Genomic DNA, 115,343 nt, shown 5'->3' with positions numbered 1-115,343 from the left:
CGTGACTCTCATCTACTACCATCAAGTAGTCATCTGGAAAGAAATCTAGTAGACAGAAAGGTCTTGTGCCTGGCTCGCGACCGTCTAGATATCTTGAGTAATTTTCAATACCAGAGCAATAGCCTAGCTCTCGTATCATTTCTAAGTCAAAATTTGTGCGTTCGTCTAGTCTTTTTGCTTCTAGGTGTTTACCTACTTCTTCAAAAAAGCTTACCTGTTTAGTAAGATCCTCACCTATTTGATTTATGGCTCCTTGTAGTACATCTTGAGAGGTTACAAACATATTTGCAGGATAGATGCGCAAGCGAGAATACTTCTCAATCACCTCTGCAGATGCTGGGTCAAAGGCTTCTATTTCTTCTATCTCATCACCAAAAAAGTGAACTCTAAAAGCCATATCTGCATATCCCGGGAACACCTCTACCGTGTCTCCCTTTATTCTAAAATTACCACGATTAAACTCTCCCTCTGTACGTGAGTAGAGTCCTTGCACGAGTTTTTTAAGAAACATCGTGCGTGCCATAACTTGGTCTTGCTTGATTTCTGTTATGTTTTTCTCAAACTCGGCTGGGTTACCTATACCATATAAGCACGATACAGATGCAACCACAATAACATCGCGACGCCCAGAGAGTAGGGAAGTGGTGGTGCTTAGTCGCATTTTTTCTATCTCTTCATTGATAGAAAGATCTTTCTCTATATACACTCCAGAAGAAGGAATAAAGGCTTCTGGCTGGTAATAGTCATAATACGATACAAAATACTCTACCGCATTATCTGGAAAAAATGCTTTAAACTCGCTGTATAATTGCGCTGCGAGTGTTTTATTATGAGCGAGTATGAGTGTGGGTTTTTCTGTCTCTTGTATCACATTTGCGACCGTAAATGTTTTACCACTTCCGGTAACACCTAGTAGTGTCTGGTAGGTTTCATTTTTATTGATACCGTCTACTAGTTGTTTGATTGCAGAGGGTTGATCACCAGTAGGTTTAAAGTCAGATTGTAGTTTAAATTTCAAGAGCAGCTTTTTTTATAAAATTACGAGTTTTTACGCTTTCGCGAAAGCGTAACTATCCCAATGAATTGTTATAAAGTATTTTAATTATGTTAAGCTACCGTGCTTCTTTAGTGCTTGGTCTAAGGCTGCTAGCAGAATAGCGCATCCTTCTATGATTTCTTCTGTTGTGATCGTAAGTGGCGGAGTGATGCGTATGGCGCGATCTTCAAAAAGTAGCCAAAACAAAATAAGACCCGCATCTTGACAAGCAAGTATCACCTCTGAAGTAATCGCTGCTGAAGGGGTAAGTGCCGCAAGCATAAGGCCGCACCCTCTTATTTCTGTAATATATGGATGTACGAGTTGCTCGCGTATGAGTTGTTCTTTTATTAAGGTGTCTGCTATAAGAGTGGTCTCTGTGATTTCTTGTAGTGTGGCTAGCGCTGCCGCCGCAATCACTGGATGCCCGCCAAAGGTGGTAATATGTCCCAGCTTAGGATTATCTGATAGTAACGCCATTGTGTCGCGAGATGCAGTAAATGCACCTATAGGCATACCGCCGCCTAGTCCTTTACCTGTCACAAGAATATCTGGAACTACATCGTAGTGCTCAAAACCAAAAAGTTTACCTGTGCGTCCCATACCTGGTTGTATCTCATCAAGTATGAGAAGAGCGCCTACGTTTTTACATCGTTGTTTTACCTTAGATAGAAAGTCATTAGTAGGCTCTATAAAACCTGCACCGCCTTGTATGGTTTCTAATACAACTCCGGCTGTATGTTCTGTGATGCGTTCAAGATAGCGGTCACAATTAAATTTTATAAAAGAGACATCACCTATCATAGGTTTAAAGGGCGCGGTGCGCTCCTCATTACTCATAAGGCTTAGTGCTCCATAGCTATTACCGTGATAGGCATCTACGGCTGCGATTATCTCTGTGCGACCCGTCGCTCTACGAGCGAGTTTTATAGCACCATCTATAGCTTCTGTACCACTGTTTACAAGGTATGTACTCTGTAAAGATGGAGGTAAGTGCGCTGCAAGGAGCTTTGTGAGCTGTACGGCTGGAGACTGTGCATATTCTCCATACACCATCACGTGAGCATACTTATCTAGCTGATTGATAATTGCAGCTTTCACTCTAGGATGTTGATGTCCTAAGCTACAGGCAGAGACGCCTGCTATAAAATCTAAAAACTTCTTGCCCTCTGTATTATATATGTAACTGCCTTCTGCCTTTGCTACCTCCATCGCTAGTGGGTGAGGGGTGGTTTGTGCTTGGTATGTTAGAAAGTCAGCTTTCATTGTGTAGTAAAAGGTAAACTATCGCTGTCTTCTACCAGCTCTGGCAGATGTAGGTCTACCGTACTGGTGTTTTGGTTGATTACCAGCGGCCTTGAAGTTTGCCTTCATAGTCTTGAGTTGCTCTCCTAGCATACCGTGCTTATCGTGAGCTTCTGCCTCTTTCATAAGGGTTTGTGCCTCACGTCTTCTATTTTTACTCATTGCAATACCTGCAAGACTTAATTTTGCCATAGCAAGATCTGCATCCATAGAGAGACCTAGGCTTATGGCTTTCTTAAAATATTTTTCGGCCTGAGTCATATTAGTTTGTGATACCATAAGTCCTTGTAGGTAATTATAGTATCCTTCTTGTTTTGTAACTAGAGCGCTGCTAGGGTTTTTAATTTTTGCAAGCCACTTTTGAGCTCCTGGGAAGTCTTGTTTACGTAAACGTAAAAAGGCAAGTAAGATAATTTCGTTTTTAAAATATAAGAATATAAAGATTCCCATAAGTAAGAGTAGCATTATACCATTACCTATTTCATTCTCTGTAAATTGCCATATTGCTGCTGCAAGAGTTGCTATAGCTAGAACGAGTTTGATGTTTTTATTAAACATAGATTATATTTAGACCGTTTGTTTTCTTATTTTTGCCCTATATACAGGCGGGAGCAAAGGTATATAAAAGGAGATAAAAAAAATTTATTTTTCCATTTGTAGAAGTAAAAACTTCTCGTATATTTGCGCCCAGCTTAGAAAGCTGTAAATAAAAGAAATTATAAGGCGGTCCTAACAAGACATTAAAGAAGATACAAAATGAGCAAGAGAACGTTTCAGCCATCAAAAAGAAAAAGAAGAAACAAACACGGTTTTAGAGAGCGTATGGCTTCTGTAAACGGTCGTAAAGTTTTAGCACGTCGTCGTGCTAAAGGAAGAAAGAAAATAAGCGTATCTTCTGAACTACGTCACAAAAAATAATGCATCTATTTGATGTAAATATATAGGTGTTACTTTTTTTAAGTAACACCTTTTTTTATACCCTTTCAGTTCATAATTTTAGATAATTCTAGAAAAACCACAGTAAATGCCTAAAAATAAAGACTTAAAATCGATTCTACTCATAGGTTCTGGACCCATAGTTATTGGTCAAGCGTGTGAATTTGATTATGCAGGATCACAATCACTAAGATCATTAAGAGAGGATGGAATTGAGACTATTCTAATCAACTCTAACCCGGCAACGATTATGACAGATCCCTCTATGGCAGATCACGTCTATTTATTGCCACTTACTACAAAGTCTATTGTAGAGATACTCAAAAAGCATCCTAATATAGACGCAGTACTTCCTACTATGGGAGGCCAGACTGCGCTTAACCTTTGTATTGAGGCAGATGAGAAGGGTATCTGGAAAGATTTTGATGTAGAGCTTATAGGTGTAGATATCGCGGCTATTAATATTACAGAAGATCGCGATCAGTTTAAAAACTTAATGCGTGACATAGGAATCCCTATGGCACCACAGGCAAGTGCAAACTCATTCTTAAAAGGAAAAGAGATTGCTCAAGAGTTTGGTTTTCCATTAGTAATACGTTCTTCTTTTACACTAGGAGGAGCGGGAGCATCTTTCGTTTTTGAAGAAGAGGATTTTGATAGACTCCTATCTCACGGTCTAGAAGTATCACCAGTACACGAGGTGATGATAGATAAAGCCTTACTAGGCTGGAAAGAATATGAGCTAGAGTTACTACGTGATGCAAATGATAATGTGGTTATTATCTGTGCTATCGAAAATATGGACCCTATGGGTATCCACACAGGAGACTCTATTACTGTGGCACCTGCAATGACATTATCTGATGTTACTTACCAAAAAATGCGTGATATGGCTATCCATATGATGCGCAGTATAGGTGACTTTGCTGGAGGGTGTAACGTACAGTTTGCGGTAAACCCAGATAATGAAGAAGAAATTATCGCTATTGAGATTAACCCACGTGTATCTAGATCATCTGCGCTGGCATCAAAAGCAACGGGATACCCTATTGCAAAAATCGCTACAAAACTAGCGATAGGATACAACCTTGATGAACTAGATAACCAGATTACAAAATCTACATCGGCGCTTTTTGAGCCTACATTAGATTATGTAATTGTAAAAATACCGCGTTGGAACTTTGATAAATTTGAAGGAAGTGACCGCACCCTAGGCTTACAGATGAAATCTGTAGGAGAAGTAATGGGTATAGGACGCTCTTTTCAAGAAGCCTTACACAAAGCAACACAGTCACTAGAGATTAAACGTAATGGTCTAGGAGCAGATGGTAAAGGGTATAAGAGTTACGACCAGATTATAGACAAGCTTACCCACGCAAGCTGGGACCGTGTATTTGTGATTTATGATGCGATCCAGATGGGTATCCCGCTTAAACGTATACACGAGATTACAAAAATAGATATGTGGTTCCTTAAACAATATGAGGAGCTATATGCAATGGAAAAAGAGATATCTACTTTTAAGGTAGATACGCTTCCGCGAAATTTATTACTCGAGGCAAAACAAAGAGGTTTTGCAGATAGACAAATAGCACATATGCTAGGATGTCTCGAAAGTGCAGTAACAAGCAAGCGAGATGAATTAAAAATAAACAGAGTTTATAAACTGGTAGATACGTGTGCGGCAGAGTTTGTAGCACAAACGCCATACTTTTACTCAACTTTTGAAAATGAAATGGAGCTTCCTGACGGAACTCGATTTGCTCAAAACGAAAGTGTAGTTTCAGACAAGAAAAAGATAGTAGTACTAGGTTCAGGACCTAACCGTATAGGGCAAGGTATCGAGTTTGATTACTGCTGTGTACACGGTGTACTTGCTGCGGCAGAGTGTGGTTATGAGACTATAATGATAAACTGTAACCCTGAGACTGTATCTACAGATTTTGACACGGCAGATAAGTTATACTTTGAGCCTGTATTCTGGGAGCATATTTATGACATCATACGCCACGAAAAGCCAGAAGGTGTAATTGTACAACTAGGAGGACAAACAGCACTTAAACTTGCCGAAAAGCTTGACCGTTACGGGATCAAAATTTTAGGTACAAGTTACCAAGCACTAGATCTTGCCGAAGACAGAGGAAGCTTCTCTACATTATTAAAAAATCTTGATATTCCTTATCCAGAATTTGATACAGCAGAGACGGCAGACGAGGCGCTTGCAGTAGCACAAAAACTAGATTACCCTATCCTTGTAAGACCATCTTATGTACTAGGAGGACAAGGAATGAAGATTGTAATAAACGACGACGAGCTAGAAGAGCACGTTGTAGACTTACTACGTAAGATACCTAATAACAAACTACTACTAGATCACTACCTAGACGGAGCGATAGAGGCAGAGGCAGATGCTATTTGTGATGGAGAAGATGTATACATCATAGGTATTATGGAGCACATTGAGCCTTGTGGTATACACTCTGGTGATAGTAATGCAACATTACCTCCATTTAACCTTGGAGACCTTATACTAGAGCAAATTAAAGATCACACTAGAAAAATTGCACTAGCACTTGATACGGTAGGTCTTATAAACATACAGTTTGCTGTAAAAGATGATAAAGTATACATCATAGAGGCAAACCCAAGAGCATCTCGTACGGTTCCATTTATAGCAAAAGCTTATAAAGAACCATATGTAAACTATGCAACTAAGGTGATGCTAGGTGAGAAGAAGGTAAAAGACTTTAACTTCAACCCACAGCTAGAAGGATATGCAATCAAGCAACCAGTATTCTCTTTTAATAAGTTTCCAAATGTAAATAAGAACTTAGGACCAGAGATGAAGAGTACAGGAGAGAGTATCTTATTTATAGATAACCTACGTGATGATGCTTTTTACGATTTATACGCAAGAAGAAAGATGTACTTGAGTAACTAATTTAACTACTCAAATTATAGTATTAAAAAAGGTCTACTCAACGAGTAGACCTTTTTAAGTTTATGGGGTTTTTATTACGCTTTCGCGAAAGCGTAATAAACACTCTTAATCTCCCTATTGTCTATTAAAGTGTGGTGATTGCTCTGGTACTACATTTGTAATAAAGTACTTAGTATCTCCCCAGAAAGAGAAGGTCCCAAAGCGCTCTATATACTCAACCTTTACATACTGACCTTGATATTTATTAAGCGCCTCAATAGCCTCTTCTTCTTGATCTAATACTGAAAAGCTAAAGATTTGTGCTCCACTTATACCCTGGCTTATCTCACCTTCCCAAGTTTTGAAAATTACTCCTTTGCTAGAGAATTTTATAAGTTCGCCGGCGCGTGTTCCTTTACTGTAAGGGACGTAGTAAATGAAGGCAAACCAAGCTGCTGCCAGTAAAAAGATGGTAGTAAGAACTACAAATAGTATTTTTTTCATAATTATTTAGTCTAGTAAAGTTAGGTCATCATCTGCATTTGCACGCTTAATGATAGCTTCTGGGAGTGCTTTTTTTGCTTTGGCACCCATTTTTTTAAGGCGTTCTACTCTTGTGATTAGGTTACCATTACCTTCTACAAGTTTATTCATAGCGGCAGAGTATCCACTTTTTGCATCATCCATCTTTTTACCTACGGCCGTAAGATCTGTTACTAGCCCGTGAAATTTATCATAAAGTCCTCCAGCTTGTTTTGCGATCTCTAGCGCATTTTGTTGTTGCTTCTCATTATTCCACATTGAGTCTATAGTGCGCAGTGTGGCAAGTAGGGTAGAAGGTGTAACGATAACAATATTTTGCTCAAAAGCTTTATTATAGAGTTCATTTTCGGCATTTATGGCAATGGCAAAAGCTGGCTCGATAGGTATAAATAGCAGTACAAAATCTGGGCTTTCTATCTGGTAGATATCTTGATAGTTTTTATCACTAAGCTGTTGTACGTGGCGCTTTAAATCATTTACGTGCTGCTTTAAGTGTGCATCTCTAAGATGTGGGTCTTCTTCATTTACAAAACGTTCATAGGCACGTAGGGATACTTTACTATCTACAATCATCTTCTTATTTGCCGGTAAGTGTATCACTACATCTGGAAGTACACGTTTACCCTCTTCTGTAGTAAAGCTTTGTTGTATAAAATACTCGCGGTCTTTTTCTAGCCCAGATTTTTCTAGCACACGCTCTAGTACAAGCTCGCCCCAGTTACCCTGCATCTTACTATCTCCTTTGAGCGCTTTGGTAAGGTTACTGGCTTCTTTTGTCATTTGCTCATTAAGAGCAGTAAGACCTTTTATTTGCTCTCTAAGGGCAGAGGTTCTATCTATTGCCTCTTTATTAGTTTCTTCTACGCGCTTCTCAAAGTTTTGAATTTTTTCTTGAAGCGGTTTTAAGATGATGTCAAGGTTTTGTTTGTTTTGTAAAGTGAACTTATTAGACTTTTCATCAAGAATTTTACTAGCGATGAGTTCAAAATCTTTGGTAAACTTTTCTTGCAGCTGTTCTAGCTCTGCCGTTTTTTCTTCCATACGTTTCTCTAAGCCTTCAAAGGCTACGTTGCGAGCGGTAAGTTCGTTTTGAAATTGATCTTTTTCTTCTCTAAGGTAGCTAAGTTGTTTCTCACTATCTGCGCGTAGCTGCTGGAGTTGCTCATTGTTTTCTGCGCGAAGTTGCTGCATTTGTGTCTCGACTTTAAGGCTTGTGTTTCTAGCCTCTTCTAGCTTAAGTTCTTCTTGACGCAAGCGCTCTTGTAAACCGCTAAGTTCTCCCTTCTTTTTTAGATTTGAGATAAATATACCTAAGAGCGTACCGCCCACTAAGCATATGAAAGCAATAAGAAAAAGTAATAAAGTATCATTCATATGGTAAAGATATAAAGAAGATCGTGCAATACGTATTTTAAAAGATGATGTTAAGGGGAAATTGTGAGTAGAGGGTATTCAAAATTGTACAAAGTTTTCAAAATTAATTACCACTCTGCTTCGGCAACAAATACGTTTGCTGGGATAGCTATGGCTACGTAATGACTTATACTTTTTGTGCTTTGAGAGTAGAGTGATAAGGTGTCACCATTCGGCTCGTGCACTTGTGGGTTGTAAAATTGTTTTCCACTCTTATTTGTGAGGTGATGCCTTGTATATAAGGTGTTGTATGTATAATCGTAATAACCGTGGTCGGTTACTTTCGCTTTAAGCGTATCAATGCTTGTGAGGTCAAAATCATCAAAAACCGCTAGCTTTCCATCTTTGTAAAATTTCAGATATTTCTTGTAATTATATTCGGCTACTACATTGGTTTGATTGCTATCATATTTATAATAACTCGCCACAAGCTTATAAATTTTTGATGTGTCTATAACCTTATAAACTGCCTCTGTAGTGGGAGGGACGAATGTTTTTACGCTTTCGCGAAAGCGTTCTTCTTCACCCTTAAAAGAGTGTGCAGAACAGCTAGCGAGCACCATAGCTACTAGAAATAATTGAAGAAAACGCATCGTCTTACTTTTTGAGAAAAAAGATACGGTTTTTACGGTCAAACCCCACATTATGAGAAGGAAAGAGTACATCAAAAACTCCCTGAGCAATAAGTGCTTCTGGAGTGTCGTATAAGGCTTGTCGCTTTTTCATCACAATCATTTTATCACAACGGGTAAGTGCATAATCTATCTCGTGTGTACTAAAAATGACGGTTTTACGCTCTTCTGTTGCGATTCTAGCTAGCAGGTTTAATATAGAGGCTTTGTGATGTAGGTCTAGATGTGTCATAGGTTCATCTAGCATAATTATAGGAGTGTCTTGAGCAAGTGCTCTTGCTATGAGGACACGCTGCAGTTGCCCGTCACTAAGCTCGTAACACTTCTTGTCTTTAAGTATGTAGGTTTCGGTACGTTTTAAAGCTGTTATTGTAATATCCTTATCTACCTCTGTGAGCGTGCCTAGCCAGTTTGTATAAGGCTGTCTGCCCAGTGCTACTAGCTCTGCTACCGTAAGATTTTTTGAAATGGCTTGATTAGTCAATACAACACTAAGTTGCTGTGCGAGTGATGCTGGAGTTACTTTGGTAATCTCTTTATCATTAATATAGACAGCACCAGCAAGCGGTTCCTGAAGTCCTGCGAGTGTTCTAAGCAATGTAGATTTACCAGACCCATTTATCCCTACTAGCGCTATGAGTTCTCCTTTTTTACAATCTATATTGAGATTTTTTGCAATAGGTGTTTCCTCACGATTATTGTTATAGCCTATAACAAGATCTTTTGTGCGGAGGGTGATATGATTGTTTATAGACTGCATTAAAAAAGAAGTTTCTTTTTACGAACTAATAACCATATCACGACAGGAGCACCCACCATTGCAGAGATAGCGTTTATAGGTAATGTATACTCACTATACGGTACCTGTGCTATTGTATCACAAACCAGCATAAGGATTGCCCCTCCTATAATAACGGCTGGTAATAGTATGCGATGATTTGCCGTAGGTATGAGCTGGCGTACTAAATGTGGTACGGCAAGGCCTATAAAGGCAATGGGACCTGCAAAAGCAGTGATACTGCCCGCTAGCAAGCTAGTTGCAATAATAATGAGTAGACGTGACTGACTAAATTTTGTACCTATCGTACGTGCATATGCATCTCCTAAAAGAAGGCTGTTAAGTGATTTGAGACAAAAAACAGCGCCCATAATCCCAATGAAAAAACAAATAGAAAGGATGCCCACGCCACGCCACGAGACGTCACCAAGACTACCAAAGGACCAAAAAACAAATCGTTGTAACTCTTCTGCTTTACTAAAATAGGCTAGTACACTTACTACGGCACTTGTAAGGCTTCCTACCATTAAACCTATGATAAGGAGCGCCATTGTATCTTTTATACGAGTAGCTACACCTAGTACCATAAGTAAAACTAGAAAACTCCCTACACTAGCCGATACGATGAGCCCCCATTTACCAGATAATAGAGTAGAGGATAGCCCCAGTGCCGTACCCCCTAAGATGTATAAAGCGACGCCTAGACTGGCACCACTACTTATACCTAATACAAATGGACCCGCCAGCGGATTGCGAAAAAGCGTTTGCATTAACAAGCCAGAAACCGCAAGACCTGCACCCGCAATAATTGCTGTAATAGCCTTAGGTAATCTATAATCTACGATAATATATAACCAAGATGTTTTTGACACATCACCACCCAGTAATCCAGAGATAACCTCTGTAAAAGGAATGTTTACGGAGCCTAAACTTATGTTTACAATAAAACACAACACTAGTACAAAAACTAATATGCAAAAGGGTATGATGTAACTTTTATTACTCATCTAGCGGTGCAAAAAATGTAAACTCTTCTGTAATAAGCGCTGGGTGTAAGATTTTGGTAAGATCTCTTAAGACAAGGTCTGGCCTGTTAGGGGCAAGTTCATAATATAATAAACCACCCGTTGCTCCCTTACTCTTTGCAAAGGTATAGACCTTCTTATTTTTAAATGCATCAAACTGTCCGTAGGCAGGGTTGTCACTTAGTAGTTTTGAATATGATGTATACTGTCCAGGTGCAATCCAGAAGTCTGCTTGCTGCCCTTTTTCCAGCACAGATTCTATACTCAGTGCGATACTTCCCACTCCTTCGGTATCTGCCCATAGGTATGAGCCTCCGGCATCTTCTAGAACTTTAGCCTGCCAGCTATCACCCTTAGGTAAATACCAAACGTCTTTATACATCGCACCACTTAAAATAGTAGGACTTGACGTTACAGATGCAAGTTGTTTCTTAGTGGCTAGATATTGATTTTTTATGGTTGTAAAAATGCTATCTGCTTCTTTTTCTTTACTGTACAGAGCGCCAAAGAATTTGATCCACTCTGCTTTGCCTAGCGGTTCTTTTTCTACCCAGTCGCCGTTGTATAGAACAGGGATTCCTGCACGTTGTAGCGTGTTTACAGATTTGTTTTCTCCTTCTACACCAAAGGTGATAACCGCATCTGGATTGAGATTTATTGCAAGTTCTGTGTTAAGCGATTCGTTTTGACCTAGCTCTGTAATGAGATCGTTTTCAATACGCTTTCGCGAAAGCGGACTGGACACATAATCAAGATTAGGAAAACCTTTTAGAGTTTCAATAACCCCAAGCATTTCTAACGAGGGGATGTGCGTAGTAGAGGTAACTACTACATTTTTTATAGGCGTTTTTATAATGGCATCTACACCTCGATTAGTAAGTAACTCGGTGAGGCTTTTACTGTTTTCTTCTTCTATAGAAGCTTGCAATCCTCCTTCTGGCACAAGGGCGTAGGTAAAGGTTTTATCTGCATTTGGGAATGCTTCTGTAACCGTTAGCAATGAGTAGTTTTCATACTTTGTAATGGTAAAACCATCTGCATAGGTTACTGCTTGTGATGCACTCATTGTGGGAGTAACAGTCGTGACTTCTGGTTCATTTTTACAAGCTGTTACTAGAAATATAAGGCAGACTAAAAGGTGTAAGTGCTTCATTTGCCAAAAGTAGTATTAAAATAGCCAATGCCGCAAGAGGGCTTTCTTCTTTTTGATTTACTGCTAGGTATGGTAGTAATGTTATGTATATTTGCGACGAATTTTGGTTTTGATGCATCACACGGGTGCAGAAAATTAAAAGGGAATTCCGTATAAATCGGAAGCTGTTCCCGCAACTGTAAGCTAAGCCCATAAAGGGTTTGTTACTACTACAAAGCCACTGTCATAAGGTGTTATGATGGGAAGGTGTAACAAAAGCAAGCCAGGAGACCTGCCACTATTCATAATTAAAATCAAGCAACTTTCGGGTAAAAAGTTGGTAGATAGATGAGACATAGATTCCTTTTTATTGTTGTCGTGCTATGCGCACTTACAACTGCCGCACAAATAGATACACTTCAAGTTTTACCTGAAGTGATACTTAGTGACTCAAAGTTAAAAAACCACAGTGTAGGTATAGCTCTTGAGAAGATAAGTGATAGCACCATACAGCGATCGCGCACGGCTCTTACCGAGGTGTTGCGAGCAAATAGCACCATATACTTTAGAGAAAATGGGCCAGGCGGCGTAGCCTCTGCCTCTTTTAGAGGGACTAACGCGGCACAGACAGCCGTCGTGTGGAACGGTATAAACATAAATAGCCAGCTCACTGGCCAGTCTGATTTTAATACTTTATCGTCAAAAAATTATGATCAGGTCGATGTGAGAGCAGGCGGTGGGAGCATTATATATGGATCTGGAGCAGTAGGTGGTAGTGTTCATCTAGGTAATGATATTAGATTTAATAAAGGACTGAGCACAACAGTAACCGCAGGTTACGGAAGTTTTGATACTCAAATCGCAACGGCCAAAACGCAATTTTCAAACACTAATTTTTACATAGATGCCGGCCTAGATTACCAACGTTCTGAAAATGATTTTGACTACCTCGATACAGATAATCAGTTTAATGAAAATGGTCAATATGATAATCTTAACGCCATTTTTAATATGGGTTACCTCCTTAAAAATAAGGGTGATCGTACACATTTATTAAAACTGCACCACAATACCTATGTAGGTAATCGTAACTTTTCTGGCACACTCACGGCACCGTCTAATGATGGGTATGAAGATAGAAATACAAGAACACTCGCCATATGGGAAAACCTGGGTACAAGATTTAATGGCAAGTTACGTGCGGCTCATATTTTTGAAGAGTTTCGATATTTTGCAAATAACCAAACTGACGATAATGATCTAGGTAAATCTATACGCTACTTGGCAAACTACGAGGCAACTTATAAGCTAGATCGTAAAAAGGAACTTACCGTAATAGGTGAGGTAAACCATATTTCGGCAGCTGGTTCGTCTATCGTTTCGACTACTAGAAATCAAGGATCTGTAGTTGCCTTGTGGAAACAGCAACTTACTAATCAATTCACCTATGAGATTCAGGCTAGACAAGAGCTGGTAGAAGGTTTTGATAGCCCATTTCTTTTGGGAGCTGGTTTTGATTACGCTTTCGCGAAAGCGTATACACTCACATTTAACGCGTCAAAAAATTATAGAATCCCCACATTTAACGATGCTTCCTGGTCTGGACCAGGTGCTGTAGGTAACCCAGATTTGAAACCTGAAACAAGCATACAAGCGGAGATAGGCTTAAAAAGAACACGTAAAAACCTCACGTTAGGACTGAGAGGGTTTTACATAAACACAGATGATTTGATACAATGGCAGCCTAATCTTAGCGGTATCTGGTCACCTATAAACATTGCAGATTCTGAGCATTATGGTATAGAGGGAGCACTTGATTATACGGCTATTATGGGTAGCCATAAAGTTACAACCACTGCGCAGTATGCCTATACACAGGCCGAAGATGTAGCCAGAGGCAAACAGCTTATCTATGTGCCAGCTCATAAAGCGATACTAGGTATCGCGCATAACTATGGCAGGCTGAGTAGTTATGTGCAAACTACCTTTGTAGATCGTGTTTTTACAACTACAGATAACACGGCGCAGGTAGACGGCTATGCGATTGCTCACATAGGGACAAGCTATGACATCTTACACAAGCAAGGTACTAAGCTCCAAGTAATGGCGAGAGTCAATAACTTATTTAATACGAACTACCAGACGGTTGCTTTTAGACCTAATCCTGGAAGAAACTTTTTATTACAAACAACAATTACTTTTTAAACACACTTATGAAACATTCTTTTTACACATTTTGTATTGCAACACTCTTATTATTTTCTTGTAACACAGATGATGATATTTTTATACCAGTTACCCCAGAGGTTGAAGGACCATATGCTACTGGATTTTTAGTAACAAATGAAGGACCTTTTTCAAATGGTTTTGGAACAGTAGATCATATAGATGAAAACCTTACTACGGTGTCACCATCTATCTATCAAGCTGTAAATGATGATAACCTGGGTAACATCGTGCAATCACTAACTATGACAGATGATACTGTTTATGTAATTACAAACGTAAGCTCACGTATCACGGTAGTAGAAAAAGATACCTTTGAAGAAATAATCCAGATTACAGAAGGACTTAATAACCCACGTAATATGGTAATAATAGGGGATAACGGTTATGTGACTAACTGGGGAGATCCAGCTGTAGCTACAGATGACTATGTGGCTGTTTTAGATTTAAATACAAATGAGATAGTAAGCACAATTGCTGTGGCAGAAGGGCCAGAGCAAATCGTAGCAAAAGGAGATGCTATTTATGTAGCACACAAAGGAGGTTTTGGAGTAAATAACATTGTATCTGTAATCTCAAGTGAGCAAGAAAATGTTGTTACTACAATAGAGGTTGGTGATGTACCTAACTCACTACAGTTTGACACAGCGGGACGTCTTGTAGTTCTAGCTAGCGGCGCTCCAGCATTTACAGGTAATGAGACAGGAGGACAATTTACTATTATAGATACAGATACAAACACTGCTGTAGAAACAGTTTTATTTACAGATACCGAACACCCTAACTTCTTAAATGTAGTAGGTGATGATGTGTTTTATTATCTAGGTGGAGCAGTTTATAAAACAACCATAGCAGATTTTACTACGACTAGTACTGCAATTATATCTGGATCATTTTTCTATAATATGACCATACTCAGCGACGGTACACTAGCTGGATGTAACGCTGCAGACTTTGCTAGTAATGGAACTGTAGAGCTTTATGATACTACTACGGGTACTTTATTAAATACGCTTAATGTAGGTATTGTACCAGGTAACGTTTACGAGATTAACTAGGTTATTCTCTAATAGTTAATTAAAAAGGGGTGACATAATCTGTCACCCCTTTTTTTTGTGCTAGTCTATATCAAGTTGATCAACTATCATACGCTGGTAGAGCGGGTCTTGTTGCTCTGTGTCATAATATGAGGGTTGTATCGTCGTGTTATATTGTGCGTTGCTTCTTCCGTTAAGAATAACATCTATGGCTGCGTCTAGAAGTGGCTCACCTTGCTGGCCTAGCTGGCCATAGTTTGTAAAATCTTCGGCTATTTCAATATCTGGTGTAAAACCGTCAAAATAGTCTGTAAGACCATTTGCATTTACAGACTTAAGTACTAGCGGTAGCATTACGTATCTGTGATTTGGGTTTGCCTCAGATCTTCTAAAACCTGGAGCTGGCGCATCATATAATAAGAAGGATCCTTCAAATTTTCCTACGGTGTTCGTACCTATCTGTATAATCTCAATATATGGATCTAGACCACTTAGTATAAGTTCGCTGGCACTTGCTGTTCTTCCTGTAGTGATTATGAATACTCTAGAAAGTCCTAAGCTGTTTATAGTTGCTCCATCATTGCCACTTCCTAGATTATTATTGAAAGTACGTGTAAATTGATTCTCTGGGTTGCGATCTGAGTTATACTCTTGAGTGATAAATGTTTGTCCCTCAAACTGACCAGTAATCATAGATGAGAGGTCGTTTGCCGTCTCTATAGAGCCACCACCATTATAGCGTAAATCAAGCACAAGATCTGTAATGCCAGCTGCCTGAAACTCTGCAAAAGCATTATTAAGATCACTATCAAACTCATTTGTAAAACCGGTATAATGTAAGTATCCTATCTCATTACCACCTACACTTAAAACATTTACGGTATGTAAAGGGTTTATAATGAGCTGTATTTTATTTATAACGATTTCTTCTCCCGTAAGGTCAAAGTCTGTACCATTAAAGGTTGCTGTACTTATGGTATAGCTTTCTGGACTAAAAAAGCTAGAAAAACTTGTGTTACCATCTATAGGTTGTCCAGTCGCATCTTGTAAGGGTTGCCCGTCTACAAGTGTAAAAATCATACCTCGCTGGACACCCGCAATAGCTGCTGGACTATCATTTACCACATATCTCACAATACCAAAGGCTCTAGTAGGATCATTAGGCATAATAAGCAGGGAGATATTCATACCAGAAGCGGTGCGAATTCCCGCTAGCGAGTTTTCTAATTCTGTATAATCATCTCGTAATATGCTAAAACGGTCTACAGGCGCCGTAAGAGCATCAAAAGCATCCTCTACAGAAGCAAACTGCGATAAGTAGTCAAATTTTTCTCCATCATTACTAAAAAAATCATTTGCTAGCTCTGGCACTTGGTCTTTATATAATGACCAGTAATTGAGACCTCTATAAACAAAGTCAGACAGCTCTACTGTAGTTGCTGGTCTTATAATATCATCAAGATCGTCATTACAAGAAAAAAAGAGCATTGTAAAGACGAGTAGGAGTAGGGTAATCTTTTTCATAGAATTATAATTAAGGCAGTATATCGTAATCTAGCATCAAATATAGTTAAACGTAAAAAAGTCACTACAATTACATTGTCTGCTTTAAAGTTTTGAGATTAATTAACAAGCTTTGCTAACAACAGTAAATCTTGATCTAATTGCTCAAACGCGGTTTTTAGTGTTCTATACCCTAAAAAAGGGGCAAAGTAAATGTAAGATTCAAGCTTATGGCTATAAGCAAGTTTGTTATGTAAAGACATTTTTTTATCAAAATCTAGGCTAATATCCATCCACTCAGAAGAAAAAAACTGAGCGCCTTGTCTATTAAAAAGTAAGATAAGCTTAGGAGCAACATAGGTAATGACCTCCTTAGTAATCTCAAGTTGATCTCTGAGAAACTGTTTACCTAGCTCATTGTTAAGAAAGTTTGCTATTTGTTTTTGCTCCGTATGTCGTTGATAGAATAAATCACAATAAGTAATTCCTTGAGATTCAAAAGCTGATAGTAAGTGGTGAAATTTTTTAAAGTACCTATCCTCGTGTAATTTACTATAATCATAGCTACACATATCGTCACTTATAAAATCTGTGCGTAACGATGGATTTATACCCATAACCAGTACGTTTGCCGTAGGATCTATCTTAGAGAATACAAAGCCATTACGTATGATGTCTTGCTGTTCTTGTGTATGAAGTAACTTTGTATAGGTGGTAAATAGGGTTTCAATTTTCGCTTTAAGCGAAAGCAAAAATGTATCCCTACTCATACATTAGATATTTTGAGCGTATCTTTTTGAATCGTTCTATACCTGGCAACCATTTTCTTTTAATCTCTTTAAAGGTGTAGCCCGCCTCAATGTCTTGCTGTAATTGTGTTGAACCTGCGTGTAGTGTAAAACTGGCTGTTTTAAAGAAAGCATCCTTCTTGGTACTAGCAGCATAGGCTTCTATGAGCCATTCAAGATTTACCGTGTTCATATAGGCCTCATCACGTAGGTCTTTACCGTTACAAGTAACTCCCTTATGTTTTGGTGATTTTGATCCAAAATTAGGTTGTGGCGTGTATAAGAAAGAAAAGTGCTCTTTAGGAAAATCTGGTGCGCCAAAGATTTGAAACTGCATCTCTGTCCCGCGACCAGCATTTACCGTAGTTCCTTCAAAAAAACCTAAGCTAGGATATAAATTGATACTCTTATCATTAGGCAAATTAGGCGATGGTCTTGTAGGGAGTGCATACTTTTTCTGGTATGACCAGTTTTTAAGCGGTATTACCGTAAGATCTACTGCGATCTTATCTTTTAGCCAGCCTTCTCCATTTACCATTTTTGCATATTCTCCTATCGTCATACCATACACAAGTGGTATCTCGTGCATACCTAAAAAGCTACTGTGTTCTTTTTCTAGTGTAGGACCGTCTATATAATGTGCATTAGGATTAGGTCTGTCTAGCACTATGACAGGAATTCCACTTTCGGCTGCGCCTTCCATAACATAGGTGAGGGTAGATATGTAGGTGTAAAAACGTACGCCCACATCTTGTATGTCAAAGAGTAAGACATCAACCCCTTCTAATTGTTGTGCTGTGGGTTTTTTATTCATTCCGTAAAGAGAAATGATGTTGAGACCCGTTTTTGGGTCTTTACCGTCCTTTACTTTTTCGCCAGCATCTATATTTCCTCTAAAGCCGTGCTCTGGTGAGAAGACCTTCTTTATCGTAACTCCCATACTGAGTAAGGAGTCTACTAGGTGAGTGCTTTGCGCTTCTGTATGCGACGTCTCGGTAAAGATGAGTCCGCTTTTGTTTGTAACTACTCCTACATTTTTATTTGCTAGTAATGGGAGGTACAACTCTGTTCTATTTGCCCCCACAGTAATGCTAGAATCTATGACTACTACGTTACTTGTCGTGGGTTGTTTGGATTCCGCTTTCGCGAAAGCGGTCTTATCTCCACCCGTATTTGCACAAGAAATTAAGAGTGTGAGCGTTAAAAAAAGGGTATTTTTGAATAAAATGAGACGCATTTGAATCTAGAGTATTTTATAGCCAAACGCCTAAATGGCGGGACATCGTATAAAAGTAGTGCTTCCAGTACGATAATTAAAATTGCCATTGCAGCAATCGCAATAGGTATGGTGATGATGCTTATATCTATCGCAACGGGTATAGGTTTAAAAAGAGAAATACGACAAAAGGTGTCTGCCTTTTCTGGTGATATACTCGTATCAAACTTTGATGGAAATAATAGCGAGGAGACCGTAAACCCAATTACTATTAATCAAGACTTTTACCCAAACTTTGATGCTGTACCAGAAGTAACACACGTGCAGGCAATCACAACTAAGGCAGGAATGATACGCACTGCAGAGACCTTTGAAGGTGTGGTTTACAAAGGTGTGGGTGATGATTATGACTGGTCTCGCATAGAAGATTATATCATAGAAGGCCGCAAGCCAGAGCTCACAGGTGACCTCAATAATGAAATTTTAATGAGTACCTATCTTGCAAAACGTTTGGGTTTTACGGTAGGAGATAAAGCGGTAATACACTTTGTAAATAAAGAAAACACACGATTTAGATCACGATCACTTGATATTGTAGGTCTTTATGAAAGCGCTTATCAAGAGTTTGATAAGATTTACATTATAGGAGACCGCCGCCATCTTACTTTTATAAATAAATGGGAAAAGGACGAGGTAGGAGCGTTTGAGGTTTTTGTAGATGATTTTGATAATATAGAGCGAGTTAATAACGAAGTGTATGAAAACTCTGGCTCTATGCTTAGATCCATATCTATCATACAGCGCAACTATAATATCTTTGAGTGGATCAAGTTATTTGATTTTAATATAATGCTCATTATTGTCGTGATGATCCTTATAGCAGGTATTAACATTGCGGTAGCACTGCTTGTACTTGTACTTGAGCGCACTCGTATGATAGGTATTCTCAAAGCTCTAGGTGGCTCAGATTGGAATGTACGTAAGATATTTATCTACAACGCGATGTATCTTATAGGTCTGGGACTCTTCTGGGGTAACCTTATAGGCCTAGGAATTTTATTTGCTCAGAAGTATTTTGGTTTTATAAAACTCGACCCATCTACGTATTATGTGAGTGAAGCACCAGTTCTCATAAATGGATGGCATATTTTATCTCTCAACTTGGGGGTTTTTACTATATGTGTACTTATTTTACTTATACCATCTTATATTATAACCAAAATTAGCCCTGTACGCGCAATACGATTTGAGTAAGTTGTACTTACATTTTTCTAATATCTACATACATATTGCGATCTATTTGCACGGTGCTAGTACCTTTTGGTACGTCTAGACATTGCCATATATCTGTAGGTTCAAGCCATATGTACTTCTCATTAATCTTAATACGTAAAGGCATTGTAAAACCTTGTATGGTATTATTAAATCGATAGTGCATTTCTTTTTTATCGATTTTGTACTCAAATGTTGGGATATCTTTTTCTCTTAGATATTGATTAAAGAAAGGCGTTAAGTCTAGATTTAGCGCATTTGCAATATAATTTTCTACAGCAGCTGTTGTTGTCGTTTGGTGATAAAATTCTTTACTTAAGCCTCGCAGTGTAGCGCGCCATAAATCATCATCTTGTGCTATGGTACGTAAGGTAAGTAGTATGTTTGCACCTTTGTAATACATATCACCACTTCCTTCCTTATCCACATTATAGGTGCCTATCATAGGTCTATCATTACGTATTTTATCACGAGTACCTATGGTATAAGTTGCAGCACTTTCTTTTCCAAAGTGATAATCGAGATATAGATTTTCAGAATATGAGGTAAAGCCTTCGTGTATCCACATATCTGCCACGTCTTTATTTGTAATGTTATTTGCAAACCACTCGTGACCAGCCTCGTGAATGATGATAAAATCAAATTTTAATCCCTCACCCGTACCAGAGAGGTCTCTACCTAGATACCCATTTTTAAATCTATTTCCATAGGTTACAGAGCTTTGATGTTCCATCCCAAGGTAAGGTGCCTGCACAAGTTTAAAACTATCCTCATAAAATGGGTAAGGACCAAACCAGTGCTCAAAAGCCTCCATCATCATAGGGGCTTGTTTAAACTGCTCTCGAGCCTTTTCCTCATCCTCCTTGAGAACCCAGTAGCTCATATCTAGAGGGCCTTTTTCTCCTTTATAAACCTCAGAGAAGTTTACATAATCACCTATATTTAAGTTTACACCGTAGTTATTTATAGGATTTTTAACCGTCCAGTGGTATGTTTTTGTAGTTGCGTCTGTATCGATGTGCACTAGTCTTCCGTTTGACACGTCTACGAGATCTTTAGGCACGGTAACGTGCATATCAAGACTGTCTACCTCGTCTGCCGGGTGATCTCTATTAGGCCACCACACACTAGCGCCTATGCCTTGATTTGAACTGGCAATAAAATGTTTTCCGTTGCTATCTTTTTTCCAGGTGATACCCCCATCCCACGGCGGGTTTTTTGCAATTCTAGGTTTACCTTCAAAACTTAGCGAGATCTTCTTTAGCTCCCCCTCACGCTGTGGATTTTCTAGTTGTATAAAATGCGCATTACCTTCTGACCGTACATCCAGCGAGTGACCATCTTGCATTACTGCGGTAAGCTTCATAGGTGCTTGTAGATCTATTTGTAACTCATTTGGACCTTCATTAAGCACTTTGTAGGTCATCACATTAGTCCCTATAATTGTCTTTGACTCTGGCATAACCTCTACAGAAAGGTCGTAATGTACAAGGTCCCACCACGCTCTTTGTGGTGTGATGCTACCACGTAAACTGTCTTGACGAGTTATTTTTTGAGAGTATGAAGATAGGCTCGTGAGTATAAAGCCCAGTAAAAATAGGTAACGCATTAATCTGGTTTAATTTATTGTGTAAGGTATGCTAGTAGCGGTTTTTTAAAATGCAATAAGCGAGTATCCACTCATTTGTGACTGGCTTAAAACGGTCATTGCAGAGAGGGCTACATCTATTATTTCCAATCTTCGTGCCGAAGTAATGTTGCGTGATCCCGCCGTTTGCCCACAGAGTATAAGTTCTACTCCTGCATCGCTTAGTGCTTCTAGAAGTGCAATATTGGGATTATCTACCCCATATTTTTCTTTATAAAGTTCATTTGTAAGTACGCCATATGCCGCCTTGCCGTGTATAGCTGCACGTAAGTGCATATTCTCCCTAGGCACACCTGCTTTATCGTGCATATTTAAAAAGCGAGCCATCGTCTCTATGTATGGATTTCTTATGCTAGGGTCTTCTGGGGCTTTTGCCACATCAAAAACAATATAAAATTGTGCTTCAGTATCGGTTTTGAAATCTGGTTCTGGTACGGCAAAGGTTTTTCCAAAATCTTTTATGAGGTTACCAGGTTGTGATGAGGGTTGTTGTGAGTACGCTTTCGCGAAAGCGAAACACAAAATAATAAGAAGAAAATTTTTCATAAAAGTAAAAGTAGTTTTTAGCAATGCTACAGACAGTATATAGCGCATAAAGAAAAAGAAAACTAGTCAAAAAACCTTATCTGGAGGTAATAATATCATCTAGCTTGCTTGCACTTCACTAGCCACCTTGTTTAAAATAGCAAGATCTGACTCATTTTTTATAAATTGGCTTGCATCATCTATGATGAGTTGTACTTGGTTGATAATAGCCTCTGTATACTCGTCCTTTAACGCATTAGATGTACTTAGGTATCTCAAGCTTTGTAACATTTTGTGTAGCATTATAAAGTCTGCTTTGCAATACTGCCTTAGGGATGCAAAAATGAAATAAAGAACTTCTTCAAAGTTTATAGTGCGTAGTGATACAAGGGCATTACCATCTTTATCTGTCACAAAGCTGTTATCTCTCTTTTGCATACGTAATACAAATAGCTCGGTAAGGTAGTCTAGACAAGTAATTGCCGTGCCGGGATCATTTATACCCGGGCTCATTGCTTTTACAGCAATCTCTGTAAGTTGTTTAAACCCTAGTATATAATTATTTTTCACAATCTCAGATCTAGAAAAGCCAAAGCAAGAGCGTAGCGCCTCAATAGCCTCCTCATCAAGATCCTTATTTACACTTACTATTTTTGTACTATCTAGTACAAATGATCCTTTAGGAACTAAAAGTGAAACTTTACAAGAGTGCTCATTACAAAAATCTACAAGGGAGTCTAGTGCTATATCATTAAGATGTCCAGAGAATTTTGTGGTATAGCTTTGCCAAGAATCATTGTCTTTAAAAACGTCTACTCCTTTTGGATCACTCTCTGTGTCTATAAGTTGCTGGATGCGATCCCGTGATACTTTGTAAATGCGATCTATAATATTATTAATCTGTATAGCTTGAGATATAGAGTGTATAAAGTATATAAAAGCTGCAAGCACGTGTATACTTAATACAATCCCTATAAGTACTGCAAAGCCTGGTAGTTGCGTTTTAGATTGTTCTGGCTCAATACTAAGTAAGATAATGATGCAGTAAATGATGACAGCAATATAAAAGCCTAGTACCACCTGGTGACGTTTATTTGCTATAAGTCCTGGTAGTATGCGTGGTGAATAATTACTAGATGCCTGGTTAAGTATGAGCATAACCATAGAAAAGCTAAAAACCATCAGGCTAAAAATACCTCCTATAAAGGTACTAAGAAGCGTACGAGCCGTATCTGCATCATTAATCACAAGAGCCGGTATAGTGTCTATGAGATACTTTGAGATGCCCTGTTGCTCTGCATAAGACATTAAGAATCCTAACGCTAGCCCCATAAAAGCAATAAGGCTAGGGTAAAAAGCTACATTACCCGTGATGCGGCTATATAAAAGCTCCAGTTTTGTGTACAGTTTATTCATAAACTACAATTTCCGTAAAAAACTTTGGGATAGCATTGCTTTTAGAATTACGTTAACAACGAGGAAGGATTGTTTTACGCTTTCGCGAAAGCGTACTCATAGCAATTACCCAATAACTTTATGAACTGATTTATAGAAGTATTTAAATCAAAACTACGTCAACCTCCTTACTGCAGTGCTTTATATATTTGTACATCAGGAAGTTTGCTACGAGATTAAGTCGCATATGGACTACGTTTATTTGTTATTTTAACAATTTTTAATATCGGGCGTTAATTGTATGGTAAAAAGAATATTTTAGCAGAAGCAATTAAAATAAAATCCAATTCTTTGCATTAGACGTATAACCAATAAAAATTAAACTAAATATTATGGACAACGAAAAAAGTGGAAACGGTATTAAGATTATTGCAGGGATTCTTGCAGTACTTTTAGTCGTTGCTGGGGCCTTTGCAGTAAAACTGTACAACCAAGAAAAAGATACCAAAAGCCAACTTACAAAAGAAAAAAACGTTGTGCTTGCAGATCTTAAGGAGATGGTAAGTAAGTATGATGTGGTTATAGAAGAAAATAATCTCAAGGACACAGAGCTTAACGATGCTCGTGACAGAATACAAGGACTCATTGCAGATATTAATGCAAAAGATGCTACCATTGCTAGCCTTGGTAAGTATAGAGCAGAGGTTTTTAAACTACGTAACGAGCGCGATTTCTTATTTGCTCAAAATGACTCACTACGCGGTAGTAACCAGATGCTTGCGATGCGCGTAGATAGTACAACGTATGAGCTAGAGGTACAAAGAGGTGTAGGAGATTCTCTGTCACTAGAAAATCAAGCACTAGCAGAGCGTGTAACTTTAGGATCTGCACTAGCGGCAAACAAGCTTAGTGCCACTGGAGTTATAGAACGCTCTTCTGGTAAGCTTATAGAGAACTCAAATAATAGACGTGTAGATAAGTTACGTGCGTGCTATACAGTACCACAAAATCGTCTTGCCGAAGCTGGTGACCGTATGCTTTATGTACAGGTTGTAGACCCAGAAGGAAACACGCTAGGTGATAACAAGCAAGTAGCCTTTGACGGGACAGTTGTAACTTATAGCACAATCTCTAAGTTCTATTATGAGAATACAGCGCTAGATATATGTGAAAATATAGGGAAGACCACAAAAGATTTTCCAGAAGGAACTTATAATGTCTATGTATATGATAAAGGATCACTTCTTGCACAGACGTCTTTTAGTCTAAAGTAGGAGTAAACATATTGTATATTAAAAACACCGCTCTAGGATGGATATCCTAGAGCGGTGATTTTTTATTCTGCTGTAGGGTACCAGTCTAGCTGTGTAACATTTATGCTACTATCACCATTATTAACTAGTTCTTTAAATTTTGAAACGTCGCTTAGACCTTCTGTCCCTCTGTAATGATATGGAAATACGGTCTCTGGCTTAAAGTCTAATACCGCACTCGCAGCGCTCTCTACCGTCATTGTGTATGGTAAGTTCATACATACAAAAGCTATATCTATATCTGCTAGATTGCGCATTTCTGGTATGTCTTCTGTATCTCCAGATATGTATACTCGTTTATCATCTTTTTCAATTACATAGCCATTTCCTCTGCCTTTTGAGTGAAATTTAAGTGCTTCCTCTCTAAGGTTGTACATAGGGATTGCAGTGATGTCAAAACCATTTTTCATTAATGAATTATCATTACTAAGTACGGTTGTGATTTTTTGTAAATCTTCTGGAAGTTTATCTACTACTGCTTGTGGTGCAATAATCTTTGTAGATTCTGTTAGAATATCTTGTACAGTGTTTACGTTTAAGTGATCACCGTGTATATCTGTAATCAAGATAAGATCTGGCGCGTCATAAAGGTCAAAATTTTCTGGACCTCCTACAGGGTCAATATAGATAGCATTATCATCCCATTTTAAAACCATAGTAGCGTGAGATACTGGGTAAATCTCAAAGTTACTTTTCTTTGCTTTTTCCTCTTTTACAACCTCTGTAGTTGTTTTGGTTTCGTTTGATGTGTTCTCTTTACAGCTTGTAATAACTATGGTAAGAGCCGCTAATAGTATGATGTTGCGTAATTTCATTTTCGGTTATTTATGATTAATTATTTTTTCCATTTTTATGTTTGCTCGCTCGTATGATGCATTTTCTTCTACGGGAATCTCAATAAAACCCCATTTTTTATAGATATGAATAGCATTTTCTAGAATGGTGTTTGAATAGAGTATGAGTTTTGAAAGGTTTTCCGCTTTCGCGAAAGCGATACAATGCTCCATTAATTTTTGACCTATGCCTAGACCTCTAGCCTGTGGAGATACTGCCATTTTTGTAAGTTCTAATACACCGTTTATTTGTGTGGGCATAAGCGCCACCGTGCCTACAATCTCATCATTGTGCTGGGCAAAAAATATGTATCCTCCTTTATTTATAATGTGAGTTTCTGGCTTACTTAATACTTCTAAGTCATAAGGTTCTACATAAAAGTAGGTCTCTAGCCATTCTATATTAAGATGCTTGAAGGCGTCTTTATTTTTTGTGTTATAGGGTATAATGTTCACGATGATTTCTTATAAAGTCTGTAACGAGGTAAGATAATGCTTTACCTACTTGTTGATAATTTTTCTTTGTTGGAGCGGCCTCACAAATATGTAAATAACCACATTTAGTATTTCTTGCAAGCTGGCCTAAAAAATAACGCATCACCTCTAAGTTAAATCCAGAGGGCGTTTGTGCGCTACTTGAGAAATTTGCAATACTATCTACATCTATCTCAATACCCAGTGTATTGTCACTTAACTGGGAGATAGCAGTTTCAAAATTTTCTACCTGTTTACTTTCTAACAGCATATCTTCCATATCAAAAACGGAGATATGATCGCTAGTAGCTATCATATTGTAAATATACTGTGGTGTGTAGTTTTTATGTAACCCGAAGATACAATAGGTCTTGAGGTATGGGTTCTCACTTTCTAGTGCATACGTAAAGCCATTACCGCTATGTCTATACTCTGTTTTTCTTAAATCTGTATGAGCATCAAAATTGATGACATTTATCGCTTTTTGCAAAGCCGTTGCAGTACCTTTTATATTTCCGTAGGCATTATTATGACCACCTCCTATCACTATAGGTATTTTCCGTGCACTTACTATGCGGTTTACCACGGTAGCTACTTTACTATCTACTCTTGCTACAATACTACCTAGTGTTTCTGGATGCTCCTTATCTATATCGTCTATATCTGGAGATACAGCGATATGACCTAATAGTAGAATATCGTTACCATTATTAAATTGATTGTCTTGAACGTTTACTAGAGCTTTTATAAAGCTTCCCCAAGCTTTTACTGCCCCGGGCTTACCGTAATTTGCACGAATACCTATATCCTCACAAATTCCAAAAAGAACATAGGTGCAATTATTATTTACAACGTCATCTAGGCTATCACATAGTTGCAAGGTTTCTCCTAGCTTGGTCTCACCAGCTCTAAGATGTGTGAATGGTTTAATATCACTTTCTGTTGCAATGTGTAGCTGTATCATATCAATGCGTTGTTGCGTTTGAGAGCGCTTCAATACACTCTTCTCTTATAGTATAGAGTTCGTCTAGTGTGTATGGTAGGTGATCTCTTTTAATCCAGTCTGCAAGTACAGATTTGTGATAGCTCTTTTTATACTCACCTATCTGATCTGTATCTATTGTGGTTTGCATAAGTATAGAATCTGTCCACGTAAGGTTTTTAGACTGTGCAAATGTGTAATCATATATTTCATCATCATAACATAAAAACGTGTGTGCTTCTAGCATATATGGCAGGTTGTATTTATCAAGAGTCGCTCCCACACCTGGGGTGTTCTCTTCATTCATAGCATAAATAGCAAGTTCTAACTGTAAACCATAAATTGCGTGCTCATCTGTAAGCATTTTAAGGGTCGCGTGCTTAGTACTACAGGTACCTCGACCATTTGTAATAATGCTTCCAAATTCCAAAGGGTTTTCTACTCTGCCGTACGGTAGATTTTGCACTTTGCGTATCGCCTCGTAGAAGGTTTTAACTTCGTGTTCAATAAAAATGTCACTTACCGGGCTTCCCGGTACGATAGAAAAATTAGGTATAATCATAAGACTTCTCCATTTACAATTACCTTATCAATCTGGTGTTGTCCAAAGTGATAGGGAATTGCATTGTAAGAGGGTAGGGGTTTAGTAATTATTAAATTTGCTTTTTTTCCTTTTGTAATACTTCCAGTTTCTTTTGCGACATCCATTGCAAATGCACCGTTTATAGTAGCTGCAACAATTGCCTCTGCAGGGGTCATTTTAAGGTTGATGCACGCCTGTGAGACTATAAAATTCATAGAGCTGCTAGGTGATGATCCTGGATTGTAGTCTGTTGCCACAGCAAGAGATAGGCCTGCGTCTATAATCTTGCGTGCGGGTGTATATGGTATATTTAAGAAGAAAGAACAGCCTGGTAAGGCTACCGGTATCGTATTTGATGTTTTTAATGCATCTATATCTTTTTCGGTAAGTTCTTCTAGATGATCTACAGTCAGTGCTTCAAGCTCTATAGCCTTCTGTATACCACCTATACTTGTAAACTGGTTTACGTGTACCTTAGGTTTTAAGCCGTGCGCCTTTCCGGCGTTTACTATGGTATCCATTTCTGCCACCGTAAAGTATCCTGTCTCACAAAATATGTCTATAAAATCTACTAATGACTCCTTTGTAAATGCTGGTATCATCTCATTTACAATCTCATCTATATAAGCTTCTCTATTTTGTTTGTGTCGTTCTGGTATAGCGTGAGCAGCTAGTAGCGTTGCTTTTACAGGGATATCTACGGCAGTACTGAGTCTTTTGATAACGCGCAGCATCTTAAGTTCTGACGCTACTGTAAGGCCATAACCTGTTTTAATCTCTATAGCCCCAGTACCCGTTTTAATACATTGTGATAAGCGCTCTAATGCATCTTCATAAAGTTCATCTTCGCTCATTGCCTGTAACTTGCGAGCGCTGTTCAAAATTCCACCACCTCTGGCAGCAATCTCTTGATAACTCAAGCCTTTTATGCGATCTACAAACTCATCTTCACGAGTTGTAGCAAATACTAGATGCGTGTGAGAGTCACACCACATAGGTAATACTATTTGACCTGTTGCGTCTATAACTTCATCTACAGCGATGGGATGTAAATCATCCATACTACCATACTCATAAATGCGATCTTCATCTATTACGAGATACGCATTCTCAATATACGGCATAGCGCCCATCTCCTTGCCACAAAGAGGCTTATCATATTCTCCAGTTACTAAAAGCTGATATATGTTAGTAATCAATTTCATCCTTTTAAAGGTAGCAACTTTATACGACTATTGCATTAACATTTTTAAGAGAATGTCTAAAACTGTGCTAAGCCATTGGCCCAGAGTGCACTATTTTATTCTTTAATAATGAGAGAGGTGCTCTAGGTGTTTTTTGTATTTTTAGAACATTAAAAAAAGTAAAGTTATGTCAAAGTCAAACCAGGGTCTCAATACCATTTGTACTCACACGGGAGAAGTAAAAGACGAGCAGTTTCAAGGAGCTGTTTCTCCTATATTTATGTCATCTTCATATGCCTTTATGGATGTAGATGTAAAGCGCTACCCACGTTATTTTAATACACCTAACCAAGAAGGTCTAAGCAAGAAAATTGCAGCTTTAGAAAAAACTGAGGCGGGAATGATTTTTGGCAGTGGTATGGCTGCAGTGAGCACAACGTTACTTGCGTTTTTAAGAAGTGGAGATCACATTGTATTACAAGAAACTTTATACGGAGGGACTTATAACCTTGTGGTAGAGGAGTTTGATAAATATGGTATCACCTATACGTTTACAGAAGATCTTAGTGAGGCCGCTTTCGCGAAAGCGATAACCCCACAAACCAAAGTTATCTATATAGAGACCCCGTCTAACCCGCTTATGAAAGTGACAGATATGGAAATGGTCTCTGCACTAGCCAAAAAGCACGGCATTGTAACGATGATAGATAACACCTTTGCATCACCTGTAAATCAAAATCCAAAAGATTTTGGGATAGATATAATGATACACTCGGCAACAAAATATATGGGTGGTCATAGTGATATCTGTGCAGGAGCCGTTGCAGCAAGTCAAGAGCATATAGACCGTATCTGGAACCTAGGTAAAAATCTAGGAGGAAGCTTAAGTGATCTTATGGTCTGGATGCTTGAGCGTAGTATCAAGACAATGGCGCTACGTGTTAAAGCTCAAAATAGAAATGCAAAGAAGCTTGCCAAATGGCTCGATAAAAAGGAGGAAATAGATAAGGTGTATTATCCAGGTCTCAAGTCGCATCCTGACTATGCTCTTGCAAAAAAGCAAATGAGCGGTTTTGGTGGTATGATGTCCTTCGAGTTAGCACCACACATTGATGCAGAGGAGTTTCAAAAAGCGCTTAAACTCATAAAACCTTCTATGAGTCTTGCAGGTGTAGAGAGTACAATGCTCTGCCCAGCGCAAACCTCTCACTTTCTACTAGGAGAAGAAGAGCGTGCAAAACAAGGCATTGCAGATGGCTTGATACGCTTTTCTGTAGGTATAGAAGAGAAAAAAGATCTTATGGCAGATATTGACCAAGCGCTTGAAGTTGTACTTAAAAAAGCAACAGTAGTAGCAGACTAGAATTGTACGACTTATAAAATGCCATTACAGGCGTTATAACAATATATTTTATGAAATTAGACATACTAGCTATAGGAGCACATCCAGACGACGTAGAGCTGGGCTGTGGAGCAACGATAGCAAAGGAAATAGCAAACGGAAAGAAAGTAGGTATTCTTGATCTTACAAGGGGGGAGTTAGGGACAAGAGGATCTGCAGAGATACGTGATGTAGAGGCAGCAAATGCAGCAAAGATATTAGGCGTGAGCGTACGAGAAAATATCGCACTTGCAGATGGATTCTTTGTAAATGATAGAGAGAGCCAGCTCAAGATTATAGAAATCATACGTAAATATCAACCAGAAATGGTACTCTGTAATGCTATTACAGATAGGCACATAGATCACGGTAAAGGGAGTAAACTGGCCAGTGATGCTTGCTTTTTAAGCGGTCTTAAAAAAATAGAAACTATAGTAGAAGGAAAGCCTCAAGAAAAATGGCGTCCCAAAACTGTGTATCACTATATACAGTGGCAAAATATAGAACCAGATGTGGTAGTTGATGTAAGTGGCTTTATAGATAAAAAATGTGAGGCTGTGTTTGCTTACACATCACAGTTTCACGATCCAAATAATAAGGAAGGAGATACGCCTATATCTAGTAAGACTTTTAAAGATAGTATAAACTATAGAGCAAGAGATCTAGGTAGACTTATAGGGACAGAGTATGGTGAAGGTTTTACTGTAGAGCGATATGCGGCTGTAGATAGCTTATTTGATTTGATATAAGGGCTCACAACACGCAAAAGCATATAAAAACAAAAAAGCTATCCAGAGGGATAGCTTTTTTTAAGGGTGGAAGACCGGTTTCGAACCGGCGACCTCTGGTACCACAAACCAGCGCTCTAACCAGCTGAGCTACAACCACCATTTTAATTGCGAGTGCAAAGATAATTAATATTAATAGATGTACAACCTTTTATCAAAAAAAAATGGAGCATTTTTTTTGCTCCATTTTTTATAATTCTGATAATGAGTTGTTTCTGTTTTACTCTTTTTCGGCTTTATCTACTACCGGTTTTTCCTTTCTGTTTGCAAGTTCCCAAGCTGTTGCAAAAACGAGCTTTGTGCGCTTCTCAAGTAAAGGATAGTTGATCTTATCTGGAGTATCACTTATTTTATGATAATCATCGTGCGTTCCATTAAAGTAGAAGATTACTGGCACATTGTGCTTTGCAAAGTTATAGTGGTCTGAGCGGTAGTAAAATCTGTTAGGCTCATTTTCTACATTATAACGGTAGTCTAGGTTGATGTCAAAGTACTTTGCATTTACTGCAGATGAGATATTGTGTAAATCTGTACTAAGCTTATCAGAACCTATGAGGTACACATAATTGTTATCTTCTTTGTGCGCGTCATCATTGCGACCTATCATATCAATGTTAAGATCTGCAATGGTATTTGCAAGAGAGTATACTGGATTTTCTGAATAATATCTTGATCCATAAAGACCTTTTTCTTCACCTGTAACGTGTAAAAATAAGATAGAGCGTTTAGGTCCCTTGCCATCTTTAACAGCTTGTTTAAAAGCCTCTGCAATCTCAAGTAAAGCTACTGTTCCAGAGCCATCATCGTCTGCACCGTTATATACATTTCCTTTTGCGTCCATACCTACGTGATCAAGGTGTGCAGAGAGCACAAGAACCTCTTCTGGCTTTTCTGATCCTTTTATAAAAGCTAGAACGTTTTCAGAATCATTAAGTCCGCTTCCTTTTCTAAAAAATGTATTTGGTACAATTTGATAGTAATCACCATTATTACCTGGTTGTACGTTTAGCTCTTTGTAATAGTTTACAAGGTATGCTGCTGCCTTTTTTTGACCTGGGTCTCCTGTGTTACGCCCTTCAAATTCATCACTGGCATACACATAGAGCATTTCTTTGAGTTCTCCTTCGGTGATTGTGTTTGTGTACTTACGCACGTCTGTCTCGTCACTTTCTAAAGCGGTAACATCTATAATAACAGGACCTTCTGGTTGTGCTGGAGTAACTACTTTTTTTGATTCATTACAAGATAGTGCAACAAGGCTTAGTCCTAAAAGCGCAAAATATTTTTTCATTCATTTTATTTTAAGATTGCTAAAAGTACAGAATTCAACCGAATAAAATAGGAGAGTGCTGTAAAGCCTGTTAGTACGCTTTCGCGAAAGCGTAAAGAAACTGCATAAAAAATGCCACTCTAGTTAAGAGTAGCATTATGGTATTACTTTATGAGATGTAAGTCTCTTAGTTGTTAAGCATTACTGGCATTACAAGCATTGTTACTTGCTCACCTTCATCAAGACCATCTACTGGAGTTAAGATACCTGCTCTATTAGGAAGTGACATCTCTAGAGAAACATCATTTGCATTCATATTATTAAGCATCTCTGTTAAGAATCTTGAGTTAAAACCTATTTGCATATCATCACCTTGGTAATCACAAGTAAGTCTCTCTTCTGCCTTGTTGCTGTAATCTATATCTTCGGCAGAGATGTTAAGTTCTGCTCCAGCAATTTTAAGACGTATCTGGTGTGTTGTTTTATTTGAGAAAATAGATACACGACGCACAGAGTTTAAAAACTGGTTGCGGTCTATCGTAAGTCTATTTGGGTTCTCCTTAGGTATTACGGCCTCATAGTTAGGGTATTTACCATCTATAAGTCTACATACAAGCTCTACGTTATCAAAAGTAAATTTTGCATTGCTCTCGTTGTACTCTACAGATATCTCATCGTCAGACGTAGAGAGGATTCCTTTAAGTAAATTAAGTGGCTTTTTAGGCATAATAAACTCTGCTGCCTGTGATGCTACAACATCTGTACGACCATACTTTACAAGCTTATGAGCATCTGTTGCTACAAAGGTTAAACCATCTGTTGCAAACTGAAAGAAAACGCCGCTCATCACTGGGCGTAAATCGTCATTACCTGTCGCAAATATGGTATTGCTTATAGCCGTAGCAAGCACGCTTCCAGGTATTTTTACCACACTAGGATCTTCTAGTGATACGGCATTAGGAAACTCTGCACCATCTGCATATGCTAGTGCATATTTACCGTGGTTAGAGCTTATCTCTATAGTGTTGTTTTCGTGCTGAGTAAAAGTTAGGGGTTGCTCAGGAAATGTTTTAAGCGTGTCTAGTAACAAACGCGCTGGTAATGCAATAGCTCCATTATCACTAGACTCTACATCAAGTTTTGAAGTCATTGTAGTTTCTAAATCTGATGCCGAAACCGTAAGGGCGTTACCATCAAGTTCAAAAAGAAAATTATCCAGTATAGGTAATGTGTTGCTATTATTAATCACCCCTCCCAACACTTGTAGTTGTTTGAGAAGGTAAGAGCTAGAGACTATAAATTTCATAGTATTATTAGGTTTTGCTATGCAAGAAAATTGAATATAAAGTGATGCAATAAATTACCTGCACACTACTTACAAATATATTTGAAATGCGACGGCTTTAGAAATTAACTTATCAACATCTAGCGGGCGTAACGGCGCTTTCTTATTGCGTTATATATGACGCCAAAAATAAGTAGTATAACAAGCGGAAGCCCAATGGTCAAGACTTGCCACGTGGTGATCTCTTTTGAAACCTTCTGGGTGTCTATAAATGGAAGGGCAATTTCTTTACTTCTTATGTTAATAAGACCATTATCATCGAGCAGGTAATTAACCGCATTAAGCAAAAACTCTTTGTTACCATAGCTGGTTCTTGTGTAGTAGTCAAAGCCTAATTCTAGTGGCTGCCCGCGGCTATCTAGTTCGTTCGCTATAATGTCACCATCAGATATGAGTATGAGTTTTGAGGCGTTTGTTGCGCTTTCGCGAAAGCGTTCTTTATCACTTCCATCTGGTAACACACGATTTGTAAATGCCGAAGAAAATGCACCTTCTACTAAAACAGCTAGTGGTTGTTGTCCTGCTTGAAAATCTGCCTCCTGAGGCTCTATATCTACTTGTGCAAGTGCAATTTCTCTAGGAGTTGCTTCTAGCTTTGTATAGATACTAGATTGTAATAACACTGTTTTTGAGAGTTCATTATTAGACTCAAGAAGTTCTATAGGGTTTGCGTAGTTAAAGCGTACCGGTTTTTCAATATTAGTATTTATAGGGTGGGTGTTAAGGCTAGGTACCTGTGGTCTGTATAACCACGGTAGTTGTATGTATTGTGACTCACTTCCTTCTCCAGATGCTACACTTAGCGGGGCAGAGTAGAGGTCTACCACTAGTGAGGGATTAATGCGTACACCATACTTAAAGAGTTGATCGTCTAGATTGAGATCTCTAGGAAATGCAACTGTTTTACCTGCATCATTACGCAGACTATCATCTTCTATTGCCACAGCATCGAGCATCCAGAGGCTGTTACCTCCGTTTATAATATATTGATCTATCACATATTTTTGTTGCTCTGTAAATGCCTTTGTAGGCTTTGCGATAACTACGAGGTCAAAGGTGTTTTGTAAGGCTTTTAGTGCTTTTTCTGGGTCTTGGTTTGCCACCTCCATTGGGAAGGGTGCAATATTATAAGTATCGCCCAGCTTACGGAACATATCTGCAATTTTTGCATCTGGTAACTCACCATTATCTCGTAGTACTGCTATGCGCTTAGTCTTTGCATTTAAAGAGATGTTAAGCCCCTCTGCAAAGGCATACTCAAGAGTTTGAATTGAGGCATAAACCAGCTGTTCTGGTGACGATCCTACCACATTTTTTACTAAAGAAACAGGAACGGCTTTACCATTAAAATTAATAGTAGCCCACGGGAAAATAGTTTGTGTAGTCTCCTTACCGTCTTGTTTTACTTTAAGCGGGATAGTGGTCATTCCAAACTCGTTAAACTGCCCTGCTACTTGAGTGGTCGTTTCGCCAGGCTCTACAGGGTTTGAAAACTCAAAGTAAATATTAGGATTGTGAGCCTGCATTTCTTCAAGAAGGTAGCGCGTCTCGTTCTGAAGCTTTTTAAATTCTGCAGGAAAGTCTCCTTCAAGAAAAACATCTATGATAAGCGGACTTTTAATTTGGTCTAATAATTCTTTTGTAGGCTTGCTTATGGTATACCTGCCATCTTGAGTTAGGTCATAACGTTTATGTGCAAATGAACCAGCATAATTTATAAGTAGTAACCCTACAAACAAGAGTAGCGGTTGCGCTATGTTAGAGATTTTTTTCACGTAAGTGTGTTGATTTTTTTGCAATCTCCATACCGTGAGTATGATAAAAAACGCAGTTACACTTACAAAGTATATAAGGTCTCTCGTGTCTATGACTCCTCTACTTATACTTTCATAATGTGATTTAATACTTAAGCTTGATAAGAAGGTTGTAGTACCCTCTAGGCTGCTGTAGGCTGCAATACCTTCAATTCCAAAATAGAGAAAAAAGCAAAGCCCTACTGATGCAATAAAGGCAACAATTTGATTACTAGTACAGGTAGATATAAATATTCCTAATGCCGTATAGATACTAGCAAGCAGTATAAGTCCAGCATATGACCCTATGGTTACACCAACGTCGAGATTACCTACGGGGTTACCTAGCATATATATAGCGAGCACATACATTAACGTAGGTATAATAGCAATAAGTATGAGGCTGTAAGCACCCAGATATTTACCTAGCGTAAGTTGTAATGTAGTAATGGGTTTTGTGAGTAATAGTTCTAAGGTTCCTGCTTTTTTTTCTTCACTAAAACTGCGCATAGTTACCGCAGGTATAAGGAAAGTAAACATCCACGGGGCGATAAGAAAAAATGGAGCAAGGTCTGCAAAGCCTGAGTTAGGAATATTAAATTCTCCTTCAAAAACCCATAAAAATAATCCTGTGACCACTAGAAATAACCCTACGACTAGGTAGCCTATAGGTGAGGAGAAAAATGTGGTGATTTCCTTTTTTAATATTGCGTACAATGGGTTACTTTTTTTGAGTAAAACTACAGTAGATTTTTTAATTTTTGAAATACATTTTAATCTGAGTATGTAGATTGAGGAGGTCCATCTATTGGGATTTTTGCCCCTAGATAGGTAGGCTCTTTACTTATGCCTAACTCTAAGTATGCTTTTACATTTGCTAGAAGTTCTCTGCGTTTATTAGCATTCTCACGCTGGTAGATATGTTTATCTCCTATAAAGCCGTAATAGTCAAGACCTAATCTATTTGCGATAAAAAGTGCTCGAGGTAGGTGAAATTTTTGAGTTACTACAATAGCTTCCTTTACATTAAAAACAGAGCTTGCTCGATACATACTATCATAGGTGTCAAAACCTGCATAATCTAAAAATATATCTTCTTCTGGCACACCTTGGTTAATAAGGTACTGTTGCATAGCCTTAGGCTCATTATAAGATTTTGTACCATTATCTCCAGAGAGTAAAAATCTTGATACTTTACCCGCGCGATAGAGCGAGAGCGCGCTCGACACTCTATCTTCTAGCATAGTAGATAGATCTCCGTTAGATCGCACACTAGCACCTAGAACAATAACTGTATAAGCTTGAGGCACCTCGGCAATGTTATTGTAAGTTTGATTTTTAGTACTGGATTTAACGTGGCCAGAGAGTATAAATATCCCACAAGCAAGCAGTGCCAAAAAAGCAAAGAGTAGAATGGTTATTTTCTTAATAATTTTTCTCACTAGGCCTTATCAATAATAGTAATAGGTTTCTTGTCATCATTTATAGCGACAAAGGTAAACTTACCTGCAACAGCTAGCTCGCGATCATAGCTATACATATCTTCCTTGTAAATCTCAACGCGTACTACACAGCTTGTATTGCCCACAGTTTCTACCTGAGCAATAAGTTCTACGATGGTGCCCTCTGGAATGGCCTTTGTAAAATCTATCTTATCTGTAGATATAGTAACAACCTTCTTACGGCTAAAACGTGTTGCACATATAAAAGCAGCCTCATCCATCATATGTAATGCGGTACCCCCAAAGAGGGTGTCATAATGATTAGTCGTATTAGGGAAAACCGCTTTAAAGATGCGTGTCTCACTTTCTTTAATACGTTGTTGTACTGTAAGCATAGGTAGATGTGACTAAGTAATTCTTACTGCATAACATACTAGATATGCAGCCTTGTGTCTGTATCTTTGCAAGGTCTAAAAACAGAACAAATGCTACAAGTAATAGAAGCTTTAAAATGGAGGTATGCGACTAAAAAGTTTGATAACAAGCGTATGCTCTCTACCGCTCAAATAGATATTTTAAAAAATGCCTTTAATCTTACGGCCACAAGTTTTGGCTTACAGCCCGTGCGACTTGTAATTATAAGTGATAAACAGCAGCAAGAGGCTTTAGTACCTGTAACAATGAACCAGCAACAGGTGGTAGATGCCTCTCACATACTTGTATTTTGTATAGAAAAAAACGTAGATGGCACCTATGTAGAAGATTACTTTAATAACGTCAAGGCCACACGCAACACACCAGACGAGGTTCTAAAACCTTTTAAAGATTATCTATTAGACCATTTTAAAAACGTAAGTGTTGCAGATAATCATCTCTGGGCGACAAAGCAAGCCTACCTCGCTATGGGTAATTTACTTACTGTTTGTGCGCTAGAAGAGATAGACGCCTGCCCTATGGAAGGCTTTTCTCCAGAAGGTTACAGCAAGGCGCTTGACCTAGATAAACACGGCATACAGCCAGTACTGGTTATGCCAGTAGGGTATAGAGCAGAAGATGATATGTTTTCTTCCTTAAAGAAGGTGAGAAAACCTATTGCAAATGCAGTTTTAGAATTATAGTATGTTTTGTAAATTGTAGGCGATTACAATATTGTGGCAAGATTGTTGTTTATTTCTAGAAGTTTTTAAATTTGCAACAGCCCTAAAACAACTATAATGAAAAAACTCATCGTCTTTTTACTACTCATTTCGGCAGCGACTATGCAAGCGCAGCAGGCAAAATGGTACACAGATTTTGATAAAGCAAAAAAAGTAGCACAGCGTCAAGGTAAGCCTATCTTAATGTATTTTACAGGTAGTGACTGGTGCGGCCCGTGCAAGATGCTTAAAAAAGATCTTTGGGAAACAGATAAATTTATCCAGCAGGCAGACGACTTTGTGCTACTAGAGATAGATATTCCTTTTAGAGAAGATATCATCACACCAGAGCAGAAAAAGAAAAATATGAAGCTGCAAGACAAGTATAATAGAGACAAATCTTTCCCTACCGTACTACTACTAGATGCAAACGGAAGAAGAAAAGACGAGGTGTCTGGATACAGTATGCTACGAGACACAGCACCGTACTACGCGTTTTTTGATAAAGCACGTCGCTTATAATAACGGTTCAAAAGAAATTATTTTAAAAGCGTTCAAGTAATTGGGCGCTTTTTTTTTACGCTTTCGCGAAAGCGTAATAACAACCCATCAACTCTTCCATAGTAATTTGAGACGAAGGTATCTGTAAAGGTGATATCTTCTTATCTTTGACCCACTCTAAAATAACATATGTCAAAAGTAGTTTTAATCACCGGTGCCTCTTCTGGTATAGGGCAAGCCATCGCACAGTTTTTAGTAAATCATTCATACACCGTCTATGGTACAAGCCGTAATCCTAAAAATAGCACTGAGCAAGGCGTGCATATGCTAGCCCTGGATGTAACAAAGCCAGAAACCATAACGGCAGCCGTAGCCACACTTCTCAAAGCCGAAGGTAAAATAGACTACCTTATAAATAATGCAGGTATGGGCATAACCGGACCTCTTGAAGAAACTCCAAATACTGAGACGAGACGTGTTTTTGAAACAAATTACTTTGGCGCACTTGAAGTTATTAAAGCAGTATTACCTACTATGCGAGCACAGCGCTCTGGTATGGTTATAAATATTACATCTATAGCTGGATATATGGGGTTACCGTATCGCGGTATTTACTCAGCGACAAAAGGTGCGCTAGGTATCACTACAGAGGCATACCGTATGGAACTTAAAGAGTTTAATGTGAAGATGACTACCGTAGCACCAGGAGATTTTGCAACCAATATTGCTGCGGGTAGATATCACGCTCCCGTACTAGATAACTCACCTTATAAAGATAATTATAAGAACACGCTAGCTCTTATGGATGAGCACGTAGATAAAGGAATGGACACCGCTATTATGGCAAAAGTCATAAAACGCGTTATGGAATCAAAAAATCCAAAAGTGCATTATCGAGTTGGGTTCTTTATGCAACGTTTTAGTATAGCACTTAAGCGTATGCTGCCAGATACTTGGTATGAAAAACTGTTGCTCAACCATTACGGCCTGTAGTTAACAAACAATTAATCCTTGTAAGGGAAACGACTTATCACTTTTAGCTACATTTGTGTATAATCAACAAAAGAAAAACCTATGAAATTTTTTATAGACACCGCAAACTTAGACCAGATTAGAGAAGCGCAAGACCTTGGTGTTCTTGACGGGGTAACTACAAACCCATCACTTATGGCAAAAGAAGGTATCACAGGCCGTGAGAATATCTTACAGCACTATAAGGATATATGTGCTATTGCTACAGGAGATGTGAGTGCAGAGGTAATCTCTACTACTTATGACGAGATGATTAAGGAAGGGGAGGAGCTCGCTGCATTACACGAGCAAATTGTCGTAAAGGTGCCTATGATCAAGGATGGTATTAAGGCTATAAAATATTTTTCTGATAAAGGTATACGTACTAACTGTACACTCGTATTTTCTTGCGGGCAAGCATTACTTGCTGCAAAGGCTGGTGCAACATATGTATCTCCATTTATAGGAAGACTAGATGATATCTCTACAGATGGACTTAATCTTATAGCGGAGATACGTCACATATATGATAACTATATGTTTGATACACAAATTCTAGCTGCCTCAGTAAGGCATACAATGCACGTAATAGATTGTGCAAAAATAGGGGCAGATGTTATGACAGGTCCTTTATCTTCTATAGAGGGATTATTAAGACACCCACTTACAGATAGTGGTCTTGCTAAGTTTCTAGCAGACTATGAGAAGGGTAACAAGTAAGCCTAATCAAATATTAATCACATATAAAAAAGCCTCCTTAATTAGGGAGGCTTTTTTATATGTGATTAATATGTGGTCTATTGATTTAAATAGGCAAGAAGCTCATTCTCAAACTTTGGACTGTGTATGTTTGCGTGGCTATTAAGAATAACTCCTTTTCTATCTAGCACTATTGTCTTGTTAATATCATTGAGTACAAGTTGCTTTCTTCCTAAAACGGGCTTTGCAAGTTGATATTCCATAAGAGAATTATAATTCTTATTGTCTAGATGACGTAACCATTTGTCTTGTTCCTTGTTGACATTAATCGCAATAAAATTAAACTCAGGATATTTTTTTTGAAGGTCTTGAGCCTTTATATGAGAATTGTTCATATGTGACTTTCTTAAATAAGACCAGAAGTATAGTACCGTAGGTTTTGTAATGCGACTAGACAGCGTGCTCATTGCTAGGTTTGTGTCTACAATAAGAACATCTGGTATGACATTACCGGCCTCCATACTTTTATTATTTGCATAAAGGGCATCTATATCTGCTATTGTTTCCTGTGAAGAAGATACTGCTTTAATCTCATCAAACAAGGTTACCACTTCTTGAGAATTATTGCTGTTTGCAATAAAAATACGTGCCATCTGGTAGAGTAAACGTTCTTTAAGTGGCTCATTACTTACAATACTATCTATAACCGCAATCTGGTGGTGATTGTGTACGTAAGACATACGGTCGTAATTTGATGAGTCACCATACCTTAAAAAGCTTAGATGATTTATATACGAGCCCAGATATCTTCTAAAACCGTATAACTCATCAAGGTTTGGATTATTTATATCGACGCTTTCGCGAAAGCGGTAAAAGTCTCCAGGTAACGTTTCAATAAAATTCAGTTTGTCCTTGCCATAATGAGCAAAGGGGTAAAGCTCCTTGCGCTGAAAATTGTCCATTTTAGAAACCGCCTTAGCAATATCTATAAAATCTTCAGAGTAGGTAGCTTCTGGATTGTTCAAAAATGTATTGAGTTCTTCTTGATGTATAATAGACATTGAGTCTAATGTCTTTTGAAAATTCTCTGGATTTTTTTGATATTTTCTTTTAAAGTTTTTGTTTTCAGACTCCCAGTGAAGGTACATATCTATGAGGAATGAACTCTTCTCTGAACCATAACCAGAAAAGCTTAAAGACTCATCAAACTCTTTTGTGTTTACACGCAACAAGATGCTGTCTCCTTCTTCAATATGAACAATCTGGTGTTCTCCGTGCTCAAAGCGGTAAAGGCCGCTTTCAAAATTCTCCAGTTTGTATAAAAATCTATTACGTCTGTCTAGGGGTATACTGTCTGTGACTTTCTCACCTTTACGTAAAAGTACATAGCTCTGTACAGGGTTGATAATCTCACCACCTATATATGTTCCGTCTGCCTTGTCTTTGTCTTCAGAGATACAACTGGTTGTAAATACTACAAGTAATGAGAGAAGAGCGATGTGATATTTCATATAGGGTATTAATTTATGCTTTAAAGGTAAGCATAGCGCATTGTTCTCAAAAATAAGTTTAACGGTGTGTTTAAGTTGTTAAAGCCACGTTAAAAGCATTTTACTATTCTAATGTTTAAAATTTCTTTAATTATAGGTATTTTTGCAGGCTCTAAACAGACAATTTTATGTTATCAGTTTCTAATCTTTCGGTTCAATTTGGTAAACGCGTTTTATTTGACGAGGTAAACACCTCGTTTCTTAATGGCAATTGCTATGGTATTATAGGTGCAAATGGTGCAGGAAAGTCTACGTTCCTTAAAATATTAACGGGACAGCAAGACCCTACCTCTGGTCACGTTCATCTAGAGCCAGGTAAACGTATGTCTGTACTTGAGCAAAATCATTATGCTTATGATGAGTTTGCCGTACTTGAGACTGTGGTAATGGGTAATAAGCCATTATATAAAATCAAATCTGAGATTGATGCATTATATGCAGACTATTCTGATGAGAATGCAGACCGTATAGGAGAGCTTCAAGTGCAGTTTGAAGAGATGAATGGATGGAATGCAGATAGTGACGCAGCTACAATGCTATCTAACCTTGGTATAAAGGAGGAGCTTCACCACACATCTATGGCAGATCTAGATGGTAAGCAGCGAGTACGTGTCTTAATTGCACAGGCACTTTTTGGTAATCCAGATGTGCTTATTATGGATGAGCCTACAAACGACCTGGATTATGAAACGATTGCTTGGTTAGAAAATTTCCTGGCAAACTATGAGAATTGTGTGATTGTAGTATCTCACGACCGTCACTTTCTTGATGCAGTTTGTACACACATATCAGATATAGATCACGGTAAGATTACTCACTATAGTGGTAACTATACCTTCTGGTATGAGTCATCTCAACTTGCAGCGAGACAACGAGCACAGCAAAACAAAAAAGCCGAAGAGAAGAAAAAAGAGTTACAAGAGTTTATCGCTAGATTCTCTGCAAACGTTGCAAAATCTAAGCAAGCTACATCTCGTAAAAAGATGATAGATAAACTTAATATAGAAGAAATTAAGCCATCTAGCCGTCGATACCCGGGTATTATATTTGACAGAGATCGTGAGGCTGGAGATCAGATTTTTAATTGTGCTGGTCTTACTGCAAGTCTAGATGGAGATACACTATTTAAGGGCGTAGATATAAACTTAAATAAAGGAGATAAAGCAGTATTATTCTCTCGTGATAGTCGTGCTACTACAGCATTTTACGAGATTATAAATGGTAATCAAACTGCAGATAGCGGTAGCTTTGATTTTGGAGTAACAACAACACAATCTTACCTGCCACTAGATAACTCATCATACTTTCAAGATGGGACTCTTAACCTTGTAGACTGGCTGCGCCAGTATGCACAAACAGAAGAGGAGAGAGAAGAGGTTTTCTTAAGAGGTTTCTTAGGTAAAATGATTTTTTCTGGCGAAGAAGCTCTTAAAAAATCTGATGTTTTATCTGGGGGAGAAAAAGTGCGCTGTATGATTTCAAAAATGATGATGAAGCGTGCAAATATCTTAATGGTAGATGAACCTACAAACCACTTAGACCTTGAGTCTATTACAGCGTTTAACAATGCGCTTAAAAACTTTAAGGGTACAGTAATGCTCACAACACACGATCACGAGTTTGCAAGCACAGTAGGTAACCGTGTAATAGAGCTTACTCCTAAAGGAGTTATAGATCGCTTTATGAACTTTGATGAGTATATGAGTGATAAGAGCATCAGAGAGCAGCGTATGGCGATGTACGAGTAGGCTACTCTCTTACTTTTTATTAGTGAAGTAAGAGATGAGCATATAAATACAGAATATACTTAACGCACCGCTTATTATAATGCGAAGCATAGGTAACTCTTCACCTTTTAATAAAGGTGACAAACGCCATAAGGAGTATAATAAGAAGAGTACATAAAAGATAAGACGGCCAGGAGATACTCCTGGCTTTTTCTTTTCTGTAGTATTTCTAGTGATTGTCTTTATGGGTGTACTTTGCGATTCTTCTTGTGAGAGTGAGTTGAGCTCATCATCTGTGAGGGCATTTGTTTTAAAATCTTCTAGTGTGGCTGCTACAATATGCTTAGCTTTTACAAGGTGTTCCTTGTCAACCAGTAATCTAGATTGATCTGGAGAGCCTAGCGCATAGCCGGCTAGCTTTGCACTCTCATTATCATCTCTTAGTATACTAGGGATTCCTTTTTCTTCTAGAATGATCTGTAAACGCTTTGTCTCAATGGCAGACCCAGTGTGGATCTTCTCATAACGGGAATCTGGTAGTATACTCATATAGTTATCTTGTTTTATCGTAAGTGCTATTCCATATCGCTTTATTGAAATTTTTACCTAATGCAAAGGCATAAAATAATACAATAGCTCCTATAGACTTAAACATAAAGAAAAAGACCATAACATCTTGACTTAAATCTTGATTCTTTGTAAAAAGACCGTCTGGTATAAGCATAGTAGCGACTAGACTTATTAAAAGTGTGGTTACAATTAGATTTTCAAAAGATTTAAACGACCAGGCCCACTGCTTTCTAAAGGGGTTAAGATCATTTCCCCATTTATGTATGAGGTAGTAATATCCATTACCCATAGGAGCAAAAAGTAAAGGGTCATCTGCTTTTTCTAGTACAAACATTTTTGACGGTGCTATGATTTTAAAACCATCTAGTTCTGTATTGTGCGTGTTTTCAAGATATTTAATATTGTCTAGCGCTTGCTGTGGATATTTCCCTTTAAAGTACTTTGTATCTAGAAAGCGAAGTCTGTAATCTATACAAATCTTCTCTATTTGTTTAATATGGAAGATATTTTCGGTTGCTAGTAAGTCTATATTAAACTCATTGTAACCTGAGCCTGAAGGGCTATTAAGGGTTTTTATGATTCCGCTTTCGCGAATGCGGTCTTGTGTAAAAATAGCTTCTACTTGAGCCAGAATATCTTGCTCTTGCTCACTCTTGCTGCGCTCACGTAATAATTTATCGTGAATGTTTGTTCTGGTTAATAGCATCTCTTTTTTTCTACTAAATATACAATACAAAAGCCGCAATGTCAATGCACTGGTCGTACTGCACAAAATTATTGAAACTATTAAACAAATGTGTTAAGGTTTCAAGAGCAATACACAGTGTTTATTTAAATAGTAGATGTCGAAATTCTATATCATAAAAAAAGTCCCAAATTCTATTAAGAATTTGGGACTTGAAGTAATTTGTAAAGTGATTATCTAAGTGTTGCTCCTAGTTCTTTTTCAAAACGTTGTTGCAGTTTGTTCATCACTTTGTCAATATTCTTATCTGTAAGTGTTTTGTTTTCATCTTGTAATAAGAAACTCACAGCATAACTTTTCTTTCCTTCTGGCAAGTTTTTACCCTCGTATACATCAAAAAGGTTTACGTCTTTGAGAAGTTTCTTTTCCGTTTGTTTTGCAATGGTTTCAATCTCTTCAAATTGGATTTTTGTATCTAGTAACAGAGCAAAGTCACGTCTTACGGCAGGGTATTTTGGTATTTCCTTAAACACTACTTTGTTGCGAGCTGCAATCTCTAAGACCGCATCCCAGTTAAAGTCTGCAAAGTATACGTCTTGAGAAATGTCAAATTTCTTTAAAACATTTTTCTTTACAATACCGTAGGTTACCACGTCTTGTTTTCCAAGAGATAAACCTACCGCTTCAGAAAATAAATCATTCTTAACACTAGCACTACGTAGTCGAGCTATATTTAACTTTCCAAGTAACGCTGTTACGACTCCTTTTAAGTAAAAGAAGTTAGTAGGTGCGCTTGTATTTGCCCAAGACTCATCTGTACGATTACCTGTTACAAATAAGGCAAGGTGCTTATCTTCTTTGCGCTCACCAGGGTAGTTGTGATACGTTTTTCCAAACTCAAAAAGCTTGAGATCACTACGGCGACGATTTATATTATACGAGATAGCCTCAAGTCCAGAAAACAGCATAGACTGTCTCATGACGCTAAGCTCTTTACCTAGCGGGTTAAGCATCTCTACATTATATGCCTCTTTAAGATTTTCTGAAAGAGCGGTATAAGCTGGAGTGGTAAGGCTATTTGCCATCATCTCATAGAAGCCTTGTGCCGCGAGTTGATTACCCACTACATCACTTACTCTGTGATCATCAAATTTTGAGGTAGATGATACCGTAGCATTAAGCTTGTTGCCAAAAGAGATGTTGTTATAACCGTATACTCGTAGTATCTCTTCTATAACATCTGCCTCTCTAGTTACATCATTTCTAAAAGCTGGTATGGTCATACCTATCCCACTTTCTGTCACATTATTAATTTTAATATCTAGTGACATTAATATTTCTTTAATCACCTCACGAGGTAATTCTTGACCTATAAGCTTTGTAGTATTATCAAAGTTTAAGAACACCTGCTGGTCTTCTATCTTTTTAGGGTAGATATCTACTATCTCGCTTGTAATCTCTCCACCGGCAATCTCCATAATAAGTATGGCAGCTCTTGTAAGTGCATACTCAGTAATATTAGGGTCTATACCTCTCTCAAAACGAAAAGATGCGTCTGTATTAAGCCCGTGGCGCTTTGCTGTTTTACGTACAGCTACAGGGTTAAAGTAAGCGCTTTCTAAAAAGATGGCATTCGTATTTTCTGAAACACCACTATGTAAACCGCCAAAAACTCCAGCAATACACATAGGCTTCTCTGCATCACAGATCATAAGATCATCTTCGTGTAGTTCACGTTCTACACCGTCTAGTGTCGTAAACTTTGTTCCAGCTTCTAGTGTGCGTACTTCAATCTTTTCTCCAGTGATTTTACTAAGGTCAAAGGCGTGTAGCGGTTGCCCTAGCTCGTGAAGTACATAATTAGTCGCATCTACAATATTATTAATAGGCGAGAGGCCTATAGCTTTAAGTCTGTGTTGTAACCACTCTGGCGAGTCTTCTACTTTAAGACCGCTTATCACAACTCCCGCGTAGCGTGGTGCTTTTTCTGAGTCTAGTACATCTACATCTATTTTGTGTACACGCTTTTCTATTTTAAAAGAAGAGGTAGATGGGGTAATAAGCCCTTTGTTTATCTCTTTCTGTAACAATCCAGCTTTAAGATCACGGGCAACACCCCAGTGACTCATAGCATCTGCACGGTTAGGCGTAAGGCCTATTTCAAAAACTTGATCATTTTCTATTTCAAAAACTTGAGCAGCTGGTGTTCCTGGTACAAGTGCCTCGTCTAGTATCATAATACCGTCGTGACTCTTACCTAGGCCTAGCTCATCTTCTGCACAGATCATACCGTGAGATTCCTCACCACGTATTTTTCCTTTCTTAATTTTCCACGCTTCACCTTCTTCTGTGTATAGCGTAGTGCCTATAGTTGCGACTGGTACTTTTTGACCTGCAGCTACATTTGGCGCGCCACACACTATCTGTACAGGAGCCTCAGCACCTATGTCTACCGTAGTTACTTTAAGCTTGTCTGCATTGCTGTGTTGCTCGCAGGTAAGCACGTGACCTATTACAATCCCTTCTAGACCGCCTTTTACACTTTGGTATGTGTCTATACCTTCTATCTCTAGACCTAGGTCTGTTAGGAGTTCGCCAGTTTTTTCGGCATCCCAATCTATATCAATAAACTGCTTTAACCAGTTGTAAGAAATTTTCATAAAAATGGAGCTTTTTGAAGTAGGCAAATATAGGATAAGTAAGCAAGTAGGCAAAGGAGAAGAGGTAGTATCTGTGTAGTTTTTTACGCTTTCGCGAAAGCGTATATATTCCCATTTTACTACTTATAATCGCATATTTTGTACTTAACTTAATAAAGTGATTGTCACGTCTTTTTTAAAGTTGTTGTTACTGAGTTGAAAGGTAATCGCTTGACTGAAAATGAGGTAGGGATTTACTAGAATGTGTGGTAGGATATATTGGTGTGTGCCTAAAAACAGTATGCCAGAGTGCTGTGAGGACTAAGCTACTGTATATAAGTGTCTAGCAGCTTGTAACTATTATCGCTGTTTCTTGAGAAGGTACCGTAAAGGGTTTCAAATTCATTTAGTGTAGGTTCAAGCTGCTCGCATACGGTATTGCAATCTATAGCTATATCATTAAGTAGTGCATAATTACTACTGCTGTCTGATGTGATAAAAGTATCTTGTACATCGCTGTATTGAGTAAGCAATCTTAGGTCAAAAGTTTCTGTTGTAGACCCTTCAGATTGCTCAATAATCCTTAAAAAGTCATACTCTGTGCTACCTGCATCTGCAGGCGGGTTTGGAACTGAATATTTTGCCACAGCTATCGTATAATTTGTGCCTAATTCTGGTGTGAAGCCATTTACGCCTCCGTAAATTATAAAAAAGTCTTCTTCGTCTTCAGGACGCACTAGATTAAAGAGTCCGTTGTCTAGAGCAGTAGCGGTAATTTTGTAATGCTTATACTCTAGTGTAGTATTATTTATAAAAATACGATTGTCTTCTTCTGTGTTAACGCTGTCATCTGTAGAGCAGCTTGCCAGTAATATTGCGATTATTGTGTAAAGTGTAAGGGTGAATCTAATGTTCATAAGGATGTCTTTTAATTAAGATGAAGTGATGAGCATAAGGTTGCGCTACAGTATGTTAAGCGATTGTTATGTTTGAATACTTAAGAGATATAACTCCAGATATTTTTAAACTTCATCATCTGGGCATACATAAAGCGTATGATCTGGTTTTCTTCTTTCTCAAACTTAGGATCGTCTTTTACCAGTTGCCAGGCGTAGCTCCTGGCTACCTTTAGAATGTCATTGTCACGTATAATATCTGCTATTTTAAGGTTGAGCGCGCCACTTTGCTGGGTTCCTGTAATGTCGCCCGGGCCTCGTAGCTTGAGATCTACCTCTGCTATTTCAAAGCCATCATTAGTGCGTGTCATTGTCTCTAGGCGCACTTTGCTATCGCTAGAGAGTTTGTGGCTGGTCATAAGGATGCAATAGCTTTGCTCTGCACCTCGACCTACACGACCACGCAGCTGGTGTAACTGGCTTAACCCAAAACGCTCTGCACTCTCAATAATCATCACAGAAGCGTTAGGAACATTTACGCCAACTTCTATTACGGTTGTGGCGACCATAATTTGAGTTTCACCTTTTATAAAGCGATTCATTTCAATCTCTTTATCGTCTGGTTTCATCTTTCCGTGTACGATAGAAATCTGATATTCTGGCATCGGAAATTCACGAGAAATACTCTCGTAGCCATCCATCAAATCTTTGTAATCCATCGCCTCAGATTCTTGTATTAATGGGTACACAATATAGACCTGTCTACCTAGGGCAATTTCATCCCTAATAAACTTAAAAACTTTGAGTCTATTTGCGTCATATCTATGTACCGTTTTTATGGCTTTTCTGCCCGGTGGTAACTCATCAATTACACTCACATCTAGATCACCATAAACGGTCATCGCAAGGGTGCGGGGGATAGGGGTGGCGGTCATCACAAGTACGTGTGGCGGGTACTCATTTTTGTGCCATAACTTGCTGCGTTGCTTTACCCCAAAACGGTGTTGCTCATCTATCACTGCGAGCCCAAGATTCTTAAATTTTACCTTGTCTTCTAGTAGAGCGTGTGTACCTATAAGGATGTCTAGCTCACCATTTTCTAGCTGCTCGTGTATGATTTTACGCTCTAAAGTTTTAGTTGAACCTTGAAGTAATGAAATACTGGTATTCAGTTCTTTACATAATTCTAATAATCCTTGATAGTGTTGCACTGCCAGGATGGCAGTAGGCGCCATTAAACAAGCCTGAAAACCGTTGTCAAGTGCCATTAACATTGACATAAGCGCTACTATGGTCTTCCCAGAACCCACATCTCCCTGTAAAAGCCTGTTCATTTGTGCATTTGTACCTAGGTCGTGACGTATTTCTTTAAGAACACGTTTTTGTGCACCGGTCAACTCAAAGGGTAAATGGTCATTATAAAACTCTGTAAAAATGGGACCAACTTTCTCAAAGGGATACCCCTTTATTTTAGTCTTATGGTTTACATTTTTAAAGGCAAGTTGTAGCTGGATATAAAAAAATTCTTCAAATTTTAATCGGTATTGAGCACGTGCAAGATGCTCTTGAGATTGCGGAAAATGAACGTTTAAAAGTGCCTCTCTTTTTGGCATTAATTTGAGCTCTGTAACGAGGGGTTTTGAGAGGCTCTCAAAGAGGTGATTTTTTGCCTCCATAAAGAGGGTTTGCATCACTCCATTTACCACCTTATTTGTGATGCCACGATTAGATAATTTTTCGGTAGATGGGTACACGGGTTGCATTGCAGATCGTATACTTTTTTCGTGCTCAGAAAGCAGTTCCATCTCTGGATGTGGCATCGAGAATTTACCGTTGTAATAATTACATTTTCCAAAAATTACATAAGGCGTATTCATCTTGATACCCTCCTTGATCCATTTATGACCTCTAAACCATACTAACTCCATCTGTCCACCATCATCTCTAAAGGTTGCCACAAGCCTGCGACCTTTACCTTCTATCATCTTCATACTGGTAAACTTCCCTATAATCTGCACCTCTGCATTGCTACGCTCAAGCTCGCTTATTTTATAATAGCGCGTTTTATCAATATACCTGTGCGGGAAAAGATGCATTAGGTCCTGAAAGGTGTGTATACCCAGCTCAGACCGCAATAAGTCTGCTCTGTTAGGACCTACGCCTTTAAGGTAATCTATGGGAGTTTGTAAAAATGTGGGATTCATTAAAAGTAAAAATAAGTCTTTAACTCAAATTTTCGAATGCCTGTATAAAAGATACTGGCTCAAAAGTTGTTATTTTGAGTATATGAAATACCTATTGCTCGCTATTATAACGTTGTCCGCTTTCGCGAAAGCGTATACCCAAGAAATATCTGCTCAAACCAAAACCATAGATTTTAAGGAAGTTACCGCTTCCTTATCGCTTGATTTTGATACGAAATCTGTTTTAGGAAAAGTGACTACAACCTTTACCGCATTACAAGATGTAAATCAAGTTGTGATGGATGGAAAGGCGATGCAGCTCGTAGATAAAACAACCACATTTGCCATAAGTGCAACAGATACTACCATAGTCTTTAATGGGACGTTTAAGGCTGGGGAGAGCTATAAAGCAACTTTTGACTACTCAGTGCAACCTACACAGGCAGCATATTTTGTAAATAACAACGGGAGTGAGCAGTTCTGGACGCAAGGTCAAGGTAAGTATACCTCACACTGGCTGCCTAGTATAGATGATATGAATGATAAAATCATATTTGATCTTAAAGTGACGGGACACAATAGGCATACAGTTATTGCAAATGGCGTAGCTGCAAAGACATTAAAGGATTATAACGTGCTAGTTTCAGAATTTGATATGGAAAAGCCTATAGCAAGCTATCTCGTGGCGCTTGTGGTGGGAAATTATGATGTAAAAACAGCTACGGCCTCGTCTGGTGTACCTTTAGAATATTACTATTATCCAGAAGACTCTTTGCAGGTAGAAGCTACTTATAGATACTCCAAGGAGGTTTTTGATTATTTAGAACGTAAAATAGGCGTGCCGTTTCCTTTTAAGGTGTATAAGCAAGTACCTGTAAAAGATTTCTTGTATGCAGGTATGGAGAATGCGAGTTGTACCATCTTTTCTGACGATTTTATGGTAGATGCAATAGGCTTTACAGATCGTAATTATGTAAACGTAAATGCACACGAGCTCGCACACCAGTGGTTTGGAGATCTTGTGACAGAGACTAAAAGTGAGCACCACTGGCTACAGGAGGGGTTTGCCACTTACTATGCACTTCTCGCCGAACGAGAGATCTTTGGAGATGACTATTTTTATTTTAAACTCTTTGAAACTGCAGAGCAGTTGCGAGTTTTAAGCGATCAAGGCAAAGGGCAAAAGCTTGTTGCTTCTGGAGGAAGTAGTCTTACCTATTATCAAAAAGGTGCTTGGGCAATACACATATTACGAGAGCGAGTAGGGGTAAACACCTTTGATCTCGCTGTGCAGAATTATCTTAAAAAGTATGCATATAAAAATGTAACTACAGAAGATTTTATGACAGAGGTTGAGGCGCTAGCTACGGTAGATCTCACAGACTTTAAGAAGAACTGGTTATACCAGTCTGCTTTTCAAGCAGAAGATGCCTTACAGTCGCTTAAAAAGAGCGAATTTATGCAACAGTACTTTAGATTACAGTCAGGTAGAGAAGCTCCGTTATCAAATAAGTTTACACAACTTATGGATGCTGTAGCCTCTGGTAACGACTACCTAGGGCAAGAGGCGGTATATCAAGCGGCTCAAGAATCTATAAACGCGACACTGCCTGTTTTTAAACAAGCTATAAGTTCTGATAACGTCTTTATACGTCAGGCTGTAGCTACATCGCTAGAAAATGTACCCAAATCACTTGCTACCGATTTTTATAAGTTGCTTAAAGATGATAGCTATGTCACGCGTGAGCAGGCAATGATTAAATTATGGGTGTACCACCAGCAGCGCAATGATCCTGCATCACAACGCAAGGTGCTTGATATAATGGATGGGCAGTTTGGATTTCAAGATGGGAACTTACGTACCTTATGGCTAGCATTATCACTGGCAACACCAGAGTATAAGCCGTCACAATCTTTTGGACGATATCAAGAACTCATAAGCTACACACAACCAGAACAAGCTTACCAGTTGCGGCAAAATGCCTTTAACTACCTGCGCCAGCTAGGCTCTTTTGAAAAGGAAAGCTTAAAATCACTTGTAGAGGCGAGTGTGCATCACGTATGGCGCTTTCGCGAAAGCGCAAGAAAACTACTCAAAGAGCAGATTAAAAATCCTAAAAATCTTTCCGTTGTAAAAGAACTTACCAGCTCTCTTACCGAAAAGGAAATAGCTTATCTCAAACGTATAGAAGTACTATAATTAAATTATCTCACGTACCTCTTGCTTTATAAATTGTAGGGCTGTCTCGCTAGGTGATACATTATCCATAAGGTCGCGCAGTAAGGTCTCTCGCAGTTGGTCGCTTGTTTCTACTTTATTACTCATATTGGTTTTACGTATGATGGCAGCGGTACTACTTTTTGAAGTGCGTACCACGTTCCAACATTCTTGAGTAACATAGATTTGTTGTGATAAGTTATGCTCAAACTCCTCATTAATGGTGCGTAATAACAAGGCTTCATAATCGTTAGGATCATCATTATACGGTTTTACTCGTGTAACTAGTTTGCCAGGAGAGATACGCTCTAAAAATAGTGTAAGACGCTCGTAGGCTTGTAGTTTTTGTGGTAGCGCGTTTGCCTGATTGTCCTTATGTAATAAAAAACGACGACGCCCTTCTTGTTCTTTTGTAAACTGGTTAAAGAAGTAGTAGGCTAGTAGCGCTACAACTATGGCTGGAAGAAGGTTAAAAGCAAGGTTTGTTAGGTCTTGAGTCATTGGTTGTATTGGGTTTAAAGCTGGTTATCTTTATAACTAGGGTATACTGTTTTTAGTATGTATAATGTATTGAGAGACGTTAATAACGCACGTCATCCATATCTATTTCTTTGGCTACTTCTTTTTTATTGTAGTTTCCACCTAGGTCTGGACACTTCATAAGTGCTTTTGTACTTTTAAAAGGAACAGCTACTTTATTGTAACCATAAACATCTGCTAGGGTTTGCGTTAGGTTTTTATCACCTAGGTTGATATCTACATCATCCATTGTGAGTTGGGCTGGGTGCTCATAACCACAGGCACGAGTAATCTCTAGTAATTCTTTTTTAAAGTTTTTAAAGTAGTAGTGTGTGCGCTCTGCTTTATCTTCTATGTTAATACCACGCTGCAGCCACTTGTTTTGTGTAGCAACGCCAGTAGGACAGGTGTTGTTGTGACATACCTTAGCTTGTATACAACCCACAGCAAGCATTGCCTCGCGTGCTACATTTATACAATCTACGCCCATAGCAAATGCCATTGCAGCCTTTGCTGGGAAGCCTAGCTTACCAGAACCTATAAAAACGACACGATCTGTGAGTTTATATTCTTTAAAGATTTTATAAATATCAGAAAAACCATATACCCAAGGCAGTGCTACGTGGTCTGCAAAACTAGGTGGTGCAGCTCCCGTACCACCTTCACCACCGTCTACAGTGATAAAGTCTGGCCCCTTGCCAGTGCTTGCCATAATTTGAGCAAGCTCTCTCCAGGCATCTAGTTTACCTATTGCAGCTTTAATACCTACAGGTAATCCAGTCTCTGCAGCGATATCTTCTACAAAATCTATTAGTTCTGGTACGTTTGAGAATGCTTTATGATTAGGAGGTGATAAAACGTCTTCCCCTTGTTTTACCCCGCGTATCTCTGCAATCTCTTTTGTAATTTTAGATCCTGGTAAAACCCCACCTTTTCCTGGCTTTGCCCCTTGAGAGAGTTTTACCTCTATGGCACGCACCTGCGGATTTTCTGAAACAAGTTTCTTCATTTTAGGCATCGAGAAACCACCTTCTTCACTTCTCACACCAAAATACCCTGTACCAAAGTGAAAAACAACATCACCGCCTTTTTTGTGGTATGGGGATAATCCACCCTCGCCAGTATTATGATATGCATAAGCCTTTGCACAACCTCGATTAAGAGACTCTATAGCTTTCGCCGAAAGGCTACCATAACTCATCGCACTTACATTAATTATTGAACTAGGTCTATAAGGACGTGCTCTTCTTCCTGCTCCCATTACTTTTGCACACGCTAGGAAGTATGGATCTTTTGCATTAGGATGATCCTTTTCAACCTTATAAGGCATCATCGCATTGTTTATAAAAATGTAATGAGACTGGTTAATATCACGGTCTGTACCGAAACCTTCGTAGTTATTTTCATTTTTTGCAGAGGCATAAATCCACCCGCGTTCTATACGGTTAAAGGGTAGTTCCTCGCGATTATTTGCCACAATATACTGGCGTAGCTCTGGACCTATACTTTCTAACATATATCTAAAGTGCCCTACTACTGGGAAGTTTTTTAAAATAATATGCTTCTTCTGTATAAAGGTGTCATAAATAGCTACAAGTAGTACAACGAGTATGAGCCACATCCACCAAGAAATAGCACCTAAGAATGATAAAATAGAATCCATTAACTATAATTTTTTTACTAAAATACGACTAGAAACAATTTGAATTGTAATTTTTAAGTCAACTTTGTTAAACACACATTGTAAATTGTGTCGTAATTTAAATCATATCGCTTGAAAAAGAATCGCATAACGCTCATAATTGGATTACTATTATTTGTACAAATGCTCGTTGTAAGACTGCTAGCTTTATATCCACAAGCTGTAGAGCAGTGGTACAGTAATGGGATATACCCTGTGATTTCAAAAGGTTTTAGATATGCTTTTGGATGGTTACCGTTTTCCTTTGGAGATATTATGTATGCGGTTTTAATCGTGCTTGCGGTACGTGAGATTGTAATCTTGGTAAGAAATAGATTTAAGACCATCAAGTCGTTCTTACTACGTACCCTTGCGATGCTTTCTATTGTATATTTTGCCTTTCACCTGCTTTGGGGGATGAATTATTACCGCTTACCACTACACAAATCCTTGTCTATAGACAATGAGTATACCACACAAGAGCTCGTGTCACTTACAGAAAAACTTCTTAATAATAGCAATAGATTACACACGGCACTTGCCGTAAATGATAGTGCGGTGGTTGATTACGCTTTCGCGAAAGCGGAAATATTTAATCAAACTCTCAACGGCTATGAAGCCTTACAACAGAAGTTTCCCTCGTTGCAGTATCCTCCCAAAAGTATAAAAAACTCATTATTGCGATATCCATTATCTGTTATGGGATATAGTGGTTATCTCAACCCCATCACAAATGAGGCGCAAATAAATGGAATGGTACCCGCTCACAGGTGGCCTGTTATATCTTGTCACGAGCAAGCCCACCAGCTAGGTTTTGCAAAAGAAAATGAAGCAAACTTTATGGCAGTTATGGCTACGCTTAATAATGAGGACATACATTTTCAATACTCGGGAAGTATTTTTGCACTTAGGTATTGTTTAAATGATGTGTACCGCCGAGATAAAGAGCTAGGCGATTTATTAAAAAGTAAGGTACATCCTGGTATACTTGCCCAATATCAAATGTCTAGAGATTTTTGGGATGAGATGGATAACCCGCTTGAGCCCTTATTTGATCTCTTTTATAGTAACTACCTTAAGGCAAATAACCAGCCGGGTGGTTTAGAAAGTTACAGTTATATGGTTGCATTACTGGTGAACTATGACAAGCAGTTTCCAGAGACTTTTTGATGTTAAAAGTCTCTTAAATATTTATTAAACCTTAACGCTTGCTTAACAAGGTAGTTATCTTTAAGAACTAAATAATTTACAATCTAAATATGTTCTTTAAAAAACTACTTGTCTTAGGGCTGGTAACTTGCTCATTTACAATGTATGCGCAAGATTACTTTCCGGCAAATGCTGGCGTTAAGTCCAAAAATGAAAACTACACGGTGTTTACAAACGCCACAATACACAGCACACCAACCGAAACTATTAAGAAAGGTACCCTAGTGGTACAAAATGGTAGAGTAGTCTCTGTAGGTAAGTCATCTAAGTACCCGGCAAATGCTGTTGTGGTAGACCTAGATGGTAAGCACATCTATCCATCTTTTGTAGATATCTATACAAATTTTGGTATTGCAAAGCCTAAGAGGGCTGGAGGTTCTGGTCGTGCTTCTCAATATGACAACTCGAGAGAGGGAGGATACTGGAATGATCATATTCTTTCAGAGCAAAATGGTTATGACGACTTTGAGTATGATAAAAAGAAGGCTACCGAATATATAAACGCAGGTTTTGGAGTAGTAGCAACCTTACAACACGATGGTATCGCTCGTGGTACGGGAGCACTTATTGCTCTTAACAATTATGGTAATACGGCAAACCGAGTAATGGAGGAGCGTCTTGCTCAATATTTTTCTTTTGACAAGAGCGTTACTTCTCGACAAGCATACCCTTCTTCAAAAATGGGAGCTACAGCCTTACTACGTCAAGTGCAACACGACCTAGACTGGTATGAGAAAGGAAATGTAGATACAAAGGATATGTCTCTTGAAGCGCTTACGCGAAATAAAACCTTACCGCAATTTTTTGAAGGTGATGGACTTTATGACGACTTACGTATAGATAAGCTAGGAGATCAATTTGGGATAGACTACGTAATAGTTGCAGGCGGAGACGAGTATAAGCGTATAGGTGAGGTACAGGCAATGAATCGTAAAATGATCTTGCCACTTAAATTTCCAGATGCCTATGATATGGAAGATCCATATGCTGCCGAATATGTAGCGCTGTCTGATATGAAGCACTGGAATCAAGCACCTACAAACCCTAAAGCGTTACAAGATGCTGGAGTGACATTTGCACTAACTACATTTAAGCATAAATCACCAAAGGATTTTAAAAAGCACCTTATGAAGGCGATTACGTATGGTCTTTCAAAAGAGCGTGCGCTAGAAGCACTTACTACGATACCAGCGCAAATGGTAGGTAAGAGCGGTGAGATAGGTGTTCTTAAAAATGGAGCGTGGGCAAACTTTATGATTACTTCTGGAGAGGTGTTTGAAAAAGACACAAAATTATTTGAGCACTGGATTCAGGGTAATAAAAATGTGGTTAAAGATATGACTACAGTAAACATAGATGGCAACTATGCAATTAACCTTAACGGTGCGACTTATAATCTAGAAGTAAAAAACTCAACCGAAAAGGCAAAAGCAACTTTGAAAAAAGGAGGAGAAGAAGTAAAGAGCGAGTTTGCTTATAAACAAGACTGGGCTACAGTTACTTTTAAAGAAGCCGAAGGTAAGTTTATAAGACTCGTTGCTAGAGCAGATGCAAATGGTCTTAATGGTAAAGCAATTCTTGCAGATGGAACAGAAAAAAACTTTACCTCTAGAAAGACAGCTTTAGAGGAGAGTGAGGGTAAGGACGATAAAAAAGGTGGTGAAAAAGCCCTAGATGTTATGCCGCTTACATATCCTAATATGGCTTTTGGTTATGAGACACGTCCTAAGCAACAAGATATTTTAATCACAAACGCAACAGTCTGGACAAATGAGGCAGAGGGTATTCTTAAAAATGCAGATGTCTTAATAAAAGATGGAAAAATAAGTGCAGTTGGAAAAAATCTATCAGCGCGAGGAGCGATGGTAGTAGATGGTACAGGTAAGCACGTTACTTCTGGTATTATAGATGAGCATTCACATATTGCTGCTTTTGCAATAAACGAGTCTGGTCATAACTCTACAGCAGAGGTACGTATGAGTGATGTGGTTAATCCAGATGATTCTGATATTTATCGTAACCTAGCTGGTGGAGTAACGGCCATCCAGTTACTACACGGGTCTGCAAACCCAATAGGTGGACAGAGCGCAGTGATGAAGCTTAAGTGGGGAGCACCTATAGATGAAATGGTAATTAAGGACAAGAAGTTTATCAAGTTTGCCTTAGGTGAAAACGTAAAACAAGCAAACTGGAATAGCTACTCAAGATTTCCTCAAACAAGGATGGGAGTAGAGCAGGTTTTTGTAGACTACTTTACAAGAGGTAAAGAATATGAAGCAAAGAAGAATAGTGGACAACCGTATCGTGTAGATGAGGAAATGGAAACTATAGTTGACATTCTTAATATGGAGCGTCTTATCTCTTGTCACTCATATGTACAGAGCGAGATTAATATGACAATGAAGGTGGCAGAGCAGTTTGGTTTTAATGTAAACACCTTTACACACATATTAGAAGGTTATAAAGTTGCAGATAAAATGGCAGAGCACGGCGTAGGAGGATCTACCTTCTCAGACTGGTGGGCTTATAAATATGAAGTAAATGATGCGATACCTTATAATGCCGCTATTATGCACAGAGCAGGAGTTACAGTAGCCATTAACTCAGATGATGGCGAGATGTCGAGACGTCTTAATCAAGAAGCTGCAAAAATCTATAAGTACGGTGGTATTGAAGAAGAGGACGCTTGGAAAATGGTCACATTAAATCCAGCAAAGCTTTTACATATGGATGATCGTGCAGGAAGTCTTAAACCTGGTAAGGATGGAGATGTCGTTATATGGTCAGATCACCCGCTTAGTATAAAAGCTAGAGCAGAGAAAACTATAATAGAAGGAAAAGTATTCTTTGATATAGAAAAGGATAAGGAACTACGCGCAACGGTACAAAAAGAAAAAGCACAACTTACTGCAATGATGCTTGCAGAAAAGAACAAAGGCTTAAAAACACAACCGGCAAGAAAGAAAGAAAAACAACGTATGCATTGTGATACAGAACAAACAATTTACTAAGATGAAAACACTACAACAATTACTAGTAGCCGTTGTTTTCCTTTTAGGAGCAACAGCAAATGCACAACAAACACCTGCACCAGCTCAAGCAACTGCTTATACAATAACGGGAGCAACAGCACACGTAGGTGATGGGAACGTAATAGATAATGCCACTATCGTATTTGAAAATGGTAAAATATCTACAATTCAAAGTGGTGGTGGCGCCACAAAGGGAACAGTGATAAATGCCACAGGTAAACACGTATACCCTGGTTTTATAGCAACAAACACAACGCTAGGCCTTGTAGAGGTAGGCGCAGTAAGACAATCTAATGATGATGATGAGATAGGAGAGATGATCCCACACGTACGTGGTATCATTGCTTATAATGCAGAGTCTAAGGTTGTAGAATCTATGCGCCCTAACGGCGTACTAATGGCACAAATTAGACCTGTTGGAGGGACTATCTCTGGAGCCTCTTCTGTAGTGCAGCTAGATGCTTGGAACTGGGAAGATGCAGCTTATAAAACAGATGAAGGTATCTTTATGGACTGGCCTCGTACAATGCGTCGCGGTAGATGGTGGCTAGGTGAGGAGCCTGGTTACAAGCCTAACAAGTCGTATAAAGAGGATATAAATAAGATTAAAGTGTTTTTTAACAACTCAAGAGCTTACAGTAAAGCTAAGGGAACTAAAAACTTACCTTTTGATGCGATGAAGAATATCTTTAACGGTACGCAAAAAGTATATATAAGTGCAAATGACCAAAAGCAAATTCTTGATGTGATAGCATTTGCCAAAGAGATGCAACTTACTAATGTAGTGCTTGTAGGAGGATATCAATCTTATAAAGTAGCAGAAGAACTAGCTAAGGCAAACATACCTGTGATACTACAACGTGTACAAGGACTACCATCTATGGAAGATCACGATTATGACCTTCCTTATAAATTACCAAAGTTACTTACAGATGCAGGTGTCACTGTAGCCTTAGGCTATGATGCAGAGTACTGGCAAGTGCGTAACCTGCCATTTTATGCAGGTCAAGTAACACAATTTGGGTTAAGCGATGAAGACGCGCTTAAAATGATTACTTTAAATCCTGCTAAGATTATGGGGATAGCTTCTACAACTGGTACGCTAGCGCCTGGTAAAGATGCGACACTTTTTATAAGTGATGGCAATGCGTTAGATATGAGAGGTAACAATCTATCTAGAGCCTTTATACAAGGTCGTGATATTAGTTTAGAATCACACCAGACTAAGCTTGCAAAGCGATATGCAGAGAAGTATGGTCAGAATGAATAATTAATTACTTTCACAATCCAACCAAAGAAAATGCCGGGCAATTGCTCGGCATTTTTTATTGTATTATATGATATGGCAACCTGTTCCAGAAATTCGGCTGGAGTAGCTGTCTACTTGGAGACCGTTTTCTTGATACAAGGCTACACTATTAGCTAGATATGAGTCTATATGCGCTTTCGCGAAAGCGAGACAAAACATACTAGGCCCGCTACCAGATATGCCAAAGGCAATGCATTGGTTCTCTTTAGAAATAGTGCGTATCTCATCAAAATGCGGAATCAATTGCTTGCGGTGGGGCTCTACAAGCACATCTTGTATACTCTCTGTAAAAAGTTCTTTATCCCATTCATATAGTGAAGCGACAAAACCGGCTAGATGTTGCGATTGCTTAATGGCATCTGCAAGAGGTACCGTTTTGGGTAAAATCTCCCTTGCTTCTTTGGTTTTTATAGTAATATGCGGGTGTAGTATACCTACGTATACCGTTTCCATAGGTGGGAGCGCTATAACTTTAAGAGGGTAGTAGCCGGTAACTAGCGTTGTGCCTCCATAAATACAAGGAGCCACATTATCTGCGTGTTCATTACCACTTGCAAGTGCTTCACCCTTCATAGCATAGCGAGTAAGCTCAAGATTAGATAATGGCTCATCAAGTAATTGATTAATGCCGTAAACGGCCCCAGCCGCGCTTGCACTGCTGCTGCCTATACCAGAACCACATCGTATTTTTTTATGAATTTCGATAACTACGCCAAAATCTGCTTGTATGGCTTCTAGCATTGCATTACCTGCCACGCCGGCAACATTATTATGCGCCTCCATAGGTAAATCGTCACCCGTAATTTTTGTGATAGTAACGCCTTTACCGGTAGTTTTTTTAAACACCATCTCATCACCTATGCCCTCAAGGGCAAAACCTAGCGAATCAAAACCGCAGTTTACGTTTGCAACAGTTGCGGGGCAAAAAATACGTACCTCATCACGAGTTTCAGCACTTTCTTTATGAGTTTGTTGAGACATATTAAATTATCTAAGTCTTATGATATCGCTGAAGAGTCCGCTGGCAGTAACATCTCCTCCTGCACCTGCACCTTTTACAATAAGCGGTTGCTCTGGATAACGTGCTGTGTAAAATAAAACAATATTATCAGACCCTTCAAGGTTGTAAAACGGACTGTCTGCACCCACAGACTGTAAGCCTACGCTTGCTTTACCATTATCTAGCTGGGCTACATACTTAAGGCGTTTGCCTGCTGCTGTAGCATCGGCAACTAGTTTTTCAAAGTGTGCTGCGTCTTCTTTAAGTGTTTCAAAGAAGTGAGGAACGTCTGTGCTTTCTAGATTGTTTTTGGTTAAGAAAGGTGTGTTTACAATATCTTCTAGCTCTAGCTCAAGACCGCTTTCTCTAGCTAGTATAAGAATTTTACGTGCCACATCTACACCGCTTAAATCTATACGTGGGTCTGGCTCTGTATATCCTTCTTCTTTGGCTTGTTGTACCACATCATAAAAGCTGCCACCACTTTTAAAGTTGTTAAAAACAAAGTTTAAGCTTCCCGAGAGTACGGCCTGCACCTTAGTAATTCTATCACCAGAGGCAATAAGGTTTTGCAAGGTGTCTATTATAGGCAGTCCTGCGCCCACATTAGTCTCAAACTTAAATGGAGCGTTGTACTTGCGGCTAAGTCTTTTGAGATTTGCATAATACTCTTGCTTACCTGCGGCGGCTATTTTGTTACAAGCAACCACGGCAATGCTATTTCTTAAGTATTCCTCATATGCCATTGCCACAGGTTCATTTGCGGTGATGTCTACAAAAACTGAGTTGCGCTGGTTGAGGTTTATTACGCTTTCGCGAAAGCGTAAAATATCTGCTTTTTCTCCTCCATCTAGTTGTGCCTCCCAGTTATTGAGATCTATAGGGTCTTGCGATACAAGCATCTTGCGACTGTTAGAAAGTCCTAGTACTCTTATGTTGAGGTTGAGGTGCTCTTTAAGGTATTGCTTTTGATTGTTAATTTGCTCAAGAAGCTTTGCACCTACGTTACCTACACCTGTTACAAATAGGTTTATTTGCTTACGGTTACCTTCAAAGAATACTTCGTGCAAGCTATTTAAGGCTTTTTTTACATCTTTCTCGGCAATCACGGCAGAGATGTTTTTCTCACTTGCTCCTTGTGCAATGGCGCGTATATTTACGTTGTTTCTACCTAGGGTAGAAAACATCTTTCCTGAGATGCCTTGATGACTTTTCATAGATTCACCTACAAGCGCTATAATGGCTAGAGACGTCTCAACAATTACCGGGTCAATTTTATGCAACGATAGTTCGTAAGCAAACTCTGTTTCTATCGCTGTTTTTGCACGTAAGGCATCTGCCTCCATCACACCTATACAGATACTGTGCTCACTGGAAGCTTGAGTAATGAGTATGATATTAACTTGCTGTTGCGATAGTACTTCAAACAGACGTTTTGAGATACCAGATATACCTACCATACCTGCTCCCTCAAGGGTTAATAAAGCCACATCACTTATATGTGATATTCCTTTAATAGGGTTGGGGTGTGCGATGTCTTGATTACCTATACGTGTACCGGGCTCTTCTGGAGCCATTGTGTTTTTAATATAGATAGGTATGTTTTTACTCAATACGGGTACAATAGTAGGAGGGTAGAGTACTTTTGCCCCAAAATGCGATAACTCCATAGCCTCGTGGTACGAGATTTCTTGTATGGGTTTTGCCTGTTTTACCAGCTTTGGATTTGCCGAAAACATACCGCTTACATCTGTCCAGATTTCTAGTTGCTCTACATCTAGGGCTGCTGCTATAATTGCTGCTGTAAAGTCTGATCCTCCACGACCTAGTGTACTTGTATCACCTGCCTCTGTACGTGCGATAAATCCGCCTAGAACAGTGATTTTTGCTTTCTTTTCAGCAAAATATGTGGTGATGTTTTGGTTTGTAATCTCATAAAGAACCCCGGCCTTTGTGTGGTTTGCATCTGTTATAATAAGTTCTCTACTATCTTTAAGACTTGCATCTATACTTTTATGCTCAAATGCAGCGGCTATGATGTAGCTACTTGTAAGTTCGCCATAAGCGGCTAGTTTATCTAAGGTTTTTGGAGAGAGTTCATTTATAAGATAGATACCTTTGAGTAAGTCCTCTAGGTGCGACATTTGTAAAGTAATCTCGTTGAGAACTTTTTGGTCACCACCAGTAAGCGTTTCAGTAAATGACAAATGCTTTTGAGAGATTTCTTTAAAAATATCTTTATAGCTCTCTTCTTTTTTTGCTGCTAGTGCTCCAGCCTTTAGTAACAAATCTGTTACACCACCTAGGGCAGACACGACTACGGCTACAGGACTTTGAGCTGCCTGGTTTGCCACGATGGCAATTGTTTTTTCTATGTTTTCTACACTTCCTACAGAAGTGCCTCCAAATTTTAATACACGCATATACAAATGCTTTGTCATTTTTACCTGAGTAAAAACTAATGAATAAATCTAATTTGTGTGTGTGAAGAGTGTCCCGCGACTACGGAAACTAAATGAACGATATATATACAGAATACCCCATAGGGGTAATTGTACCTATAGTAATAGAGGTAGTATAAAAAGTAGTTATGTTTTGTGCTTCGATCATCTTGTCTATGATGAAGTAAATGTATTACTTTTACCTAAACAGGCAATGCAGAGAATTTAGTTTTACGGATATCATAAATAACCATAAACAATCCTTGCTTTATTGTAAATGTGATAATTTCTAAAGGATTTTTACAACTATTTAGTGATAGATTAAGCATCTTGTCATTGTTTCAATAATAGACTTATTAATATTAATGATTGTGAGTAAAGAAACTCACTAACACCTATACTTATGAAGATTTTTAGTCCTAAGCAAATATATGAAGCAGATAACGCAACGATAGAGAAGGAGGGAATTCCTTCTTATAACCTAATGGAACGTGCAGGCGGTTATGTATATGAGTGGATGCATAAACGATTGCAAGGACAGCCAGTACCTATAAAAGTATTTTGTGGTATAGGAAATAACGGTGGTGATGCCTTAGTTATAGCAAGGTTACTACTTAAAAATGGCTATAACGTAGATACGTACATAGTAGATTGTAACGATAAGCGATCTACAGATTTTTTAAAGGCATATGAAGCTCTCAAAAATGAAGTAAAAAAATGGCCTGAGATAATTAAGGGAGTAGAAAACTTTCCAGAGATAAGTCCGCAAGATATCGTGGTAGATGGAATTTTTGGAATAGGACTTAATAGATGTCCAGAAGATTGGGTAAAAGCACTCTTTGTAAAGATTAATGAGTCTAAAGCCTACACATTATCTATAGATATACCTTCAGGAATGTATGCAGACAGAGGCTTAGAGAAGGATGATATTGTTGTACACTCCACCTTTGTATTGAGTTTTATGTCTCCTAAGCTTGCTTTCTTTTTACCAGAAACAGGGAAGTATATAAATATGTGGGATACTATTGATATCGGTCTGGACCCTGAGTATCTAGCAACCACACCTACAGATGTACAGCTCATAAGCAAACCCGAAATACAGCAAATGTATAAAGGTCGCTCACAGTATACTCATAAAGGGATGTTTGGGCATAGTTTAATTATAGGAGGAAGCTTTGGTAAAATGGGAGCAGTACAGCTTGCCAGTAAGGCTGCACTAAGAGCTGGAAGTGGCCTTGTAACTGCCTATGTACCACAAATAGGGGTACCTATCTTACAAACAGCATTGCCAGAAGTAATGGTTGAAACCGATAACTTTAATGGGAAAGTTTTTGAAGAGATAGACTTTCAGACAGAGGCAAATGCTATTGCTATAGGCCCAGGTATGGGAACAGATGAGAAAACTGTTGCCGCGATGGAGTCGTTCTTAAAATCTCAAAAAGCACCACTAGTTATTGATGCAGATGCTATAAACATAATAGCAAAGCGACCTGCACTTATGAAGCAAGTACCTGCATTATCTATACTCACGCCTCATCCAGGAGAATTAGAGAGGCTAGTAGGGAAGTGGGATGACGACTTTGATAAGCTAGAGAAAACAGCAAAGTTTGCAAAAAATCATAATGTTATCATAGTTATAAAAGGCGCACATACTATTACAGTGTATGATATGCAGCTTTATATTAACACAACGGGTAATCCAGGTCTATCTACAGCGGGAACTGGAGATGTGCTTACAGGAGTCATTACTGGACATCTAGCACAAGGATACCACCCTATGGAGGCAGCGATGATGGGAGTATACTTTCACGGTCTAGCAGCAGATGTTGCCGTAAATCAATACGGCATAGAAGGACTTATAGCAGGTGATGTAACAGAATTTTTGGGAAGAGCAGTAATGAGTCTTTTTGAAAAACCAGAACAAGAAGGAGCACAGGCACCACCGCAATAGTAGGATATACATCATAAAATAATAAAAGGGATAGCGCACTAGCGCTATCCCTTTTATTATTAAAAGCATACCTACTTTATATTACTCAACAGTAACAGGAAAAGTAACTTGAATATCTGTTTCACCACCAGCAGCACTTAACGTTCCATCGTTAGGCTTTGTAGGCTCGTGACGTAGGGTAACTGTAAGTGTACCTGTACCAGCAGTTGCTCCAGTAGTAAGTGTTATTACAGTACCAAGCGGGTTGTTATCACTATCAAAGTTACCGTATGCAATCGCTGCATCTACTCCAGAGCTCGGTGTATAAAATACTTGGTGCTCATCTGCCTCTTCTTCTACCTCTTCGGTAATATCCTCTGCTGGGCTTTCTGTTTCGTTAAGAAACTCTACAGTACCGTTGTAAACAGTACTTACATCTAAGTTGCCAGAGACTGTAATTGTAGGTGCGTTAGGACCATCTCCATCAAGATCTTGTGATGTAAGAACGATCGTTTCTGCGCCAGACTGTAGTGTAAGATTTAAGGTTGTTATTACCTCTTCTTCGTTGATTATTTCTGGAATATCTCCATCATCATCACTAGAACAAGCTGCAAGGCTAATGGAAGTAAGGGCGATAAGTGTGTAATTTTTAAAGTTTTTCATTGTTTGTGTGTTATTACGCTTTCGCGAAAGCGTGATTTTAATAATTAATTTTAAGTTGTAATAAAACATTTCTACCTAGATCGTCTGCAAAATAGCGCTGGCGATTTAAGTACTCCCTGTAAGAGGTGTCAAATAGATTGTTTACCATAAGACCTACATTAAGATTGCTCTTGTCATTTATTGCAAAATCAATAGAGCTTCTAAAGTTGAGAAGATGATACGCATCGGGAGGTGTGCTTATATCTACTATCTCTGTTGTGTTAGTCTCAGGTAGAAAAACGTCAAAGTTTGTGTCTGGAAATTCATTTTGACGAAATACATAGTTACTCTCAAGTGACAGCTTTAAGTTATTTACAGACGGCATTGTATACGTAACACTGTTACGCGTACTCGCCGAAGGCACATTAATTAAAGCATTATCAAAGGTTACATCCTTTCCTTTTACCAGTGAAAACTGGTTAGAAAATTCAAAACGATCTGTTACTTGAACGTTGTTATCTATGTCAAAACCTAACAGTCTAGCTTGTGTCTGTCTATACTCCCATACTGGAAAACTACCTCTTAACGTTTGCTGTACGCCTGTAGGCTCTATAAGGATAAAATCCTCTATAAAGTTTGCAAACGGAGCAATAGTAAAACTCCAAGTGTCTGTAGATCTTGTAAAATTTAATGAAATTTTATTTGCGACTTCTTGATTAAAACTTAGGTCACCTAGCTCTAGACGGGCAGCACTCTGGTGTAATCCATCAGAAAATAATTCTGACACATTAGGCGAGCGCGATGCTAGTGCGTAGTTTAAGGAAACCGTAGTCGCATCATTTACCTCATACGAGGCTCCTGCTGTTGCTGAGAAATTATGATATTCAAATTCTGGTTTTACAAATATTTGATTTTCAAATTCTTCAACTACAAATTGAGCAAAGTTTACATCATATTCCCTGGCTTCCCAGAGGCTAGTGATGTAAAACTTTTCTGCATTGATGCGGTTGTAATCATATCTTGCACCTGCCTCTATAGTCCACTTTCCAAAGTCTTTAGACCCTAATGCATAAATACCAAAGTCATAACCTTGGTAATCTGGTATTAGTCTTCTTACTCCGGTAACGGGGTCGGGAAAGTGATCTTGGTACCTTCCAGAAATACCCACCTTTGCGGTAATGGTATTATCTGCCGTGTAATCAAAATCTATTTTTCCTCCTATAGTTTCAAGTTGTAGATCAATAGATGGTCTCAAGTCATCGCTGTCGCGACGTATATCAAACTCTAGTCTGTTATTGCGCTGGTAATCTACCTGAGCACTTAACTTCCCAAAGTTATCAAAGCGATAAAATGACTTTAGTTTTGCAATTTGATGTTGTACCTCCTGTCTTGGAGCATTAATATCATACGTAAATGGCTCCACTACAAAGGGCTCTTGGCTGTTTATAGCAACCGAGAGATCTGCAGCATTACCTACGTGCGATGAGCGTAAAATACCAGATTCTTTGTCAAAAATCGAGTAGCTAGCCTCTACACCATAACGATATTTATTAACTCCTATACGTACAGAAAGGTCTCTCTCATACAGAGCTGTGTTACTTAGTACATAATCTGGCGCTTCAAAATCCCCAAAGCGTTTTAAAGTTCCATTTATGCCGCCATACCAGCCGTTATTATATGATTTTATCAAAGAAGTAGTCAGAGAACCTCCACGACCATTGGTCGCACCGGTAATAATTGTTCGTCCAAAAAGGGTATCCTTTACAGGTACCTGCTCTGGCTCTATGATAATGGTGCCTCCTATAGCATCACCACCATATTGCAATCCTGCCGCTCCTTTAATAACTGTGACTTCACCAGCTGCATTTACATCTATATTAGGTGCGTGTTCTACACCCCATTCTTGATCTTGCAATCTCGTACCCTCTGTAATAAGTACTACTCTACTAGAGTGTAGACCTTGTATTACAGGTTTTACAACAGAGTTACCCGTGTTTAAAGAGGTAACACCACTTAGGTTTTTAAGCGCATCACCTAGTGATGCTGCGCTATTATTTTCTAAGAGGTTGTGGTCTACCACACTCTCTGTCGCTGTACGGCTTTTACTTTTATGAGCGTGTGCAACAATCTCTACATCGCCTAGAGACTCTAGGTGATGCTCCATATTAATAGTACGAGTTGTATTACCGCTTACAGTTACTTTTACAAGCTGTGTCTCACACGCAGGATGAGATACCTGTAGTGTATACTGGTCCTCACAAAGATCTGTAATCACATATTTTCCTTGAGCATCTGTTGTCACAGATCGCTCAGAACCTACTATAATAATGGTTGCTTCTTCAAGCACTTCATTATCGTGTAAATCTATAATGTATCCAGATAAAGTGTACGAGCACTCTTGTGCTGTAGCTGTAATGCTCAGCAAGGCAATGCTAAGCCATAAATAAAATTTCATAAAAATTGTTTTGCTAATTATTGAATGTTATTCAATGCTTAACAAAACGGTGGTCCGCGGTCTGAAGATGTTATGACTGTGGTTGTATATGACGTACTTAACTGTGCATCATTACTTTTTTTAATTAAAATTGTAGTTGTTTGGTACGCTTTCGCGAAAGCGTAAACTCCTTCCTTTACAATATGAAGATCTCCTAGATCACAATCTAGCTTCTTCTCGTGTACGTGAGTTTTATTACCAAATGAACAGGTATCGTAATGTGTGTGGTTTTCTGTACTGTGTATGAAAGAGACAAGCGCAGGTAATAGAAAGGCAAGCATTATAAGAAATGCAGCTGCGCGTTGTAAATTATGTGGTCTCTGTTTTTTCAAAATCTATTTTGTAAATATAAAGCCTAATCCCATTCTAGAAACCATTTTTATGGCAAATGCCTTAAAGAATGTGTACTGACCGAATAACCAACCAAATATCACTAATAACACTTGATATATTGGGAAAATTAACAAGATTCTAACAGGCCAATAAATCCACCCACTAGTGAGATTTTTATCTAAGCCTATAATTTCCATTAAAGGGTTAGATAACCTACCTGCTGTTGAGCCAGTTACGGCAAAGGCAAGAAAAATTGCAATAAGCTCCCATCTATAACTAACGCCCCATCTGTCATATAATTTTGTAAATAACCACAGGGTAAATTTAATGATAAGGTAGGTGAGTAGGAGTGTACCGAGCGAGAGAAGCACTAGATAGGTAATAGAAGTTGCTTCTAAAAATTTTGAAATAATAGCTTTCGAAAGTAAGAAAGCCGATATGAAACTGGCAATTAATCCCAGTATAACGTGAATAAATTGCCAGTTTTTTGTGATTTCCCAGCGCGATTTGAATTTTTCCATAGCGCTGCAAAAATACGATTATCGTAGTTTCTGGTTGTTACGTTGTTGAAAATATTCAAACCAGTTATATAACAAGTAGTTTACTTCATAACCGTAGTCTATACCACGCTGGTAATCTATTTGTTGTATGTAAAGGTTAGGGTCATACTGCGTTGTATTTACTACGCGATTATTATATTCATTTACAAAAATTACATTTCTATTCTCAAGCCAGAACTGCTCATAATAACCTCTAGGGGGTTGTGTGACTAGCCACTGATTAAATCCAGGTTCTATAATTATAATCTCGTATTCAAGACTATCATTTGCGATGCGTACCGTGTCAGACATAGCCTCTGAGCTATTTGTAATGTCTTGTTTTTTTGAGGTGCTGGCGCATCCTATAATGACCGCTGTGAGTAGTAGTGTGTAACATAGTTTTTTCATAATACTAAAGTTAATGGTTTTACAAATAATTTCTGTAGCAATTAATAAGGTATTAACGATAGCTTGATAATTGTACATTGTAAATTTAGAATGCGGCATTCATTAATAGTATCACCATTGAGTGAACGTAGCCTTACACTTAGGGAACAAAAAAAAGGATGCCTACGTAGGCATCCTTTTACTATCTTAAATGGTGTAATAATCTTATTTTCCAAAAAGACCACCTAGTAGGCCTCCTATACCACCTTTTTCTTTATTACTTCCTAATACCATACCAGCTACATCGTCAAGGATGCTACCGTCCCCGTCTGAGTCTAGTAGTGTTGTAATAAGGCTTTGGTTTTCTTGTGGTTGCCCTCCTAGCATACTTCCTAAAAGTGCATTCATACCACTACCATCGCTTACATTATTTTGCTGTGTTTGTTTTCCTAACACACCCATAAGTACTGGAGCAGCAACTTTAAGAATTTGTGCGATAGAACCAGCATCTACACCCGTTTTACTACTTAGTGCGTTTTCTACTTGTGGCTGGTTACCACCTAGTAAGTGTCCTAAAATACCTGCACCATCTTGTAATACGTCATCACTAGGTCCTCCATTACCCATAAGGTCTCCTAGTTGGTCAAGAATACCACCACTATGTTTTCCACTTAAAGCTCCCATTAATCCAGCAGCACCTTCTGGAGTTTGTACATTTTTTTTCATTGCACCCATAAGTACTGGCAAAGCCATACTTAATACGTTTGCAGTATCTCCTTCAGATTGTCCAGCTTTTGCGCTAGCTCCTTGGATGAGCGTTTTTCCTATTGGTCCATTAAGTAGATCTAGTAATCCTGACATATTATTTTAGTTTTAATTGTGAGTTTTCAATTTACGAATTAATTTAAGCGGTTTGACAAACAGCCATAAAAAAACCATCCAAAAGGATGGTTTGCTTGTTTTTATCGATAAAAAGCAAATTAATTCAATTTAGAAATCAAATGTTTGATGTCGTTGCATTATTTTAAAATACTCATAATCTGTTCTGCTAGCTCTGTACCTATGCGATCTTGAGCTCCACCAGTTGCCGCCCCTATGTGTGGTGTAAGGCTTACTTTAGGATTCATAAGTACTTGTACGGCTGGAGTAGGTTCGTTCTCAAAAACGTCAAGACCTGCAAATGATAATTTACCACTGTCTAAAGCTGCGATAAGAGCTACTTCATCAATAACTCCACCACGAGCTGCATTTACAATTGCTGCACCATCTTTCATAAGCTCAAACTCTGGTTTACCTATTACGTAGTCCTTTTGTGCAGGTACGTGAAGGGTCACAAAATCTGCAGATTTTAATAACTCTTCTTTAGATATAGATTGTATTGTAAAAGAAACCGACTGTCCATCAAAGAATGGGACTTCAACAGTAGCCTCTTCTGTAAATGGGTCGTGAAAGATTACTTTCATCCCTACACCAAGAGCAATTTTTGCAGTTTCTTGACCTATACGTCCAAAACCGATAACACCAAGTGTTTTACCACGTAGCTCGGTTCCTTTCGCGTAAGCTTTCTTTAAACCTTTAAATTTTGTATCACCATCTAGAGGCATATTTCGGTTTGAGTCAAACAGAAAACGTACACCATTGTAAAGGTGAGCAAAAACAAGCTCTGCAACAGATGCCGAAGAAGCTGCTGGTGTATTAATCACGTGAAGTCCTTTATCACGTGCATATTGTACATCAATGTTATCCATACCTACCCCACCACGGCCTATAACTTTTATAGATGGGCAAGCGTCTATTAACTCTTTACGCACTGTGGTTGCACTACGCACAAGTATAACATCTATCTCATTTGTGTTAATATAGTTCTCAAGTTGATCTTGAGCTACGTTTGTAGTAATTACTTCAAAGCCTCCTGCTGTAAGCGCGTCAACTCCTGTTTGTGATATTCCGTCGTTTGCTAATACTTTCATAGTATATAGTGTTGTATGCGTTTTTTTTTAATTATGCTTTTCTTTCTAGCTCGCTCATCACGTCTACTAGTACACCTACACTGTCCATAGAGAGTGCGTTATACATAGATGCTCTGTAGCCTCCTACACTTCTGTGTCCATTAAGACCGTTTATACCGGCTTCTTTCCACATTGTATCAAAGGCATCTTTAAGATCACCATCTGTAAGTGAGAATGTAGCGTTCATTGTAGATCTATCTTCTTTGGCAGCAAACCCTTTAAATAATGGGTTAAGCTCAATCTCACTATAGAGTAAGGTTGCTTTGCGATCATTAATTTCTTCAATAGCTTTTACACCTCCTAGGTTTTTAAGCCATCTCATTGTAAGCATAGAGACATATACTGCATAGACTGCAGGTGTGTTAAACATACTTCCTTTGCTTATATGCGTTTCATAATTGAGCATAGAAGGTATTTGACGTGTCACTTTACCTAAGATATCCTCGCGTATAACAACAAGTGTAGTACCTGCTGGTCCCATATTTTTTTGAGCACCTGCGTAGATAAGATCAAATTGTCCAAAATCTATTTCTCTAGAGAAGATGTCACTACTCATATCACATATAAGAGGACAATCTACTTCAGGAAAATCCTTTATCTGTGTTCCGAAGATGGTATTGTTACTTGTAAGGTGTAAATAATCTAGTCCTTCTGGAATTGAGTAACCTTTAGGTATGTAATTAAAGTTTGCCTCTTTACTAGATGCAACCTCTACAATCTCCCCAAAAAGCTTAGCTTCCTTTATTGCTTTATCACTCCAAGTACCGGTATTTATATAACCAGCCTTAGATTGCAATAAGTTATATGCAGTCATTAAGAATTGTGTGCTCGCACCTCCCTGTAAGAAGAGCGCTTTATATCCTTTACCTTCTAGGCCTAGTAGCTCTAGGGCCAGTTGCCTAGCCTCATCCATTACATCTACAAAGTCTTTACTTCTGTGAGAAATCTCCAGTATGGATAAACCAGAATCGTTAAAATCTAATATGGCTTGTGATGCTTCTTTAAAAACATCTTGAGGTAAAATACAAGGTCCTGCGCTAAAGTTGTGCTTCTTCATTTTATGCTAATTTTGAAATGCAAAGATGCTCAAAACCCCATAGAATATTATAGATAAAATGATAAAATTATGGCAAAATCGATGCTAAAAATGCAATAGTATCAACTCCATCAGCATAATCTTGAAGATTCGGTTTTTGAGTCTTTCCAAATGGTATAAGTGATGTAAAACCTTGTAGATTTTTATCATCACCTACAATGCACTGTATTTTATCTGCATCTTGAGAAAGTTTTAAATCAAGAGATTCTTTTGACTCATATTTTTCATAAAATAACGTAGCAATAGGAGAGCCGTAACTTTCATCTTCCTTAAGCATTAAAAACCCATTTTCTAGTAGCTCAAAAAGACTCATAAGGTATACAGCCTTATTATAGTCATAGTTATTTGCATACTTTGCGTCGTTCATCACATCGCTCCACGAGTAGATAGCTTTAAAAAATGCATCAAAATTATATCCTTCTGGCACTAGTAATTTAGATACATTGCGACAGCCTAGACCGTAGTATCTAAATATATCTTCACCTAGCGCTTTAAGTTGCTCTTCACTCTCATCACCCGTAAGTATGGCAACAGAGTTTCTGTTTTTTCTTATAATGTTAGGCTTCTTACCAAAGTAATATTCAAAATATCTTGCCGTATTATCACTTCCCGTTGCAATCACAGCATCGTGTGCAGGCAGTTTTTCTTCTGTAAATGAGATACGACCTTTAAAGTCTGGTGCTACATATTCCAGATATTTGGCTAGGTAGGGTAGTAGGTGCTTATCGTTTGAAGACTGTTTTATTGCAACTTTTTGATCTGCAATAAGTACACATAAAAAGTCGTGAAAACCTACTAACGGTATATTACCTGCCATTATGATAGCAACGGTTTTTTGGGATTGCGCTTTCGCGAAAGCGTCATTATAACCGCTCATCCACTCGCTAAGTTTTTCTTCGGTAAGGAGTGCTGCCCATCCCTCAAGTGCAAAAAGAATATTTTCTTGCGTAAACCACCCGTTGTTTTCTCGCGCGAGTTTAAACTGATGTTTCATTCCGTCAAAAAATAGGTCATTGTGTGCAACTCCCTCTTTTTGAGCAATATTAGTGCGTGAGAACTGACTCAAGAAAGTCCCGAGTTTACTAAAAGCGTTAATTCTTTGTTGAAGCGTCATAGTGTTTTGGCAAATCGATGGCTAGGCATTATTTTTGTGCAAAGTTACCCAAAAAGAAACCTATGGCAATTATCATAACAGACGAATGTATAAACTGCGGTGCCTGCGAGCCAGAATGTCCTAATACGGCAATATATGAAGGAGCAGATGACTGGCGCTATGCAGATGGTACAGATCTGGAAGGAAATGTAGTACTACCTAACGGTAAGGAAGTAGATGCAAACGAGGCGCAAGAGCCGGTGAGCGATGAGATTTACTATATTATACCAGATAAGTGTACTGAGTGTAAAGGTTTTCACGAAGAGCCACAGTGTGCTGCCGTATGTCCAGTAGATTGCTGTGTACCTGATGATGATCACGTAGAAACAGATGAAGTTTTACTTGCAAAGCAAGCCTTTATGCATAAAGATGCATAGAGTATTATGATATTTATAATAAAAAAGCCACTCGTACGAGTGGCTTTTTTATGTTAGGCATATTGTCTTGATATGCAATGTTTTAGAATTATTATATAAAAAAAGACCAAACTGAATTAAGTTTGGTCTTTTAAATTATGTTGTTTTATTCTTAAAGCTGTGTAAGCTTCACATACATAGCATACTGCTCATCTGTGAGGTATGTCTTTAAGTTTCCGTTTTTACGACTTGCCACTTTGTCTAGTGCTGCTTGCTTGTCTGTCGCATTCATATTACTAGCTTTAAGTCTATCTTCTGTAGCTTTAAAACCTGTAAGAGTCTTTGCAACATTTGCCTTTTGCTCTGCTGTAAGGTTTAATTTTTGAGCAAGCATATCAATCTGGCTTACTTGTTCTTTTTGTACTGGCGCATTTGCAACTTTTTGTGCTTGTACGGTTGTCATACCAAGAAAAGCAACGATGGCTAGAGTGACTATTGATTTCATAATGTCTTAAAATTGTAGTTATTTATTTCTCTAAGAGTTCATTAATTAACTCTGTTGGTCTACCAATAACGCCATTTTTATCGAGAATTACAATGGGACGCTCAATTAATTTTGGATTTTCAATCATCGCAGCCACTATTTGAGCATCTGTGAGGTCTTTTCCTTTATAATCGCTTTTCCAGATGGCTTCATTTTTTCTAACGAGCTCTATGGGTTTAATATCAAGTATGTTTATAATCTCATTAAGTTGCTCTGTACTAAGAGAAGTATCAAGATACTTGACTATTTCAAACTCTTTTCCAGATTCTTCTAGCAATGCTAGACCTTGTCTACTTTTTGTACAACGAGGATTGTGATATATTTTAATCATTATATAATTATTGTAAAGTTACGTGTACACCTAGTGCTCTAAGTTGTACAGCTAGTGTTTGTGCATTTTTAAAATGAATTCCGGCTATGCCAGAGCGTTTACAGCCCTCAACATTGTTAAGACTGTCATCTATAAAAACAGCCTCTGCTGGATTAATATGATACCTGTCTAGCATAAGGTCGTAAATTTCTTTAAAAGGTTTGCGTGTACCCTCATCACCAGAGACTAGAATTCCTTCAAACCACTGCAGCCAAGGAAACTTTTCTAGCGCAACAGGAAAGGTCTCTCCGCTCCAGTTTGTTAATGCTAGAACTCTGTAGTCTGGATTATCTACTAGTTCTTTTAATATTTTGAGCGTGTCTAGGTGTGTAAAACCGAGCATCTCCTCCCAGCGACCATAATACATTTTTATGAGCTCTTCATATTCTGGAAACATCGCGATGCGCTCTTTGGTTGCTTTTTCTAATGGATAGCCTGCATCTTGATTTACATTCCAGTCCCAAGCACAAACGTGTTCTAAAAACCAGTTCATTTTCTCTCGATCGCCTCTAAATTCTTTGAGAAATACATACTCGGGGCTCCAGTCTATGAGAACGCCTCCTAAGTCAAATATGACGGTAGTGATTTTTGAATTTTCCATATAATTACTTTGTTATAAGGTGCGGTACATTATCTAGTTTCCAATCTATCACTAACCCTCCAGCTAGCGATCTTGCAATTTCTGCCCCGTAAAGAAGTTCGGTAAGATAGAGAGCGGCTTCAAAACTTTTTGCACCTCCAGCAGAGGTGATATACTTCCCATCGTGCACAAATAATACATCTTTCCTAATATCAAGATTAGGAAACGTCTCGCGCATCTTATCGATGTCACTCGGGAAGGTCGTAGAGACACTGTTGCCTAGTAAACCTGCCTTTGCTAGTACAAAAGCACCATCGCAATGTGAGGTTACATACATAGCTTCTTTATCTACTTTTTTTACAAAGTTAATGAGCGCTTCATCCTCCAGATCTGTATCTAGGTGATGCTCTGCACTTGGTACAACTAGTATATCTATTTTAGGTAGATCTTCGCTAGTATAGTCAAAGTCTGGTAGGAGATACATCCCCTCGAAGGTACGCACGGGTTGTAGGGTATTTGCTACTGTAAAAACATTCATCGCTTTTATATTTTCTCTATAAATAGTATGCTGAAAAATGTCAAAAGGTGCCGTAAGCTCTGTGTTAAAAGTGCCATCCATAATTAAGAAGGCTACATTGTAGCGCGTTGAGTCTAGTACTGGTTTTGCTTTCGCGAAAGCGTTATCAACCTTATTAGTAACAGCGGGCTGTTCTATAGTTTTAGGTTCTGTATTGCAACCTATTAATATAAGCGTTGTAAGTAGTAGTATATAGTATTTCATTAGGTTCTCTTTTTAATGATAAAGATACGAGTTCTCATAGGGTTTCTTTGGCAAGCATTCTCTTTACAATGTAGAGTAGGAGCCAGGCAATAAGCGTGAGCCCTATTAAAAATATCCAAGTGGTCTGAAAGCCGTAATATGCAGTAATTTGCATCCCGCTGTTGTGACCAAAAATATGAGCTACAGAAAATGACATACTGTAAACACCCATATATGCTCCTTGTCTTCCTAGCTTAGATCTGTCTAACGCAAATTTGTTGCTAAAAGGGAAGGAAATCATCTCTCCAAAGGTTGCGATTACCATACCTATCACAACAACACCTACCCAAGTCTCCCATAGTAGTAATAGAAAACTTGCGCCCGTCATAAGCAAACCTACAATGGTGCTTTGCACATTAGTAAGTTCTTTTTTTTCCATCCAGGCTATGAGTGGCATTTCAAACACAACAATGAGTGCGCCATTAAGCGCTAGTATGAGACCTATGGCGTCTTCATCAAGTTTATAAGCATCCTTGTAATAAAGCGGTACAGTAGAAAAATATTGTACAAATATGATCCCAAAAAGCGCAAGTGCTATTAAGAATAATACATAAGGCGTATCCTTAAGAGGTTTTACAGGATTCTGAACAACTACTTCTTTATCTAACTCTTTAGTCTTTTTAGGGTTGAGTACTTGCATCATAAGTACACCCGCAAGCAAGCAGGTGATACCGTCTACATAAAACAATGTCTTATAGCCAGCGAGTGCTATAAGAAAACCACCTATAGCTGGCCCCACAGAAAACCCTAAATTTATTGCGAGCCTAATGAGTGTTAATGACCGGGTTTTATTTTCTGGTTTTGAGTAGGCGCTTAGTGCTACAAAAAAAGCAGGGCGTCCCATATCTGCCACAGCAATAAGAACAAAAAATGAAATACACATCATCCAGAAACTCTCTACGTGCATTACCCATAAAAAGTTAATACCAGTAAGGAGCAGGCTTAATAAGATGACTTTGTAATACCCTATTACATCACTTAGTTTACCGCCTATCCAAGCGCCAGCAAAAGAACCTAGACCGTACGAAGTCATTATCCAGGCGACGTCTTGTAGGCTAAAATGTAAACTCTTATTGAGATAAATAGACAAGAACGGGATAACCATCGCTCCAGATCTATTAATGAGCGTGATGAGTGACAGCCACCAGATCTCTCTTGATAGGCCATCAAAGGTTTTAAGGTAATTGCGTAGCAGTGTTTTCATACTGTTGGTTGGTTAGCTTGTTAAGACCTACGCTTGCCCATAAATATAAAGAGTCCAGCGTGGTGGCCGGACTCTTTAATATCGTTACTTCTTATAATCATATAGTGACAACATATCAAGTCTGGCGCAGCAGTGTGCACGAGGTAAGTTTATATGTTGTGACTAAATTCATAATGTGGTGTAAAGTTATAAAAATAATTGAGTTGAGTACGCTTTCGCGAAAGCGTAATACGTTTCTATTATAATGTCTCTTCTCTCTTTATTAATTCTGCCTTGATTGCTTTTTTAGACATAAACTGCATAGGCAATGTTGCCGAACAGCATAAGCCTACCGCTAGTGTTGCTATAAATGTGGCATTATCGTCCTTTGTGAGCATACCATAAATAGATATGCCTATAAGTAATGATAAAATGATGAGTAGGGCAACAATGAGCACCTTAATCATATTTAAGTTAGAGAGCAGTTGTGCCGTTGTCTTTGTTGAATAATCTATTTTCATTATCTGAAATTGAGTTTTTTAATAAATATTACATCTCGCTCCCGAAGAAAATAGCGTTCATAAGCAGTTTGTTTGTTCCATACCAGAAGGCTCTAAAGTTTGTGTTATCTGTAAATAAGATAACCTCACCACGACCCGTACTCTGGTGCACAAATGGTCTTGTCTCTGGGATAGCTTTAAGGTTAATTTTTGATATGTAACCAGCTTGTAGCGGTGATTTAGTATACTGTATAGGGTTCTTGTAACTTGTAGAGTCTGCTTTTATAAATAGCGTAGTGTTTCTAAAAAGAGATACTTTATCACCCGTATATCCAAAGTTAATAGGGTGTGAGCGATCTTGCTTTGCTTCAAAAATTGCACCTCCTATTACTTGTGCTCCTGTAAAATCTCTACGTTGCTCAAAGCTCACGTTTTTTGCAGGGTTTTTAGTTTTTACAAAATCTATGTCTAGCATCTTATTTCTTTCAAACCAGTTTGCTACGTTTTTATAACCTATGAGGGTTCCTCCAGATCGTACCCACTGTTTTATCTTATCTGTGTTGCCTTTGTTTATAGCATTACCCCATAAATTAGGTAAGATAATGTCTGTATATCTAGACAAGTCTGCACGACCTAAATCTTTAGTATCAATTTTTGTGATACGCATATTGTAACGAGTGTCAAATAGGTGCCACATCTCTCCCGCATCATACGGGTTGATACCTTCACCTACTATCATTGCCACGCGAGCAGGCTCTAATGCTCTAAACTGGTTACTACCAAGATCTATACCTTCTGTGAGGCCAGTACTTACTGCCTTGATGGTTACATTTGCATCTTGTGCCACTTCGTTTATAAAACTCGCTAGTTCTTGCTTATTGAGCGATTGATTTTGCACAGGTATCATAATGGTACCATAGTCATAAGGGATGCCTTCTATACTAAATTTTTGCATACCCACCTTTGCTCTTATACCTTTATTAAGTATGGTATTGAGGGCCTTAGGGGTGTAGTAATCGTGCCACTCCATAAGGTATGCATAGGTACTAGTACCTACAGTTGGGGCAGGTTTTCTTTTTAAATCTTGTATCTCATTGCCTGCTTTGCTTAAAGATGCATTTTCTGTAAAATCTACACCAAAAGAGAGTGGGAAAGACCAAGCACTTATATCATAAAACAAACTATCTTGAAAGGTGGTACGCTTTTCAAACATCGCTTTTATGAGGCGGCTCTGTCTTTGGTTTTTTGGGACGATGTAGCTCATTCCTTTTTTAAAGTTTGCTCCATCTTGCGAGAAGTCTTGTGCTACTTCGTGTACTTTTATTTGATGTCTTTTAAGGACCTCTGCTAGGTGATATGCGCTACCTGCATCTTTCTCACTACCAAAAGCATATGCGCCACTTCCTTTTTCGCCACGAGCGTTCTTAAAAAAGTCACGTTGATAGTCTAGTAATTGCTTGCGCATACCTTGCGCAGCCTCAAGGGTAGATAATATAGCTGTAAACTGGTTGCGTATCGTAAACGGAAACTCAAGTAAACCGTTTTCTGTTTCTTGAGCGTGGCCACGGCTACTTCCTTGCTCAAAGAGAATACCTATACCACCATTAATATCTGGAAAGGTAGATCCTTTACCGTAATAGAAATCATCAAAACTCTCTTCTGTATAGTAAAAGCTACCTATTTTATCTAGTGCTGCTGCGTGGTAGTTTCCTATTTGCTTTGTGAGTTCTTGGTTAAGCGCAGGTGTGAGTGGGTGTGTACGAGATTGTATACCTGGCTGAAAGAAAAAGCTACTGTTAGATCCCATCTCGTGATGATCTGTAAGAATGTTAGGATACCAGTTATGAAATGTCTTAATACGCGCTCTTGACTCTGGTAGTTGTACTGGAAGCCAGTCTCTATTCATATCAAACCAGTAGTGGTTAGTACGACCACCTGGCCATACCTCGTCATACTCGCGGTCTTGAGGGTCTGCATTTATGTTTATACTCTTATTTGTATTTGCCCAGTAAGCAAAACGCTGTAAACCATCTGGATTAAAAGATGGGTCAAAAAGTATAATGGTGTTATCTAGAAGTGTATCTATTTTAGGTCCTTGAGCGGCAGCGAGATAGTATGCAGCTATAAGCCCTGCATTTGCGCCAGAAGGTTCATTACCGTGTATAGACATCCCTTGGTATACTACAATAGGCATATTGCTTGTACTCAAGCTAGCACTGCCATCTTCTACCAGTTTTACGTGTTCCTTGCGTATGTTTTCAATATTGGAGTGATTACTAGGTGAGGTGACCGTTAGTAATAAAATAGGTCTTCCCTCAAAGGTAGTTCCTCGACTTTCTATAGTCATACGGTCACTTGCTGCTGCAAGCGTGCGCATATATTCTGATAACTTGTCGTGACTCACGTGCCACTCTCCAGGTGTGTAGCCTAAAACACTTTCTGGTGTAGGAATATTTGGATTGTAAGTGACATCTGTAGGTAAATAGTAATCCATATCTACCTTTCCGCTTTGTGCGAGTGTAGATATGCTACTTAATAGTAGGGTAATAAGTACGAGTAGTAAGCGCATTCTATAAGCTATTTTTTGAGTTGTTAGACTCTAAAAATAAGCAAAAGAACTAACGCCTGCACGTAACAATTGTTAACTAAAATATGGAGTTGTATTGGATATGAACACAAGACTAGCGCTCTAGTTTATCTAGATAGCCACAAGCAGCTCCTATAATGCCAGCGTGATTCTTAGTTTTTGCCGCAACAATAGGAATATCTGTAGTAAGATATCTTTCAAACTCTGCCATATGCTTACTTATACCACCGCCTATTATGTAATGGTTAGGTGTACATATTAATTCTACATTTTTAAGAAAGAAATTAAAGCGCTCTGCCCACTCTTTAAAAGTGAGTTTTTCTTCCTTTCTTACAGAGTTTGCTGCATACTTTTCAATAGGTTTCTTCTTATATGGAATACGGCCAAATTCAAAATTTGGGATGAGTTTACCGTTATAGCAAAGTCCAGAGCCTATACCTGTACCCACTGTAATCACGGCTACCAGACCTTTTAAATCTTTTCCGGCTCCGTATCTAACTTCGGCGAGACTTGCGGCATCTGCATCGTTTATAACAGAGCAAGGTAAACCGGTTTTTTCAGAAAAAAGTTCATCTATCTGTACACCCATCCAGCTCTTGTGCATATTACCATATGCCATAGCTTTACCATCTACGATAACGGTAGGAAACCCTATTCCTATAGGTCCTGTCCAGTTAAAGTGATCTACGAGTTGCTGTACACAATCTGCTACAGCCTTAGGTTTTGCAGGGCGCGGGGTTTCTATTCTAAAACGTTCACCTATGTACTCTTCTGTATCCAGATCTACTGGGACACCTTTTATTCCCGTTCCGCCTATGTCGATACCTAATATCTTCATCTATGATGGTTTTTGTGTGGCGAAAGATAGGAATTTTTGAATAATATAGAAGTGGGGTGGGTGAGTCCGCTTTCGCGAAAGCGTAACCTTATAGAATCAGATACTTAGAGTACTTCTTCTTGTTCTGAAGGTTTTTCTTTACCATATTCTTGTTTGTAAATTTTTACAATAAGTAGAAAAATACTCACTACAATAGGTCCAAAAATGAGACCTATAAATCCAAATAAAGGCACACCTACGATAACTCCTATAATGGTAATAAGTGGGTGAACGTCTGCCAGTCGTTTTTGAATCACGAGTCTAAAAAGATTATCTGTAGAGCCTACTACGACCGTACCATAGATAATCATCACGATGGCTTGCCAGATGTCACCAGCAGCGTATAGAATGATACACACTGGTACGATACCTAAGGCGGTACCTACAAATGGTATCATAGACCCAACGGTGACAATTGCAAACCAGAAAAAGGGATCTTCTACGCCAAGTATTAAAAAGCCTATAAGTGCCACAAGTCCCTGTAGTAATGCTACTAGTGGTATGCCTATGGCATTTGACTTTACAAGCTCCTGGCTATCTTTACCTATGAGTTTTAAGTTTTTCTCACTGAGGGGTATATACTCGAGCATAGACTCTCTAAAAGTCCTTCTATTAGTAAGCATATAGTACAGCATAAAATACATAAGACCTATGGCGATAAATACATTAAAGGTCCCACCGGCGAGCCCTTGAAGATTACTACTTATCCAGTCTGTTACAGAACTGGTGTCTATGGAGCTTGCGATATCGAGACCAAAGCGAGACTCTATATCTGCCATTTCTGTTTTTACAATGTTTATGACTTTGCCACTATTTTCTACCGCTTTACTAATTTTTGAGGTGAGCATTAATACAAGTCCAGCAATAGGTACTAGTATTACAAGAAATGAGCCTGCCATAAGAACGCAAGCGGAAACGCTAGAGTTCCATTTTCTTTTTTTTACTAGATATTCTTGCCATTTACGTAGTAAAACAAAGAGTGTAATCGCACCTAGTATACCTGATAGATAGGTTGCCATCTCTTTAAATATTAACCACCCAAATAGGATGATTAAAAAGATGATAAAGAACTGTCGTAAAAGGTTAGGTTTGAGTGTTTGCATATATTATTTGGCAAATATTTGAGAGTCGTCTCTAAAGGCTTTAAACTCAAGCGCGTTACCGCAAGGGTCATAGAAGAACATTGTAGTTTGCTCTCCCGTTAGACCTTTAAAGCGTACATAAGGTTCTATTACAAAATCTACGTGTGGTGTGATTTTTTCGGCAAATGCTTCAAAATCTTCCCAAGCGAGTACAACTCCAAAATGAGGAACAGGTACCGCTTTACCATCTACTTCATTATGGACTTCATCTACAGTAGATTTTTCCTTGTAATGAATCACTAGCTGGTGACCGAAAAAGTTGAAATCTACCCAGTGGTCGCTGCTGCGGCCTTCAGGTAGGTCAAGTATATTGCGATAGAAGGCGCGTGCTTTTTCTAAATTATCTACAGGTATAGCGAGGTGAAATGGTCTTGTACTCATTTTTAGTATAAAATTGAATTACTAAGCTACGCACAATTTTTTTTATTTATCTAGTGTATCTGTATCTTTTATATGTTTTAATAGAGAGATACCAGAGAAGAAAAAGATCAAACCTAATATAGTAAATGCCCACGGACTTATACCTGTTTCTAGACTCCCGAAAATTCCAAGAACTCCTAAAACAAGTAATATTGCTCCCGCAACTAGTGCTATGACGCCTATAAGTTTGATCATTTGACAGTATTTGTTATTTATAAAATTAAAGGTAAAGAGATATGACCTTTTACCGTGATGGCTTAACACGTTATTACAAGATTATTAATAGCACTTTGTGAATTTGGATTAAATTTTAAGAGGGTTTAAGAAATGCTGTGACCAATTGTAAGTTTATAGAGGTGGTTTTCTATAAATTTGCGTTTTTTATAATATGAACCTTCAGAAAGATACATCACGTGATTACTAAGCGTATTATTCCTTGTTTAGATATTAAGGACGGTAGAACTGTAAAGGGAACAAACTTTGTAAACCTTAGAGATGCTGGTGATCCAGTAGCACTTGCAAAGATCTACTCAGAGACTGGAGCAGATGAGCTTGTGTTTTTAGACATATCTGCTACAGAAGAACGTCGTAAGACCCTTGCAGATCTAGTGTTAAGAGTGGCCTCTCAAGTAAACATACCATTTACCGTAGGGGGTGGAATATCGTCTGTAGAAGATGTAGATATCTTATTACAGAATGGTGCAGATAAAGTTTCTATAAACTCTAGTGCTGTAAAGAGACCAGAACTCATTAATGAGCTTGTAGCAAAATTTGGTTCTCAATGTATTGTTGTAGCTATAGACGCAAAGTATGTAGAAGGAGAGTGGATTGTACATCTAGTAGGAGGAAAGGTGCCTACGGAGTACAACCTCTTTGACTGGGCAAAAGAAGTAGAAGAGCGCGGTGCAGGTGAGATCCTTTTTACCTCTATGGACAATGACGGTACAAAAGATGGTTTTGCAAACGAGGCGCTAGCCAGACTTTCTGAAAGTCTAAATATCCCAATAATTGCAAGTGGAGGAGCGGGAAATATGCAACACTTTGCAGATGCTTTTACAGAGGGTAAGGCAGATGCAGCTCTTGCAGCCAGTGTTTTTCACTTTAAAGAAATAGAAATTCCAAGTTTAAAAGAAGAGTTAGCCACGCAAGGGATTGCGATGAGATTATAACTTTTACCAGATATTACAAGCAATGAAAATAGATTTTGATAAGTATGAGAATGGTCTTGTTCCAGCAATAATACAAGATGTAAGAACTAAAAATGTGTTGATGCTAGGCTTTATGAATCTTGAGGCTTATGAGAAAACACTTGCTTTAAAAAAAGTTACTTTTTTTAGCCGTTCTAAAGGGAGACTTTGGACTAAAGGTGAAGAGACTAAAAACTATTTACATCTTGAAAATATTGCGGTAGACTGTGATAATGATACACTACTAGTACAAGTAACCCCTCAAGGACCTACTTGTCATAAAGGTACAGATACTTGCTGGGGAGAGACTAACAAGGTAAATTTTGGGTTTTTATCAAAACTCGAAGAAGTCATAGAAGATCGCTGGAATACTAAGGATACAGCAGACTCTTATGTTGCGTCACTCTTTAGAAGTGGGATTAATAAAGTAGCTCAAAAGGTAGGAGAAGAGGCCGTAGAGGTGGTTATTGAAGCAAAAGATGATAACGATCACCTATTCCTTAATGAAAGCGCAGACCTCTTGTTCCACTATATGGTTTTATTACAGGCAAAAGGGTTTCACCTACGTGATATAGAAAAAACGCTTATTGCTAGACATAAATAAGTTGAGTTAAGAAAACGCCAGACTACAAAAAATACTAGAACGTATCTCTTGTTTTAATATAATCTAGTGTTTGCTTAATCCAGTCTTCATTATACTCTAGTACAATGTCTGGTTGTATCCCTACATATTCATAATCTATATATTTATGAAAGTTCATATCTGTGGGATAAATGGCAAATAGACCAGAGGGACTCTCTAAGAGCTTACCATAATTAGATCCATAAGCTATCGCACCGTAGGTACGCATACCTAAGTGAGTGGTGTTTTTTAAACTCTTTAATTTGAGGGTAAATTGCTCACTATTACTGGCAGACCAGAAGTTGGTAATGACATAAACATTTGCTTTACTCTTTTTAAGTATTTTATAAAACGGATCAGAATATTTTGAGTTACCGCCTCCATTATTACGTAAGTCTATAATTATGTTTTGAGCCGTAATTTTTGATTTATGAGAGTTGTAAAATGAAGTAAAAGCAGCTACATTTTCTTCACTATTAGAAAACGAGCCCATATATAGGTATTGTGTATTAGGTGAGATTTGTTTAAAATACCAATCCCCATTCTCTTTGCTCACAGCCGTATATGGACTTGCATTTTCTTTTTTAAGATGCCATAATGTACCATTGTGTAAATATAAAGCCCTTATAAATCTCAGTGTTCCTCCCGGTATATCACTAGTCATAACATCATACATACCCTCTCCATTGGGAATAATCGTGTAAGCAATTTGACCTGGGATCCATAAAGGCGACTGTGAGGCTAGTACCACACCGCTATAAAGGTTTCCATTCTTTACAACACCTATTGTAAATACACCTTCCCTCTGGTAAACGCCCTCTACACTTCTGGAAGGTGCTTTTTCGATTTCCTTTTGTAGAGAAGTGAGCGATTCATACCTAGGGTAATTTGTAAATGATTTACTTATACGGTATTGGTTTATATCTTTATCTGTCAGTAAGGTGCTAGCAAGTATACTCGGTTTTATATGCTTGATATGTGCGTGTTTATCCTTAACCTGAGAGAGTAATATATTAAGAGCTCTATAGCACTCAGCAATAGGCATACTCGTTGTCACCTCTTTACTTAATTCGTTTAAAGTTTGCTCATAGGCTTCTTTGTGATCTCCTTTTATTTGCTTTTTAAAAGAAGTCATTTCTGTAATGTGAGAATCTATAAAAGCAAGCTCATCTTTACAATTACAGGTTTGTTGTGATTGCGCTTTCGCGAAAGCAAAAAAGACAAAGAATAGTAAAAGAAAGTTAGAAATTGAGATTTTCATAACGCTTTATTTAAAGAAGTTGAACAATTATTTGATGCAACAAATCTAAACTTGAATATGCTTAAATCTCCTTATATAATGGGTCTTGGGGCGAAATGCCGTTAGTTTGTGGCGAAACTAAACGCCTCTTTTACTTGTGAGATATAGGTTTTTGAAACTGGAACAAAAATATCGTGTGTAAGTATAACTCCTAGCTTGTTATTTTGTGTTTTCAGAGAGGTAAAGTGGGCTCTGTTTATAAGATATGATCTATGTGTGCGCAGTAGTTGCGTATGTTCTTTTTCTAGTCGTGATAACCTAGCACGCACCAGTTGTTTTTTTAAAATACCTTGACTTTGATAATGAACTTCTACATAATTATCAGATGCTTCTAGTAAGATCAAATCAGACTCTAGAAGTCTTATACCCTCATAATTACCATCACCAGATATAAAAAGTTTAGAATTTTCTATTTTCTTATTTGCATACTTACCTAAGGCATATCTAGCGATAGCTACTATAGGAAATATGACTAGTACGGCTGGTAAAAATATTGAGGTAAAGTAATAGCCTAGAGAGTATGGGTTAGGCTCATTAAAAACCACCACATATAGGTAAAAGCACCGCATCACGATAAATGTAATCGTTATAAACATTGAGAAAAAAAGCAGCTCGCTTAATAGTGTCCATTGTTTATTTTTATGCTTGTAGAGACGCTTTTGCATAGGATAAATACCTAGATAACATATCGCGGCAAGCATACCATATAGCGGGAGGTAAATGAGTTTTTCGCTTGTTTTAAATTGATTTACATCAAGCGGTTCTGTGAGAAAGAGAAATGCAAATACCCAAATAGCCAGCCCTAATGCAGTAAATAGATAGCTGCTAAATTTTTGGTCAAATGGATATTTTTGCAAGACTTTAATTTTGCTTCAATTTATGAAGTACATCATTACCAGTCAAGTGTCCTTTAAAATTTACCACCATACCACAAAAGCTTTATCAACTGTGGCGTCATCTTTTTGTATCCATACAAGAGGTGCCCTCTTGAGCGTATGTTTTTCTCTTATAATAGCTAGTGCCTCTTTGTGATTGAGCCAGTTTACTTCATTATATGGCTCGTGTAACCACTCTGGCTTAGTAGTTATATAGTATCTGTAATCTAGAAAGGATGCGGTGCAAAAGTCATCTAGTTGCATCCAGTAACCTATTATGGCACGAGGATTTATTTCCTCTGGGAGTATTACGTTTTTATTATAGGGCGTAAAAAGTTGACCCATAAAAAGTGTGCATTGTTCTAGTTGCTCTGGGTTAACATTTATAGACTGTAGCGCGTCAAGTCCTTCTGCAGAGTAGGCAAGAGGTAGTTGCCTATCTCTTGTTTTTTGCACTTTTAGGTAGAAGTGATCTTTTCGGTTGGGTCCCATAAGTTGATGTATGGGGCTAGCAACCGTAGTATCTATAATGTAAAATTTATAGGTAAGCTCAATGTGTATTTTTACGCTTTCGCGAAAGCGGTCTTCTACCACAAAATCAAGTTCACCTAGTGTTATTTTATCTCGCTTAATCTGGATGTTGTGAGCGAGCACGGTATATCTTTCAGAATGATCTAAAAGTTGTTTGAAGATATATTCTACCTGGTGGCCTAATCTTAAATGAGGTGGTATTGTCGTGGCGCTGAATGTAGATAAATCAATACGAGGTATTTCAAATTGAGTAAGGGAGAATTGCGTGCCCGTCCACAAGGTAGGCGTGTTAAGAAAACCAGCATATTGCTTCATCGTCTAAAAATACTCATTGTAAACATTTACAAACAAAAAAAGCCATCACAATAATGTGACAGCTTTATATAATATGTAGTGGCTCTTATTTTAACCACCCTTTTGATGCACTATACTTACTCCACCAGTATTCAAAAATAGCGAGGAGTATAATGATAAGAGGAAATATAAGACCAGCTCCCACACCAAAAAGTTCCATCGCATTGGCAAAGCCTATATTATATACTGTGTGTATAATAATAGCAATAAGTGATATTGCATAGATACGCACGGCACCTACTTTTCTGGCAAGTAGTAATATTGCAGCTAGAAGCCCACCTATAGTAGAAATTCCATAAAGTATCTTAGACCATAAAGGAGTTGCGTTTATGGCAGCCATTTGCTCTTCATTATAAGCGCTTGCAATCATATCTGTAAAGAAGTTGTCTACTATAAAGGCACTAGCCCCCATTAAATTCCAGAGGAGGAGCACAATACCAATAATCCAGAAAAGTGTAGAAGGTTTTTGTGTAGTCGTCATAATAATTGGTTTTAGTTATTTGAGTTTTAATTTACAATTATTTTTTAATTATCAATCTAAAATTAAAATGAGGCAGCTATTTTTGAAGGATGTTTGATAAGCGATACTACTATCTTTTAAAGATTCAATACTTAGGTTTTAGATACCACGGCTGGCAGAAGCAGCCAGATGTTCTCACTGTGGAGCGTATGATGGAGCGTACCTTTTCCTATGTGCTTGATCGCAAAAATTTTAAACTATTGGCTTCTGGCAGAACAGATGCAAAGGTCTCTGCAAATGTGGCTTATGTTGAGTTGTTTTTAAATGATAGCCCACTACCAGCAGAAGGTTTTCTTACGTTACTTAATGATAACTTACCGCAAGACATACGCTGTCTTCAAATTACTCAGGTAGATAAAAAATTTAATGTGATGGATGCTCCCATCGCAAAGGAATATGTGTATCTTTTTTCTTATGGAGAAAAGAATCATCCATTTGCCGCACCTTATATGATTAATATAGCGGGTGATCTAGACATCGAGCTTATGAAGGAGGCTGCAAGGCTTTTTGAGGGAGAGCACGATTTTAGATCGTATGCTTATAAGCCTAATCCACAAACTCAAACTATTGGTCACGTACTATCATCTACAATTGAGATTAATGATTTGTATACCGCTAGCTTCTTTCCAGAGGAGAGTTATGCTTTTCGCGTAAGCGGTAAAGGGTTTAAGCGCCACCAGATACGTCTTATGATGGGTGCGCTTTTTGATCTAGGGCAGGGTAATATTGATCTTGAGTTTTTTAAAAAGACACTAGATGCTAGTAATGATATTAAGCTCACACGCATTGCCCAGGCAAGCGGTTTATTGTTGCAGGACGTTCAGATTTAACATTCTTAACAGCTTTGCAAGTCATTTAATAAAGGTTTAACCCTGAGCCAGTTTATCTTACCATCTCTTTAACGGCGAGGGTAAGAGCCTCACAGTATCTTTGTTTCATAATTAATTGTTTAACTAAAAAGAAGAAAGATTATGACAAAGAGAGTAGCAATATTAGCAACAGACGGATTTGAAGAGAGTGAATTAAAATCACCACTTGAGGCGATGAAAAATGAAGGTTTCACCGTAGATATAATAAGTGAAAAAACAGGAACCATAAAAGGATGGGCAGACGGTAACTGGTCTGGTGAGTATGATGTAACAGACACAGTAGATAACGTGAGTGCAAAAGATTATAATGCACTAATGCTACCTGGAGGAGTTATTAATCCAGATAAATTAAGACGTAACGATGACGCGCTTATTTTTATAAGAGACTTTTTCAAACAAAGCAAACCAGTAGCAGCTATATGCCACGCGCCGCAATTACTCATAGAGGCAGATGTAGTAAACGGGAGAACGATGACATCGTTTAACAGTATTAAAACCGACCTTAAAAATGCGGGAGCACTGTGGGTAGATAAAGAAGTGGTAGTAGACGAGGCACTCGTAACAAGTCGTAACCCTGGAGATCTAGAAGCTTTTAACGCTAAGCTCATTGAAGAAATAAAAGAAGGAAAGCACGAATTACAACACGCGTAATTCAGGTTTGATTTGATTGATGATTGAAATAGCCACCACATTTTGTGGTGGCTATTTTTATTTATATAAGTAACTTAGACAACCTAAAGACATTATATGATTACAGCTGTACCTAAGGCTTCTCTCACATTTCTTAAAGATCTTAAGAAGAATAATACACGTGAGTGGATGGCAGACCATAAATCTCGATATCAAGATAGTGAGAAGGTTTTAAAAGACCTCTATGCTACTATTAAAACGGGACTCAATGAAACTGATGACATTGAGAAACTCAAAGTCTTTCGAATTAATCGTGATATACGATTTAGTAAGGACAAGACGCCTTATAATGTGCATAGGTCTGCAAGTTTTAGTAGGGCGGGAGCGCACAGGCGTGGCGGTTATTATCTTCGTATTGAACCGGGAGACAAATCTGTTATAGCCGGTGGTTTCTTTAATCCAGAAAAGGAAGATCTCAAGCGCATACGCACAGAGTTTCATCTTGATGCTAGTGACATAAGAGATATACTTAATGATTACGCTTTCGCGAAAGCGTTTCCTAATGGATTTGAAACCACAAATGCTGTAAAAACTGCTCCACGAGATTTTGATAAGAATGACCCAAACATTGACCTTATAAAACTCAAAAGCTTTGTGGTGCGCAAGGAGTTTACAGATAGGGAAGTAATGCAAAGTGATTTTAGTGAGACGGTTGTATCTCATTATAAACTACTACGACCATACTTTGATTATATGAGTGACGTGCTCACAACAGATCTCAATGGCGAGTCCATATTATAAATTACTTCTTTTTCCTTTTATCCCTCACACGTTTTCTGTTTACAAAGTATACTACAATAAGTAGTATGGGTAACGCAATAAAGATTATGAGCTCTAGAGGTGATGAGGGGTCTATAGGGCTATTATTTTGCGGTTTTGGTATGTCTGTAGGTATTTGCATTAACTAGCTTTAATAAGTACTTCATTTGGGTTATCAAAGAGTTGCACTTGGCTTATAAGGCGTTCTCTTAAGAGATTTGCCATTCTTTTATTAAGTGCAGATGAGTTTTGTATATAAATAAGATACTCCTCTACAGTAAACTGTCCTATTATCATTCCTTTAAGGCTGTTACGGAATTTCATATCCTTATTAACAGCATTTTCTACATAATCAAGTCGCTTCTCAAGAGATAGGTTATAAAACACATTTTTCCTTTTTGAAATGTAGTTTCTAAACATTTCTATAAGCAGTGGATTTTGCAATTTTACAACCGGCCGGAGTGTAATGTTTTGAAATCGCTCCTCATCACTCATTTGATCGTTAATACGTGCTTTTGGAATTTCTGGACGTATTCTCTTGATATCATTAGGTCTATCATTCATAACTCCTGTGTTTTCTTTAAAGTTAGGTAAACGTATTGCGCTTTCGCGAAAGCATACCTAATACTTCTCAACACCTTATTAACGAGCAAAGCCCCCGAAAAATCGGAGGCTTTGCAATTAACACTTAAAGTAATCTATAATCGATTAGTTAAGTTTAAAAGTTACTCTTCTTACTAACTGACGAGCAGGAGCAGAGTTTTTGTCTACAGAAGCATCTTCACCGTTACCTGTTGCAGTAAGACGGCTAGCAGAGATTCCTGCAGCTACCATAATATCTTTTACTTTTTGAGCTCTTCTCTCAGAAAGACGTTGGTTAGTTGATGCGTTTCCAATCTCGTCTGCATAACCTACAAGTTGAGCAGATGCACCAGCGTTTTCAGTCATATACTTAATAAGGTAGTTAATAGACTCAAGGCTGTAAGTTTCAGGCTTAGTACTATTGAACTGGAAGTATACGTTTACGTATCCATCTTCAATTAATTTTTTGATTACGTCATCTCCTGAAGCGATAGCTGGAGTAGAAGTAGGAATGTCGCTCTTCTTAGCATAACGATTATCTAACGTAGACTCTAACTCGTCTGGAACTCCATTTTTGTTTTGGTCTACAGCCACACCTTTAGTATTTACAGCAACACCAGAAACAGTGTTAGGCTCACGATCTAAATAGTCTGCAACACCATCTTGGTCTGTATCGATAAGATCTGTCTCAACTTTTGCTAGACGATTCTGTAAGTCCTCAATTTGCTCTTGAGCAACGTTATTGCTTGAGTACCAGTCTGCGTGCTTCTCTGCTTTACCTAGGTATATGTTTATACCTGCAGTTGCGTTTACATAAAAACCATCAAAACCTTTTGTTCCACCAGCTGGTGTACCGTTAAAAGTTAAATCTTGACGTACATTACCTACTGCAGTAAGATCTGCAACTAGAGCAATTCTATCAGAAATTCTTACCTGTGGAGTTACACCCACCATAAAGCTAAGCATCTGGTCTGCATCTCCAAAATCTCTCTCAACAGCTGGAGCATCTGTAGTTAATGCAGAATATCCCATACCACCGTGTACAAGCACGTTAAAAGTGTTAGTCCACTCTCTAAAACCAAGAATGTTTCCAGCGTTAATTACTCCTTCTAAAGAGAAGTTGTAAAGTGCTGTATTAAATTCATTACTATTATCGTCATTTTCAAAGCTATTGTAAGCAATACCTCCTTTAAGACCTACTTTCTCGTTAAACATATAGCGTACGCCACCTGTTACTGTATAAAGAGATGGAGTGTTTGTAAAAGAACCTCCAGAAACTGGACGAACTGGTTTGTTAACTCCTCCTGTAAGCTCTACAGACCACTTGTTGAAGTCAGTAGACATAGTCTCAGTACTCTCTTGTGCATTTGTTGCTAATTGCATTCCTACTAATGCGATTATAGCAAGTGTAATCTTTTTCATAAATGTTATTGTTAGTTCAAATTCAGCCGCAAAATTAATGTTTAATGCTGCTTAAACAAGAATATTCGTACTTATTAACGAAGATTTATCATATTCTTAACACGCTGAGTTGTAGCTTAATTACCTTTAAAAATTACAGACATAATCTGCCAATTCTTTATGAAATTTCACATTTTATAAAGAATAGTTAAAATACCGAGGGAACACGCGTTAATTATTATTAATAAACCGCTCCATTTAGTGCTATAAAAATACTTTTATAAAAAAAAGAATATGAAAAAGGAAACTACAACAGAATATATGATTAATCCACTTATAGAGAATAGATGGAGTCCAAGAGTTTTTGGAACAGAAGCCATTTCTGAAGAACAGCTAAGAGTACTATTTGAAGCGGGAAGGTGGGCACCAAGTTATAATAACCACCAGCCGTGGGTTATCATATGGGGTATTAAAGGGACAGAGGCATATGATCGTATATTTTCTTGTCTTGATGAGTTTAACCAGTCGTGGGCAAATAATGCGCAGGCACTTATGCTAGGCGGTTATAAAAAGACTACTCCAGATGGAAAAGATAATTTTCACGCGTTACACGATTTAGGTCTTTTTATGGGTAATGTATCTGTACAAGCACAACAATTAGGAATAGCGCTACATCAAATGGCTGGTGTAAATTATAAGAAAGCAATGACAGAGTTTGCTATGCCAGATAACTATCATATTGCCACGGCAACGGCTATAGGCTATTATGGAGGTGACTTAGATAAACTATCTGATGACCTTCAAGAAGAAGAGACAAAATTAAGATCAAGAAAATCTCAACATTCTTTTACTTTTAATGGAGATTTTAATGAGCAAATCTTTGAAATATAGTTGTAAGCTATTATAACAAAAAGGAGCCACTTTAATAAAGTGGCTCCTTTTTTATGAGATGAATTTTAAATTTTATACTTGTTGTTCATCATCAGTGTTAGGTGCTATTTCTGGCTCATCACCTACAGGATGCTTTTCTAACCCAGCCGAATCTACATCAATAAACTGTAAAACGTCTGATGGGGTTTCAACCTGCATAGCTTTTTTACCTTTAATAAGGATAGGTTTCTGTATAGCATTGCTATTGTTCTGTATAAAATGAATCCAGTCGTCATCGCTTAGCGTAGCATTTTTTGCAAAATCATCTACATCTGGATGATCCTTAGCAACAAGTTCATCTATACCAGCGCCTAACATATCTGCTACCTCGCTCCATTGGGTACCTGTAAGTCCAGCTTCTGATATATTAATCAGATTTACTTTACTCTCGCTACTCTTGGCATAGCCTATTACTTGTTTTCCTATACTGGAGTCTTGTGAATAAATCACTATAAGCTCATTATTATCTATTGCTAGTGTCATATCGGTTGGCATTCTTTTAGGTTTTAGTGGTGAGCTTGCATTTTTTCTTTTTTCTTTCTTAACTGCACTTCTACTTCATTTATCGCTTCCTTTAGTGAAGGGTAAAAGTCGTCAGAGCTATGCTCGGCAAATAATCTTGGACCAGGCATACTTATACGTACACCAGAAATTTTTCCCGTCTCGTCACTTGAAGTATTTTCAAGTTTAAAAAACACATCTGCTCTGTGTATAAATTGATATTTATCTGCAAGTTTTTCTAATTGCGCTTTCGCGAAAGCTTCTAACTCAGCACTTGCAGTTACGTCGTGATATTCAAATATTATTTCCATAGTTATCTATTTTTAATTTAATTAGTATTCTTATTAAAACTAAGCGGGAATTCCTTTACACCGCCATAGAGTTTAATTTCTTGTATATCTGCTGGCATATAATAGCCATCATCTTCTAGTGCTTCTTTTACTTTACGTACCACATTACCCTTTGTGATCATTGCTTGTTTTCTAAAGTCTTTAGTGTCTACCCAAAAGAAAACTTTAAGATTTACAGTACTTGTTGCAAGTTCATCTTCTATAACAAAGTTTTCGTGTATCTCGTCATTAATAACATTAGGCTCATCTGCAAGAGCTCTGAGTACGGTTTCTTTTGCACCTTCTATATTATCTTCATAAGCAATACCTATTACAAAGTCCCATCTGTAAAAACCATCTTCTGTGTAGTTTGTTACGGGCTCTGTGAGTACATCACTATTAGGTATATAAACATCTTTACCGTCAAAGGTTTTGAGCTTTGTATATCTTAAATCAAGAGTTTTTACTTTCCCAAAATTTGACCCTACCATAACGGTATCATCTACATCAAAGGGTCTATTAAACGCAAGAATAATACCTGCTATAAAGTTTTCGCCTATATCCTTAAATGCAAACCCTAGTACTACAGCACTTGCACCGGCAGCGGTGAGTATTCCCGTAGCTACTCCAGCAAGTCCCGCTGCGCGTAATGCCAGCATTATAGTAATTATAATTATCAGGTACTTAATAGCGGTGCCCAAAAATTTGCTCATTAAAGGATCGTCTGTTCTAGCCGATATTCTCTTTCTTGCAAAACGGCCTATCCATCCAGCTATTAACACTCCTAGCACAATAATGAGTACACCCATTGTGATTTGCGGTAGCTGTTCTATAAAGCTCTCTGTCGCATTATTAAATGCTTCAGAAATTGTAGTTGTAGTAGATTGTTGTATAATGCTCATAATAATGGTTGGTATTTTTAAAAGTACGTTTAAAGTTTGCAAACTTTCTTAAAACAAAACCAATTCACATTTTGTTAAGACCTTTTACCTATGTTGCGTTAAAATGCTCTTAACCATACACTCAATCCTTTACAGGCGGTGTAACTTTATAAAAAAATAGACGATGAATATTACTTCAACAAACCCATATAATAACGAAGAAGTTGCAACAATTAAAGCTTTTAATCTTCAAGAAATTGAAGAAACGCTTGCCTTAGCACAGCACACTTATTTAGAATGGCGTACCACAAGCTTTTCAGAACGTGCAGAGCATTTACACAATGTTGCCTTAGAGCTAGAAAAAAATAAGGAGGACTACGCAAAAACTATGACACTTGAGATGGGAAAACCTATATCTCAAGCCATCGCCGAGGTAGAAAAATGTGCTTGGGTATGTAGATATTATGCAGATAATGCTCCAGATCACCTCGCACCAAAAACTATAGAAACAGACGCTACAAAAAGTTATGTACGTTATGAGCCTATAGGCGTTGTGCTAGCCGTAATGCCTTGGAACTATCCTTTCTGGCAGGTTTTTAGATTTATAGCGCCTGCGCTTATGGCGGGTAATATAGGAGTACTTAAGCACGCTAGTAATGTGATGCAAAGCGCCCAGAATATCCAGAGAGTTTTTGAACGAGCAGGTTTACCTAAAGGCGTTTTTCAAAATATGCCCGTGGGTAGTGACCGTATAGAAAATATCGTGCGTGACGCTCGTATAAAGGCAATCACTCTTACTGGGAGTAAACCGGCTGGTGCTGCCGTGGCTAGTACAGCAGCTAGTGAGATTAAGAAATCTGTACTTGAGTTAGGAGGCAGTAATGCCTTAGTGGTTTTTGATGATTGTGATTTTGAGCAAACAGTTGCCACTTGTGTTCAGGCGCGTTTTCAAAACACGGGGCAGAGCTGTATTGCTGGTAAAAGACTCTTACTACACGATAAGGTATATGATAAATTTATGGACGCTTTCGCGAAAGCGGTAACACAACTAAAGTCTGGTGACCCTCTTGATAAAGATACCTACATAGGAGTAATGGCACGAGAAGACCTCGCTATAGAACTTGAAGAGCAACTCAAAGCTACGGTAGATGCTGGTGCCAAAGTGCTCGTAGGAGGTCACAGGCAAAAAGCATATTTTGAGCCTACGATTGTTACCGGAGTAACGCCAGAGATGAGTATCTTTAAAGAAGAAACCTTTGGGCCTGTGATAGGAGTGACCCGATTTACAGATGATCAGGAAGCTGTAGATCTTGTAAACCAGTCAGATTTTGGGTTAGGAGTATCAATTTTTACTCAAGATACGGCGCGCATAGAGAAGCTCATACCACTTTTTGACGATGGTGCTGTATTTGTAAATGATATGGTTAAGAGTAATCCTAACTTACCTTTTGGTGGGACTAAGATTTCAGGTTATGGTAGGGAGCTATCGCTAGATGGTATACAGGAGTTTGTAAATAAAAAAACGGTTTATATAAAATAGGTATCCGCTTTCGCGAAAGCGTAAAAATAAAAATCCCGATATGCAGTTGCACATCGGGATTTTTTATGAGTGATTATCGTTTACTCTTTTCTATCTAAAAAGGCTTCTTTAGTATCAAAGGTAATTGGCTTCATTTCTTGCTTTTCTAAGTATTTTTCAAACTTCACTAGGCGTTTTGATTTAATCTTTTCAAAGTCTGCTTTTGCAGTATTAAAGCGTTCTAGTAGTAAGTTTATATTCTCTTTTTGAGCAGCACTAGGCGCCTCATAGTTTGAAGCAATATCACTGTAGAGTGTGCTTAGCTTTTCTCTAAGTTGTGGTGGGGCAGTACCTACGTAGTTATCACCTGTGGTAACTACGAGTGTGTTTTTAAGCTCATTGAGGTCATCTATGAGTGGTTGTGCAACCTTTGTTGCTTTTGCATTTGCCTCTACGGCATCTTGAGCACTGTTTAACATCAAGTTAATTTGATACACCATATAGGCTAGGTCTTCTTGAATATCAAAAAGTTGTTTTGAAGTTTTATATTGCTCCTTTCTTTCTGGTGCTGTAATAAATGATTTTGGGTCATTCTTTACTTCAAAAGTTGTTTCATATGTGTCCTTACCTTTTTTAAGGACTGCTTTATACATTCCTGCTTGTACTCTTACTGGAGTAAACCCTCCAAAGGCAAATGTCTTTGCCGCGGCAAGCTTAGGTGACTTGCTTGCATAGTTCCAAGAGACAATGTTTATTCCTTTTGATTTACCTGGCGCGAGCGTTGTTATCTCATTGCCCTCCATATCTTGTATGGCAAGCGTCATTTTACCAAAGGTGTGTCTCTTCTTTAGATAGTATTTGATTTTGAGAGCGTTTCCAGGGTTAGGGCCCACGAACTCAAGCTCTGTGCTTCCGCCGCCAAAACCGCCTTCTTCTACCATTGTACCTGGCTTAGTATCAAAAAAGTGTACATTCTTGTCTAGTATTTCTGGCTTGATATCTCTTAAGATACTTATATCATCTATGATAATAACACCACGGCCGTGAGTACCAGCAACAAGGTCATTAGTCTGTTTTTGTAAATCGAGAAAGTGAACAGCGGTCGCTGGAAAGTTATTTGTAAATTTTGACCAATTAAGACCTCCATCTACGGTGATGTATAATCCGTCTTCGGCACCTAAAAAGAGTAGATTTTCATTTTCATAATCTTCTTGAATGTTGCGGGCAAACATTGTAATATCATCTGTTGTTATACTTTTCCAGCTTTTACCATAATCTGTAGTTTTATACACATAAGGTTTCATATCACCTCTTGCGTGTCCTTCAAAAACAGCGTATGCGGTACCCTCACCGTGCACAGATGCTTCTATGTGGTATACCCAAGTATTTGCTGGTAGGTCTGGTATATTTGCAACTACATTAGTCCAGTTTGCACCACCGTCGCGTGTTATTTGCACATTACCATCATCTGTACCTACCCATATAACTTTTTCATTTATAGGTGATTCTGCAATGGTAAATATCGTGGTGTGTGTTTCTGCTCCCGAGTTATCTGCAGAGAGTCCTCCAGAGTTTTTTTCTTGTTTCTTTGGGTCATTTGTAGTAAGATCTGGAGAGATTACCTTCCAGGTGTCACCCATATCTTCACTCACGTGTAAAAACTGGCTCCCCATATAAAAGCGATCTGGCTGGTGTGTACTTGTTGCCATAGGAGGGTTCCAGTTAAAGCGTAGATCTGCGCTACCCTTTGCAGGTAGTGGTTTTACATTTTTTGTGTAGTTACGCTTCATATCATAACGCCACACATTATCTGCACCTTGCATCTCAGAATATAGTATGTCCTTAGTAGGGTGGGGTAGTACTCTAAAACCATCACCTACACCTACACGTGTCCAGTCTCTAGCTTCAATCCCACCTGGAGAAGAAGATGGACCGTACCAAGAACCATTGTCTTGTAAACCACCGTAAATATTATAAGGCTCTGCATTATCTACAGAGATGTGATAAAATTGAGATAAAGGAAGGTTAGATACTATTTCCATTGTTGTACCACCATTCCAAGAGCGATATACGCCACCATCTGTACCCACGTGCATTATATCAGAATTGTTTATGTCAAAAACAATATCGTGTATATCTGAGTGCATATTACCCAGAGGTTTAAAGGTATTACCACCATCACGAGATATTGAACCACTAAGGCCACCTTTTACTACTACATCAGGATTTTTTGGATCTACTACTATTCTTGAAAAGTAAAATGGGCGCACAGTAAGTGAGAAGTCTCCATTAGTACGTTTCCAGTTTGCTCCGCCATCTTCAGATCTGTATAGTCCTTTATCTTTTTCTTGTTCTGACTCGATTACAGCATAAACAATGCTAGGCTCACTAGGTGCTACTGCAACACCTATACGTCCTAATTTACCTTCTGGAAAACCATTGTGTATTTTTTTCCAGGTCTTACCTCCATCTGTAGATTTATGCAGCCCAGAGTTAACACCACCAGAGTTAAAATCCCAAGCCGTACGTCTAAACTCCCACATAGAAGCATAGAGTGTGTTTGGGTTGCTAGGATCCATAATAAGATCTGCAACACCTGTCGTATTATTTATGTAAAGAACTTTTTCCCAAGTCTTACCGCCATCTGTTGTTTTATAAACACCACGATCATCACTATCGCTCCATAAAGCACCCAGCACACCTACATACACTGTATTACCATCATTAGGATCTATCTCAATACCAGAGATGCGCTCACTGTTATCAAAACCTGGTATTTTTTGCCAGTTATTACCACCATCTTTTGTGCGATAAAGTCCATCTCCTACAGAGACTGAGTTACGAGTCCATATTTCTCCTGTACCTACCCATACCGTTTGATCTGGATCTGTAGGGTCTATAGCCACTTGACCTATAGACTGTATGTGATCATCAAAAATAGGAGCGTAGCTAGCACCTCCATCTTGAGATTTCCATACACCACCACCTGCGGTACCGGTGTATATGATTTGAGCATTAGTAGGGTGAACTTCCATATCTATAATACGACCAGACATAAGCGCGGGCCCTATCTGTCTAGCGGTAATGTCGCCAAAGAGTTCTTTACCCTTGAGGGCAATTTCTTGTGCCTGGGTAGGTATGCTTAGTGCAGCAATACACAGACCTAGGAGGATGTGTTTAGTTTTCATATGGGTTGGTTTGGATTGATATTTTCTTAAAATATGCGCTAAAAAAATCCCCAAGATTTCTTGGGGATTATGTCATATGTGTTTTTTATTTCCCTTCTGGAAAAGCAAACATCTCATCAGATACTTCGGGATTAATTTCAACAGATTTAATTACAATCTCTTGTCCTCCAGGTTGCCCTTTTGCACCAGCTACAATAGAGAAAGGAAAATATATTCCGCCAGCTTCTTGGTAGTCACTTAACTTAGTCTGTCCTGTCATTCCTTTACCTGGACCTGTAAGTAGATCTTGCTCTATTACAATAGGTACAAAGTTGTCCATATCAAAATAGTAGTATGCTACGGTAGGTACTTCTGCACCATCTACCATTGTAGGTTCTTTTGTGAGTTTAATTTTATAAGTTTCTGTCCCTTCAATAGTCTCGTTACCTAAAAGTTCTACGGTATACCCTTTATCTGCATAGTTTAAAAATGGATCACCAAAGTCATTCATCTCTAGCTTTGCATTTGCAGTAGTCTCTGCATCACTCTTTTCGGCAGCCATTGTCATTTGGTTTGTATTCCACATAGTCTCACCGTCAAAAACACCTTGGTAAAACTTCATTCCTTGAAATTCTGCAACAGAAAGTTGTTTTCCTTCTTTAGTCTGTATCATTGTCATAGGTAGTTCCATACCTTGAACTTTTATCGCTCCTTCAAATTTTAGAGCTTCAAGAGAATTCCAGGCATCCATCCCGCCTGTGTTTTCAAAATAGTTTGCAATGATTTCTTCGGCTGTTTGTGCCTGTGCCATTGTGGTAAAACTTACGATAACGGCAACTAGTAATAATTTGATAGTTTTCATATGATGTTGTGTTAATGATTCTTGTTTGCACATAAGACTATTAAGAGCGCATAATGTTACAAGTTATTCAATAAAATATCATCTTTTGTGTACTTACATTATCTTTAAACCCGTAGTTCTTTAGATATGATAAATTTTTAGTCACAGTAAAGAACATATTATAAAAATTTAAGAGTATGAAATTTGGCGCCGTAGAGCAACCAGAGTTAATTGATTTTACCTTACCTCCAGATCACCCTGCAACTAGAGGTGTGATTGAGGACGCTTTCGCGAAAGCGCAAAACAAAAATGTAGAAGTCTATGTAGGTTGTGCAAAATGGAATAAAGCAGAGCTCAAAGGTTTTTACCCCAGAGGAACTAAAGACGAGCTTTCATATTATGCAAAGCAGTTTAATAGTATAGAGCTCAACGCTACATTTTACAGGCTGTTCCCAAAAGAGCAGTTTGAAAAGTGGTATACTAAAGCGCCAGAGGGGTTTAAATTCTTCCCAAAAATCACAAATATGATAAGCCACCGTAAGCGACTTATAGATGCTCAAGATTTTATCCCAGAGTATGTAGATCACGTGGCGATGCTCAAAGAGAAGCTGGGTACCGTGTTCTTACAGATGCACAATAACTTTCAACCCAAAGATTTTGACCGTGTAGATAATTTTGTAAACCACTGGCCAGAAGCGCTTCCCATCGCGTTAGAGTTTAGGCATACAGACTGGTTTAATAACCCAGATACTGCAGAGCGATTATATACCCTTCTAGAAGAGCATAATATGGCAAATGTCCTGGTAGACACTGCTGGAAGGCGAGACATTATGCATATGAGGTTAACAAATGGAGAGGCCTTTATACGTTATGTAGGGGCAAATCATCCTAGTGATTATGCACGACTAGATGCTTGGGTAGAGCGACTTACTTACTGGGTGAGTCTTGGCCTACGTAAAATCCATTTTTTTATACATCAAAACATCGAGCAAGAGTCCACCTTACTATTTGCCTATTTTATAGAGCGACTCAACCCTGCGTTAGGGATTAATTTACGCGTACCACAAAGTGCAAGTAGTACGACAAACACCCTTTTTTAATGAGTGTAGTATATATAGTTATGGGCGTTTCTGGGTGTGGTAAAACCACGATTGGTAAAAAGCTTGCGGCGACTCTAGACCTACCATTTTATGATGCCGACGATTTTCACCCACAAGCAAATATTGATAAAATGGCTTCTGGGAAGCCTTTACAAGATAGTGATAGGTGGCCGTGGCTAGATGTGCTAGCGACTAAAATAAATACGTGGTCACAGGCAGAAGGTGCAGTCCTAGCGTGCTCTGCTCTCAAGGAGGTGTATAGAGAGCGATTGTTTAGTAATAACGCTTTCGCGAAAGCAAAACAAAACTTTGTCTATCTTGATGCGAGTTTTGAGACTATAAGCAAGCGACTTGCATCAAGGCAAAATCACTTTTTTAATCCCTCATTATTACAATCACAATTTGATACACTTGAAGTTCCGTCATACGGCATAAAAGTATCTGTTGACCAAAGTACAGATCAAATACTTACAGACATTTTAAAAGAAATAGAAGCATAATTTATGGATTACCAACTACTCTTTGCTGTTATAATAGGCATCTCAATATTACTATTTCTTATTTTAAAATTAAAAATGCAAGCCTTCCTTGCATTGCTTATCACGTGTATTTCCGTAGGAGTTATTGCTGGAATGCAACCATCGTCTATACTAGATTCTGTAAAGAATGGAATGGGCGGGACCCTTGGTTTTGTTGCTACTGTGGTAGGTCTAGGAGCTTTATTTGGAGCCATACTAGAACGTTCTGGTGGTGCTCAAAGGCTAGCAGCATCTTTGTTAGGTAAGTTTGGGATAGAAAAGTCTCCTTGGGCAGTAATGCTTACAGGTTTCTTTGTAGCGATACCCGTGTTTTTTGATGTAGCATTTATTATACTTATCCCCATCATCTATGCATTACAAAAGAAAACAGGGAAGTCATTACTGTTGTATGCTATACCCTTACTTGCAGGACTTGCCATCACACATACATTTATACCACCTACACCAGGTCCCATAGCCGTCGCCGAAATTTTAGGAGCAGATTTAGGTTATGTCATCATCTTTGGTTTTATAGCGGGTATACCTTCTGCTATAATTGCTGGGCCTATGCTTGCAAAGTATTTATCAAAAAGAATGCATATCGAGACACCAGAAGATATGGTTTCTGAGATGAAAGTCCCAGATAACGCTCCTAGTGCTGGAACCATATTACTCATCATAGCAATCCCTATATTTTTAATAGTATGTAACACGGTGCTTAATAGTCCGTTATTTGCAGAAGGGGAGTTACCAGCTTGGCTTATATATGGGGCAGATCTTCTGGGGCACCCATTTGTTGCGCTTATTATTGCAAATTTAGTTGCTTGGTACTTTTTAGGAATAAAGAAAGGATTTTCTAAAAGTGAATTATTAGATATATCTACAAAATCACTGTACCCAGCAGGAGTTATTATATTACTTACGGGTGCCGGCGGTGCATTTAAACAAATATTAATAGATACTGGAGCCGGTAAAATGATAGCAGAAAGTTTGAGCAGTGATATCTTTCCTCCTGTAATTTTTGGGTTTATCGTCGCAGCTATTGTCCGTGTTTTACAAGGGAGTGCCACCGTTGCAATGATTACCGCTGCCGGTATAACCGCGCCACTGTTAGGTCTCTCTGAGACTAGTGCACCACAACTAGCTGTGCTTGTAATAGCCATAGCCTCTGGTGCGAGTATCTTTTCTCACGTAAATGATAGCGGCTTCTGGCTTGTAAAACAGTACCTTGGCCTTACAGAAAAAGAAACCTTTAAATCGTGGACGGTAATGTCCTCACTTATTGCTATTGTTGGACTTGTCGTGTCTACAGTGCTTTGGTTTATAGTATAAAAAAAGAGACGACTTATAGCCATCTCTTTTATTATTGTAATTCCGCTTTCGCGAAAGCGTTCTTAAACTATATACCTGTATAATTTTGAGGTGTAATAGCTTTAAGCTCATTCTTGATATCTAAACTTACATCAAGAGTATCTACAAACTCTGCCATAGACTGTTGTGTAATTTTACTGTTTACACGTGTGAGCTCTTTAAGTGCCTCATAAGGATTAGGGTAGCCTTCACGTCTTAAAATGGTCTGTATTGCCTCTGCAACTACTGCCCAGTTGTTTTCAAGATCTGCAGCGATTTTTGCTTCGTTTATAAGGAGTTTATTTAAACCTTTTACCGTAGACTGTAAACCTATAAGTGTGTGTCCTAATGGTACACCTATATTACGTAAAACCGTACTATCAGTAAGATCACGTTGTAATCTAGAGATAGGTAACTTAGCAGAAAGGTGTTCAAAAATTGCATTTGCAATACCTAAGTTACCTTCACTGTTTTCAAAATCAATAGGGTTTACTTTGTGTGGCATTGCACTAGATCCTACCTCACCCGCTTTAATTTTTTGCTTAAAGTAATCCATAGAGACATATGTCCAGAAGTCACGGTCAAGATCTATTAGAATGGTATTAATGCGCTTTAATCCATCAAAGAGTGCCGCCATATGGTCGTAGTGCTCAATTTGAGTAGTCGGGAATGAGTGTTGCATCTTAAGTGTATCATGCACAAAAGATTGTCCAAAGGCTTTCCAGTTTATATGTGGGTATGCCACTTTGTGTGCATTGAAGTTACCTGTAGCTCCACCAAATTTTGCTGCGCTCGGGATATCATTAAGCAAGTTAAGTTGCTCTTCTATACGTACTACAAAGACTTGTATTTCTTTACCTAAGCGAGTAGGAGAGGCTGGTTGCCCGTGTGTGCGCGCCAGTAGTGGTACATTTTCCCACTCATCAACAAGCTGGCGTAAGTGATCTACAACTTCCAGTAGTTGTGGGATGTAAGATTGATTCATCGCATCCTTAAGTGATAAAGGAATTGCAGTGTTGTTTATATCTTGAGAAGTAAGTCCAAAGTGTATAAACTCTTTAAACTCTGACAGCTCAAGAGCGTCAAATTTTTCTTTTATAAAGTACTCAACCGCTTTGACATCGTGGTTTGTTATCTTCTCTATATCCTTTATAGCCTGCGCATCTTCTATTGTAAAGTTCTGGTAGATATCACGTAAGTCTGTAAAGATATTTTTATTTACACCGGTAAGTTGCGGTAGTGGTAACTCACAAAGAGCTATAAAATACTCAATCTCTACTTTTACTCTATATTTTATTAAAGCAGCTTCAGAAAAGAAAGGAACTAAGGCTTCAGTTTTTGAAGCATATCTACCATCTATAGGTGAGATGGCTTGAAGTGGTGACAACGACATTTGTTGTGGGTTTAGTTAAGGGACAAATATAAAAATTAGACTCCGTCTGAACGAATTATGAGAGATAAATCGCAGTATTATAATATACCTCGTGCTTTAATCTCTAGATATTTATTAATCGTATTTACGGTGAGATCATCTGGTTTTGTTAATATGGTTTGTATTCCATATTGTTCTAGACGTGCTACCATTACTTTTTTATCATAATCTGCTTTTTGAGCAATAGTCTTATGATAGACATCAGGTAAGGAGGTTGCGGGTTTTGTAATAAGTTGATCTAACTCTGTATTCTGAAAGAAAATAACGACGAGAATATGCTTTCGCGAAAGCGCTTTTAAATAAGGTAACTGTCGCTCTAGCGCAGTAATATGTTCAAAATTTGTGTACAGTAATAATAAACTACGCTGTGTGATCTTACGTTTTACTTGATTGTATAAACCACCATAGTCACTATCTAAAAACTTAGTGTTTATATTATAAAGCACCTCTAGTATAGTTTGTAGATGGGTTTTCTTGCTACTAGCAGGGAGGTGATTTTTCACATCTTCGGCAAAGGTGAGCACACCTACCTTGTCCTTCTTTTTAAGCGCAATGTTAGAAAATGCAAGCGTACTATTTATGGCATAATCTAGTAGGGTTAGTCCTTTAAAAGGCATTTTCATAACCCGGCTGGCGTCTATTAATGCATAAACGGGTTGTGACTTTTCATCTTGAAACTGATTGACCATAAGGCTTCCTCTCTTTGCCGTCGCCTTCCAGTTTATAGTACGCGCGTCATCACCAGGTACGTAATCTTTAATCTGCTCAAACTCCATAGTGTGACCTATACGGCGTATTTTTTTCATACCGTGTAAGGTGAGTCTATTATCTAGCGCGAGAAAGGCATATTTCTTCATCTGGATAAAAGAGGGATATACCTTTACCATCTGGTCTTTCTCAAAACGGTAACGTCTTCTTACTAATTTTAGTTTTGTGCTAGCGTATAAATTAAGATGTCCAAAAACATACTCTCCACGCTCTGTAGGTCGTAATGTATAGCTAAATGAACTAGACTCCCTGGCTGGTATCTTAATATGCTTACTAAAGTCTCGCTTTTGAAACTGCACTGGGATCTCATCTATAATATCAAGAGATACGGAAAATGGATATTTATTTTCTAGTGTGACCTTAAGTTCATTAACGTCACTATTAGAAAACTTTTCTGGAAGCGCACGTGTTGCATTAATTTTTCCGCTTCCGCGAAAGAGGACTAGGGTTTCTATAAATACCACAAGCAAAAACACCAATAATAAAATGTTTGTAATTCCAAAAAGGCCGTGAAACCAGTAGGAGAGAAGGTATAGCAAAGCTAGTACGGCCAGCCCATAAAATAGACGCTGGTGTAAAAATAATCCCTTTATGAATCTAATAATGGCCAATACTATCGAGGTATTTCAACAGATTGTACAATCATATCTATCACTTGTTCTGTAGTCATTCCTTCCATCTCACGCTCAGGAGCCATAATAAGACGGTGTCTCATTACTGGTACTACAGCACGTTTTACATCTTCTGGAATAACAAAGTCTCGTCCAGCGATTGCAGCAAATGCTTTTGACGCATTCATAATAGCTAGTGATGCTCTAGGAGAACCACCTAAGTATAAATGAGGATGTGTACGTGATTTTACAACAATCTCTGCCACATAGTTAAGAATCTTCTCTTCTATGATCACCTCTTGTGCTTGTTTTCTAAAGGCAGCAAGTTTTGCAGGGTCAAGTACAGATGCAATAGCAGCTTGTGGTGCACCTCCCTTACGATCGTGATGACTCTGTAAGATGGCAACCTCTTGCTCAAGGGTAGGGTAGTCTACTTTTATTTTAAATAAGAAACGATCTAGTTGTGCTTCTGGAAGCGCATACGTCCCTTCTTGCTCAACAGGGTTTTGTGTTGCTAGTACCATAAATGGTGGGTCCATCTTGTACTTTGTACCATCTATAGTAACCTGGCGCTCTTCCATCACCTCAAAGAGGGCTGCTTGCGTTTTTGCAGGAGCACGGTTAATCTCATCTATAAGTACAATATTTGAAAATATAGGTCCTTGCTTAAACTCAAACTCACTAGTTTTCATATTGAGTATAGAGGTACCTAGTACATCACTAGGCATAAGATCTGGTGTAAATTGTATACGTCCAAAGGCGGTATCAAGTGTTCTGGCAAATAGCTTTGCTGTTACCGTTTTTGCAATACCAGGAACACCTTCTATGAGCACGTGACCATCACTAAGCAATGCCACAATAAGAAGCTCTATAAACTCGTGCTGACCTATAATAATTTTACCTAGCTCTGCTCGTATTGCCTCTACAGCAGTGCGTAATTCTTCTAGCGGTATACGATTCTCAAAAGCCATACCTTCACTTTGTGGTACGTTTTCTTGTGGAAGTCCATCTGTAGTGTGCTCAGAATCTTGTGGTGTGATATCGTCCATTAGTTTTGTTTTTTAAATGCTTCAATGCGTTTGTTGAGTTCTAAAAGTTCCTCTTGAGTAAGTGCTTGTCTAGAGCGTAAGGATACTATGTAATTTATGAGTAATCTCGTTTCTTCAAGAGTATTATCACTCTTTAGCGCCAGTTTTTTTATAAACTCATCGTTTATAAAATTGGTATCTAGATTATAGGTACTTCGTACAAATTCTAGAAAGTGATTAATTTGATGAAGGGCTATGCTCTTATGGTCTTTTTTATCAAAGTACATACCAGCAATAGTTTTTGTAAAAGTAAGCGTCTGGTTAGGTAATGGTTTTACAATAGGTATTGCACGTTGCTTGCGTCTTCCTTCAAAGATTACCCAGAGTAGCGTACCGATAAGTAGGATGTAGTACGCCCATTTTAAATATCTATTTCTTAAGAAAATATACAACGGACTCGAGTAAACGGTCTTACCATTTTTATGGTGATTATCCCATAAAAGATCTTTCTCTTGATCTATGTATGAAAGAACGTTCTGAGTGTATTTATAATTGTTTTCTCTTAAAACAAAGTAATTTGTAAATACTTCTGGCATTAAGTGTATGAGAATCTCTCCATCGCCAAAGGACTGCTTGACAAAATTTACTCGAGGCTCCTCCATATGCAGCGTGTCTTTATCTACCATAAGGCTAAACTCTCCTAGGGCTACTGTAGCAAGTGTATCTACTTGATCAAAGTAACCTGCTGTAGTTTCTCTATCTAGGTAAAATGGGCGCTCGCGATGTAGTGCAGGGTTAACTAAGTTCACAAGAGGCTTACGTTGTAGATTATCTAGATCATAAAATAAATCTGTGCTTAAATTAAGTGTATCGAGTATAGTCTCGCCTATACCTCTTGAACCTATAAATAGCGTGTTACCTTTACTTACCCACGAGAGTAGTTTTTTTGACTCGGCTTCGTCAAAGAGTATGTATTGATTTATAAATAAATAGGTGCCAGAGACCGTCGTACTATCATCAAGAAACTCATAAGGTGGTTGTCTCACCTCCTTAAAATTATCTTGGGTTCGGCTGTTTGAGAGCAGGTCGTGCAGTACGTACGTACCGTAAGGTATTTTATCTGTTTTAGAATAACTCTGAAACCAGTTTACTTCATCTTTCTCCCCAGACTCCATATAAATCACCAGAGCAAGAGCAAGGAGCAGCACACCGGCTAAAACCTTATATTTATTACTCATAACTGATTTTTTATAGATTTAAAATGGGTTTCCGCTTTCGCGAAAGCGGTCTTATCTACCTCAAAATTACCGTACCAGATATAATCGTAAATATCTGTGACTTTTCTAAAATCTCCCTGAAGCTGCGTGTTTTGAATCTCAAAGATATAGTCGTGGTTCGTCTTTTGAACTTGCCAGTCTATAAGGTCTTTTGTACTCAATTGCTGAAGGATAAATAAGTAATAAAACCGTATAGCGAGTCTGTAATTACCATCTTTTATGGCTTGGTCTATAAGCTCATTTAGGTCTTGGCGCTGTATGAGTTCTTCATCATCTGAGATTAAGGCTTCGGGAGCTTTTACATTTTCCATTAATAGAGAACCACTATCTATCTTCATAAATATATAGACAAATAAGGCGAAGAGCCCAAACATAAATAGGTAGGGAAGTATCTCTACCACAAACCTCCATACTCCAGATGCTTCATCACCACCAGTGAGCCATCTTATAAAGCTGCTATAAATATCATTGAGTTTTTGTTTAAAGCGAGTCCACCAGGTATCTTCTGGAATGGCTTCTTTGTAATTAAACTCATCGTCGTTTTGATAGTCCCTTAATGTAGCTTCATCTATGGTAAAGGATGTAACTTTTTCTTCATCATAGATTATGACGCCTCTAGGGTCATTATAAACTTGTTCTGGTCTATTTATTTCTTCTATAGCTATTTCTTCGGCGGTTGTCTCATCTTCATTTTGTTGTACGATGGTTGCTTTCGCGCAAAGCGAAATAAAGAAAAACGTAATAAGAAAGAGCTGTCTATGCATTAGTGCGACCTATACTGTCTATTTGATCTAAGCTTCCAGACTGGTCTTTGCGCTCATTAAGGTTAAAGTAAATGAGGTTTATAGCAATAGCAAGTATTACATATAATATATAATTCATAGCAGAAGCGAGTGTTTGTAGGGTTATAGAGACGGTGTCATATAAAGCAGTGGGGTCACTCATAGATCCAGCATCTACAGCCGCAAATGTTTTGATAATGGTATAAATTAATACAGGTATCTGGAAGACAAAACCTATAATACCTATTAAAAATGCCATTATGATAACGGTGATAAAGGTCATCCACCACTCATCTTTTACAAGTCTCCAGCTTTCTTTTAATGAGGCTACAACGGTAAGCTCTTTATTTACCATTGCAGGAAAAATAACCATAAGCTTTGTATAAATATATAACAGTGGGAAAAACAAAAGTAATAATAAGATAACGCCCATTGCATTAGATCCAGAGGCGATCAAAAATCCTCCAATACCTGCAGGAATAAGTGCAACTCCAAGTACGATAAGTAGGTTTACAAAACCTAGAGCAAGAAAGCTTCCGGTTTTCTTTTTTATAGTCTCTACAATAGGATCTGTCTCAGGTGCCTCACCACTTGCGACATATGCTTTTATATATTCAGAAGTACTGCCATATAACATAGAGTTGTAGATAATGCCAGCTATAGCAAGACCACAACCGGCTAGTACAAAACCTATTATATCACTCTCAGTACTTAGTGCTGCTATCAAGTTTGCCCCAGAAGACTCATTTGTATAAAATCCTATTGCTACGATGAGTAGAATAAACGGAATAATACAGGTGCGTACAAGTACTTTAAAAAGTGGTTTTGCATTAGTCCTTAAGAACTTAAATGTGTCACTTATAACATCACCTAGTTCACGTTTTTTTCTAAACTCAACGTATTTTTTTATACTCATTCTTATAATTTTTATAATGTGGGAAGCGCAGCTAGGCGAGCTTTCTCTTCTTTATGTTTTTTTATAGGGTAATAGACGTAATAGAATATGATTAAGGCAAGTGAGCAACTTATAATAGTAATTGCTAGCCAGTCTGGCATCTCTGTGTGTCGCGTTACAAACCCTTCTAGAAAACCTGCAATAACAAAAAGTGGTATGGTGCTCACTACAATCTTAAGCCCGTTTTTCATTCCTCTCTTAAAAGATTCTAGGCGTGTATAGGTTTTAGGAAAGAGGATAGAGTTACCTAGTACCATACCTGCACATCCCGCAATTATAATCACAGAAATCTCTATAGTACCGTGAATCCATATAGTACGCACAGACTCCCAGCCCACGCCTTGCTCAAAAAAGAAATACTGAAAACTACCTAACATTACGGCATTGCGCATTATTATATATAGTGAACCTACCGTAAAGAATATTCCATAGATAAAAGCAAATAGGGCTACCTTGATATTATTTATGGTAATACCTAAAAACATATTTATTTCTCCCTGCTTCTTATAAACGCCCATAGGGTCCCCTTTCTCTATATTATCTAGGGTCATATTTACATAGCTATCACCCATAATACTTCTTACAAAGGCACCATCACTGGCAGCGCTATAAGCCCCTATAATGCTAAATAGTAGAAAGACTAAAAACGCAATGAGTAGCTGTCGCTGGTATTGATACATTACAAGCGGAAACTCTTCTGTAAAGAAGGTAATAAAGCGCTTACTTGACTCGCGCTTTGTTTTATAAATAATCTGGTGTGATTGTGAAGCAAGGTGATTGAGATACTCTAAAGTCTTACTATGAGGGTAAAACGTTTGTGCATAACTTAAGTGGTCTGTAACTTCCATATACAGGCTAGATAGCTCATCTGGGTGAATCTGGTCTTTGTTTACCAGAACACTTTCAAATGTTAACCATTTATCCTTATTTTGCTTAACAAAAGCAGCCTCACGCATATACCCTTAATTATACAGGTAAAGAAAAAGAATATATGGATAACTTTCAAATAGAAACCGCTCAAAATGTGAGCATTTATCAGAATGTTGCAAGCATAGGAGATCGTATACTAGCATACATTGTCGATTTGCTCATAATTATTGCTTACTGGGTTGTTTCCATTTTTATCATAGCTCAGTTTGGGTTAGACTCTCAAGCAATGGGTGATATCTGGGCATACTACCTTGTATTAGGACTACCTATATTCTTATACTACATACTTTTTGAGACCTTTTGGGATGGTAAAACACCGGGTAAGGCTGTGATGAAAATAAGAGTAGTAAAACTAGACGGCTCAAAACCAGGTTTTGGGAGTTACTTTGTAAGATGGCTTATGCGTATTATAGATATAGCTGGCTCTTCTGGAGGAATTGCTGTAGTAAGTATCCTTATGAGTGAGAAAGGGCAAAGACTAGGTGATATGGCAGCAGGTACAACAGTCATTACAGAAAAGAAACGAGCACGTCTATCTGATAGTCTTATTGTAGACATACCAGAAAACTATATACCTACCTATCCTCAGGTTACCGTTTTTAACGATAAGGACGTACAACTTATTAAAACGCTCTTTAAAGATGCTAAGCGCAATGGAAATCACAACGTGATCATAAAACTAGCAGACAGACTTAAAGAAAAAATGGATGTCACTCCAGAAGAGACTAATGTAGCTTTTGTAGAGCGCGTGCTTGCAGACTATAATTATTACACACAGCAGTAAATGGAAATTACCACAATTATAGACATACTAGGTACGGTCTCGTTTGCCATATCTGGAGCACTTACCGCTATGCGTAAAAAGCTTGACGTCTTTGGGATATTAATCATCGCACTGGTTACCTCAGTAGGTGGTGGTACACTGCGAGATATTCTCATAGGCAAGACACCCGTAAGCTGGATGCTTAATATGACCTTTGTTTACGTGATTTTTGGAGCAACACTAGTGGCAATTATTTTTAGAAGCTATTTAAAATACGTGAGGAGATCTCTATTCTTGTTTGACACTATAGGTATTGCCTTGTATACCATTGCTGGAGTTCAGATTGCTACGGCTGCAGGTTTACACCCTGTAGTTTGTGTGGTGCTTGGTACAATCTCGGCGTGTTTTGGAGGTGTGCTTAGAGATATACTATGCAATGAGATCCCTATAATATTTCATAAAGAGATATATGCCACGGTGTGTATACTAGGAGGAAGCGTATATCTAGCCTCTTCCACAGCTGGCCTGCCGCAATCTATAGCGATGCTCGTTGCAGGTTGTATTATCATTATTGTAAGAACGCTGGCAGTAGTAAAGGAGTGGAGCTTACCTAGTGTATATAATAAAGATTATTCCAAATAAACAAAAGGTCTCTGCGTGAGCAGAGACCTTAAGAAACCTAATAGACTCTTTAGAAAATAGGTTTAAAATATTATAAAGGCTAATTCAAATAATTTAAAATCCTGATTTGAGTATTCAGTTGAGACTATTACTTACTTATAAGACGTAAAAAGGTGCTCAATGTTTCATTTGATTAGGGCAATTAACAATTATTTAACCGTAGTATCAGTAGATTAGGTCGTAAACAACAAAATCCCGAGACTCGATATCTCGGGATTTTTTGTTAGGTAGCATCTAAAATTAACACTAACCATCAAAACGAATTAAAAACGTACCTAACAAGTAAGTTAACTTATAATAGAGACGTTTAAAATAGCGGTCTGTTACACCGTAATAATTTTTTAACTTTACCTTATGTTAAAAACCACAATGGTTATCGGGGCATCCTTAAAACCTCAACGATATTCACATAGAGCAATCATCCGTCTTAATGCACAAAATCACCCCGTGATTGCCGTTGGATTAAGAGGAGGAAAGGTAGGTGATATAGGCATCATCACTTTTGACCAAGCCATAGAGACAGTTGAGGAGCTCAAAGAAGATTTAGATACCATCACACTTTACCTTAATCCGCAGCGGCAAGAGGCTTATTACGACTTCATAATTAACCTGGCTCCTAAGCGTGTGATCTTTAACCCAGGAACAGAAAACCCCGTTCTTTATAAAAAATTACAAGAGCACAATATAGAAGTTGATGTTGCGTGTACACTTGTTTTACTGGGGACAGATCAGTATTAAAATTTTCTAGGTTTTATAAGTACGCTTTCGCGAAAGCGTAATAAACTACTTTCTTATTAATAATAATCCAAAAAAGGTCAATGCACCGTTTAAGATTAATATAAAGAACCCAAATTCAAACCCCACTCCTGCCGAAAGTGTACTTATGATGTATGCAAGAATAGGCGATGCAATGGCAACTACTGGGACAAACTTGTCTTTTACATTCCATTTTGTAAAGAGTCCGTAAGCATAAAGGCCTAAGAGAGGTCCATAGGTATATCCAGCAAACGTAAATAGTTTTGCGATTACTGTAGCATCTGCAATTACGTATTTAAATATGATGATCACGGCTATAAGTACAAGCGACATTACAATGTGGATGCGTTTGCGCACTGCTACTTGCTTTACGGCATCGTATTTTTTTTCGATGTCTAGTATGTCTATACTAAAAGAAGTGGTAAGTGATGTAAGGGCACTATCTGCACTTGAGTATGCAGCAGCGATTAATCCCAATAAGAAAACAATAGCCAGCCCAATACCTAAGCCGCTATTTACAGCAATGGTAGGGAAGAGTTCATCTTTATGTGCGTCTATACCGTTTTGTGATGCATATACAGTGAGTAATAATCCTAGTGCTAAGAATACAAGATTTACAATGGTGAGCACGATGGTAAACCAGAACATATTTTTTTGAGCATCACCTAGATTACGACAAGTAAGGTTTTTTTGCATCATATCTTGATCTAGCCCTGTCATTACAATAGATATAAAGGCTCCAGATAAAAATTGCTTTACAAAGAAGTCACCACTTTTCCAGTCGTCAAAAAAGAAAATCTGACTCATATCGCTATTAGAAATGAGATCTAAAGCCGCCCCTGCATTGA

At 38.3% G+C, this 115,343-nt stretch carries 107 protein-coding genes, 1 tRNA gene and 1 riboswitch (2 of these 109 cut by a window edge); of the genes, 32 read left to right on the top strand and 76 right to left on the bottom strand.

Annotated features, from left to right (window positions below):
- The 3 genes from uvrB to MED134_RS03275 all read right to left on the bottom strand — a co-directional run.
- Positions 1 to 1,018 carry the 5' portion of an excinuclease ABC subunit UvrB gene (gene uvrB, locus MED134_RS03285; RefSeq protein ID WP_021778790.1) on the bottom strand. 983 nt of this gene lie to the left of the window's left edge, so the window shows 1,018 of its 2,001 coding nt (coding positions 1-1,018); its start codon is at positions 1,016 to 1,018; its stop codon lies beyond the left edge, outside the window.
- Positions 1,019 to 1,102: 84 nt separating this feature from the next.
- Positions 1,103 to 2,302 carry an aspartate aminotransferase family protein gene (locus MED134_RS03280; protein WP_021778791.1) on the bottom strand — a complete coding sequence of 400 codons (1,200 nt, stop codon included), beginning with the start codon at positions 2,300 to 2,302 and terminating at the stop codon, positions 1,103 to 1,105.
- A gap of 18 nt (positions 2,303 to 2,320) precedes the next feature.
- On the bottom strand, positions 2,321 to 2,899 hold the full coding sequence (locus tag MED134_RS03275; protein WP_021778792.1) for a hypothetical protein: 579 nt from the start codon (positions 2,897 to 2,899) through the stop codon (positions 2,321 to 2,323).
- 198 nt (positions 2,900 to 3,097) lie between these two features.
- Here MED134_RS03275 and rpmH point away from each other — a divergent pair, with 198 nt between their 5' ends.
- Both rpmH and carB read left to right on the top strand, forming a co-directional pair.
- Complete coding sequence (gene rpmH, locus MED134_RS03270; RefSeq protein ID WP_021778793.1) at positions 3,098 to 3,259, top strand: 50S ribosomal protein L34; 162 nt, start codon at positions 3,098 to 3,100, stop codon at positions 3,257 to 3,259.
- A gap of 106 nt (positions 3,260 to 3,365) precedes the next feature.
- On the top strand, positions 3,366 to 6,218 hold the full coding sequence (gene carB, locus MED134_RS03265) for a carbamoyl-phosphate synthase large subunit (RefSeq protein ID WP_021778794.1): 2,853 nt from the start codon (positions 3,366 to 3,368) through the stop codon (positions 6,216 to 6,218).
- Positions 6,219 to 6,332: 114 nt separating this feature from the next.
- On the opposite strand, the gene MED134_RS03260 is transcribed toward carB, so the two are convergent.
- From MED134_RS03260 to MED134_RS03235, 6 genes are all read right to left on the bottom strand, one after another.
- Positions 6,333 to 6,701: a hypothetical protein gene (locus tag MED134_RS03260; protein WP_021778795.1), complete on the bottom strand. Its 369-nt coding sequence runs from the start codon at positions 6,699 to 6,701 to the stop codon at positions 6,333 to 6,335.
- Between the two features lie 6 nt (positions 6,702 to 6,707).
- A complete protein-coding gene (gene rmuC, locus MED134_RS03255) occupies positions 6,708 to 8,114 on the bottom strand; it encodes a DNA recombination protein RmuC (RefSeq protein ID WP_021778796.1) in 1,407 nt (468 codons plus the stop codon).
- Between the two features lie 107 nt (positions 8,115 to 8,221).
- On the bottom strand, positions 8,222 to 8,746 hold the full coding sequence (locus MED134_RS03250; protein ID WP_038596999.1) for a hypothetical protein: 525 nt from the start codon (positions 8,744 to 8,746) through the stop codon (positions 8,222 to 8,224).
- Between the two features lie 4 nt (positions 8,747 to 8,750).
- Positions 8,751 to 9,545, bottom strand: coding sequence for an ABC transporter ATP-binding protein (locus tag MED134_RS03245; RefSeq protein WP_021778798.1), 795 nt, complete (start codon positions 9,543 to 9,545; stop codon positions 8,751 to 8,753).
- Positions 9,545 to 10,570 (bottom strand): FecCD family ABC transporter permease, encoded by a 1,026-nt coding sequence (locus tag MED134_RS03240; RefSeq protein WP_021778799.1) that lies wholly within the window; start codon positions 10,568 to 10,570, stop codon positions 9,545 to 9,547. Before MED134_RS03240 ends, MED134_RS03245 begins: the two co-directional genes overlap by 1 nt.
- Positions 10,563 to 11,741, bottom strand: coding sequence for an ABC transporter substrate-binding protein (locus MED134_RS03235; protein WP_021778800.1), 1,179 nt, complete (start codon positions 11,739 to 11,741; stop codon positions 10,563 to 10,565). Before MED134_RS03235 ends, MED134_RS03240 begins: the two co-directional genes overlap by 8 nt.
- Positions 11,742 to 11,828: 87 nt before the next feature.
- Positions 11,829 to 12,035, top strand: a riboswitch (cobalamin riboswitch).
- A 33-nt stretch (positions 12,036 to 12,068) separates the two neighbouring features.
- Here MED134_RS03235 and MED134_RS03230 point away from each other — a divergent pair.
- Entirely contained in the window at positions 12,069 to 13,925 is a 1,857-nt protein-coding gene (locus tag MED134_RS03230; protein WP_021778801.1) for a TonB-dependent receptor, read from the top strand.
- Positions 13,926 to 13,933: 8 nt separating this feature from the next.
- On the top strand, positions 13,934 to 15,004 hold the full coding sequence (locus MED134_RS03225; protein ID WP_021778802.1) for a YncE family protein: 1,071 nt from the start codon (positions 13,934 to 13,936) through the stop codon (positions 15,002 to 15,004).
- A 60-nt stretch (positions 15,005 to 15,064) separates the two neighbouring features.
- Here MED134_RS03225 and MED134_RS03220 read toward each other — a convergent pair whose 3' ends face one another.
- The 3 genes from MED134_RS03220 to MED134_RS03210 form a co-directional block, all read right to left on the bottom strand.
- Positions 15,065 to 16,507 carry a S41 family peptidase gene (locus tag MED134_RS03220; protein WP_021778803.1) on the bottom strand — a complete coding sequence of 481 codons (1,443 nt, stop codon included), beginning with the start codon at positions 16,505 to 16,507 and terminating at the stop codon, positions 15,065 to 15,067.
- A 98-nt stretch (positions 16,508 to 16,605) separates the two neighbouring features.
- A complete protein-coding gene (locus MED134_RS03215) occupies positions 16,606 to 17,256 on the bottom strand; it encodes a hypothetical protein (RefSeq protein ID WP_021778804.1) in 651 nt (216 codons plus the stop codon).
- A complete protein-coding gene (locus MED134_RS03210; RefSeq protein WP_021778805.1) occupies positions 17,249 to 18,511 on the bottom strand; it encodes an exo-beta-N-acetylmuramidase NamZ domain-containing protein in 1,263 nt (420 codons plus the stop codon). Before MED134_RS03210 ends, MED134_RS03215 begins: the two co-directional genes overlap by 8 nt.
- Between MED134_RS03210 and MED134_RS03205 the strand changes: the two genes are divergently transcribed.
- Positions 18,512 to 19,744, top strand: coding sequence for an ABC transporter permease (locus MED134_RS03205; protein ID WP_038596993.1), 1,233 nt, complete (start codon positions 18,512 to 18,514; stop codon positions 19,742 to 19,744).
- Positions 19,745 to 19,751: 7 nt separating this feature from the next.
- Here the strand turns inward: MED134_RS03205 and MED134_RS03200 are convergent, their stop codons facing one another.
- The 3 genes from MED134_RS03200 to MED134_RS03190 form a co-directional block, all read right to left on the bottom strand.
- Complete coding sequence (locus MED134_RS03200; protein WP_021778806.1) at positions 19,752 to 21,371, bottom strand: M1 family metallopeptidase; 1,620 nt, start codon at positions 21,369 to 21,371, stop codon at positions 19,752 to 19,754.
- A 45-nt stretch (positions 21,372 to 21,416) separates the two neighbouring features.
- The gene (locus MED134_RS03195) at positions 21,417 to 21,956 is read right to left on the bottom strand and encodes a DsrE family protein (protein WP_038596989.1); all 540 of its coding nucleotides are present in this window, start codon (positions 21,954 to 21,956) and stop codon (positions 21,417 to 21,419) included.
- Positions 21,957 to 22,055: 99 nt separating this feature from the next.
- Positions 22,056 to 23,351 carry a DUF2254 domain-containing protein gene (locus MED134_RS03190; RefSeq protein WP_021778808.1) on the bottom strand — a complete coding sequence of 432 codons (1,296 nt, stop codon included), beginning with the start codon at positions 23,349 to 23,351 and terminating at the stop codon, positions 22,056 to 22,058.
- A 371-nt stretch (positions 23,352 to 23,722) separates the two neighbouring features.
- On the opposite strand from MED134_RS03190, the gene MED134_RS03185 reads away from it, so the two are divergent.
- Positions 23,723 to 24,604 (top strand): hypothetical protein, encoded by an 882-nt coding sequence (locus MED134_RS03185; RefSeq protein WP_021778809.1) that lies wholly within the window; start codon positions 23,723 to 23,725, stop codon positions 24,602 to 24,604.
- A gap of 62 nt (positions 24,605 to 24,666) precedes the next feature.
- Here the strand turns inward: MED134_RS03185 and MED134_RS03180 are convergent, their stop codons facing one another.
- From MED134_RS03180 to hutI, 5 genes are read right to left on the bottom strand one after another with little or no spacing between them, the layout of a single operon-like run.
- On the bottom strand, positions 24,667 to 25,458 hold the full coding sequence (locus MED134_RS03180; RefSeq protein ID WP_021778810.1) for an MBL fold metallo-hydrolase: 792 nt from the start codon (positions 25,456 to 25,458) through the stop codon (positions 24,667 to 24,669).
- A 6-nt stretch (positions 25,459 to 25,464) separates the two neighbouring features.
- Entirely contained in the window at positions 25,465 to 25,932 is a 468-nt protein-coding gene (locus MED134_RS03175; protein ID WP_021778811.1) for a GNAT family N-acetyltransferase, read from the bottom strand.
- Entirely contained in the window at positions 25,913 to 26,914 is a 1,002-nt protein-coding gene (locus MED134_RS03170) for a formimidoylglutamase (RefSeq protein WP_021778812.1), read from the bottom strand. Before MED134_RS03170 ends, MED134_RS03175 begins: the two co-directional genes overlap by 20 nt.
- Position 26,915: 1 nt before the next feature.
- Positions 26,916 to 27,494, bottom strand: a complete 579-nt coding sequence (locus MED134_RS03165) for a hypothetical protein (RefSeq protein ID WP_021778813.1) — start codon at positions 27,492 to 27,494, stop codon at positions 26,916 to 26,918.
- A complete protein-coding gene (hutI, locus tag MED134_RS03160) occupies positions 27,491 to 28,720 on the bottom strand; it encodes an imidazolonepropionase (RefSeq protein WP_021778814.1) in 1,230 nt (409 codons plus the stop codon). Before hutI ends, MED134_RS03165 begins: the two co-directional genes overlap by 4 nt.
- A 166-nt stretch (positions 28,721 to 28,886) precedes the next feature.
- On the opposite strand from hutI, the gene MED134_RS03155 reads away from it, so the two are divergent.
- Positions 28,887 to 30,062 carry a trans-sulfuration enzyme family protein gene (locus MED134_RS03155; protein WP_021778815.1) on the top strand — a complete coding sequence of 392 codons (1,176 nt, stop codon included), beginning with the start codon at positions 28,887 to 28,889 and terminating at the stop codon, positions 30,060 to 30,062.
- Positions 30,063 to 30,112: 50 nt separating this feature from the next.
- Positions 30,113 to 30,829 carry a bacillithiol biosynthesis deacetylase BshB1 gene (bshB1, locus tag MED134_RS03150; protein WP_021778816.1) on the top strand — a complete coding sequence of 239 codons (717 nt, stop codon included), beginning with the start codon at positions 30,113 to 30,115 and terminating at the stop codon, positions 30,827 to 30,829.
- A gap of 64 nt (positions 30,830 to 30,893) precedes the next feature.
- Here the strand turns inward: bshB1 and MED134_RS03145 are convergent.
- From MED134_RS03145 to MED134_RS03120, 6 genes are all read right to left on the bottom strand, one after another.
- Positions 30,894 to 30,969 (bottom strand) — tRNA-His (locus MED134_RS03145).
- 119 nt (positions 30,970 to 31,088) lie between these two features.
- A complete protein-coding gene (locus tag MED134_RS03140; RefSeq protein WP_021778817.1) occupies positions 31,089 to 32,159 on the bottom strand; it encodes a M28 family metallopeptidase in 1,071 nt (356 codons plus the stop codon).
- 166 nt (positions 32,160 to 32,325) lie between these two features.
- Entirely contained in the window at positions 32,326 to 33,444 is a 1,119-nt protein-coding gene (gene dnaN / locus MED134_RS03135) for a DNA polymerase III subunit beta (RefSeq protein WP_021778818.1), read from the bottom strand.
- Between the two features lie 119 nt (positions 33,445 to 33,563).
- The gene (gldG, locus tag MED134_RS03130) at positions 33,564 to 35,993 is read right to left on the bottom strand and encodes a gliding motility-associated ABC transporter substrate-binding protein GldG (RefSeq protein WP_038596981.1); all 2,430 of its coding nucleotides are present in this window, start codon (positions 35,991 to 35,993) and stop codon (positions 33,564 to 33,566) included.
- 56 nt (positions 35,994 to 36,049) lie between these two features.
- Positions 36,050 to 36,718 (bottom strand): vancomycin high temperature exclusion protein, encoded by a 669-nt coding sequence (locus MED134_RS03125; protein ID WP_021778820.1) that lies wholly within the window; start codon positions 36,716 to 36,718, stop codon positions 36,050 to 36,052.
- On the bottom strand, positions 36,718 to 37,113 hold the full coding sequence (locus MED134_RS03120) for an acyl-CoA thioesterase (RefSeq protein WP_021778821.1): 396 nt from the start codon (positions 37,111 to 37,113) through the stop codon (positions 36,718 to 36,720). Before MED134_RS03120 ends, MED134_RS03125 begins: the two co-directional genes overlap by 1 nt.
- Before the next feature lie 90 nt (positions 37,114 to 37,203).
- Here MED134_RS03120 and MED134_RS03115 point away from each other — a divergent pair, with 90 nt between their 5' ends.
- The 4 genes from MED134_RS03115 (at position 37,204) to fsa (ending at position 40,086) form a co-directional block, all read left to right on the top strand.
- A complete protein-coding gene (locus MED134_RS03115) occupies positions 37,204 to 37,836 on the top strand; it encodes an NAD(P)H-dependent oxidoreductase (RefSeq protein ID WP_038596977.1) in 633 nt (210 codons plus the stop codon).
- A 96-nt stretch (positions 37,837 to 37,932) separates the two neighbouring features.
- Positions 37,933 to 38,376: a thioredoxin family protein gene (locus MED134_RS03110; protein ID WP_021778823.1), complete on the top strand. Its 444-nt coding sequence runs from the start codon at positions 37,933 to 37,935 to the stop codon at positions 38,374 to 38,376.
- Between the two features lie 168 nt (positions 38,377 to 38,544).
- Positions 38,545 to 39,348, top strand: a complete 804-nt coding sequence (locus tag MED134_RS03105) for an SDR family oxidoreductase (protein ID WP_021778824.1) — start codon at positions 38,545 to 38,547, stop codon at positions 39,346 to 39,348.
- An 81-nt stretch (positions 39,349 to 39,429) separates the two neighbouring features.
- Positions 39,430 to 40,086 (top strand): fructose-6-phosphate aldolase, encoded by a 657-nt coding sequence (fsa, locus tag MED134_RS03100; protein ID WP_021778825.1) that lies wholly within the window; start codon positions 39,430 to 39,432, stop codon positions 40,084 to 40,086.
- Positions 40,087 to 40,163: 77 nt separating this feature from the next.
- On the opposite strand, the gene MED134_RS03095 is transcribed toward fsa, so the two are convergent.
- The gene (locus MED134_RS03095) at positions 40,164 to 41,576 is read right to left on the bottom strand and encodes a TlpA family protein disulfide reductase (RefSeq protein WP_021778826.1); all 1,413 of its coding nucleotides are present in this window, start codon (positions 41,574 to 41,576) and stop codon (positions 40,164 to 40,166) included.
- Between the two features lie 167 nt (positions 41,577 to 41,743).
- Between MED134_RS03095 and MED134_RS03090 the strand changes: the two genes are divergently transcribed.
- The gene (locus MED134_RS03090) at positions 41,744 to 43,363 is read left to right on the top strand and encodes an ABC-F family ATP-binding cassette domain-containing protein (protein WP_021778827.1); all 1,620 of its coding nucleotides are present in this window, start codon (positions 41,744 to 41,746) and stop codon (positions 43,361 to 43,363) included.
- Between the two features lie 9 nt (positions 43,364 to 43,372).
- Here MED134_RS03090 and MED134_RS03085 read toward each other — a convergent pair whose 3' ends face one another.
- The 5 genes from MED134_RS03085 to recG all read right to left on the bottom strand — a co-directional run bounded on the left by MED134_RS03085 (position 43,373) and on the right by recG (position 50,336).
- The gene (locus MED134_RS03085) at positions 43,373 to 43,891 is read right to left on the bottom strand and encodes a putative signal transducing protein (protein WP_021778828.1); all 519 of its coding nucleotides are present in this window, start codon (positions 43,889 to 43,891) and stop codon (positions 43,373 to 43,375) included.
- A gap of 4 nt (positions 43,892 to 43,895) precedes the next feature.
- The gene (locus MED134_RS03080; RefSeq protein ID WP_021778829.1) at positions 43,896 to 44,618 is read right to left on the bottom strand and encodes a hypothetical protein; all 723 of its coding nucleotides are present in this window, start codon (positions 44,616 to 44,618) and stop codon (positions 43,896 to 43,898) included.
- A 212-nt stretch (positions 44,619 to 44,830) separates the two neighbouring features.
- Complete coding sequence (gene pheT / locus MED134_RS03075; RefSeq protein WP_021778830.1) at positions 44,831 to 47,257, bottom strand: phenylalanine--tRNA ligase subunit beta; 2,427 nt, start codon at positions 47,255 to 47,257, stop codon at positions 44,831 to 44,833.
- Positions 47,258 to 47,562: 305 nt separating this feature from the next.
- Complete coding sequence (locus tag MED134_RS14650; protein WP_021778832.1) at positions 47,563 to 48,153, bottom strand: DUF4377 domain-containing protein; 591 nt, start codon at positions 48,151 to 48,153, stop codon at positions 47,563 to 47,565.
- Positions 48,154 to 48,233: 80 nt separating this feature from the next.
- Positions 48,234 to 50,336: an ATP-dependent DNA helicase RecG gene (gene recG, locus MED134_RS03065; RefSeq protein WP_021778833.1), complete on the bottom strand. Its 2,103-nt coding sequence runs from the start codon at positions 50,334 to 50,336 to the stop codon at positions 48,234 to 48,236.
- An 82-nt stretch (positions 50,337 to 50,418) separates the two neighbouring features.
- On the opposite strand from recG, the gene MED134_RS03060 reads away from it, so the two are divergent.
- Positions 50,419 to 52,515 carry a M1 family metallopeptidase gene (locus MED134_RS03060; protein WP_021778834.1) on the top strand — a complete coding sequence of 699 codons (2,097 nt, stop codon included), beginning with the start codon at positions 50,419 to 50,421 and terminating at the stop codon, positions 52,513 to 52,515.
- Here the strand turns inward: MED134_RS03060 and MED134_RS03055 are convergent, their stop codons facing one another.
- A complete protein-coding gene (locus MED134_RS03055; protein ID WP_021778835.1) occupies positions 52,516 to 53,034 on the bottom strand; it encodes a hypothetical protein in 519 nt (172 codons plus the stop codon).
- Positions 53,035 to 53,113: 79 nt separating this feature from the next.
- Complete coding sequence (locus tag MED134_RS03050) at positions 53,114 to 54,715, bottom strand: FMN-binding glutamate synthase family protein (RefSeq protein WP_021778836.1); 1,602 nt, start codon at positions 54,713 to 54,715, stop codon at positions 53,114 to 53,116.
- A 111-nt stretch (positions 54,716 to 54,826) separates the two neighbouring features.
- Here MED134_RS03050 and MED134_RS03045 point away from each other — a divergent pair, with 111 nt between their 5' ends.
- From MED134_RS03045 to MED134_RS03035, 3 genes are all read left to right on the top strand, one after another.
- The gene (locus tag MED134_RS03045; protein ID WP_038596972.1) at positions 54,827 to 55,903 is read left to right on the top strand and encodes a DUF3810 domain-containing protein; all 1,077 of its coding nucleotides are present in this window, start codon (positions 54,827 to 54,829) and stop codon (positions 55,901 to 55,903) included.
- Between the two features lie 89 nt (positions 55,904 to 55,992).
- Positions 55,993 to 58,953 (top strand): amidohydrolase family protein, encoded by a 2,961-nt coding sequence (locus MED134_RS03040; protein ID WP_021778838.1) that lies wholly within the window; start codon positions 55,993 to 55,995, stop codon positions 58,951 to 58,953.
- 1 nt (position 58,954) lies between these two features.
- Complete coding sequence (locus MED134_RS03035) at positions 58,955 to 60,244, top strand: amidohydrolase family protein (RefSeq protein ID WP_021778839.1); 1,290 nt, start codon at positions 58,955 to 58,957, stop codon at positions 60,242 to 60,244.
- Between the two features lie 63 nt (positions 60,245 to 60,307).
- Here the strand turns inward: MED134_RS03035 and MED134_RS03030 are convergent, their stop codons facing one another.
- Together MED134_RS03030 and thrA are read right to left on the bottom strand one after the other, a co-directional pair.
- Positions 60,308 to 61,264: a homoserine kinase gene (locus tag MED134_RS03030; protein ID WP_021778840.1), complete on the bottom strand. Its 957-nt coding sequence runs from the start codon at positions 61,262 to 61,264 to the stop codon at positions 60,308 to 60,310.
- 6 nt (positions 61,265 to 61,270) lie between these two features.
- Positions 61,271 to 63,706: a bifunctional aspartate kinase/homoserine dehydrogenase I gene (gene thrA, locus MED134_RS03025; RefSeq protein WP_021778841.1), complete on the bottom strand. Its 2,436-nt coding sequence runs from the start codon at positions 63,704 to 63,706 to the stop codon at positions 61,271 to 61,273.
- Between the two features lie 421 nt (positions 63,707 to 64,127).
- Here thrA and MED134_RS03020 point away from each other — a divergent pair, with 421 nt between their 5' ends.
- Complete coding sequence (locus tag MED134_RS03020; RefSeq protein WP_021778842.1) at positions 64,128 to 65,675, top strand: bifunctional ADP-dependent NAD(P)H-hydrate dehydratase/NAD(P)H-hydrate epimerase; 1,548 nt, start codon at positions 64,128 to 64,130, stop codon at positions 65,673 to 65,675.
- A gap of 81 nt (positions 65,676 to 65,756) precedes the next feature.
- Here MED134_RS03020 and MED134_RS03015 read toward each other — a convergent pair whose 3' ends face one another.
- The 9 genes from MED134_RS03015 to MED134_RS02975 form a co-directional block, all read right to left on the bottom strand.
- Positions 65,757 to 66,317: a hypothetical protein gene (locus MED134_RS03015; protein ID WP_038600843.1), complete on the bottom strand. Its 561-nt coding sequence runs from the start codon at positions 66,315 to 66,317 to the stop codon at positions 65,757 to 65,759.
- Positions 66,318 to 66,354: 37 nt separating this feature from the next.
- Complete coding sequence (locus MED134_RS03010; protein WP_021778844.1) at positions 66,355 to 68,751, bottom strand: TonB-dependent receptor; 2,397 nt, start codon at positions 68,749 to 68,751, stop codon at positions 66,355 to 66,357.
- 38 nt (positions 68,752 to 68,789) lie between these two features.
- Positions 68,790 to 69,122 (bottom strand): hypothetical protein, encoded by a 333-nt coding sequence (locus tag MED134_RS03005; protein WP_021778845.1) that lies wholly within the window; start codon positions 69,120 to 69,122, stop codon positions 68,790 to 68,792.
- A gap of 3 nt (positions 69,123 to 69,125) precedes the next feature.
- Positions 69,126 to 69,644: a DUF6787 family protein gene (locus tag MED134_RS03000; RefSeq protein WP_021778846.1), complete on the bottom strand. Its 519-nt coding sequence runs from the start codon at positions 69,642 to 69,644 to the stop codon at positions 69,126 to 69,128.
- An 18-nt stretch (positions 69,645 to 69,662) separates the two neighbouring features.
- Positions 69,663 to 70,070, bottom strand: a complete 408-nt coding sequence (locus MED134_RS02995; protein WP_038596968.1) for a DUF6146 family protein — start codon at positions 70,068 to 70,070, stop codon at positions 69,663 to 69,665.
- A gap of 204 nt (positions 70,071 to 70,274) precedes the next feature.
- The gene (locus MED134_RS02990; protein ID WP_021778848.1) at positions 70,275 to 70,910 is read right to left on the bottom strand and encodes a DUF937 domain-containing protein; all 636 of its coding nucleotides are present in this window, start codon (positions 70,908 to 70,910) and stop codon (positions 70,275 to 70,277) included.
- Positions 70,911 to 71,068: 158 nt separating this feature from the next.
- Complete coding sequence (locus MED134_RS02985; RefSeq protein ID WP_021778849.1) at positions 71,069 to 72,019, bottom strand: D-2-hydroxyacid dehydrogenase; 951 nt, start codon at positions 72,017 to 72,019, stop codon at positions 71,069 to 71,071.
- A gap of 31 nt (positions 72,020 to 72,050) precedes the next feature.
- A complete protein-coding gene (gene serC, locus MED134_RS02980) occupies positions 72,051 to 73,115 on the bottom strand; it encodes a 3-phosphoserine/phosphohydroxythreonine transaminase (protein ID WP_021778850.1) in 1,065 nt (354 codons plus the stop codon).
- 67 nt (positions 73,116 to 73,182) lie between these two features.
- Positions 73,183 to 74,268, bottom strand: coding sequence for an acyl-CoA reductase (locus MED134_RS02975; protein WP_021778851.1), 1,086 nt, complete (start codon positions 74,266 to 74,268; stop codon positions 73,183 to 73,185).
- A gap of 62 nt (positions 74,269 to 74,330) precedes the next feature.
- Here MED134_RS02975 and MED134_RS02970 point away from each other — a divergent pair, with 62 nt between their 5' ends.
- Positions 74,331 to 74,684, top strand: a complete 354-nt coding sequence (locus MED134_RS02970) for a 4Fe-4S dicluster domain-containing protein (RefSeq protein WP_021778852.1) — start codon at positions 74,331 to 74,333, stop codon at positions 74,682 to 74,684.
- 151 nt (positions 74,685 to 74,835) lie between these two features.
- Here the strand turns inward: MED134_RS02970 and MED134_RS02965 are convergent, their stop codons facing one another.
- The 11 genes from MED134_RS02965 to MED134_RS02915 all read right to left on the bottom strand — a co-directional run bounded on the left by MED134_RS02965 (position 74,836) and on the right by MED134_RS02915 (position 83,881).
- A complete protein-coding gene (locus tag MED134_RS02965; protein WP_021778853.1) occupies positions 74,836 to 75,168 on the bottom strand; it encodes a hypothetical protein in 333 nt (110 codons plus the stop codon).
- A 22-nt stretch (positions 75,169 to 75,190) separates the two neighbouring features.
- Positions 75,191 to 75,538, bottom strand: coding sequence for an arsenate reductase (glutaredoxin) (arsC, locus tag MED134_RS02960; RefSeq protein ID WP_021778854.1), 348 nt, complete (start codon positions 75,536 to 75,538; stop codon positions 75,191 to 75,193).
- A gap of 7 nt (positions 75,539 to 75,545) precedes the next feature.
- Positions 75,546 to 76,178, bottom strand: a complete 633-nt coding sequence (locus tag MED134_RS02955; protein ID WP_021778855.1) for an HAD family hydrolase — start codon at positions 76,176 to 76,178, stop codon at positions 75,546 to 75,548.
- 4 nt (positions 76,179 to 76,182) lie between these two features.
- Positions 76,183 to 76,938: a DJ-1/PfpI family protein gene (locus MED134_RS02950; protein WP_021778856.1), complete on the bottom strand. Its 756-nt coding sequence runs from the start codon at positions 76,936 to 76,938 to the stop codon at positions 76,183 to 76,185.
- A 34-nt stretch (positions 76,939 to 76,972) separates the two neighbouring features.
- Complete coding sequence (locus tag MED134_RS02945; RefSeq protein ID WP_021778857.1) at positions 76,973 to 78,181, bottom strand: MDR family MFS transporter; 1,209 nt, start codon at positions 78,179 to 78,181, stop codon at positions 76,973 to 76,975.
- Between the two features lie 239 nt (positions 78,182 to 78,420).
- Positions 78,421 to 78,681, bottom strand: coding sequence for a hypothetical protein (locus tag MED134_RS02940; protein ID WP_021778858.1), 261 nt, complete (start codon positions 78,679 to 78,681; stop codon positions 78,421 to 78,423).
- Between the two features lie 28 nt (positions 78,682 to 78,709).
- Entirely contained in the window at positions 78,710 to 81,229 is a 2,520-nt protein-coding gene (locus MED134_RS02935; RefSeq protein WP_021778859.1) for a M14 family metallopeptidase, read from the bottom strand.
- Between the two features lie 112 nt (positions 81,230 to 81,341).
- A complete protein-coding gene (ppgK, locus tag MED134_RS02930; RefSeq protein WP_021778860.1) occupies positions 81,342 to 82,085 on the bottom strand; it encodes a polyphosphate--glucose phosphotransferase in 744 nt (247 codons plus the stop codon).
- Between the two features lie 104 nt (positions 82,086 to 82,189).
- Positions 82,190 to 83,227, bottom strand: coding sequence for an AI-2E family transporter (locus MED134_RS02925; protein ID WP_021778861.1), 1,038 nt, complete (start codon positions 83,225 to 83,227; stop codon positions 82,190 to 82,192).
- A gap of 3 nt (positions 83,228 to 83,230) precedes the next feature.
- A complete protein-coding gene (locus MED134_RS02920; protein ID WP_021778862.1) occupies positions 83,231 to 83,647 on the bottom strand; it encodes a VOC family protein in 417 nt (138 codons plus the stop codon).
- A gap of 42 nt (positions 83,648 to 83,689) precedes the next feature.
- On the bottom strand, positions 83,690 to 83,881 hold the full coding sequence (locus tag MED134_RS02915) for a hypothetical protein (RefSeq protein ID WP_021778863.1): 192 nt from the start codon (positions 83,879 to 83,881) through the stop codon (positions 83,690 to 83,692).
- A gap of 218 nt (positions 83,882 to 84,099) precedes the next feature.
- Here MED134_RS02915 and hisF point away from each other — a divergent pair, with 218 nt between their 5' ends.
- Positions 84,100 to 84,855 (top strand): imidazole glycerol phosphate synthase subunit HisF, encoded by a 756-nt coding sequence (gene hisF, locus MED134_RS02910; RefSeq protein ID WP_021778864.1) that lies wholly within the window; start codon positions 84,100 to 84,102, stop codon positions 84,853 to 84,855.
- A gap of 22 nt (positions 84,856 to 84,877) precedes the next feature.
- Entirely contained in the window at positions 84,878 to 85,477 is a 600-nt protein-coding gene (gene hisIE, locus MED134_RS02905; RefSeq protein WP_021778865.1) for a bifunctional phosphoribosyl-AMP cyclohydrolase/phosphoribosyl-ATP diphosphatase HisIE, read from the top strand.
- 34 nt (positions 85,478 to 85,511) lie between these two features.
- Here hisIE and MED134_RS14645 read toward each other — a convergent pair whose 3' ends face one another.
- The 4 genes from MED134_RS14645 to MED134_RS02885 form a co-directional block, all read right to left on the bottom strand.
- On the bottom strand, positions 85,512 to 86,756 hold the full coding sequence (locus MED134_RS14645) for a S41 family peptidase (RefSeq protein ID WP_021778866.1): 1,245 nt from the start codon (positions 86,754 to 86,756) through the stop codon (positions 85,512 to 85,514).
- Positions 86,757 to 86,857: 101 nt separating this feature from the next.
- Positions 86,858 to 87,652, bottom strand: a complete 795-nt coding sequence (locus MED134_RS02895) for a LytTR family DNA-binding domain-containing protein (RefSeq protein ID WP_021778867.1) — start codon at positions 87,650 to 87,652, stop codon at positions 86,858 to 86,860.
- Positions 87,653 to 87,712: 60 nt separating this feature from the next.
- Positions 87,713 to 88,516 carry a DUF1853 family protein gene (locus MED134_RS02890; protein WP_021778868.1) on the bottom strand — a complete coding sequence of 268 codons (804 nt, stop codon included), beginning with the start codon at positions 88,514 to 88,516 and terminating at the stop codon, positions 87,713 to 87,715.
- 85 nt (positions 88,517 to 88,601) lie between these two features.
- Complete coding sequence (locus MED134_RS02885; RefSeq protein WP_021778869.1) at positions 88,602 to 89,036, bottom strand: hypothetical protein; 435 nt, start codon at positions 89,034 to 89,036, stop codon at positions 88,602 to 88,604.
- A gap of 89 nt (positions 89,037 to 89,125) precedes the next feature.
- Here MED134_RS02885 and MED134_RS02880 point away from each other — a divergent pair, with 89 nt between their 5' ends.
- The 3 genes from MED134_RS02880 (at position 89,126) to MED134_RS02870 (ending at position 91,375) form a co-directional block, all read left to right on the top strand.
- Positions 89,126 to 89,905 (top strand): tRNA pseudouridine synthase A, encoded by a 780-nt coding sequence (locus MED134_RS02880; protein ID WP_021778870.1) that lies wholly within the window; start codon positions 89,126 to 89,128, stop codon positions 89,903 to 89,905.
- Positions 89,906 to 90,046: 141 nt separating this feature from the next.
- Complete coding sequence (locus MED134_RS02875; protein WP_021778871.1) at positions 90,047 to 90,595, top strand: type 1 glutamine amidotransferase domain-containing protein; 549 nt, start codon at positions 90,047 to 90,049, stop codon at positions 90,593 to 90,595.
- Between the two features lie 96 nt (positions 90,596 to 90,691).
- A complete protein-coding gene (locus MED134_RS02870; RefSeq protein WP_021778872.1) occupies positions 90,692 to 91,375 on the top strand; it encodes a DUF2461 domain-containing protein in 684 nt (227 codons plus the stop codon).
- Position 91,376: 1 nt separating this feature from the next.
- On the opposite strand, the gene MED134_RS15165 is transcribed toward MED134_RS02870, so the two are convergent.
- From MED134_RS15165 to MED134_RS02860, 3 genes are all read right to left on the bottom strand, one after another.
- The gene (locus tag MED134_RS15165) at positions 91,377 to 91,535 is read right to left on the bottom strand and encodes a hypothetical protein (protein ID WP_021778873.1); all 159 of its coding nucleotides are present in this window, start codon (positions 91,533 to 91,535) and stop codon (positions 91,377 to 91,379) included.
- Positions 91,535 to 91,957: a hypothetical protein gene (locus tag MED134_RS02865; RefSeq protein ID WP_021778874.1), complete on the bottom strand. Its 423-nt coding sequence runs from the start codon at positions 91,955 to 91,957 to the stop codon at positions 91,535 to 91,537. The genes MED134_RS15165 and MED134_RS02865 overlap by 1 nt, the downstream gene beginning before the upstream one ends.
- A gap of 144 nt (positions 91,958 to 92,101) precedes the next feature.
- Positions 92,102 to 93,397 (bottom strand): OmpA family protein, encoded by a 1,296-nt coding sequence (locus tag MED134_RS02860; RefSeq protein ID WP_021778875.1) that lies wholly within the window; start codon positions 93,395 to 93,397, stop codon positions 92,102 to 92,104.
- Positions 93,398 to 93,670: 273 nt separating this feature from the next.
- On the opposite strand from MED134_RS02860, the gene MED134_RS02855 reads away from it, so the two are divergent.
- The gene (locus MED134_RS02855; RefSeq protein ID WP_021778876.1) at positions 93,671 to 94,267 is read left to right on the top strand and encodes a nitroreductase family protein; all 597 of its coding nucleotides are present in this window, start codon (positions 93,671 to 93,673) and stop codon (positions 94,265 to 94,267) included.
- A 72-nt stretch (positions 94,268 to 94,339) separates the two neighbouring features.
- Here MED134_RS02855 and MED134_RS02850 read toward each other — a convergent pair whose 3' ends face one another.
- From MED134_RS02850 to MED134_RS02840, 3 genes are read right to left on the bottom strand one after another with little or no spacing between them, the layout of a single operon-like run.
- Positions 94,340 to 94,801, bottom strand: a complete 462-nt coding sequence (locus MED134_RS02850) for an arsenate reductase family protein (RefSeq protein ID WP_021778877.1) — start codon at positions 94,799 to 94,801, stop codon at positions 94,340 to 94,342.
- An 11-nt stretch (positions 94,802 to 94,812) separates the two neighbouring features.
- Positions 94,813 to 95,118: a ribosome hibernation-promoting factor, HPF/YfiA family gene (gene hpf / locus MED134_RS02845; RefSeq protein WP_021778878.1), complete on the bottom strand. Its 306-nt coding sequence runs from the start codon at positions 95,116 to 95,118 to the stop codon at positions 94,813 to 94,815.
- 17 nt (positions 95,119 to 95,135) lie between these two features.
- Positions 95,136 to 96,038, bottom strand: a complete 903-nt coding sequence (locus MED134_RS02840) for a mechanosensitive ion channel family protein (RefSeq protein ID WP_021778879.1) — start codon at positions 96,036 to 96,038, stop codon at positions 95,136 to 95,138.
- A gap of 163 nt (positions 96,039 to 96,201) precedes the next feature.
- Here MED134_RS02840 and MED134_RS02835 point away from each other — a divergent pair, with 163 nt between their 5' ends.
- On the top strand, positions 96,202 to 97,557 hold the full coding sequence (locus tag MED134_RS02835; RefSeq protein ID WP_021778880.1) for an NAD-dependent succinate-semialdehyde dehydrogenase: 1,356 nt from the start codon (positions 96,202 to 96,204) through the stop codon (positions 97,555 to 97,557).
- A gap of 80 nt (positions 97,558 to 97,637) precedes the next feature.
- Here the strand turns inward: MED134_RS02835 and MED134_RS02830 are convergent, their stop codons facing one another.
- Together MED134_RS02830 and MED134_RS02825 are read right to left on the bottom strand one after the other, a co-directional pair.
- Positions 97,638 to 100,724 (bottom strand): WD40/YVTN/BNR-like repeat-containing protein, encoded by a 3,087-nt coding sequence (locus MED134_RS02830; protein WP_021778881.1) that lies wholly within the window; start codon positions 100,722 to 100,724, stop codon positions 97,638 to 97,640.
- Between the two features lie 85 nt (positions 100,725 to 100,809).
- Positions 100,810 to 101,565 (bottom strand): hypothetical protein, encoded by a 756-nt coding sequence (locus MED134_RS02825; protein ID WP_021778882.1) that lies wholly within the window; start codon positions 101,563 to 101,565, stop codon positions 100,810 to 100,812.
- A 176-nt stretch (positions 101,566 to 101,741) separates the two neighbouring features.
- On the opposite strand from MED134_RS02825, the gene MED134_RS02820 reads away from it, so the two are divergent.
- The 3 genes from MED134_RS02820 to MED134_RS02810 are packed head-to-tail and all read left to right on the top strand — an operon-like array spanning position 101,742 to position 104,494.
- Entirely contained in the window at positions 101,742 to 102,644 is a 903-nt protein-coding gene (locus MED134_RS02820; RefSeq protein WP_021778883.1) for a DUF72 domain-containing protein, read from the top strand.
- Entirely contained in the window at positions 102,644 to 103,144 is a 501-nt protein-coding gene (locus tag MED134_RS02815) for a gluconokinase (protein ID WP_021778884.1), read from the top strand. The genes MED134_RS02820 and MED134_RS02815 overlap by 1 nt, the downstream gene beginning before the upstream one ends.
- Before the next feature lie 3 nt (positions 103,145 to 103,147).
- Positions 103,148 to 104,494, top strand: a complete 1,347-nt coding sequence (locus MED134_RS02810; protein ID WP_021778885.1) for a GntP family permease — start codon at positions 103,148 to 103,150, stop codon at positions 104,492 to 104,494.
- Positions 104,495 to 104,561: 67 nt separating this feature from the next.
- Here MED134_RS02810 and purB read toward each other — a convergent pair whose 3' ends face one another.
- The 7 genes from purB to MED134_RS02775 form a co-directional block, all read right to left on the bottom strand.
- On the bottom strand, positions 104,562 to 105,905 hold the full coding sequence (purB, locus tag MED134_RS02805) for an adenylosuccinate lyase (protein ID WP_021778886.1): 1,344 nt from the start codon (positions 105,903 to 105,905) through the stop codon (positions 104,562 to 104,564).
- A 77-nt stretch (positions 105,906 to 105,982) separates the two neighbouring features.
- Positions 105,983 to 107,317 (bottom strand): DUF58 domain-containing protein, encoded by a 1,335-nt coding sequence (locus MED134_RS02800; RefSeq protein WP_038600831.1) that lies wholly within the window; start codon positions 107,315 to 107,317, stop codon positions 105,983 to 105,985.
- A gap of 8 nt (positions 107,318 to 107,325) precedes the next feature.
- On the bottom strand, positions 107,326 to 108,372 hold the full coding sequence (locus MED134_RS02795; protein ID WP_021778888.1) for an AAA family ATPase: 1,047 nt from the start codon (positions 108,370 to 108,372) through the stop codon (positions 107,326 to 107,328).
- Positions 108,372 to 109,589 (bottom strand): DUF4350 domain-containing protein, encoded by a 1,218-nt coding sequence (locus MED134_RS02790; RefSeq protein WP_021778889.1) that lies wholly within the window; start codon positions 109,587 to 109,589, stop codon positions 108,372 to 108,374. The genes MED134_RS02795 and MED134_RS02790 overlap by 1 nt, the downstream gene beginning before the upstream one ends.
- Positions 109,586 to 110,392 (bottom strand): DUF4129 domain-containing protein, encoded by an 807-nt coding sequence (locus MED134_RS02785; protein ID WP_021778890.1) that lies wholly within the window; start codon positions 110,390 to 110,392, stop codon positions 109,586 to 109,588. The genes MED134_RS02790 and MED134_RS02785 overlap by 4 nt, the downstream gene beginning before the upstream one ends.
- A complete protein-coding gene (locus tag MED134_RS02780) occupies positions 110,385 to 111,326 on the bottom strand; it encodes a glycerophosphoryl diester phosphodiesterase membrane domain-containing protein (protein WP_021778891.1) in 942 nt (313 codons plus the stop codon). Before MED134_RS02780 ends, MED134_RS02785 begins: the two co-directional genes overlap by 8 nt.
- Positions 111,327 to 111,337: 11 nt before the next feature.
- Complete coding sequence (locus MED134_RS02775) at positions 111,338 to 112,321, bottom strand: stage II sporulation protein M (RefSeq protein WP_021778892.1); 984 nt, start codon at positions 112,319 to 112,321, stop codon at positions 111,338 to 111,340.
- Positions 112,322 to 112,356: 35 nt separating this feature from the next.
- On the opposite strand from MED134_RS02775, the gene MED134_RS02770 reads away from it, so the two are divergent.
- The 3 genes from MED134_RS02770 (at position 112,357) to MED134_RS02760 (ending at position 114,477) form a co-directional block, all read left to right on the top strand.
- Complete coding sequence (locus MED134_RS02770; RefSeq protein WP_021778893.1) at positions 112,357 to 113,079, top strand: RDD family protein; 723 nt, start codon at positions 112,357 to 112,359, stop codon at positions 113,077 to 113,079.
- Positions 113,080 to 113,700 carry a trimeric intracellular cation channel family protein gene (locus MED134_RS02765; RefSeq protein ID WP_021778894.1) on the top strand — a complete coding sequence of 207 codons (621 nt, stop codon included), beginning with the start codon at positions 113,080 to 113,082 and terminating at the stop codon, positions 113,698 to 113,700.
- 393 nt (positions 113,701 to 114,093) lie between these two features.
- The gene (locus MED134_RS02760; protein WP_021778895.1) at positions 114,094 to 114,477 is read left to right on the top strand and encodes a CoA-binding protein; all 384 of its coding nucleotides are present in this window, start codon (positions 114,094 to 114,096) and stop codon (positions 114,475 to 114,477) included.
- Between the two features lie 45 nt (positions 114,478 to 114,522).
- Here MED134_RS02760 and MED134_RS02755 read toward each other — a convergent pair whose 3' ends face one another.
- Positions 114,523 to 115,343 carry the 3' portion of a sodium:solute symporter gene (locus MED134_RS02755; protein ID WP_021778896.1) on the bottom strand. The gene runs 613 nt beyond the window's last position, so only the last 821 of its 1,434 coding nucleotides appear in the window; its start codon lies off the right edge, out of view — the gene reads right to left on this strand; it ends in the stop codon at positions 114,523 to 114,525.

Source organism: Dokdonia sp. MED134, from assembly GCF_000152925.2.
Classification (GTDB): Bacteria; Bacteroidota; Bacteroidia; order Flavobacteriales; family Flavobacteriaceae; genus Dokdonia.
This window is presented reverse-complemented; position numbering and strand designations above follow the sequence as displayed.

Excerpts from the sequence above, each read along its gene's own strand:
- MED134_RS03010 (WP_021778844.1), bottom strand. The coding sequence starts at position 68,751 with ATGAAATTTTATTTATGGCTTAGCATTGCCTTGCTGAGCATTACAGCT.
- MED134_RS02985 (WP_021778849.1), bottom strand. The coding sequence starts at position 72,019 with ATGAAAGTATTAGCAAACGACGGAATATCACAAACAGGAGTTGACGCG.
- MED134_RS02790 (WP_021778889.1), bottom strand. The coding sequence starts at position 109,589 with ATGAGTAATAAATATAAGGTTTTAGCCGGTGTGCTGCTCCTTGCTCTT.
- rpmH (WP_021778793.1), top strand. The coding sequence starts at position 3,098 with ATGAGCAAGAGAACGTTTCAGCCATCAAAAAGAAAAAGAAGAAACAAA.
- MED134_RS02760 (WP_021778895.1), top strand. The coding sequence starts at position 114,094 with ATGTTAAAAACCACAATGGTTATCGGGGCATCCTTAAAACCTCAACGA.
- MED134_RS03035 (WP_021778839.1), top strand. The coding sequence starts at position 58,955 with ATGAAAACACTACAACAATTACTAGTAGCCGTTGTTTTCCTTTTAGGA.
- MED134_RS02865 (WP_021778874.1), bottom strand. The coding sequence starts at position 91,957 with ATGAATGATAGACCTAATGATATCAAGAGAATACGTCCAGAAATTCCA.
- MED134_RS03000 (WP_021778846.1), bottom strand. The coding sequence starts at position 69,644 with ATGGAAAAATTCAAATCGCGCTGGGAAATCACAAAAAACTGGCAATTT.
- MED134_RS02815 (WP_021778884.1), top strand. The coding sequence starts at position 102,644 with ATGAGTGTAGTATATATAGTTATGGGCGTTTCTGGGTGTGGTAAAACC.
- MED134_RS03015 (WP_038600843.1), bottom strand. The coding sequence starts at position 66,317 with ATGAAAAACTTTAAAAATTACACACTTATCGCCCTTACTTCCATTAGC.
- MED134_RS03085 (WP_021778828.1), bottom strand. The coding sequence starts at position 43,891 with ATGAGTATACTACCAGATTCCCGTTATGAGAAGATCCACACTGGGTCT.
- MED134_RS03225 (WP_021778802.1), top strand. The coding sequence starts at position 13,934 with ATGAAACATTCTTTTTACACATTTTGTATTGCAACACTCTTATTATTT.
- MED134_RS03120 (WP_021778821.1), bottom strand. The coding sequence starts at position 37,113 with ATGCTTACAGTACAACAACGTATTAAAGAAAGTGAGACACGCATCTTT.
- MED134_RS03030 (WP_021778840.1), bottom strand. The coding sequence starts at position 61,264 with ATGTCTCAACAAACTCATAAAGAAAGTGCTGAAACTCGTGATGAGGTA.
- MED134_RS03050 (WP_021778836.1), bottom strand. The coding sequence starts at position 54,715 with ATGGATTCTATTTTATCATTCTTAGGTGCTATTTCTTGGTGGATGTGG.
- MED134_RS02975 (WP_021778851.1), bottom strand. The coding sequence starts at position 74,268 with ATGACGCTTCAACAAAGAATTAACGCTTTTAGTAAACTCGGGACTTTC.
- MED134_RS14645 (WP_021778866.1), bottom strand. The coding sequence starts at position 86,756 with ATGAAAATCTCAATTTCTAACTTTCTTTTACTATTCTTTGTCTTTTTT.
- MED134_RS03080 (WP_021778829.1), bottom strand. The coding sequence starts at position 44,618 with ATGCTATTAACCAGAACAAACATTCACGATAAATTATTACGTGAGCGC.
- recG (WP_021778833.1), bottom strand. The coding sequence starts at position 50,336 with ATGAATCCCACATTTTTACAAACTCCCATAGATTACCTTAAAGGCGTA.
- MED134_RS03240 (WP_021778799.1), bottom strand. The coding sequence starts at position 10,570 with ATGAGTAATAAAAGTTACATCATACCCTTTTGCATATTAGTTTTTGTA.
- hutI (WP_021778814.1), bottom strand. The coding sequence starts at position 28,720 with ATGAAATTGATTACTAACATATATCAGCTTTTAGTAACTGGAGAATAT.
- MED134_RS02855 (WP_021778876.1), top strand. The coding sequence starts at position 93,671 with ATGAAAAAGGAAACTACAACAGAATATATGATTAATCCACTTATAGAG.
- MED134_RS02945 (WP_021778857.1), bottom strand. The coding sequence starts at position 78,181 with ATGAAAACACTGCTACGCAATTACCTTAAAACCTTTGATGGCCTATCA.
- MED134_RS02885 (WP_021778869.1), bottom strand. The coding sequence starts at position 89,036 with ATGACGACTACACAAAAACCTTCTACACTTTTCTGGATTATTGGTATT.
- MED134_RS02850 (WP_021778877.1), bottom strand. The coding sequence starts at position 94,801 with ATGCCAACCGATATGACACTAGCAATAGATAATAATGAGCTTATAGTG.
- MED134_RS02875 (WP_021778871.1), top strand. The coding sequence starts at position 90,047 with ATGACAAAGAGAGTAGCAATATTAGCAACAGACGGATTTGAAGAGAGT.
- MED134_RS02860 (WP_021778875.1), bottom strand. The coding sequence starts at position 93,397 with ATGAAAAAGATTACACTTGCTATAATCGCATTAGTAGGAATGCAATTA.
- MED134_RS02820 (WP_021778883.1), top strand. The coding sequence starts at position 101,742 with ATGAAATTTGGCGCCGTAGAGCAACCAGAGTTAATTGATTTTACCTTA.
- MED134_RS03170 (WP_021778812.1), bottom strand. The coding sequence starts at position 26,914 with ATGATACAGCTACACATTGCAACAGAAAGTGATATTAAACCATTCACA.
- MED134_RS02920 (WP_021778862.1), bottom strand. The coding sequence starts at position 83,647 with ATGAGTACAAGACCATTTCACCTCGCTATACCTGTAGATAATTTAGAA.
- MED134_RS02940 (WP_021778858.1), bottom strand. The coding sequence starts at position 78,681 with ATGAAAATAGATTATTCAACAAAGACAACGGCACAACTGCTCTCTAAC.
- MED134_RS02840 (WP_021778879.1), bottom strand. The coding sequence starts at position 96,038 with ATGAGCATTATACAACAATCTACTACAACTACAATTTCTGAAGCATTT.
- MED134_RS02825 (WP_021778882.1), bottom strand. The coding sequence starts at position 101,565 with ATGAAAACTATCAAATTATTACTAGTTGCCGTTATCGTAAGTTTTACC.
- MED134_RS14650 (WP_021778832.1), bottom strand. The coding sequence starts at position 48,153 with ATGAACATTAGATTCACCCTTACACTTTACACAATAATCGCAATATTA.
- bshB1 (WP_021778816.1), top strand. The coding sequence starts at position 30,113 with ATGAAATTAGACATACTAGCTATAGGAGCACATCCAGACGACGTAGAG.
- MED134_RS03140 (WP_021778817.1), bottom strand. The coding sequence starts at position 32,159 with ATGAAAAAATATTTTGCGCTTTTAGGACTAAGCCTTGTTGCACTATCT.
- MED134_RS02925 (WP_021778861.1), bottom strand. The coding sequence starts at position 83,227 with ATGCAAACACTCAAACCTAACCTTTTACGACAGTTCTTTATCATCTTT.
- MED134_RS02835 (WP_021778880.1), top strand. The coding sequence starts at position 96,202 with ATGAATATTACTTCAACAAACCCATATAATAACGAAGAAGTTGCAACA.
- MED134_RS03055 (WP_021778835.1), bottom strand. The coding sequence starts at position 53,034 with ATGACTCAAGACCTAACAAACCTTGCTTTTAACCTTCTTCCAGCCATA.
- MED134_RS03165 (WP_021778813.1), bottom strand. The coding sequence starts at position 27,494 with ATGATTATACCTAATTTTTCTATCGTACCGGGAAGCCCGGTAAGTGAC.
- MED134_RS02880 (WP_021778870.1), top strand. The coding sequence starts at position 89,126 with ATGTTTGATAAGCGATACTACTATCTTTTAAAGATTCAATACTTAGGT.
- MED134_RS03090 (WP_021778827.1), top strand. The coding sequence starts at position 41,744 with ATGTTATCAGTTTCTAATCTTTCGGTTCAATTTGGTAAACGCGTTTTA.
- MED134_RS03020 (WP_021778842.1), top strand. The coding sequence starts at position 64,128 with ATGAAGATTTTTAGTCCTAAGCAAATATATGAAGCAGATAACGCAACG.
- MED134_RS03215 (WP_021778804.1), bottom strand. The coding sequence starts at position 17,256 with ATGAGTAGGGATACATTTTTGCTTTCGCTTAAAGCGAAAATTGAAACC.
- MED134_RS03195 (WP_038596989.1), bottom strand. The coding sequence starts at position 21,956 with ATGAAAAATTTTCTTCTTATTATTTTGTGTTTCGCTTTCGCGAAAGCG.
- MED134_RS02935 (WP_021778859.1), bottom strand. The coding sequence starts at position 81,229 with ATGCGCTTACTACTCGTACTTATTACCCTACTATTAAGTAGCATATCT.
- MED134_RS03110 (WP_021778823.1), top strand. The coding sequence starts at position 37,933 with ATGAAAAAACTCATCGTCTTTTTACTACTCATTTCGGCAGCGACTATG.
- MED134_RS02810 (WP_021778885.1), top strand. The coding sequence starts at position 103,148 with ATGGATTACCAACTACTCTTTGCTGTTATAATAGGCATCTCAATATTA.
- MED134_RS02870 (WP_021778872.1), top strand. The coding sequence starts at position 90,692 with ATGATTACAGCTGTACCTAAGGCTTCTCTCACATTTCTTAAAGATCTT.
- MED134_RS02795 (WP_021778888.1), bottom strand. The coding sequence starts at position 108,372 with ATGGACGATATCACACCACAAGATTCTGAGCACACTACAGATGGACTT.
- MED134_RS03200 (WP_021778806.1), bottom strand. The coding sequence starts at position 21,371 with ATGCGTTACCTATTTTTACTGGGCTTTATACTCACGAGCCTATCTTCA.
- arsC (WP_021778854.1), bottom strand. The coding sequence starts at position 75,538 with ATGATTAAAATATATCACAATCCTCGTTGTACAAAAAGTAGACAAGGT.
- MED134_RS03210 (WP_021778805.1), bottom strand. The coding sequence starts at position 18,511 with ATGCGTCTCATTTTATTCAAAAATACCCTTTTTTTAACGCTCACACTC.
- MED134_RS03235 (WP_021778800.1), bottom strand. The coding sequence starts at position 11,741 with ATGAAGCACTTACACCTTTTAGTCTGCCTTATATTTCTAGTAACAGCT.
- purB (WP_021778886.1), bottom strand. The coding sequence starts at position 105,905 with ATGTCGTTGTCACCACTTCAAGCCATCTCACCTATAGATGGTAGATAT.
- MED134_RS03260 (WP_021778795.1), bottom strand. The coding sequence starts at position 6,701 with ATGAAAAAAATACTATTTGTAGTTCTTACTACCATCTTTTTACTGGCA.
- MED134_RS03245 (WP_021778798.1), bottom strand. The coding sequence starts at position 9,545 with ATGCAGTCTATAAACAATCATATCACCCTCCGCACAAAAGATCTTGTT.
- MED134_RS02955 (WP_021778855.1), bottom strand. The coding sequence starts at position 76,178 with ATGGAAAATTCAAAAATCACTACCGTCATATTTGACTTAGGAGGCGTT.
- MED134_RS03220 (WP_021778803.1), bottom strand. The coding sequence starts at position 16,507 with ATGAAAAAGATTACCCTACTCCTACTCGTCTTTACAATGCTCTTTTTT.
- MED134_RS02965 (WP_021778853.1), bottom strand. The coding sequence starts at position 75,168 with ATGAAATCAATAGTCACTCTAGCCATCGTTGCTTTTCTTGGTATGACA.
- MED134_RS03190 (WP_021778808.1), bottom strand. The coding sequence starts at position 23,351 with ATGAATAAACTGTACACAAAACTGGAGCTTTTATATAGCCGCATCACG.
- MED134_RS02830 (WP_021778881.1), bottom strand. The coding sequence starts at position 100,724 with ATGAAAACTAAACACATCCTCCTAGGTCTGTGTATTGCTGCACTAAGC.
- MED134_RS02765 (WP_021778894.1), top strand. The coding sequence starts at position 113,080 with ATGGAAATTACCACAATTATAGACATACTAGGTACGGTCTCGTTTGCC.
- hisIE (WP_021778865.1), top strand. The coding sequence starts at position 84,878 with ATGAAAATAGATTTTGATAAGTATGAGAATGGTCTTGTTCCAGCAATA.
- pheT (WP_021778830.1), bottom strand. The coding sequence starts at position 47,257 with ATGAAAATTTCTTACAACTGGTTAAAGCAGTTTATTGATATAGATTGG.
- MED134_RS03115 (WP_038596977.1), top strand. The coding sequence starts at position 37,204 with ATGCTACAAGTAATAGAAGCTTTAAAATGGAGGTATGCGACTAAAAAG.
- MED134_RS02775 (WP_021778892.1), bottom strand. The coding sequence starts at position 112,321 with ATGCGTGAGGCTGCTTTTGTTAAGCAAAATAAGGATAAATGGTTAACA.
- MED134_RS03095 (WP_021778826.1), bottom strand. The coding sequence starts at position 41,576 with ATGAAATATCACATCGCTCTTCTCTCATTACTTGTAGTATTTACAACC.
- serC (WP_021778850.1), bottom strand. The coding sequence starts at position 73,115 with ATGAAGAAGCACAACTTTAGCGCAGGACCTTGTATTTTACCTCAAGAT.
- fsa (WP_021778825.1), top strand. The coding sequence starts at position 39,430 with ATGAAATTTTTTATAGACACCGCAAACTTAGACCAGATTAGAGAAGCG.
- MED134_RS02995 (WP_038596968.1), bottom strand. The coding sequence starts at position 70,070 with ATGAAAAAACTATGTTACACACTACTACTCACAGCGGTCATTATAGGA.
- MED134_RS03060 (WP_021778834.1), top strand. The coding sequence starts at position 50,419 with ATGAAATACCTATTGCTCGCTATTATAACGTTGTCCGCTTTCGCGAAA.
- MED134_RS02785 (WP_021778890.1), bottom strand. The coding sequence starts at position 110,392 with ATGCATAGACAGCTCTTTCTTATTACGTTTTTCTTTATTTCGCTTTGC.
- MED134_RS03250 (WP_038596999.1), bottom strand. The coding sequence starts at position 8,746 with ATGCGTTTTCTTCAATTATTTCTAGTAGCTATGGTGCTCGCTAGCTGT.
- MED134_RS02990 (WP_021778848.1), bottom strand. The coding sequence starts at position 70,910 with ATGTCAGGATTACTAGATCTACTTAATGGACCAATAGGAAAAACGCTC.
- MED134_RS03275 (WP_021778792.1), bottom strand. The coding sequence starts at position 2,899 with ATGTTTAATAAAAACATCAAACTCGTTCTAGCTATAGCAACTCTTGCA.
- carB (WP_021778794.1), top strand. The coding sequence starts at position 3,366 with ATGCCTAAAAATAAAGACTTAAAATCGATTCTACTCATAGGTTCTGGA.
- MED134_RS02890 (WP_021778868.1), bottom strand. The coding sequence starts at position 88,516 with ATGAAGCAATATGCTGGTTTTCTTAACACGCCTACCTTGTGGACGGGC.
- MED134_RS03105 (WP_021778824.1), top strand. The coding sequence starts at position 38,545 with ATGTCAAAAGTAGTTTTAATCACCGGTGCCTCTTCTGGTATAGGGCAA.
- MED134_RS02770 (WP_021778893.1), top strand. The coding sequence starts at position 112,357 with ATGGATAACTTTCAAATAGAAACCGCTCAAAATGTGAGCATTTATCAG.
- MED134_RS02915 (WP_021778863.1), bottom strand. The coding sequence starts at position 83,881 with ATGATCAAACTTATAGGCGTCATAGCACTAGTTGCGGGAGCAATATTA.
- MED134_RS03185 (WP_021778809.1), top strand. The coding sequence starts at position 23,723 with ATGGACAACGAAAAAAGTGGAAACGGTATTAAGATTATTGCAGGGATT.
- hpf (WP_021778878.1), bottom strand. The coding sequence starts at position 95,118 with ATGGAAATAATATTTGAATATCACGACGTAACTGCAAGTGCTGAGTTA.
- MED134_RS02950 (WP_021778856.1), bottom strand. The coding sequence starts at position 76,938 with ATGAAATACTATATACTACTACTTACAACGCTTATATTAATAGGTTGC.
- rmuC (WP_021778796.1), bottom strand. The coding sequence starts at position 8,114 with ATGAATGATACTTTATTACTTTTTCTTATTGCTTTCATATGCTTAGTG.
- thrA (WP_021778841.1), bottom strand. The coding sequence starts at position 63,706 with ATGCGTGTATTAAAATTTGGAGGCACTTCTGTAGGAAGTGTAGAAAAC.
- MED134_RS15165 (WP_021778873.1), bottom strand. The coding sequence starts at position 91,535 with ATGCAAATACCTACAGACATACCAAAACCGCAAAATAATAGCCCTATA.
- dnaN (WP_021778818.1), bottom strand. The coding sequence starts at position 33,444 with ATGAAATTTATAGTCTCTAGCTCTTACCTTCTCAAACAACTACAAGTG.
- MED134_RS03280 (WP_021778791.1), bottom strand. The coding sequence starts at position 2,302 with ATGAAAGCTGACTTTCTAACATACCAAGCACAAACCACCCCTCACCCA.
- MED134_RS03180 (WP_021778810.1), bottom strand. The coding sequence starts at position 25,458 with ATGAAATTACGCAACATCATACTATTAGCGGCTCTTACCATAGTTATT.
- MED134_RS02970 (WP_021778852.1), top strand. The coding sequence starts at position 74,331 with ATGGCAATTATCATAACAGACGAATGTATAAACTGCGGTGCCTGCGAG.
- MED134_RS03230 (WP_021778801.1), top strand. The coding sequence starts at position 12,069 with ATGAGACATAGATTCCTTTTTATTGTTGTCGTGCTATGCGCACTTACA.
- MED134_RS03155 (WP_021778815.1), top strand. The coding sequence starts at position 28,887 with ATGTCAAAGTCAAACCAGGGTCTCAATACCATTTGTACTCACACGGGA.
- MED134_RS03040 (WP_021778838.1), top strand. The coding sequence starts at position 55,993 with ATGTTCTTTAAAAAACTACTTGTCTTAGGGCTGGTAACTTGCTCATTT.
- ppgK (WP_021778860.1), bottom strand. The coding sequence starts at position 82,085 with ATGAAGATATTAGGTATCGACATAGGCGGAACGGGAATAAAAGGTGTC.
- MED134_RS02780 (WP_021778891.1), bottom strand. The coding sequence starts at position 111,326 with ATGAGTATAAAAAAATACGTTGAGTTTAGAAAAAAACGTGAACTAGGT.